Source organism: Streptomyces sp. NPDC088707 (assembly GCF_044752725.1).
Lineage (GTDB): Bacteria > Actinomycetota > Actinomycetes > Streptomycetales > Streptomycetaceae > Streptomyces.
Genome location: NZ_JBIVLV010000014.1, coordinates 113,914 through 213,854 on the forward strand (window position 1 = coordinate 113,914; position 99,941 = coordinate 213,854).

Annotated in this window: 83 protein-coding genes and 1 riboswitch (1 of these 84 running past the window's edge); of the genes, 53 read left to right on the forward strand and 30 right to left on the reverse strand. The window is 72.0% G+C overall.

The window, feature by feature from the left end; genetic code table 11:
- The 6 genes from ACIP84_RS33655 to ACIP84_RS33680 form a co-directional block, all read left to right on the forward strand.
- Positions 1–444, forward strand: the 3' end of a protein-coding gene (locus tag ACIP84_RS33655; protein ID WP_401803139.1) for an MFS transporter. The gene continues 1,173 nt to the left of window position 1, outside the view; only the last 444 of its 1,617 coding nucleotides appear in the window; the start codon falls outside the window, past its left edge; its stop codon occupies positions 442–444.
- A 47-nt stretch (positions 445–491) separates the two neighbouring features.
- Positions 492–1,598: a 23S rRNA (adenine(2503)-C(2))-methyltransferase RlmN gene (gene rlmN / locus ACIP84_RS33660; protein ID WP_073912946.1), complete on the forward strand. Its 1,107-nt coding sequence runs from the start codon at positions 492–494 to the stop codon at positions 1,596–1,598.
- Positions 1,599–1,627: 29 nt separating this feature from the next.
- Positions 1,628–1,738, forward strand: a riboswitch (TPP riboswitch).
- 82 nt (positions 1,739–1,820) lie between these two features.
- Positions 1,821–2,933: a thiamine ABC transporter substrate binding subunit gene (locus ACIP84_RS33665; RefSeq protein WP_401803142.1), complete on the forward strand. Its 1,113-nt coding sequence runs from the start codon at positions 1,821–1,823 to the stop codon at positions 2,931–2,933.
- Between the two features lie 38 nt (positions 2,934–2,971).
- Entirely contained in the window at positions 2,972–4,585 is a 1,614-nt protein-coding gene (locus ACIP84_RS33670) for an ABC transporter permease (protein ID WP_401803246.1), read from the forward strand.
- Positions 4,585–5,613: an ABC transporter ATP-binding protein gene (locus ACIP84_RS33675; RefSeq protein ID WP_401803144.1), complete on the forward strand. Its 1,029-nt coding sequence runs from the start codon at positions 4,585–4,587 to the stop codon at positions 5,611–5,613. The genes ACIP84_RS33670 and ACIP84_RS33675 overlap by 1 nt, the downstream gene beginning before the upstream one ends.
- A 78-nt stretch (positions 5,614–5,691) precedes the next feature.
- Positions 5,692–6,339: a dihydrofolate reductase family protein gene (locus ACIP84_RS33680; protein ID WP_401803249.1), complete on the forward strand. Its 648-nt coding sequence runs from the start codon at positions 5,692–5,694 to the stop codon at positions 6,337–6,339.
- A gap of 333 nt (positions 6,340–6,672) precedes the next feature.
- Here ACIP84_RS33680 and ACIP84_RS33685 read toward each other — a convergent pair whose 3' ends face one another.
- From ACIP84_RS33685 to ACIP84_RS33700, 4 genes are all read right to left on the reverse strand, one after another.
- A complete protein-coding gene (locus tag ACIP84_RS33685) occupies positions 6,673–7,824 on the reverse strand; it encodes a hypothetical protein (RefSeq protein ID WP_401803146.1) in 1,152 nt (383 codons plus the stop codon).
- A complete protein-coding gene (locus ACIP84_RS33690) occupies positions 7,806–8,534 on the reverse strand; it encodes an ABC transporter ATP-binding protein (protein ID WP_401803149.1) in 729 nt (242 codons plus the stop codon). The genes ACIP84_RS33685 and ACIP84_RS33690 overlap by 19 nt, the downstream gene beginning before the upstream one ends.
- Positions 8,535–8,749: 215 nt before the next feature.
- A complete protein-coding gene (locus tag ACIP84_RS33695) occupies positions 8,750–10,120 on the reverse strand; it encodes an aspartate aminotransferase family protein (protein WP_383862943.1) in 1,371 nt (456 codons plus the stop codon).
- A gap of 2 nt (positions 10,121–10,122) precedes the next feature.
- Positions 10,123–10,629: an Lrp/AsnC family transcriptional regulator gene (locus tag ACIP84_RS33700; RefSeq protein ID WP_319320228.1), complete on the reverse strand. Its 507-nt coding sequence runs from the start codon at positions 10,627–10,629 to the stop codon at positions 10,123–10,125.
- A gap of 190 nt (positions 10,630–10,819) precedes the next feature.
- Between ACIP84_RS33700 and ACIP84_RS33705 the strand changes: the two genes are divergently transcribed.
- The 4 genes from ACIP84_RS33705 to ACIP84_RS33720 all read left to right on the forward strand — a co-directional run bounded on the left by ACIP84_RS33705 (position 10,820) and on the right by ACIP84_RS33720 (position 14,678).
- Positions 10,820–12,256: a gamma-aminobutyraldehyde dehydrogenase gene (locus ACIP84_RS33705; protein ID WP_355960537.1), complete on the forward strand. Its 1,437-nt coding sequence runs from the start codon at positions 10,820–10,822 to the stop codon at positions 12,254–12,256.
- A 143-nt stretch (positions 12,257–12,399) separates the two neighbouring features.
- Positions 12,400–13,566 carry a spermidine/putrescine ABC transporter substrate-binding protein gene (locus ACIP84_RS33710; RefSeq protein ID WP_401803252.1) on the forward strand — a complete coding sequence of 389 codons (1,167 nt, stop codon included), beginning with the start codon at positions 12,400–12,402 and terminating at the stop codon, positions 13,564–13,566.
- A 12-nt stretch (positions 13,567–13,578) separates the two neighbouring features.
- The gene (locus tag ACIP84_RS33715; protein ID WP_401803154.1) at positions 13,579–14,109 is read left to right on the forward strand and encodes an HXXEE domain-containing protein; all 531 of its coding nucleotides are present in this window, start codon (positions 13,579–13,581) and stop codon (positions 14,107–14,109) included.
- 29 nt (positions 14,110–14,138) lie between these two features.
- Positions 14,139–14,678, forward strand: coding sequence for a hypothetical protein (locus ACIP84_RS33720; RefSeq protein WP_401803156.1), 540 nt, complete (start codon positions 14,139–14,141; stop codon positions 14,676–14,678).
- Between the two features lie 50 nt (positions 14,679–14,728).
- Here ACIP84_RS33720 and ACIP84_RS33725 read toward each other — a convergent pair whose 3' ends face one another.
- The 6 genes from ACIP84_RS33725 to ACIP84_RS33750 all read right to left on the reverse strand — a co-directional run bounded on the left by ACIP84_RS33725 (position 14,729) and on the right by ACIP84_RS33750 (position 20,499).
- Positions 14,729–15,916 (reverse strand): serine hydrolase domain-containing protein, encoded by a 1,188-nt coding sequence (locus tag ACIP84_RS33725; protein ID WP_401803158.1) that lies wholly within the window; start codon positions 15,914–15,916, stop codon positions 14,729–14,731.
- A 96-nt stretch (positions 15,917–16,012) separates the two neighbouring features.
- Positions 16,013–16,726 carry a response regulator transcription factor gene (locus tag ACIP84_RS33730; protein ID WP_355960546.1) on the reverse strand — a complete coding sequence of 238 codons (714 nt, stop codon included), beginning with the start codon at positions 16,724–16,726 and terminating at the stop codon, positions 16,013–16,015.
- Positions 16,723–17,907 (reverse strand): sensor histidine kinase, encoded by a 1,185-nt coding sequence (locus ACIP84_RS33735; RefSeq protein ID WP_401803160.1) that lies wholly within the window; start codon positions 17,905–17,907, stop codon positions 16,723–16,725. Before ACIP84_RS33735 ends, ACIP84_RS33730 begins: the two co-directional genes overlap by 4 nt.
- A complete protein-coding gene (locus ACIP84_RS33740) occupies positions 17,907–18,689 on the reverse strand; it encodes an SAM-dependent methyltransferase (RefSeq protein WP_401803163.1) in 783 nt (260 codons plus the stop codon). The genes ACIP84_RS33735 and ACIP84_RS33740 overlap by 1 nt, the downstream gene beginning before the upstream one ends.
- Positions 18,686–19,411 carry a glycerophosphodiester phosphodiesterase gene (locus ACIP84_RS33745; protein WP_401803255.1) on the reverse strand — a complete coding sequence of 242 codons (726 nt, stop codon included), beginning with the start codon at positions 19,409–19,411 and terminating at the stop codon, positions 18,686–18,688. The genes ACIP84_RS33740 and ACIP84_RS33745 overlap by 4 nt, the downstream gene beginning before the upstream one ends.
- A 56-nt stretch (positions 19,412–19,467) precedes the next feature.
- Positions 19,468–20,499, reverse strand: a complete 1,032-nt coding sequence (locus ACIP84_RS33750) for an adenosine deaminase (RefSeq protein ID WP_401803165.1) — start codon at positions 20,497–20,499, stop codon at positions 19,468–19,470.
- Between the two features lie 75 nt (positions 20,500–20,574).
- Between ACIP84_RS33750 and ACIP84_RS33755 the strand changes: the two genes are divergently transcribed.
- Positions 20,575–21,264, forward strand: a complete 690-nt coding sequence (locus ACIP84_RS33755) for a DUF4190 domain-containing protein (RefSeq protein ID WP_401803168.1) — start codon at positions 20,575–20,577, stop codon at positions 21,262–21,264.
- Between the two features lie 88 nt (positions 21,265–21,352).
- On the opposite strand, the gene ACIP84_RS33760 is transcribed toward ACIP84_RS33755, so the two are convergent.
- A complete protein-coding gene (locus ACIP84_RS33760; protein WP_401803170.1) occupies positions 21,353–21,904 on the reverse strand; it encodes an NADAR family protein in 552 nt (183 codons plus the stop codon).
- 175 nt (positions 21,905–22,079) lie between these two features.
- Between ACIP84_RS33760 and ACIP84_RS33765 the strand changes: the two genes are divergently transcribed.
- From ACIP84_RS33765 to ACIP84_RS33800, 8 genes are all read left to right on the forward strand, one after another.
- On the forward strand, positions 22,080–23,594 hold the full coding sequence (locus tag ACIP84_RS33765; RefSeq protein ID WP_355960560.1) for a gamma-aminobutyraldehyde dehydrogenase: 1,515 nt from the start codon (positions 22,080–22,082) through the stop codon (positions 23,592–23,594).
- Positions 23,595–23,643: 49 nt separating this feature from the next.
- Positions 23,644–24,891: a spermidine/putrescine ABC transporter substrate-binding protein gene (locus ACIP84_RS33770; protein WP_401803173.1), complete on the forward strand. Its 1,248-nt coding sequence runs from the start codon at positions 23,644–23,646 to the stop codon at positions 24,889–24,891.
- Between the two features lie 43 nt (positions 24,892–24,934).
- Entirely contained in the window at positions 24,935–26,104 is a 1,170-nt protein-coding gene (locus ACIP84_RS33775) for an ABC transporter ATP-binding protein (RefSeq protein ID WP_355960564.1), read from the forward strand.
- Positions 26,101–27,036: an ABC transporter permease gene (locus ACIP84_RS33780; RefSeq protein WP_355960566.1), complete on the forward strand. Its 936-nt coding sequence runs from the start codon at positions 26,101–26,103 to the stop codon at positions 27,034–27,036. The genes ACIP84_RS33775 and ACIP84_RS33780 overlap by 4 nt, the downstream gene beginning before the upstream one ends.
- Entirely contained in the window at positions 27,036–27,830 is a 795-nt protein-coding gene (locus ACIP84_RS33785) for an ABC transporter permease (protein WP_355960567.1), read from the forward strand. Before ACIP84_RS33780 ends, ACIP84_RS33785 begins: the two co-directional genes overlap by 1 nt.
- Before the next feature lie 37 nt (positions 27,831–27,867).
- Positions 27,868–29,286 carry an FAD-dependent oxidoreductase gene (locus ACIP84_RS33790; RefSeq protein WP_355960569.1) on the forward strand — a complete coding sequence of 473 codons (1,419 nt, stop codon included), beginning with the start codon at positions 27,868–27,870 and terminating at the stop codon, positions 29,284–29,286.
- 125 nt (positions 29,287–29,411) lie between these two features.
- Complete coding sequence (locus tag ACIP84_RS33795) at positions 29,412–29,882, forward strand: hypothetical protein (RefSeq protein ID WP_355960571.1); 471 nt, start codon at positions 29,412–29,414, stop codon at positions 29,880–29,882.
- A gap of 218 nt (positions 29,883–30,100) precedes the next feature.
- Positions 30,101–31,903 (forward strand): chitinase, encoded by a 1,803-nt coding sequence (locus tag ACIP84_RS33800; protein ID WP_401803178.1) that lies wholly within the window; start codon positions 30,101–30,103, stop codon positions 31,901–31,903.
- Here ACIP84_RS33800 and ACIP84_RS33805 read toward each other — a convergent pair.
- Together ACIP84_RS33805 and gabT are read right to left on the reverse strand one after the other, a co-directional pair.
- Positions 31,839–32,603: a phosphatase PAP2 family protein gene (locus ACIP84_RS33805; protein WP_401803180.1), complete on the reverse strand. Its 765-nt coding sequence runs from the start codon at positions 32,601–32,603 to the stop codon at positions 31,839–31,841. The genes ACIP84_RS33800 and ACIP84_RS33805 overlap by 65 nt on opposite strands.
- Positions 32,604–32,798: 195 nt before the next feature.
- Complete coding sequence (gene gabT, locus ACIP84_RS33810) at positions 32,799–34,133, reverse strand: 4-aminobutyrate--2-oxoglutarate transaminase (RefSeq protein ID WP_355960577.1); 1,335 nt, start codon at positions 34,131–34,133, stop codon at positions 32,799–32,801.
- 335 nt (positions 34,134–34,468) lie between these two features.
- On the opposite strand from gabT, the gene ACIP84_RS33815 reads away from it, so the two are divergent.
- Both ACIP84_RS33815 and ACIP84_RS33820 read left to right on the forward strand, forming a co-directional pair.
- Positions 34,469–37,045 (forward strand): ATP/GTP-binding protein, encoded by a 2,577-nt coding sequence (locus ACIP84_RS33815; RefSeq protein WP_401803182.1) that lies wholly within the window; start codon positions 34,469–34,471, stop codon positions 37,043–37,045.
- A 155-nt stretch (positions 37,046–37,200) separates the two neighbouring features.
- Positions 37,201–38,757 carry a PucR family transcriptional regulator ligand-binding domain-containing protein gene (locus tag ACIP84_RS33820; RefSeq protein ID WP_355960582.1) on the forward strand — a complete coding sequence of 519 codons (1,557 nt, stop codon included), beginning with the start codon at positions 37,201–37,203 and terminating at the stop codon, positions 38,755–38,757.
- Positions 38,758–38,964: 207 nt separating this feature from the next.
- On the opposite strand, the gene ACIP84_RS33825 is transcribed toward ACIP84_RS33820, so the two are convergent.
- Positions 38,965–39,162: a hypothetical protein gene (locus ACIP84_RS33825; protein WP_401803184.1), complete on the reverse strand. Its 198-nt coding sequence runs from the start codon at positions 39,160–39,162 to the stop codon at positions 38,965–38,967.
- Between the two features lie 166 nt (positions 39,163–39,328).
- Here ACIP84_RS33825 and ACIP84_RS33830 point away from each other — a divergent pair, with 166 nt between their 5' ends.
- From ACIP84_RS33830 to ACIP84_RS33875, 10 genes are all read left to right on the forward strand, one after another.
- On the forward strand, positions 39,329–40,300 hold the full coding sequence (locus tag ACIP84_RS33830; RefSeq protein ID WP_355960586.1) for an EamA family transporter: 972 nt from the start codon (positions 39,329–39,331) through the stop codon (positions 40,298–40,300).
- 133 nt (positions 40,301–40,433) lie between these two features.
- Positions 40,434–41,879, forward strand: coding sequence for an aldehyde dehydrogenase family protein (locus tag ACIP84_RS33835; protein ID WP_401803187.1), 1,446 nt, complete (start codon positions 40,434–40,436; stop codon positions 41,877–41,879).
- 205 nt (positions 41,880–42,084) lie between these two features.
- Positions 42,085–44,007 (forward strand): acyl-CoA dehydrogenase family protein, encoded by a 1,923-nt coding sequence (locus ACIP84_RS33840; protein ID WP_401803190.1) that lies wholly within the window; start codon positions 42,085–42,087, stop codon positions 44,005–44,007.
- A 141-nt stretch (positions 44,008–44,148) separates the two neighbouring features.
- Positions 44,149–45,399 carry a 3-phosphoshikimate 1-carboxyvinyltransferase gene (aroA, locus tag ACIP84_RS33845; protein WP_401803192.1) on the forward strand — a complete coding sequence of 417 codons (1,251 nt, stop codon included), beginning with the start codon at positions 44,149–44,151 and terminating at the stop codon, positions 45,397–45,399.
- Between the two features lie 25 nt (positions 45,400–45,424).
- Positions 45,425–46,684: a 1-deoxy-D-xylulose-5-phosphate reductoisomerase gene (gene dxr / locus ACIP84_RS33850; protein WP_355960595.1), complete on the forward strand. Its 1,260-nt coding sequence runs from the start codon at positions 45,425–45,427 to the stop codon at positions 46,682–46,684.
- On the forward strand, positions 46,681–47,988 hold the full coding sequence (locus ACIP84_RS33855; RefSeq protein ID WP_355960597.1) for a site-2 protease family protein: 1,308 nt from the start codon (positions 46,681–46,683) through the stop codon (positions 47,986–47,988). Before dxr ends, ACIP84_RS33855 begins: the two co-directional genes overlap by 4 nt.
- Before the next feature lie 103 nt (positions 47,989–48,091).
- Positions 48,092–49,249, forward strand: a complete 1,158-nt coding sequence (ispG, locus tag ACIP84_RS33860) for a flavodoxin-dependent (E)-4-hydroxy-3-methylbut-2-enyl-diphosphate synthase (protein WP_015036532.1) — start codon at positions 48,092–48,094, stop codon at positions 49,247–49,249.
- A 165-nt stretch (positions 49,250–49,414) separates the two neighbouring features.
- Positions 49,415–50,260, forward strand: a complete 846-nt coding sequence (locus ACIP84_RS33865; RefSeq protein WP_355960600.1) for a GNAT family N-acetyltransferase — start codon at positions 49,415–49,417, stop codon at positions 50,258–50,260.
- Positions 50,261–50,288: 28 nt separating this feature from the next.
- Positions 50,289–50,834, forward strand: a complete 546-nt coding sequence (locus ACIP84_RS33870; RefSeq protein ID WP_355960602.1) for a GNAT family N-acetyltransferase — start codon at positions 50,289–50,291, stop codon at positions 50,832–50,834.
- A 69-nt stretch (positions 50,835–50,903) separates the two neighbouring features.
- Complete coding sequence (locus ACIP84_RS33875; protein ID WP_355960605.1) at positions 50,904–52,604, forward strand: proline--tRNA ligase; 1,701 nt, start codon at positions 50,904–50,906, stop codon at positions 52,602–52,604.
- A gap of 62 nt (positions 52,605–52,666) precedes the next feature.
- Here ACIP84_RS33875 and ACIP84_RS33880 read toward each other — a convergent pair whose 3' ends face one another.
- Genes ACIP84_RS33880 through ACIP84_RS33895 form a run of 4 tightly spaced genes read right to left on the reverse strand, consistent with a single transcriptional unit; the run spans position 52,667 to position 55,567 of the window.
- Entirely contained in the window at positions 52,667–53,593 is a 927-nt protein-coding gene (locus tag ACIP84_RS33880; protein WP_355960608.1) for a slipin family protein, read from the reverse strand.
- 45 nt (positions 53,594–53,638) lie between these two features.
- Positions 53,639–54,538, reverse strand: coding sequence for an aminoglycoside phosphotransferase family protein (locus ACIP84_RS33885; protein ID WP_401803197.1), 900 nt, complete (start codon positions 54,536–54,538; stop codon positions 53,639–53,641).
- A 31-nt stretch (positions 54,539–54,569) separates the two neighbouring features.
- Complete coding sequence (locus tag ACIP84_RS33890) at positions 54,570–54,986, reverse strand: ferritin-like domain-containing protein (protein ID WP_401803199.1); 417 nt, start codon at positions 54,984–54,986, stop codon at positions 54,570–54,572.
- Positions 54,983–55,567 carry a hypothetical protein gene (locus ACIP84_RS33895; protein WP_401803200.1) on the reverse strand — a complete coding sequence of 195 codons (585 nt, stop codon included), beginning with the start codon at positions 55,565–55,567 and terminating at the stop codon, positions 54,983–54,985. Before ACIP84_RS33895 ends, ACIP84_RS33890 begins: the two co-directional genes overlap by 4 nt.
- Before the next feature lie 179 nt (positions 55,568–55,746).
- Here ACIP84_RS33895 and rimP point away from each other — a divergent pair, with 179 nt between their 5' ends.
- From rimP to ACIP84_RS33940, 9 genes are all read left to right on the forward strand, one after another.
- Complete coding sequence (gene rimP, locus ACIP84_RS33900; RefSeq protein ID WP_401803203.1) at positions 55,747–56,253, forward strand: ribosome maturation factor RimP; 507 nt, start codon at positions 55,747–55,749, stop codon at positions 56,251–56,253.
- Between the two features lie 2 nt (positions 56,254–56,255).
- Entirely contained in the window at positions 56,256–57,251 is a 996-nt protein-coding gene (gene nusA, locus ACIP84_RS33905) for a transcription termination factor NusA (protein ID WP_355960617.1), read from the forward strand.
- 74 nt (positions 57,252–57,325) lie between these two features.
- Positions 57,326–57,607, forward strand: coding sequence for a YlxR family protein (locus tag ACIP84_RS33910; RefSeq protein WP_355960619.1), 282 nt, complete (start codon positions 57,326–57,328; stop codon positions 57,605–57,607).
- 147 nt (positions 57,608–57,754) lie between these two features.
- Positions 57,755–60,865, forward strand: coding sequence for a translation initiation factor IF-2 (gene infB, locus ACIP84_RS33915; RefSeq protein WP_401803206.1), 3,111 nt, complete (start codon positions 57,755–57,757; stop codon positions 60,863–60,865).
- Between the two features lie 148 nt (positions 60,866–61,013).
- Positions 61,014–61,307: a DUF503 domain-containing protein gene (locus ACIP84_RS33920; RefSeq protein ID WP_355960622.1), complete on the forward strand. Its 294-nt coding sequence runs from the start codon at positions 61,014–61,016 to the stop codon at positions 61,305–61,307.
- 31 nt (positions 61,308–61,338) lie between these two features.
- Positions 61,339–61,779, forward strand: coding sequence for a 30S ribosome-binding factor RbfA (rbfA, locus tag ACIP84_RS33925; protein ID WP_266969794.1), 441 nt, complete (start codon positions 61,339–61,341; stop codon positions 61,777–61,779).
- Positions 61,776–62,675: a tRNA pseudouridine(55) synthase TruB gene (truB, locus tag ACIP84_RS33930; protein WP_355960625.1), complete on the forward strand. Its 900-nt coding sequence runs from the start codon at positions 61,776–61,778 to the stop codon at positions 62,673–62,675. The genes rbfA and truB overlap by 4 nt, the downstream gene beginning before the upstream one ends.
- Before the next feature lie 224 nt (positions 62,676–62,899).
- Complete coding sequence (locus tag ACIP84_RS33935; protein ID WP_401803210.1) at positions 62,900–66,598, forward strand: trypsin-like peptidase domain-containing protein; 3,699 nt, start codon at positions 62,900–62,902, stop codon at positions 66,596–66,598.
- A 31-nt stretch (positions 66,599–66,629) separates the two neighbouring features.
- Positions 66,630–67,598 (forward strand): bifunctional riboflavin kinase/FAD synthetase, encoded by a 969-nt coding sequence (locus ACIP84_RS33940; RefSeq protein WP_355970220.1) that lies wholly within the window; start codon positions 66,630–66,632, stop codon positions 67,596–67,598.
- Between the two features lie 67 nt (positions 67,599–67,665).
- On the opposite strand, the gene ACIP84_RS33945 is transcribed toward ACIP84_RS33940, so the two are convergent.
- The 8 genes from ACIP84_RS33945 to eccE all read right to left on the reverse strand — a co-directional run bounded on the left by ACIP84_RS33945 (position 67,666) and on the right by eccE (position 79,405).
- The gene (locus tag ACIP84_RS33945; protein ID WP_401803213.1) at positions 67,666–68,676 is read right to left on the reverse strand and encodes an ABC transporter ATP-binding protein; all 1,011 of its coding nucleotides are present in this window, start codon (positions 68,674–68,676) and stop codon (positions 67,666–67,668) included.
- Positions 68,673–69,638, reverse strand: coding sequence for an ABC transporter ATP-binding protein (locus tag ACIP84_RS33950; protein WP_355970214.1), 966 nt, complete (start codon positions 69,636–69,638; stop codon positions 68,673–68,675). Before ACIP84_RS33950 ends, ACIP84_RS33945 begins: the two co-directional genes overlap by 4 nt.
- Positions 69,635–70,549, reverse strand: coding sequence for an ABC transporter permease (locus tag ACIP84_RS33955; protein ID WP_401803217.1), 915 nt, complete (start codon positions 70,547–70,549; stop codon positions 69,635–69,637). Before ACIP84_RS33955 ends, ACIP84_RS33950 begins: the two co-directional genes overlap by 4 nt.
- Positions 70,546–71,607 (reverse strand): ABC transporter permease, encoded by a 1,062-nt coding sequence (locus ACIP84_RS33960; RefSeq protein ID WP_030322438.1) that lies wholly within the window; start codon positions 71,605–71,607, stop codon positions 70,546–70,548. Before ACIP84_RS33960 ends, ACIP84_RS33955 begins: the two co-directional genes overlap by 4 nt.
- A gap of 3 nt (positions 71,608–71,610) precedes the next feature.
- Complete coding sequence (locus ACIP84_RS33965) at positions 71,611–73,446, reverse strand: ABC transporter substrate-binding protein (RefSeq protein ID WP_401803257.1); 1,836 nt, start codon at positions 73,444–73,446, stop codon at positions 71,611–71,613.
- A 192-nt stretch (positions 73,447–73,638) separates the two neighbouring features.
- Complete coding sequence (locus ACIP84_RS33970) at positions 73,639–77,061, reverse strand: SCO5717 family growth-regulating ATPase (RefSeq protein ID WP_401803221.1); 3,423 nt, start codon at positions 77,059–77,061, stop codon at positions 73,639–73,641.
- A 227-nt stretch (positions 77,062–77,288) separates the two neighbouring features.
- A complete protein-coding gene (locus ACIP84_RS33975; protein WP_355969202.1) occupies positions 77,289–78,104 on the reverse strand; it encodes a hypothetical protein in 816 nt (271 codons plus the stop codon).
- Entirely contained in the window at positions 78,104–79,405 is a 1,302-nt protein-coding gene (eccE, locus tag ACIP84_RS33980; protein ID WP_401803224.1) for a type VII secretion protein EccE, read from the reverse strand. Before eccE ends, ACIP84_RS33975 begins: the two co-directional genes overlap by 1 nt.
- Positions 79,406–79,595: 190 nt before the next feature.
- Here eccE and eccB point away from each other — a divergent pair, with 190 nt between their 5' ends.
- The 4 genes from eccB (at position 79,596) to ACIP84_RS34000 (ending at position 83,322) form a co-directional block, all read left to right on the forward strand.
- Positions 79,596–81,152 (forward strand): type VII secretion protein EccB, encoded by a 1,557-nt coding sequence (gene eccB / locus ACIP84_RS33985; protein ID WP_401803227.1) that lies wholly within the window; start codon positions 79,596–79,598, stop codon positions 81,150–81,152.
- A 12-nt stretch (positions 81,153–81,164) separates the two neighbouring features.
- On the forward strand, positions 81,165–82,445 hold the full coding sequence (gene mycP / locus ACIP84_RS33990; protein WP_401803230.1) for a type VII secretion-associated serine protease mycosin: 1,281 nt from the start codon (positions 81,165–81,167) through the stop codon (positions 82,443–82,445).
- Positions 82,446–82,635: 190 nt separating this feature from the next.
- Entirely contained in the window at positions 82,636–82,986 is a 351-nt protein-coding gene (locus ACIP84_RS33995; RefSeq protein WP_355969213.1) for a WXG100 family type VII secretion target, read from the forward strand.
- Between the two features lie 48 nt (positions 82,987–83,034).
- Positions 83,035–83,322, forward strand: coding sequence for a WXG100 family type VII secretion target (locus ACIP84_RS34000; protein ID WP_030322450.1), 288 nt, complete (start codon positions 83,035–83,037; stop codon positions 83,320–83,322).
- Between the two features lie 66 nt (positions 83,323–83,388).
- Here the strand turns inward: ACIP84_RS34000 and ACIP84_RS34005 are convergent, their stop codons facing one another.
- Positions 83,389–83,691 (reverse strand): DUF397 domain-containing protein, encoded by a 303-nt coding sequence (locus tag ACIP84_RS34005; RefSeq protein WP_355969216.1) that lies wholly within the window; start codon positions 83,689–83,691, stop codon positions 83,389–83,391.
- A gap of 99 nt (positions 83,692–83,790) precedes the next feature.
- Positions 83,791–87,759 carry a type VII secretion protein EccCa gene (gene eccCa, locus ACIP84_RS34010; protein WP_355969218.1) on the reverse strand — a complete coding sequence of 1,323 codons (3,969 nt, stop codon included), beginning with the start codon at positions 87,757–87,759 and terminating at the stop codon, positions 83,791–83,793.
- A gap of 183 nt (positions 87,760–87,942) precedes the next feature.
- Here eccCa and eccD point away from each other — a divergent pair, with 183 nt between their 5' ends.
- From eccD to ACIP84_RS34040, 6 genes are all read left to right on the forward strand, one after another.
- Positions 87,943–89,421, forward strand: a complete 1,479-nt coding sequence (gene eccD, locus ACIP84_RS34015; protein WP_355969220.1) for a type VII secretion integral membrane protein EccD — start codon at positions 87,943–87,945, stop codon at positions 89,419–89,421.
- 182 nt (positions 89,422–89,603) lie between these two features.
- On the forward strand, positions 89,604–89,894 hold the full coding sequence (gene rpsO, locus ACIP84_RS34020) for a 30S ribosomal protein S15 (RefSeq protein WP_209497086.1): 291 nt from the start codon (positions 89,604–89,606) through the stop codon (positions 89,892–89,894).
- 283 nt (positions 89,895–90,177) lie between these two features.
- Positions 90,178–92,397, forward strand: coding sequence for a polyribonucleotide nucleotidyltransferase (locus ACIP84_RS34025; RefSeq protein ID WP_355969224.1), 2,220 nt, complete (start codon positions 90,178–90,180; stop codon positions 92,395–92,397).
- A complete protein-coding gene (locus ACIP84_RS34030) occupies positions 92,394–93,773 on the forward strand; it encodes a M16 family metallopeptidase (protein WP_401803236.1) in 1,380 nt (459 codons plus the stop codon). The genes ACIP84_RS34025 and ACIP84_RS34030 overlap by 4 nt, the downstream gene beginning before the upstream one ends.
- A gap of 25 nt (positions 93,774–93,798) precedes the next feature.
- Positions 93,799–94,551: a 4-hydroxy-tetrahydrodipicolinate reductase gene (gene dapB / locus ACIP84_RS34035; RefSeq protein ID WP_355969228.1), complete on the forward strand. Its 753-nt coding sequence runs from the start codon at positions 93,799–93,801 to the stop codon at positions 94,549–94,551.
- A 5-nt stretch (positions 94,552–94,556) separates the two neighbouring features.
- A complete protein-coding gene (locus ACIP84_RS34040; RefSeq protein WP_383592965.1) occupies positions 94,557–95,009 on the forward strand; it encodes a hypothetical protein in 453 nt (150 codons plus the stop codon).
- Here ACIP84_RS34040 and ACIP84_RS34045 read toward each other — a convergent pair.
- Both ACIP84_RS34045 and ACIP84_RS34050 read right to left on the reverse strand, forming a co-directional pair.
- A complete protein-coding gene (locus ACIP84_RS34045) occupies positions 94,999–95,559 on the reverse strand; it encodes a hypothetical protein (RefSeq protein ID WP_073913144.1) in 561 nt (186 codons plus the stop codon). The genes ACIP84_RS34040 and ACIP84_RS34045 overlap by 11 nt on opposite strands.
- 54 nt (positions 95,560–95,613) lie before the next feature.
- On the reverse strand, positions 95,614–95,853 hold the full coding sequence (locus ACIP84_RS34050; protein ID WP_355969232.1) for a hypothetical protein: 240 nt from the start codon (positions 95,851–95,853) through the stop codon (positions 95,614–95,616).
- A 153-nt stretch (positions 95,854–96,006) separates the two neighbouring features.
- Between ACIP84_RS34050 and thyX the strand changes: the two genes are divergently transcribed.
- From thyX to ACIP84_RS34065, 3 genes are all read left to right on the forward strand, one after another.
- Positions 96,007–96,747, forward strand: coding sequence for an FAD-dependent thymidylate synthase (gene thyX, locus ACIP84_RS34055; RefSeq protein WP_355969234.1), 741 nt, complete (start codon positions 96,007–96,009; stop codon positions 96,745–96,747).
- A 178-nt stretch (positions 96,748–96,925) separates the two neighbouring features.
- Positions 96,926–97,825, forward strand: coding sequence for a 4-hydroxy-tetrahydrodipicolinate synthase (dapA, locus tag ACIP84_RS34060; protein WP_355969236.1), 900 nt, complete (start codon positions 96,926–96,928; stop codon positions 97,823–97,825).
- Between the two features lie 99 nt (positions 97,826–97,924).
- Entirely contained in the window at positions 97,925–99,610 is a 1,686-nt protein-coding gene (locus tag ACIP84_RS34065) for a ribonuclease J (RefSeq protein WP_355969238.1), read from the forward strand.
- Positions 99,611–99,941 lie beyond the last annotated feature (331 nt).

Here is a 99,941-nt window from a genome sequence, read left to right on the forward strand (position 1 = left end):
GCCCTGGCCTCCCAGCTCGGATCGGTCACGGTCTCCGCGGTCCCGGACCGGCAGAGCGCGGAGGTCGGAGGCATCCAGAACGCCGTCACCAACCTCGGCTCCTCGATGGGCACGGCGCTCGCGGGCTCCCTGATGATCGCCGCGCTCACCTCGTCGTTCCTGGGTGCCGTGGAGCGGAACCCGGCCATCCCGGCCGAGGTGAAGAGCCAGGCGGTCGTCGAGCTCCAGAGCGGCGTCCCGTTCCTCTCGGACGCCCAGCTGACGACCGCCCTCGACGAGGCGGGCACCAGCGAGGCGGTGTCCGAGGCCGCCCTGGAGGCGAACGAGGCCGCCCGGCTGGACGGCCTGAAGGCAGCCCTCGCGATCCTGGCCGGCGCGTCCGTCGTCGCGCTCTTCTTCACCCACCGCATCCCCCGGACCCAGCCCCGGGCCCCCACCCCCTGAAACGGCGAACCGGGCCACGGGCGCGCGTCTGCGACACTGGTACCACCATGCCCAAGCCCGGAGAACTCACTTTCGTCGCCCCCCGCGGAGCCAAGAAGCCGCCGCGGCACCTGGCCGACCTCACGCCTGCCGAGCGGAAGGAGGCCGTCGCCGCGATCGGCGAGAAGCCGTTCCGCGCCAAGCAGCTGTCCACCCACTACTTCGCGCGGTACGCGCACGATCCCGCCGAGTGGACGGACATTCCGGCCGCCTCGCGGGAGAAGCTGGCCGGGGAGCTGCTTCCCGATCTGATGTCCGTGGTGCGGCACATCTCGTGCGACGACGACACCACCCGCAAGACCCTGTGGCGGCTGCACGACGGCACGCTCGTCGAGTCGGTGCTCATGCGCTACCCGGACCGGGTGACCATGTGCATCTCCTCGCAGGCCGGCTGCGGGATGAACTGCCCGTTCTGCGCGACGGGGCAGGCCGGGCTCGACCGGAACCTGTCGACCGCCGAGATCGTGCACCAGATCGTGGACGGCATGCGGTCGCTGCGGGACGGGGAGGTGCCCGGGGGACCGGCGCGGCTCTCCAACATCGTGTTCATGGGCATGGGCGAGCCGCTCGCGAACTACAAGCGGGTCGTCGGTGCCGTCCGGCGCCTCACCGACCCCGAGCCGGACGGCCTCGGGCTCTCGCAGCGCGGGATCACCGTCTCCACCGTCGGGCTCGTGCCCGCGATGCTGCGGTTCGCCGACGAGGGCTTCAAGTGCCGGCTCGCGGTCTCGCTGCACGCCCCGGACGACGAGCTCCGGGACACCCTGGTGCCGGTCAACACGCGCTGGAAGGTGCGTGAGGTCCTGGACGCCGCCTGGGAGTACGCGGAGAAGTCCGGCCGCCGGATCTCCATCGAGTACGCGCTCATCCGGGACATCAACGACCAGGCGTGGCGCGGTGACCTGCTGGGCCGGCTGCTCAAGGGGCGTCGGGTGCACGTCAACCTGATCCCGCTGAACCCGACGCCGGGTTCGAAGTGGACGGCGTCGCGTCCGGAGGACGAGAAGGCCTTCGTCGAGGCCATCGCCCGCCACGGCGTGCCGGTGACCGTGCGGGACACCCGCGGCCAGGAGATCGACGGTGCCTGTGGACAGCTGGCGGCCGCCGAGCGCTGACCTTGTACTCTGAGGTCGAACACATCTCCATATTCCGACAGGGGAGCGCCACAGCGCTGAGAGTGCGGTCACCGTAGGACCGCAGACCCTCTGAACCTTGCCCAGGTCATTCTGGGTAGGAAGTTCGGTCGTTAACTCAAGCTGTTGCGCCCTGCCCGCGTCCGGTCCGCCGGTCGTGGGCAGGGCCGCGTCTCTTCCTGGTCATACCCAGGAGGAATCTCAGTGAGCACCACTCCGGTGAGCATCAAGAAGGCCGCCGCCGCCGCGCTCGTCGCGGCGCTGGGCGTCACCACCCTTGCCGCCTGCGGCACGGACGACGTCCGCGAGGCCGCCGGCAAGTCCGGCGCCCCGGCGCCGAAGACCGTGACCCTCGTGAGTCACGACTCGTTCAACGCCTCCAAGGAGGTGCTGGCCGAGTTCACCAAGCAGACCGGCTTCACCGTCAAGGTGCTGAAGAGCGGCGACGCGGGCGAGGCCGTCAACAAGGAGATCCTGACCAAGGGCTCCCCGCAGGGCGACGTCTTCTTCGGCGTCGACAACACCCTGCTGTCCCGCGCCCTCGACAACGGCATCTTCGTGCCGTACGCGGCGAAGGGCCTCGACCGCCTCCCGGCCGCGTACCAGCTCGACAAGGAGCAGCGGCGGGTCACGCCGATCGACTCCGGTGACATCTGCGTCAACTACGACAAGTCGTACTTCGCCGACAGGAAGCTGGCGCCGCCGGTGACCTTCGACGACCTGGCGAAGCCCGCGTACAAGAACCTGCTCGTCGTCGAGAACCCCGAGCGGTCCTCCCCGGGCCTCGGCTTCCTCCTCGGTACGGCCGCGAAGTACGGGGACGAGGGCTGGCAGGACTACTGGACGAAGCTCAAGGCCAACGGCGTGAAGACCGTCGACAGCTGGGAGCTCGCCTACAACCAGGAGTTCTCCGGCTCGGCCGGCGGCAAGCAGGCCAAGGGCGACCGTCCGCTCGTCGTGTCGTACGCCTCCAGCCCGCCGGTCGAGGTGCTCTACGGCGAGCCGCAGCCGAAGGTGGCCCCCACCGGGGTCTCCACCGGCACCTGCTTCCGGCAGATCGAGTTCGCTGGTCTGCTGAACGGCGCGAAGAACCCCGAGGGCGGCAAGGCGCTGATCGACTTCCTGATCTCCAAGAAGTTCCAGGAGGACATGCCGCTCCAGATGTTCGTCAACCCGGTGGCGAAGGACGCGGCCCTGCCCGAGCTGTTCACCCAGCACGGCGTGGTCGTCGACAAGCCGGAGACGATGACGCCGGAGAAGATCGCCGAGAAGCGTGACCCGTGGATCCAGCAGTGGTCGTCGCTCGTTCTGAAGTAGTCCCCGACCGCCGGGGAAGCGCGGCGCGGCTCGGCCTGATGGTCGCGCCCGTCGCCTTCTTCGCGCTCTTCTTCGCCTGGCCCGTCGTCTCGATCGTCGAGCGCGGGCTGCGCGTCGACGGCGTGTGGCAGTTCGGCCGGTTCGGCGAGACGCTGAGCCGGCCGGAGATCCTCGACGTCCTGTGGTTCACGCTCTGGCAGGCGCTCGCCTCCACCGGTCTCACCCTGCTGATCGCGCTGCCCGGCGCATACGTCTTCGCGCGCTTCGAGTTCCGCGGGAAGGGGCTGCTGCGCGCGGTCGTCACCGTGCCCTTCGTGATGCCGACCGTCATGGTCGGTACGGCCTTCCTGGCGCTCGTCGGTCGCGGCGGGCTCCTGGACGAGCTGTGGGGCGTACGGCTCGACACCACGGTCTGGGCGATCCTGATCGCCCATGTGTTCTTCAACTACGCCGTGGTCGTCCGGACCGTCGGGGGCCTGTGGGCGCAGCTCGACCCTCGGCAGGAGGAGGCGGCCCGGGTCCTCGGCGCGTCCCGCTGGAGGGCGTGGCGGACGGTGACCCTGCCGGCGCTCGCCCCGTCGGTCGCGGCGGCGGCGCTGATGGTCTTCCTGTTCACCGCGAGCTCCTTCGCCGTCGTGCAGATCCTGGGCGGATCCACGTACTCCACCCTGGAGACGGAGATCTACCGGCAGACCGTCGTCCGCTTCGACCTGACGACGGCGGCCGTCCTCACGATGGTGCAGTTCGCCGCCGTCGGCGTCGTCCTCGCCGTGCACGCCCGGACGGTCCGCCGCCGGGAGACCGCGCTGCGGATGACGGCGCCCGAGGAGACGGCCCGGCGTCCCCGGGGCGTCGGCCAGTGGGCGCTGTTCGCGGCCGTCCTGCTCTCCGTCGCCCTGCTGATCGTGCTGCCGCTCGGGGTGCTCGTCGAGCGGTCCTTCGCCACCTCCCACGGCTACGGGCTCGACTACTACCGGGCCCTGCGGACCCCCGACCCCTCCGGCACCTTCCTCGTGCCGCTGCTCGACACGATCGGGAACTCGCTGCGCTACGCCGTCGTGGCCACCCTGATCGCCCTCGCCATCGGCGGGCTCGCCGCGGCCGCGCTGACCAGACGCGCCGGGCGGCTCGTCCGGGGCTTCGACGCGCTGCTCATGCTGCCGCTCGGAGTGTCGGCCGTGACCGTCGGCTTCGGGTTCCTCATCACGCTCGACGAACCGCCGTTCGACCTGCGGGCCAGCTGGATCCTGGTACCGCTGGCGCAGGCGCTGGTCGGTGTGCCCTTCGTCGTACGGACGATGCTGCCGGTGCTCCGGGCGGTGGACGAGCGGCTCCGGGAGGCCGCGGCCGTGCTCGGTGCCTCGCCGTGGCGGGCCTGGCGGGAGGTGGACCTGCCGCTGGTGCGGCGGGCGCTGCTGATCGCCGCCGGGTTCGCGTTCGCCGTCTCGCTGGGTGAGTTCGGCGCGACCGTCTTCATCGCCCGCCCCGACAGCCCGACCCTCCCGGTGGCGGTGGCCCGGCTCCTCGGCCGGCCCGGCGAACTCAACTACGGCCAGGCGATGGCCCTCTCGACGATCCTCATGGTGGTGTGCGCGGTGTCCCTGCTGCTGCTCGAACGGCTCCGGATTGAACGCACCTCGGGGGAGTTCTGATGCTGGTACTCGACGGGGCGACCGTACGGTTCGGGGAGCGGGCGGCGCTCGACGCCGTGGACCTGGAGGTCGCCGACCACGAGATCGTGTCCGTGCTCGGGCCGAGCGGCAGCGGCAAGTCCACGCTGCTGCGGGCCGTCGCGGGGCTGCAGGCCCTCGACGGCGGGCGGGTGCTGCTCGGCGGCGCCGACCAGCGCGGGGTGCCGGTGCACCGGCGGGGCGTCGGCCTGATGTTCCAGGACCACCAGCTGTTCCCGCAGCGGGACGTCGGCGGGAACGTCGCCTTCGGGCTGCGGATGCGCGGGGCAGGGAAGGCCGAGCAGGCCGAACGGGTGACGGAGCTGCTCGACCTCGTCGGCCTGCCGGGCGCGGGGCGGCGGTCCGTCGCCGCGCTCTCCGGTGGTGAGCAGCAGAGGGTGGCACTGGCCCGGGCCCTGGCGCCCCGGCCCCGGCTGCTGATGCTCGACGAGCCCCTCGGGCAGCTCGACCGGGGGCTGCGGGAGCGGCTCGTCGGGGAGCTGCGGCAGCTCTTCGGGCGGCTCGGCACGACGGTGCTGGCGGTGACGCACGACCAGGGCGAGGCGTTCGCGCTGGCCGACCGGGTGGTGGTCATGCGGGACGGGCGGATCGCCCAGTCGGGTGCACCCGTCGAGGTGTGGTCGCGGCCGGCCTCGGAGTTCGTGGCCCGCTTCCTGGGGTTCGACAACGTGGTGGCGGCGCGGGTGACCGGGCCGGTCGCGGAGACCCCCTGGGGGAAGGTCCCGGTGCCGGACGGCTCGCCGCAGGGCGAGCGGCGGCTCCTGGTCCGGCCCGGCGGGGTGCGGCTCGTGCCCGTCGAGAAGGGGTCGGCCTGGACGGTCGAGTCCCGGACCTTCCGGGGCAGCCATGTGGCCGTACGGCTCCGCCCGGTGGACGGACCGCCGCTGGACGCGGAGCTTCCGCTGCGGGAGGTGCCGGGGGAGGGCGCCGCGGTGGGGGTGGAGTTCCGGGCGGAGGACGTGGTGGTGCTGGGGGACGACATTCCGTAGCGGGTGCGATGAGTTTCCCGGTCCGGTGGAGTCTCCTGGGTGTTCGTCATGTCTGTGTCGACCACCGGGAGGAACCCCATGGGCCAGCTGCTCAGAGTCCAGAACTTCATGGTCTCGTCCGACGGATTCGGTACGGGGGAGGGCCAGAGCCTGGAGCGTCCGTTCGGGCACGCGGATCCCGGCGCCATGTTCGCCTGGGCGGGTGCCACGGCGAGCTGGCCCAACCGCACCGATCCCGGCGGCAGCCGCGGTCTCGACGACTACTTCACCCGTGACTTCTCCCACAACATCGGTGCCGAGATCATGGGCCGCAACAAGTTCGGGCCCCAGCGCGGTCCCTGGCAGGACCACGAGTGGCAGGGCTGGTGGGGTGACGAGCCGCCGTTCCACACGCCGGTGTTCGTCATGACGCACCATCCGCGTCCCTCGTTCACGCTCTCCGACACGACGTTCCACTTCGTCGACGGCGACCCGGCGACCGTGCTGGCGCGGGCGAAGGAGGCGGCGGACGGCAAGGACGTCCGGCTCGGCGGCGGGGCCACCGTCGTCCGCGAGTTCCTCGACGCCGACCTCGTCGACACCCTGCACGTCGCGGTGGCGCCGGTGAAGCTCGGTTCCGGGGTACGGCTCTGGGAGTCGCCCGACGAGCTCCTCGACCGGTTCCACCGCGATGTCGTGCCCAGCCCGGGCGGTGCGGTGACGCACCACCTCTTCTGGCGGAAGTGACCCGGGGCGCGGCGAGCAGCGGTCGCACGTCCTGAGTGCCGCTCGCCGGCGGAGGAGCGTGGCGAGGCCGTGGAGGGGGAAACCGCCGCCGGTCGCCGCGAGGAGGGCCGACCGCACGCGGTACCCGGCGAGCGACCGGGCCGGGCGGCCGGCTCGTCGAACGCTTCGAGCGGGTGGACCTCGCGCCCGTGCCCGCGCGGTCCGGGCGGCCGGCGTGCCGGGGGGCGTCGGTATGGGGCCACGACGGGGGCGGCATCGGGGTGCCGCCCCCGGAGGTGTCGTGCCGGTCGGGCGAGGAGCGCGGCCTGGTCGACAGGCCGCCCTTCCGGTGTCTCAGCCGGTCAGCGGCAGTGCCGCCAGTTCCGCCACGGCCCACGTCAGGGGGAGGAAGACCGCGAGCAGCACACCGGTGCGCATCAGGGCCGCCGAGCGGAGGACCGTGGGCGGGGCGCCGATGCGGAGCAGGGCCTCGGTGGTGTGGGCGCGGCACTGCTTGGACTCCAGGGCCGCGGTGAGGAGGGTGGCCGTCGTGCAGGCGAGGATGAGGGCCGCGCCCAGGCCGGTGAGCGGGCCGAAGGCGCCTGGGCCGGTGCCCGCGTCGTCCAGGGCCGCCGCCGCGAGCGTTCCGGAGATCACCGCGCTGACCACGCCCAGGGGGCGGCCGATACGGCGGGACTCGTCCATCAGGACGCGGCCCGCGAGCAGCCGTGCGGCGCCCGGGCGGACGGACTGGAGGAGACGGCCGCAGCCGTGGACGAGGCCGGGGCCCGCCATGGCGAGGCCGACGGCGGTGAGGACCCAGCCGGCCAGGACGCCCGCCGGGTTGCCGTCGAAGCGGCCCGGCAGGGGGAGCCCGTCGGCGGCGCCGCTGCGGCCCGCGTACGTCTCGACGGCCAGGCCGACCGCGACCAGGGCGACCCCCCACGGCAGCCCGGAGGGCACCGGCTTCTCCGCGCCCTCCGGTGCGGTGGGCGCGGTGCGCGGGCGCAGGGCGAGGCCCGCGGCCGTGGCCGCGACGACCGGGACGACGGCGAGCAGGGTGAGGGCGGCGGCGAGCGGGATCGGCTGGTCGGCGGCGAGGAGGTCGGCGGCGGCCCCGTCGAAGGGCAGGCCCGTGATGTCGCCGCGAAGGTGCAGATAGAACAGCAGCGCGACCATGGAGCCGAGCGTGCAGGCGACGGCCGTCGACGCGGCGGCGATCGCGGTGAGCCGGGCGGGGCCGAGACCGATCGCGGAGAGCCCGGGGCGCGGGCGGGTGCTGGGGTCGGTCCGGGCCACCGCGACCGCGAACTGGACGGTCGCGGCGAGCGGCAGGACACACCAGAGCAGCCGCAGCGCGGCCGCCGAGGACCGCTCCGGGTGCCCGACGGCGTATCCGAGGGTGCAGAGCAGGAGGAAGCCGACCCCCGCCGCCGCGGCGGCGACGAGGAGCCGGCGCGTCTGGACGAGGGGGTGGGCCCCGCGGGCTAGACGGAGAGCGAGCACGCCGCGACGCCCTCCGCCCCTGACGCCGGGGGTACGGTGCCGACCCGGCGTCCGTCGAGGAGTGCGACCGTGCGGTCGGCGAGCGCCGCGACCTCGGCGTCGTGGGTGGCGAGGAGCACGGTGATGCCGTGCGAGCGGGCGGCGGCGGTCAGGGTGCGCAGGACCTGGGCGCCGTCGGCCCGGTGCAGGATCGCGGTGGGTTCGTCGGCGAACAGCACCGACGGGGTGGTGACCAGCGCGCGGGCGATCGCGATGCGCTGGCGCTCCGCGTGGGTGAGGGCGTGCGGACGCTTGCGGGCGCAGGCGCCGATGTCGAGGCGCTCCAGCCACTCCACGGCGGCGGTCCTCGCGGCCCGGTGGGAGGTGCCGCGGAGCAGCAGGGGCAGGGCCGTGTTCTCCCAGCCGGTGAGCTCGGGTACGAGGCCGGGCTCGGGGTCGATCCAGCCGAAGCGGTCGCGCCGGAGCCGTTCGCGATCGGCGGGGCTCAGGGTGTGCACGGGGCTGCTGTTGAACCAGACCTCGCCCTCCTGGGCGACGAGCTGGCCGGACAGGCACCGCATGAGCGTGGTCTTGCCGCTGCCGCGCGGGCCGACGAGGGCGAGGATCTCGCCCTCGCGGACGCCGAGCGAGACGCCGCTGAGGGCGTCCGAACCGCCCAGGGCGCAGTGCAGGGAACGCGCCCAGAGCACGTCGTTGTCCGGTGGGGCCATCGCGTACACCTCGATGTCGGATCCGATCTGTGTCCCCCGTCCGGGGGAACGAGAGGACGGGCCTGTCGGTCACTGGGCACCGTAAGTATTCGGATCCGTTTGTACGGACAGCACGCGGCCCGGGCCGCCGCCATCCACTCGGATGGCGGCATGCCCGGGCCGGGGGTCACGCCGTGAGGGCGGCGTGATGTCGGGTGCCTCGCGCGGCGGGGACCTTAGAGCTTGGTCCAGGCCTCGGTGAGCACCGAGCGCAGGATGCCTTCGATCTCGTCGAAGGTGCCCTGGTCGGCGATCAGCGGCGGGGCGAGCTGGATGACCGGGTCGCCACGGTCGTCGGCGCGGCAGTACAGGCCGTTCTCGAACAGCGCCTTGGAGAGGAAGCCGTAGAGGACGCGCTCGGTCTCCTCGTCCGTGAAGGACTCCTTGGTGACCTTGTCCTTGACGAGCTCGATGCCGTAGAAGAAGCCGTTGCCGCGGACGTCGCCGACGATCGGGAGGTCGTGCAGCTTCTTCAGGGTGTCGAAGAAGTTGCCCTCCTGGTCGAGGACGTGCTGGTTCAGGCCTTCCTTGTCGAAGATGTCGAGGTTGGCGATGGCGACCGCCGACGACACCGGGTGGCCACCGAAGGTGTAGCCGTGGAGGAAGGTGTTGTCGCCCTTGTAGAAGGGCTCCGCGATGCGGTCCGAGACGATGCAGGCGCCGATCGGGGAGTAGCCCGAGGTCATGCCCTTGGCGCAGGTGATCATGTCCGGCACGTAGCCGAACTTGTCACAGGCGAACATCGTGCCGAGGCGGCCGAAGGCGCAGATCGTCTCGTCGGAGACGAGCAGCACGTCGTACTGGTCGCAGATCTCGCGGACGCGCTGGAAGTAGCCGGGCGGCGGCGGGAAGCAGCCACCGGCGTTCTGCACCGGCTCCAGGAAGACGGCCGCGACGGTGTCGGCGCCCTCGAAGAGGATCTGCTGCTCGATCTGGTCGGCGGCCCAGCGGCCGAAGGCCTCGGGGTCGTCGCCGTGGATCGGGGCGCGGTAGATGTTGGTGTTCGGCACCTTGTGCGCGCCGGGGACCAGCGGCTCGAAGGGGGCCTTCAGGGCCGGCAGACCGGTGATGGACAGGGCGCCCTGCGGGGTGCCGTGGTAGGCGACCGCACGCGAGATGACCTTGTACTTGGTGTGCTTGCCCTGCAGCTTGAAGTACTGCTTGGCGAGCTTCCACGCGGTCTCGACGGCCTCGCCGCCACCGGTGGTGAAGAAGACCTTGTTCAGGTCGCCCGGCGCGTAGTCCGCGAGACGCTCGGCGAGCTCGACGGCCTTGGGGTGCGCGTACGACCACACGGGGAAGAACGCGAGCTCCTGGGCCTGCTTGTACGCGACCTCGGCCAGTTCCTTGCGGCCGTGTCCGGCGTTGACCACGAAGAGACCCGCGAGACCGTCGAGGTAGCGCTTGCCCTTGTCGTCGAAGATGTAGGTGCCCTCACCACGCACGATGGTGGGAACGGGCGAGTTCTCGTACGACGACATGCGGGTGAAGTGCATCCACAGGTGGTCGTAGGCGGACTTTGACATGTCACTTCGGGACTGGGTCACGATTATCGAGTTCCCCACATATAGGTCTGCTTCTTGAGCTTGAGGTAGACGAAGCTCTCGGTGGAGCGCACGCCGGGGAGGGTGCGGATGCGCTTGTTGATCACATCCAGCAGGTGGTCGTCGTCCTCGCAGACGACCTCCACCATCAGGTCGAAGGAGCCCGCGGTCATCACCACGTACTCGCATTCGGCCATGGCCGTCAGGGCTTCCGCAACCGGATCAAGGTCACCCTCGACGTTGATGCCGACCATCGCCTGCCGCCGGAAGCCCACGGTGAGCGGGTCGGTGACGGCGACGATCTGCATGACGCCCTGGTCGAGCAGCTTCTGGACGCGCTGCCGCACGGCGGCCTCGGAGAGGCCCACGGCCTTGCCGATCGCCGCGTAGGGACGGCGACCGTCCTCCTGGAGCTGTTCGATGATCGCCAGGGAGACGGCGTCGATCGTCGGGGACGAACCGGTTCCGGTTCTGGGTTCTGTGCTTCGACTGGCCACGGGTTCACTGTGCACCGAGAATGTCGGTCTTGCAACCCCGGAGCGATGTAATTCGTTGTCGAGCGGCTTGAAACTCACGGAATCCGAAGTTGGAGGGGGTTGGGCCTGTTGAAAGCGTCTGCCGAGCGACTAGGCTGAGGTGTCTCGCCCATCGGGACACCGCACAAGGACGTGCGACGACAGAACGTGACAGGAGGGGTGGCAAGTGACCACCGAGCTGCGCCGGCTGCGTAACTACATCAACGGGGAGTTCCGCGACGCGGCCGACGGCCGCACCATCGAGGTGGTCAACCCGGCCACCGGCGAGGTGTACGCCACCTCCCCGCTCTCGGGCCAGGCTGACGTCGACGCCGCGATGGAGGCCGCCGCGGCCGCCTTCCCCGCCTGGCGTGACAGCACGCCGTCCGAGCGCCAGAAGGCGCTCCTCAAGATCGCCGACGCCTTCGAGGAGCGCGCCGAGGACCTGATCGCCGCCGAGGTCCAGAACACCGGAAAGCCCGTCGCCCTCACGGCGAGCGAAGAGATCCCGCCGATGGTGGACCAGATCCGCTTCTTCGCCGGTGCCGCCCGGCTGCTGGAGGGCCGCTCGGCCGGCGAGTACATGGAGGGCATGACCTCCATCATCCGCCGCGAGCCCGTCGGCGTCTGTGCCCAGGTCGCGCCGTGGAACTACCCGATGATGATGGCCGTGTGGAAGTTCGCCCCGGCGCTCGCCGCGGGCAACACCGTCGTCCTCAAGCCCTCGGACACGACCCCCGCGTCGACCGTCCTGATGGCGGAGATCATCGGCCAGATCCTCCCCAAGGGCGTCTTCAACGTCGTCTGCGGCGACCGCGAGACGGGCAAGGCGATGGTCGAGCACCCGACCCCCGCCATGGCCTCCATCACCGGCTCCGTACGCGCCGGCATGCAGGTCGCCGAGTCGGCGGCCAAGGACGTCAAGCGCGTCCACCTGGAGCTGGGCGGCAAGGCCCCGGTCGTGGTCTTCGAGGACACCGACATCGACAAGGCCGTCGAGGACATCTCCGTCGCCGGCTTCTTCAACGCCGGCCAGGACTGTACGGCCGCGACCCGTGTCCTCGTGCACGAGTCCATCCACGACGAGTTCGTCGCCGCGCTCGCCAAGGCCGCCTCCGAGACCAAGACCGGTCAGCCGGACGACGAGGACGTGCTCTACGGCCCCCTCAACAACGCCAACCAGCTGAAGCAGGTCACCGGCTTCATCGACCGCCTCCCGGCGCACGCCAAGGTCCAGGCCGGCGGCCACCGGGTCGGCGACAAGGGCTACTTCTACGCCCCGACCGTCGTCTCCGGCCTCAAGCAGGACGACGAGATCGTCCAGAACGAGGTCTTCGGCCCCGTCATCACCGTCCAGTCCTTCGCCGACGAGGCGCAGGCCCTGGAGTTCGCGAACGGCGTCGAGTACGCCCTCGCCTCCTCCGTCTGGACGAAGGACCACGCGCGCGCGATGCGCATGTCCAAGTCGCTCGACTTCGGCTGTGTGTGGATCAACACCCACATCCCGCTGGTCGCCGAGATGCCCCACGGCGGCTTCAAGAAGTCCGGCTACGGCAAGGACCTCTCCGCCTACGGCTTCGAGGACTACACGCGCATCAAGCACGTGATGACCTCCCTGGGCTGAACCCCCGTCTGAACGCCACGCGGCCCCGGCACCCCGGTCGACAGGGTGTCGGGGCCGCGCCGCGTCGCTCGACGGAGCGTCCATTGCCCCGGCACGCGGCCGGCCGCGATGCTGCACGGGTGAGAGCGACAGCCAGGAACAACATCTCCCGCCGGTCCCTGCTGCGCGGCATCGGCGGTGCCGGGGCCGCGAGCCTGCTCGCCGCGGGATGCGGGGTCCCCGCCGCCTACGTCGACGAGGGCGACCGGGCCGGCCGCGACCTCTCCGCCCGGGACCGGACGCTCGACTTCGCCAACTGGCCGCTCTACATCGACACCGACGACGAGGACGCCAGGAAGCGCCCGACCCTCGACGCGTTCAGGAAGCGCACCGGGATCTCCGTCCGGTACACCGAGGAGATCAACGACAACGACGAGTTCTTCGGCAAGATCAGCCCGTCCCTGATGAACCACCAGGAGACCGGCCGCGATCTGATCGTCGTCAGCGACTGGATGGCCGCCCGCTTCGTCCGCCTCGGCTGGGCCCAGGAGATGAGCCGCGCCACCCAGCCGAACGTCACCGAGCACCTCGACCCGCAGCTCCGCTCGCCCGCCTTCGACCCGGGCCGGCTGCACACCGTCCCCTGGCAGTCCGGGATCACCGGCATCGCGTACAACCGCGGGAAGCTCGGCCGGGAGCTCCGCTCCACCAAGGAGCTGTGGGCCGACGACCTGCGCGGCAAGGTCACCCTGCTGTCCGGGCTCGACGAGTCCTTCGCGCTGCTCATGATGGGCAGGGGTGTGGACGTCACCCGGTGGACCGGCGACGACTTCCACGGCCTGTGCGAGCAGATCGAGGGCCTCGTGAAGAAGCGGCACATCCGCCGCTTCACCGGCAACGACTACATCAAGGACCTGTCGACCGGCGATGTGCTGGCCTGCCAGGCGTACTCGGGCGACGTCATCCAGCTCCAGGCCGACAACCCGGACATCGAGTTCGTCGTCCCCGAGGAGGGCGCCGAACTGTGGGCCGAGTCCCTCATGATCCCCAACCTCGCGCACCACAAGGCCAACGCCGAGAAGCTCGTCGACTACTACTACGAGCCCGAGGTCGCCGCCGAACTCGCCGCCTGGGTCAACTACGTCTGCCCGGTGCCGGCCGCGCAGACGGTCCTCGCGGACTCCGGCGACGAGGAGCTCGTGGCGCTCGCGGAGGACCCGCTGATCTTCCCGGACGCGGACATGCGGGGACGCCTCGCGATCGCCCGGGACATCACCGCGCGGGAACGGCAGGAGTTCACGAAGCGGTGGAACGCGATCGTCGGTCTGTGAGTTGAGCGGGATGTGACCCCATCCCACTCGAACTCGCTTGCCGCATACGGGCTGTTCCTCGCCTGGGCCGTCCACGACGCCGAGGAGCTCGCCCTCGGACCCCGCTGGCTGCGGGAGAACCTGCCGATGCTGCGCGAGCGGTTCCCGGGCGTGCCGGAAGCGGTCTGGGAGGCCGCCGAGTCCGTCGACGAGCGCGAATTCGCCCTCGCCGTCGGGGTGATGGCGACCGTCGTCGGCGCCGCCGCGGTGGCCGGGGCCCGTACGGGCGGCCGATCCGCCTTCTACCAGGGGGCGTTGAACGGCTTCGGCCTGCACGGCCTCCTCCACCTCGGGCAGGCCGCCGCGGTGCGCGGAGTGACACCCGGCTCCGTCACCTCGCCGCTCGTGGTCATCCCCTTCACCCTCTGGGCGCGCGGCCGGCTGCGCCGGGCGGGCGTGCTCCGCCCGACCGGACTCCGGGGCGCGGTCACCGGCCTGGGGATGGCGGCGGCCGCCACCGTCGTCGCGCACGTGGTGGCACGACGGCTGACCCCCCGTTTCTGAACGCGTTCAAGGGGGCGTACGCTGCCCTCATGAGCGACTCGAACGGGCCGAGAGCCCTTCTCACGCGCATCCGCGTCTGGCTGATCGTCTTCGTCGTCTGCCTGGTCCTGAGCGGGGTCACCGCGTTCCCGCTCGTCACCGAACTCCGGCTGCTGGACTCCTCGCTCGACGGGTGGGCGGCTCCCGTGGCCGACCTCCTCCCCGGGCTCGCGGAATGGATCGACCGGGTGCGGGGCGGCGTCGAGACCGCCGACGAGCGGGCCCCGTACCTGCTCTACGGCACCGACTGGCTCGCCTTCGCCCATCTCGTCATCGCGGTCGCCTTCTACGGCGCCTACCGGGAGCCCGTCCGCAACATCTGGGTCGTCGAGTTCGGCATGATCGCCTGCGTCGGCATCATCCCGCTCGCCCTGATCTGCGGACCCCTCAGGGGCATCCCCTTCTGGTGGTCGGTCATCGACATGTCCTTCGGCGTCATCGGGATCCTGCCGCTGCTCCACGTACGCCGGCTGATCAAGCGGCTCGAAGCCGCCACGGCACCGGAGACCGCGCCGGCCGGTGTCCGCTGATCCGGCCGGCGTCCGATCCGGCCCGTGCCCGCTGGTCGGTCCCGTGCCCGCTAGTCCGGCAGGCCGTACGCCGCGACCATCACGTTCAGGGCGGTCGGGTTCATGTCCTGGCCCTTCGCGTCGGTGGAGTTGACGCTGTAGACGAGGGTGCGCGCCCCGTCGCGGGTGGAGGCGATGGCCGCGTTGTACCCCCAGCGGCCGCCGGTCTTGCCCCAGACCTCACGGCCGCCGAGCCTCTTCATCGACAGACCCGAGGAGTACGCGGCCGGATCGCCGGACTTCAGGTCCGCGACCTTCGGCAGCGCGAACATCTCCTCCAGGAGCGGCCCGCGCACCACCCGGCCCGCGAACAGCGCCCGGGTGAACCGCTCCAGGTCGGACGTGGTCGAGACCAGGTCACCGGCCGCCCAGCCGTCCGTCGCCCGCCACACCGAGACGTCCCGCAGGCCGGTCGTCCCGTCGTCGAGCCGCATGGTCTGGTAGCCGTGGTTGTACGGGCCGACGAGCTCGGCCGCCTCGCCCGGGAGATAGGTGTCACGAAGGCCCAGCGGGCGCAGGATCCGCCGCTCCACCTGGTGCTCGTACGAGTCGCCCGTCACCCGCTCCACGATCAGACCGGCGATCGTGTACCCGATGTTGAGGTAGTGCTGCTTCGTGCCGGGCCGGAACTCGCGCGGCTTCGCCGTCGCCGAGCGGACCATGTCCTCAGGGCGGTGGACGTCGAGGCGATGGGCGTACCACTCCTCCACCGTGTCACCGACGGCCAGTTCGGGGGCCGGGATGCCGTGCGTGTGGTTCAGGAGCTGGCGCACGGTCACCGTGGCGTACCGGCCGGGGATCAGCTCCGGCAGGTAGGAGCGGGCCGTGCGGTCCAGGTCGATCCGGCGCTCGGACGCCAACTGGAGGACGGTCGCGGCCGTGAAGACCTTCGTCACCGATCCGGCGCGGAAACGGGCCGCCGGGTCCGCCGGGGCGCCGGTCGCCAGGTCGTGGACACCCGCACTGCCCTGCCAGGAACCCTCGGTGCCGCCGACCCGGACGAGCGCGGCCGTAGCGTCGGCCCGCGGGAGCCCGGCGATCACCGCGCTCAGGTCCGGGCTGGTCGGCCGCGAGGTCGACGCGGTAGACGCGGCCGCTGCGAAGGCGGTGGGCGTCGCGAAGGCCGGGGTCAGGGCCGGGCCCGCCGCGACCCCCAGGACCAGGGCGGCGGCGAGCAGCGTGCGGGTGGCTGTCCTCATGGTCAACTCCGTGGGTGTGAGCCGTTGTTCTCGACGGCTCCATCCTGCTGACCTGCGGCGATCTGCGGATCGCCCGCACCGGCGGTCTTCCGCCGGTCAGTTCCTCGCCGACACGGGGGAGGTGCCCGGCCCCGCGCCTCCCCCGGGCGGGGGAGAGCCCGCCGCGACCAGACCCGTCTCGTACGCGCAGATCACCGCCTGGATGCGGTCCCGCAGGCCGAGCTTGGCGAGCACGTTCCCCACGTGGGTCTTCACCGTGTGGTCGCTGACCACCAGCTCCGCCGCGATCTCCGCGTTGGAGAGACCGCGTGCGAGGAGCAGCAGGGTCTCCCGCTCCCGGCCCGTCAGCACGTCGAGCCGGGGGTCGGGTGCGGTCCTGCGCGGGCCGCCCGCGGTGTACTGCTCCACCAGACGGCGGGCCACGGACGGCGCGAGCAGCGAGTCGCCCGCCGCCACCACCCGTACCGCGTGCACCAGATCGTCCCTGCGCACGTCCTTGAGGAGGAAGCCGCTGGCGCCCGCGTGCAGCGCCTCGTACACATACGCGTCCGTGTCGAAGGTGGTCAGGATCACCGTCCGGCAGCCGGTGCCCGCACTGATCGCCCGGCAGGCCTCGATGCCGTCGGTGCCGGGCATCCGGATGTCGAGCAGCGCCACGTCCGGGGCGTGCCGGCGCACCGCCTCGACCGCCTCGGCGCCGTCCCCGGCCTCGGCCACGACCTCGATGTCCGGCTGCGCGTCGAGGATCATCGCGAAGCCGCTGCGGACCAGTTCCTGGTCGTCCGCGACCACCACCCGGATCGTCGTCATGTCCCCACCTCCGCCGTGGAGGGTACGGGGAGCAGCACCCGCACCTCGAACCCCCGGCCGCCCGGTCCCGGGCCGGCCGACACCGTCCCGCCGTGCGCGGCGGCCCGCTCCCTGATGCCGGTGAGGCCGTGGCCGGAGCCGTGGCCGCCGGTGCCGCGTCCGGCCGGCCCCGGCGCGGGGCCCCGCCCGTCGTCCGTCACCGTGACCCGCAGGACCCCGTCGGCGTGGGCGAGCCGGACGTCGGCCCGGCGGGCGCCCGCGTGCCGGACGACGTTCGTCAGGGCCTCCTGCACGATCCGGTAGGCGCTCGCGCCGGTCGCCGCCGGCAGCGCCCGCACCCCGCCCTCCGTCGTGTACTCCACGAGGAGGCCGCCGGACCTCACCCGCTCCACCAGCGCCGGGATCCCGGAGAGGTCCGGCTGAGGCTCGCGGGGCGGCGCCCCCTCGGGCCCCTCCCGCAGCAGCCCCAGCATCTGCCGCAGCTGGGTCATCGCCTCACGGCCCGTCTCCGAGATCGCCTCGAACGCGGCCTCCGCGCGCTCCGGTGCCACCCGTACCGCCACCGGACCCGCCTCCGCCTGCACGATCATCAGGCTCACCGCGTGCGACAGGATGTCGTGCATCTCCCGTGCGATCCGGGCCCGTTCGCGCGCGGCGGCCCGCTCCGCCTCGATCAGATGCGCCCGCTGCCGGGCGTCCTGGAGCCGGCCGAAGACATAGGCGGCGCCGAACACGAAGAGCGAGAAGGTCAGTTCACGGGCCGACCGGGTGTTGAGCCACACCGAGACCGGCACCGCGACCATCAGCAGGCCTGCCGTCATGAGCCGCTTCCACGCGGGCGAGTGCAGCGCGATCGTGTAGACGATGACGAGCCCGGTGTACGGCAGCGGCTGCCCCGGCCCCTCCAGGGCCAGCACGTACAGCGTGCTCGTCGCCAGGATCGCCAGGAGTACGGCGACCGGCGCCCGCCGCCGCCAGACGAGCGGCACCACGGTGAGCGTCGTCAGTCCGTACGCGGCCCAGGTCGCCGGTTCGAGTTCCGGCCCGCGCGGCACCACGAACGGCATGGTCATCGCCGCCTGGACGAGCAGTGCGATCCCCAGGTCCACCGCCCACGGGTTCGCCGCGCCCCAGGTCCGCGCCCGCTCCCACCGGCCGCGGACCTCCCTGCGTAGCCCCATTACGGCTTGCGGCCCACCGCGCCGAACTGCGCCACCACGGGCGCGTCGGCCGTCGCGCGCCAGCGCGAGCAGGAGAGGATGCCCGGCTCCAGGAGGTCGAGGCCGTCGAAGAAGGAGGCGAACTCGGTGCGGCTGCGGGCGGTGATCGGCGGGGTCGCGTTCTCGTTCCAGAAGGCCATGGCCGCCTTGTTGCCCTCGCCGCCGAGCTCCGGCTCCAGGGTGGGGTGGGTCAGGACCAGGTGGCTGCCGGAGGGGACGGCGTCCATCAGGGTGCGGACGATCGCCCGGGCCTCGGCGGTGTCCAGGACGAAGTTGAGGATGCCGAGCATCATCACGGCCACCGGCCGGGAGAGGTCGAGCGTCGCACCGGCCGCGGCCAGGATCTCCTCCGGGTCGTGGGCGTCGGCGTCCACGTACTCGGTGACGCCCTCCGGCGCGCTGGTCAGGAGCGCGCGGGCGTGGGTGAGGACGATCGGGTCGTTGTCGACGTAGACGATCCGGGCGTCGGGCGCGGCCCGCTGGGCGACCTCGTGGGTGTTGTCGGCGGTCGGCAGGCCCGTGCCGATGTCGAGGAACTGGCGCATCCCGGCGTCGGCGGCGAGGAAGGTGACGGCGCGGCCGAGGAACGCCCGGTCCGCGCGGGCCACTTCGCCGATGCTCGGGTAGAAGCCGGTGACCTGGTCGCCGACCGCGCGGTCGACCGGGTAGTTGTCCTTGCCGCCCAGCCAGTAGTTCCACACCCGGGCGTTGTGGGCGATGTCGGTCCGGATCCGGTCGTTCATCCCTGGGCCTTTCGCAGGACGGCGGCGAGTGTGTCGACCCTGTTCGTGGTGATCGAGTCGACCCCGCTCCTGATCAGCTTACGCATGGTGCGGGAGGTGTCCGCCGTCCAGGCCGAGACGAGGAGGCCGTCCCGGTGCACCCGGTCGGTCAGGGCCCGACTCACCAGGCCGAAGCGGTAGTTGAGATAGCGGGGACGGACCACGTCGAGCAGGATCGGGCGGGGCGGGGCGAGCGAGGTCCAGGTGAGGGCGATCTCGGCGGCCGGGTCGGCGGAGCGCACCTGGAGCATGGCGACGGCCCCGGCGCAGTAGTAGACGCGCTCGCCGGCGCCGCACTCGCGGACCGTACGGACGATGGCGCGGACCGAGTTCTCGTCGCCGCCCGGCAGGTCGAGCATCAGCCGCTTCTCCCCGGCGGTGAGCAAGGCCTCGCGCAGCGTCGGGACCCCGCCGTACGTCAGCTCCCGGACCTGCTCGTACGAGAGCGCGGAGAGCGGGCGGTCGTGCCCCCACAGGCGCTTCAGGGTGTCGTCGTGGAGGAGGACGGGCACGCCGTCCTTCGTCAGCCGGACGTCGATCTCGACCGCGTCCGCCCCCCGCCCGATCGCCGAGGCGATCGAGTCGAGGGTGTTCTCCCGGACGCGGTACGGGTCGCCGCGATGGCCCACGACGGTGACGGAGGCCGGGGCCTCGGCGGCTTTCACGACGGCGGTCGGGTCCATGGCGGTGTCGGAGTCCATGGGCCCATTCTCGCCGTCGTGGGCGCGCGAGCCAGTCGTCAGCGCGCGAGCCAGGTGTCGGTGTACGTGTCGATCTCGGCGGCGATCCTGGCCTTGCCGGCCGGGTCGAGGAACGAGGCCTCCACCGCGTTCTTCGCGAGCGCGGCGACACCGCGCTCGTCGAGGCCGAGGAGCCGGGCGGCGACCGCGTACTCGTTGTTGAGGTCGGTACCGAACATCGGCGGGTCGTCGCTGTTGATCGTGACGAGGACGCCGGCGTCCACCATCTGCCGGATCGGGTGCTCGTCCAGGGTGGCGACGGCCCGGGTGGCGATGTTCGAGGTCGGGCAGACCTCCAGGGCGATGCGGTGCTCCGCCAGGTGGGCGAGGAGCGCCGGGTCCTGGACCGAGCTGGTGCCGTGGCCGATGCGTTCGGCGCCCAGGTCGTTGATCGCGTCCCAGATCGTCTGCGGGCCGGTCGTCTCGCCCGCGTGCGGGACGGAGTGCAGGCCGGCCGCCCGCGCCCGGTCGAAGTACGGCTTGAACTGCGGGCGCGGCACGCCGATCTCCGGGCCGCCGAGACCGAAGGAGACCAGGCCCTCGGGGCGCAGTCCGTCGGTGGTGGCGAGCCGGGCGGTCTCCTCCGCGGAGACCAGGCCGGCCTCGCCGGGGATGTCGAAGCACCAGCGCAGGATGGTGCCGAACTCGGCCTCGGCCGCCTTGCGGGCGTCCTCGATGGCGGCCATGAAGGCACGCTCGTCGATGCCGCGGCGGGTGGAGGAGTAGGGGGTGATGGTCAGCTCGGCGTACCGGATGTTCTGCCGGGCCATGTCACGGGCGACCTCGAAGGTCAGCAGCCGGACGTCCTCGGGGGTGCGGACCAGGTCGACGACCGAGAGGTAGACGTCGATGAAGTGCGCGAAGTCGGTGAACGTGAAGTAGTCGGTCAGCGCCTCCGGGTCCGTGGGGACCTTGGAGTCGGGGTGCCGGGCGGCGAGTTCGGCGACGATCCGGGGCGAGGCGGAGCCGACGTGGTGGACGTGCAGCTCTGCCTTGGGCAGGCCCGCGATGAAGGGATGGAGATCGGTCATCCCGTCATCGTAGGCCGGACGGTTACCCCTCAGGGGTGAGGCCGTAGCATGGCGGGACCATGATGGGGGAGGCCCATGTCTGACAACCAAGACCAGTCGCGGGGCGGGTACGACCCGACGGACCCGTGGGCTCCGCCGAACCGCGACGGGGTGGAACTGAGCAAGCCGACGACTCCGTCGCCGGTGCACGACCAGCAGACCGTCACGTCCGTTCCGCTGGCGCAGCCCGGCCCCGCCGACGTGCCGCCGCCACCGGTCGCACCCGGCGGGCCCGCGGCCGCGCCCGGCGCGTACGGATACCCGGCGGCGGACACGTCCGGCGGATACGGGTACCCGACGGCGGTGACCCCGCCGCCCGCCCCGACGGGCTCCGGGTACGGCTATCCCGGCTATCCGTCGACCGGCGGCTACCCCGGCCAGACCGGCTGGCAGCAGCCCCCGTCCAACGGCATGGGGACGGCCTCGATGGTGCTCGGCATCATCGCGGTGGCGGGCTTCTGCCTGTACGGGCTTGGCGTGATCCTCGGTGTCCTGGCGCTGATCTTCGGCATCATCGGCATCAAGAAGTGCGGCCGGGGCGAGGCGACCAACCGGGGCATGGCCATCGCGGGCATCGTGCTCGGCGCCATCGGCACCCTGGTCAGCGCCGTCTTCCTGGGCTTCGTGATCTGGGCGGTCAGCCAGGACTCGACGTCCTTCGAGGACTCCGGCTACGACGAGGACCCGTTCGCGTCGAGCCTGGTGGTCGAGAGCGGCAGCCGCTGAGCCACCCGCGGTCACTCCGGGTGACAGCACGGTCAAGGGCCCCGCACCTCATGAGGTGCGGGGCCCTTGACCGTGCTGTCAGCGCCTCTCACACGCCCTGGCGCAGCCGCTCCCGTGCCTCCATCAGGGCGAAGCCCAGGAGGTTGTCGCCGCGCCAGCTCGCCGGGTCGTGGGCGCGGGGGTCGTCGGACGCGAGGCCGATGCCCCAGACGCGGTCCACCGGGCTCGCCTCCACCAGGACCCGGGTGCCGGTGCCGAGGAGATACCCACGCAGGGCCTCGTCCGAGGAGAACTTGTGGACGCTGCCCTCGACGACGATCCCGAAGCGCTCCCGCGCCCACACCGTCTCGTCGAAGCCCCGGACGAGTCGGCCCGCCTTCTTGGCCTCGGCCGGGGTACGGGCGGACAGCGCGGCCCGCTCCGCGTCGGCGTCCCCGAAGAGCCGGGCCTTGGCCGCCATCATCCAGTGCTCGGCCGTCGCGTACGACACCCCCGCGACCACGAAGGGCGCCGGCCACCACTGGCTGAGACAGCTCGCCGAGAGCCGGCCGTCCGGGTGCGGACGGTGACCCCAGAAGTGCAGCCACTTCACCCCGTCACCCCTGTTGACCTGCTGTATCAGAGACTCGCGCTCGCTCATGCACGCGAGTGTGGCATCCGCCACGGACACTTAGTACGGAGATAATCCGGCCGCCTCGACACATGGTCGACCGATTCCGTTGCGTAACCAAAAGGAAACAACGGAATCACTTGTTGGGCCATCATCCCTCTGTCAGGATCGGCACTCAATTCGAGCTGGAACAACGGAGAGCGTCATGGGCAACCGCTTCCAGGTGACGGACCGCTTCGCGGACGGCGCACAGTACATCGGCGGGCGGCTCCGCGCCGGAACCTCCGGTCAGGAACACAGCGTGATCGATCCGGCGACCGGGGAGAGCGTGTACACCTACACGCTCGCCTCCACCGCCGACGTGGACGAGGCCGTCGCCGCCGCCAAGGCCGCCTTCCCCGGCTGGGCCGGCGCCACCCCGGGCGAGCGTTCCGACGCGCTGCACCGCTTCGCCGGCGTCCTCGCCGAGTGGGCCGAGGACTTCGCCCGCGTCGAGTCCCTCCAGTGCGGCAAGCCGCTCAAGCTCACCACCGAGTTCGACGTGCCCGGCACCGTCGACAACACCGCCTTCTTCGCGGGGGCCGCCCGCCACCTCCAGGGCCAGTCCGCCGCCGAGTACAGCGGCGACCACACCTCGTACATCCGCCGCGAACCCCTCGGCGTCGTCGGCTCCATCGCCCCCTGGAACTACCCGCTCCAGATGGCCGCCTGGAAGATCCTCCCGGCCATCGCCGCCGGCAACACGATCGTCCTCAAGCCCGCCGAGCTCACCCCGCTGACCTCCCTGATGTTCGCGCAGGCGGCGAAGGAGGCCGGCATCCCCGACGGGGTGGTCAACATCGTCAACGGCGCCGGGAGGACCGTCGGCGAACACCTCGTCGGCCACCCCGACGTCGTCATGACCTCCTTCACCGGCTCCACGCCGGTCGGCAAGCGGGTCGCCGAGATCGCCACCGCCACCGTGAAGCGACTCCACCTCGAACTCGGCGGCAAGGCCCCCTTCGTGGTCTTCGACGACGCCGACCTGGAGGCCGCCGCCCACGGCGCCGTCGCCGCCTCCCTCATCAACAGCGGCCAGGACTGCACCGCCGCCACCCGCGCGTACGTCCAGCGCCCGCTCTTCGACGCGTTCGTCGCGCGGGTCGCCGAACTGATGGAGACCGTACGGCTCGGCGACCCCTTCGACCCGGCCACCGACCTCGGCCCGCTCGTCAGCCACCGCCACCGCGACAGCGTCGCCGCCTTCGTCGAGCGGGCCCGCGGCTACGCCACCGTCGTCACCGGCGGGGAAGCCCCTGGCGGCGACCTCAAGGACGGTGCGTACTATCGTCCGACCCTGATCACCGGCGCCGCGCAGGACAGTGAGGTCGTGCAGTCGGAGATCTTCGGCCCGGTCCTGGTGGCCCTGCCCTTCGACAGCGACGACGAGGGCATCCGGCTCGCCAACGACACCCCGTACGGCCTGGCCGCCTCGGCCTGGAGCCGGGACGTCTACCGGGCCAACCGCGCCACCCGGGAGATCAAGGCCGGCTGCGTCTGGGTCAACGACCACATCCCGATCATCAGCGAGATGCCCCACGGCGGCACCAAGGCATCGGGCTACGGGAAGGACATGTCGGCCTACTCCTTCGAGGAGTACACGCAGGTCAAGCACGTGATGTTCGACAACACCGCGGTGGCTGCGAAGGACTGGCACCGCACGATCTTCGGGGACCGATAGCAACTCGCCGCCCGACCGGCGGCCCACCCATCCCGAAAGGGCACAGCGCATGGAGCAGTACGAGCCCGACAGCCTCTCCGCCGCGCAGACGGCGGCGATACGCCGCAGCCTGACGAGCGGCCGGGGCGCCCTCACCCGCCGTTCGATGCTGCGCGCGGGCGGTGTCGGCGCGCTCACCGTCGGAGGCCTCGCGTCCCTGAGCGCCTGCGGCATCCCGCCGGCCAAGCGGGACGGCCAGGGGCCCGCCTCCACGGACGTGTCGGCCAAGGAGAAGACCCTCGCCTTCTCCAACTGGACCGAGTACATGGACGTCAGCGAGGACGAGAAGTCCCGCCCGACCCTTGAGGCGTTCGCGAAGCGCACCGGGATCAAGGTCAAGTACACCGAGGACATCAACGACAACGTCGAGTTCTTCGGCAAGATCAAACCGCAGCTCGCGGCCGGCCAGGACACCGGCCGCGACCTGATCTGCGTCACCGACTGGCTCGCCGCCCGGATGATCCGGCTCGGCTGGGCCCAGAAGCTCGACCCCTCGAACCTGCCGCACGCGTACGCGAACCTCTCCGCCCAGTTCCGCAGTCCCGACTGGGACCCGGGGCGCGCCTACTCGTACCCGTGGACCGGCATCTCCACGGTCATCGCGTACAACGCCAAGGCGACCGGCGGGAAGAAGGTCGACTCGGTCACCCAGCTCCTCGACGACCCCTCGCTCAAGGGCAGGGTCGGCTTCCTCACCGAGATGCGGGACTCCGTCGGCATGACGCTGCTCGACCTCGGCAAGGACCCCGGCGACTTCACCGACGCCGACTACGACGCGGCGATCGGACGCCTCCAGAAGGGCGTCGACAAGAAGCAGATCCGCCGCTTCACCGGCAACGACTACACCTCCGACCTGGACAAGGGCGACATCGCCGCCTGTCTCGCCTGGGCCGGCGACATCATCCAGCTCCAGGCGGACAACCCGGACATCAGGTTCTCCATCCCGTCCGCCGGTTACATCACCTCCAGCGACAACCTGCTCGTCCCCGCCCAGGCCCGGCACAAGGCCAACGCCGAGAAGCTCATCGACTACTACTACGAGCTTCCCGTCGCCGCCCAGCTCGCCGCGTACATCAACTACGTGTGCCCCGTCGACGGGGTGAAGGACGAGCTCGCCAAGATCGACCCCGAACTCGCGGACAACACGCTGATCCTCCCGGACAAGGCCATGGCGAAGAAGTCGCACGCCTTCCGCTCGCTCACCAGCGCGGAGGAGACGGCGTACGAGGAGAAGTTCGCCAAGCTCATCGGCGCCTGAGGCCCCCGTCGTCCACCTCTCTCACTCCCTGGGACCACAACCCATGACTGACAAGACTGCGCACACTGGAAAGAACACGGGCGGCGGCGACGTCCGTCTCACCGGGATCAGCAAGTCGTACGGCTCCTTCACCGCCGTCCACCCGCTCGACCTGACCGTTCCTCAGGGCTCCTTCTTCGCCCTCCTCGGCGCCTCCGGCTGCGGCAAGACCACCACCCTGCGGATGATCGCCGGCCTGGAGGACCCCAGCACGGGCACCGTCTTCCTCGGCGACAAGGACGTCACCGACCTCCCGCCGTACAAGCGGCCGGTCAACACGGTCTTCCAGTCCTACGCGCTCTTCCCGCACATGGACATCACCGAGAACATCGCCTTCGGCCTGCGCCGCCGCGGCATCAAGTCGGTGAAGAAGCAGGTCGACGACATGCTGGAGCTCGTCCAGCTCGGCGACAAGGCCCGGCACAAGCCGCACCAGCTCTCCGGCGGCCAGCAGCAGCGCGTCGCCGTGGCCCGCGCACTCATCAACCACCCGCAGGTGCTCCTCCTCGACGAGCCGCTCGGCGCCCTCGACCTCAAGCTGCGCCGCCAGATGCAGCTGGAGCTCAAGCGCATCCAGACGGAGGTCGGCATCACCTTCGTGCACGTCACCCACGACCAGGAGGAGGCCATGACGATGGCCGACCAGGTCGCGGTGATGAACGGCGGCCGGGTCGAGCAGCTCGGCGCCCCCGCCGACCTGTACGAGAACCCGAAGACGACCTTCGTCGCCAACTTCCTCGGCACCTCCAACCTCATCGAGGCGGAGGTCCTGGAGACGGGCTCCGACGTGCTGGTCACCGCGGGCGGCGGCAAGCTCCGGGTCCCCGGCGACCGCTGTACCTCCGCCGTCCGCCAGGGCGGCCGGGTGCTCGTGGGCGTCCGCCCCGAGAAGATCTCCCTCACGCACGCCGACGACGCCGGCGCGATAGCCGACGGCCGCAACCGGGTCACCGGCCGGATCGCCGACTCCTCGTTCATCGGCGTCTCCACCCAGTACGTGGTGAACTCGCCGGCCGGCGCGGAGCTCCAGGTGTACGAGCAGAACATCGAGCGCGACACCCGGCTCGTCCCCGGCGCCGAGGTCGTCCTGCACTGGAACCCGGCGCACACCTTCGGTCTTGACGCCACCCAGGACATCGACGCGGGTGTGGAGACGGTGGAGGACGCCGGATGAGCACCTCCACCCTCACGAAGGAGGAGACGGCGCCGCCGACCGGGGAACCGGTTCCGCGCAAGCCCTCCACCCGCAAGCGGCTCGTCCCCTACTGGCTGCTGCTGCCCGGCATCATCTGGCTGCTCGTCTTCTTCGCGCTGCCGCTGGTCTACCAGGCCTCGACGTCGGTGCAGACCGGCTCGCTCGAAGCCGGCTTCCAGGTCACCTGGCACTTCCAGACCTACTGGGACGCCTTCCAGGAGTACTGGCCGCAGTTCGTCCGCTCCCTGCTCTACGCCGGGACCGCGACCCTGCTCTGCCTGCTGCTCGGCTACCCGCTCGCGTACCTCATCGCCTTCAAGGCCGGCCGCTGGCGCAATCTGCTCCTCGTCCTCGTCATCGCGCCCTTCTTCACCAGCTTCCTCATCCGGACGCTGGCCTGGAAGACGATCCTCGCCGACGACAGCCTCGTCGTCGACGCGCTGAACGCGCTGCACGTCCTCGACGTGACCAGCTGGATCGGCTGGACCGAGGGCGACCGCGTCCTCGCCACCCCGATGGCGGTCGTCTGCGGTCTCACGTACAACTTCCTGCCCTTCATGATCCTGCCCCTCTACACCTCCCTGGAGCGGATCGACGGCCGGCTGCACGAGGCCGCGCAGGACCTGTACGCCTCCCCGGCGACGACCTTCCGCAAGGTGACCTTCCCGCTGTCGATGCCCGGCGTCGTCTCCGGCACCCTGCTCACGTTCATCCCGGCGAGCGGCGACTACGTCAACGCCGAACTGCTCGGCTCGACCGACACCAAGATGGTCGGCAACGTGATCCAGTCGCAGTTCCTGCGGGTCCTCGACTACCCGACGGCGGCCGCGCTCTCCTTCATCCTCATGGCGATCGTGCTGGTCATGGTCACCGTCTACATCCGCCGAGCGGGAACGGAGGACTTGGTCTGATGCGTTGGATCCGTCGGAACCTCGTCGTCATCGCGGGCCTGCTGACGCTCGCCTACATGATCCTGCCGAACCTCGTCGTGATGGCGTTCTCCTTCAACCGGCCGAAGGGGCGCTTCAACTACTCCTGGCAGGAGTTCTCGCTCGACGCCTGGAAGGAGCCCTGCGGCGTCGCCGACATGTGCGAGTCGCTCTCCCTCTCGCTCCAGCTCGCCGCCTGGGCGACGGTCGGCGCCGTCGTCCTCGGCACGATGATCGCCTTCGCGCTCGTCCGCTACCGCTTCCGGGCCCGCGGCGCGATCAACTCGCTGATCTTCCTGCCGATGGCGATGCCCGAGGTCGTCATGGCCGCCTCGCTGCTCACGCTCTTCCTCAACATGGGCATCGAGCTCGGCTTCTGGACGGTCCTGATCGCCCACATCATGTTCTGCCTGTCGTTCGTCGTGACGGCGGTCAAGGCCCGGGTCATGTCCATGGACCCGCGTCTGGAGGAGGCCGCGCGCGACCTCTACGCGGGGCCGACGCAGACCTTCCTGCGCGTGACCCTGCCGATCGCGGCCCCCGGCATCGCCGCCGGCGCCCTGCTCGCCTTCGCTCTCTCGTTCGACGACTTCATCATCACCAACTTCAACGCGGGCTCCACCGTCACCTTCCCCATGTTCGTCTGGGGCTCGGCACAGCGAGGAACCCCCGTTCAGATCAACGTCATCGGCACCGCGATGTTCGTCCTCGCGGTACTGGTGGTCATGGCCGGGCAGATCATTACGAACCGGCGCAAGAAGACAGCAACAGCCTGAGCAGAACGCAGCTCAGGCACCGAAGGAGTTGGAAACCATGGCCCCAGTCGCCATGCGTCTCGCTGCACAATCTCTCTCCGACGCCCAGCCCGTCCCCTTCTGGCTGGAAGACCCCGGCAAGCCCGGCGCCCTGCCCGCCCTCACCGGCACCGAGAAGTGCGATCTCCTCGTCGTCGGCGGCGGCTACAGCGGACTGTGGACCGCGCTCCTCGCCAAGGAGCGCGAACCCGCCCGGGACGTCGTACTGATCGAAGGCCGCGAGGTGGGCTGGGCCGCCTCGGGCCGCAACGGAGGCTTCTGCGCCGCCTCCCTCACCCACGGCTTCGGCAACGGGCTCGCCCGCTGGCCGGGCGAGCTGCCGAAGCTGGAGGAGCTCGGCGAGCGCAACCTCGACGGCATCGAGGAGGCGGTCGCCCGCTACTCCCTGGACTGCGACTTCGAGCGCACCGGCGAGATCGACGTGGCCACCGAGCCGTACCAGCTCGACGAACTCCACGAGATGTACGAGGAGATCGACCGGCTCGGTCTCGCGGACGGCCTGGAACTCCTCGACCGGGACGCCGTCCGGGCCGAGGTCGACTCGCCGACCTTCCTCGGCGGTCTCTGGGACCGCCGCGGCGTCGCCATGCTGAACCCCGCCAAGCTGGCCTGGGGCCTCAAGCGGGCCTGCCTGGACCTGGGCGTACGGATCTACGAGAACACGCCGGGGCTCGACCTCGTCTCCGTCGGCGCCGGCATGGGTGTCCGCACCCCGTACGGCCGCGTCCTCGCCCGCCGGGTCGCCCTCGGCACCAACGTCTTCCCGTCGCTGGTCAAGCGCGTGCGCGCGTACACCGTCCCGGTCTACGACTACGCCCTGATGACCGAGCCGCTCAGTCCCGAACAGCTCGCCTCCGTCGGCTGGAAGAACCGGCAGGGACTCGGCGACTCCGCCAACCAGTTCCACTACTTCAGGATCACCGCCGACCACCGCATCCTCTGGGGCGGCTACGACGCGATCTACCCGTTCGGTGGCAAGGTCAGCGCCGAGATGGACCACCGCCCGGAGACCTACCTCAAGCTCGCCGAGCACTTCTTCCGCTGCTTCCCGCAGCTGGAGGGGCTCCGCTTCAGCCACGCCTGGGGCGGCGCGATCGACACCTGCTCCCGCTTCTCGGCCTTCTTCGGTACGGCGTACCAGGGCAAGGTGGCGTATGCGGCCGGGTTCACCGGCCTCGGTGTCGGAGCGACCCGCTTCGGCGGCGACGTCATGCTGGACCTGCTCGCGGGGGAGCGGACCGAGCGCACCGAGCTGGAGATGGTCCGCCACAAGCCCCTGCCGTTCCCGCCCGAGCCGATCGCCTGGGCCGGCATCGGCATCACCAAGTGGGCGATGGCGCGCGCCGACGAGAACGGCGGCCGCCGGAACCTGTGGCTGAAGGCGATGGACCGGATGGGTCTCGGCTTCGACAGCTGAGACCCCCACGAGCCTCTCGTGTGACCCACATCACAACTGATGGGTAGCTGAAACCGCGTAAGAGCGGCCGCCCGAATCGCTCTCTCCGTACGGACACCGTGTCCACGCGGAAGGAGACCGTTGCGATGACTGGTACGGGGGCCTCGGGCGCCAAGAGCGCGGTGGAGTGGCTGGTTTCGGTCGCACCCGATCCCGACGCCTGTCGGTGGGAGTGGGAGCGCAACCCGCACGGGGTCGCGCTGCTTCCCGCCGGCAGGCGCTGGGACGTCCTCATCCTGCCGGCGGAGCTCGGCTACCCCACCCTCGACGTCCTGACCCGCCTGGTGGGCCGGCCGGGTCCGGTCCTCGCCGACTTCGGCGACGCCCGGATGGGCTTCTTCGTCCCGCCGGGCACCGCGACCCGCTGGCTCGGCACCGGGGTGCGCGGCGCGGGCGCGGGGACCTGGATCGTGGTCCCGTACCCGGGCCGGGCGACCGGCGGGGTGCGCTGGCTGGTGGCGCCGGACGGCGCGGGCACCCTCACCGACGCCTCGCTCCTCGAGCTGGCGATGCACGAGGCGGCGGGGCGGATCGGGCGGGCGGGAGGCGCGCCGTAGCCCGCGCGGGGCCGGGCCGGAGGGGTGGGGTCCGTACGACGGTCGGTTCGGAGGGGTGAGTTCGTGCGGCGGTCGGGCCGGAAGGGTGGGGTCCGTACGGTGGGCGGACCGGTTCGTCCGCCGTGCGGACGTCGGGTACAGAGGTCTTGACCACTTGATTGGTCTGGACCATGCTGTGGCGCGCTCCCACCTCGATTCCCCCATCCCCGGAGGCAGTTGTGGACCGCGCCAGACCTCTCACCCTGCTCCTCGCGGGCGTCCTCGCCGCCGGAGGACTCGCCGCACTCGGCCCCGCCGCCCAGGCCGCCGACGCCGAACTCGCCCGCAACGGCGGCTTCGAGGCCGGCCTCGACGGCTGGACCTGCACCGCCGGCAGCGGCGCCGTCGTCTCCGCCCCCACCCACGGCGGTACGAAGGCGCTCCAGGCGACCCCCGCCGGCAGCGACAACGCCCGCTGCTCCCAGACCGTCACCGTCAAGCCCAACTCCTCGTACACGCTGAGCGGTTGGGTGCGCGGCAGCTACGTCTACCTCGGTGCCACCGGTACGGGCACCACCGACGTCTCCACCTGGACGGGCTCCGCCCCCGACTGGCAGCGACTCGCGACCACGTTCACGACGGGCGCCTCGACGACCTCGGTCACGATCTACACCCACGGCTGGTACGGCACCCCCGCCTACCAGGCCGACGACCTCTCCCTCTTCGGCCCCGCCGGCGACCCGGTGCAGCTCCCGGCCGCCCCCACCGGCCTCGCGGCGGGCTCCCCGACCTCCACCACCGTGCCGCTGACCTGGTCCGCGGTCTCCGGCGCCACCTCGTACCACGTCTACCGGGGGGCCACCAAGGTCCAGACGGTCAGCGGCACCTCGGCCACCGTCACCGGACTCACCGCCTCCACCGCGTACACCTTCCAGGTCAGCGCCGTGAACAGCGCGGGCGAGTCCCCGAAGTCGGCCACCGTGAGCGCGACGACGACCAGCGGCGGCAACCCGGGCAACCCCGGCCTGCCCGCGCACGCCCTCGTCGGCTACCTCCACGCCAGCTTCGCCAACGGCTCCGGCTACACCCGGATGGCCGACGTCCCCGCCTCCTGGGACGTCATCAACCTGGCCTTCGGCGAACCGACCTCGGTGACCTCGGGCGACATCCGCTTCAGCCTGTGCCCCGTCACGGAGTGCCCGAACGTGGAGTCCGTCGCCGACTTCAAGGCGGCCATCAAGGCCAAGCAGGCCGCCGGCAAGAAGGTCCTGATCTCGATCGGCGGCCAGAACGGCCAGGTGCAGCTCTCCACCACCGCCGCCCGCGACACGTTCGTCTCCTCCGTCTCGAAGATCATCGACGAGTACGGCCTCGACGGCCTCGACATCGACTTCGAGGGCCACTCGCTGTCCCTCCAGACCGGCGACACCGACTTCCGGAACCCGACCAGCCCGGTCATCGTCAACCTGATCCAGGCGGTCAAGACCCTCAAGGCCAAGTACGGCCAGAACTTCGTCCTGACCATGGCCCCGGAGACCTTCTTCGTCCAGCTCGGCTACCAGTACTACGGCTCCGGACCCTGGGGCGGCCAGGACCCGCGCGCCGGCGCCTACCTGCCGGTCATCCACGCCCTGCGGGACGACCTCACCCTCCTGCACGTCCAGGACTACAACTCGGGCTCCATCATGGGCCTCGACAACCAGTACCACTCGATGGGCGGCGCCGACTTCCACATCGCGATGACCGACATGCTGCTCACCGGCTTCCCGGTCGCGGGCAACACCGACCGCGTCTTCCCGGCCCTCCGCCCCGAGCAGGTCGCGATCGGCCTCCCGGCCTCCACCCAGGCGGGCAACGGCCACACGGCCCCGGCCGAGGTCAACAAGGCGCTGGACTGCCTGACGAAGAAGACGAACTGCGGCACCTACCAGACCCACGGCACCTGGCCGGCCCTGCGCGGCCTGATGACCTGGTCGATCAACTGGGACCGCTACAACCAGTGGCAGTTCTCGACCAACTTCGACGCGTACAACTGGAGCTGACCGCGAGGATCAGCATCGAGAGGCAGAGGCTGGCCAGCACGTCGAGCGGCCAGTGGTAGCCCCGCAGCACGAGACCGGTCCCCGTCACCGCCGTCAGCACGGCGGCGACGGGGATCAGCCGGTTCGAGACAAGGTAGGCCGCCCCGAAGTAGGCCACCATCGCCGTGGCGGTGTGGCCCGAGGGGTAGTAGCCGTGCGCCCAGGGTTCCAGCGGGCCGGGGCGGGCCGTCCACTCCTTGAGGGGGATCACGAGCAGGGGCACGGCGGCCATGGCGAGACCCGCGAACAGGGCGGCGAGCCGTCGGCCGCGCCACACCGCGTACGCCATCGCGCAGGCGAGGACGGGGAGGGCGACGGTCATGTCGCCGAGGTCGGCGGCGAGTTCGGAGAGGGGGCGGGGGACCGAGTCCACCACGGCCCGGGACACCCGCTCGTCGAGCCTGGCCAGGGGGCCGTGGACGAGCACCTGCCAGGTCACGACGACGAGGGCGACGAGCGCCGAGAAGAGAGCCGGCCGCCCTGGAACAGGGGGGGTGGTTCCAGAGCGGCCGAGAGGATCGGATCGCCGCACGCCCCGGGGGGTGTGGGGCGGGCGGCCGTCCGATCGGTGAGGAGTTCCGGAGCACGAGGCTCCAGGGGTGTGCGCGACGGCACGGTGTGGGCGGGGCTGGGGAGGCTCCGCCCGGGGTGTTTCTCTCATCTGCAGAAACCGTACGTCAGAGAAGAGGGGACCGACAGCAGGAAACGCGTCCCGCCATCGGCCCCCCACACAGTCTTCACACGGAGTGTCAGATCCGAGGCCGGATCCCCGGTCGGATTCGAACTCGGGTCCGACGTCGCACCCGTGTCCGGACCCGCCGTGGGCCCGCTGTCGGAGCTGCTTCCGGACGTGCCGTCAGATCTGGGCGAACGCGTTCTCGATGACGTCGAGGCCCTCGTTCAGCAGGTCCTCGCCGATGACCAGCGGCGGCAGGAAGCGCAGCACGTTGCCGTAGGTGCCGCAGGTCAGGACCAGGACGCCCTCGGCGTGGCAGGCCTTGGCCAGCGCGGCGGCGGCCTCCGCGTACGGCTCCTTGGTGTCGCGGTCCTTGACCAGCTCGATGGCGATCATGGCGCCGCGGCCGCGGATGTCGCCGATGGCCGGGAACTTCTCCTGCATGGCGGTGAGGCGGGTCTTCATGACCTCCTCGATGCGCTGCGCCTTGGCGTTGAGGTCGAGCTCCTTCATCGTCTCGATGGAGCCCAGCGCGCCGGCGCAGGCCACCGGGTTGCCGCCGTAGGTGCCACCGAGACCGCCGCCGTGCACGGAGTCCATGATCTCGGCGCGGCCGGTGACGGCGGCGAGCGGCAGACCGCCCGCGATGCCCTTGGCGGTGGTGATGAGGTCCGGGACGATGCCCTCGTCCTCGCACGCGAACCACTGGCCGGTACGGCAGAAGCCGGACTGGATCTCGTCGGCGACGAAGACGATGCCGTTGTCGTTGGCGAACTTCACGAGCGCGGGCAGGAAGCCCTTGGCCGGCTCGATGAAGCCGCCCTCGCCGAGGACCGGCTCGATGATGATCGCGGCGACGTTGTCGGCGCCGATCTGCTTCGTGATGTTGTCGATCGCCTGGGCGGCGGCCTCCGGGCCGCAGTTCTCCGGGCCGGTGGGCCAGCGGTAGCCGTAGGCCACCGGCACCCGGTAGACCTCGGGGGCGAACGGGCCGAAGCCCTGCTTGTACGGCATGTTCTTCGAGGTCAGCGCCATCGTGAGGTTCGTACGGCCGTGGTAGCCGTGGTCGAAGACGACGACGGCCTGGCGCTTGGTGTACGAACGGGCGATCTTGACCGCGTTCTCGACGGCCTCGGCGCCGGAGTTGAACAGCGCGGACTTCTTGGCGTGGTCGCCCGGGGTCAGCTCGGCGAGCGCCTCGCAGACCTCCACGTAGCCCTCGTACGGGGTCACCATGAAACAGGTGTGGGTGAAGTCCTGGAGCTGCGCGGAGGCGCGGCGCACGACGGCCTCGGCGGAGGCGCCGACGGAGGTCACGGCGATGCCGGAACCGAAGTCGATCAGGCGGTTGCCGTCGACGTCCTCGATGATGCCGCCACCGGCCCGCTTGGTGAAGACGGGGAGCGTGGAGCCCACGCCACCGGCGACCGTGTCGAGACGGCGGGCCTGAAGCTCCTGCGACTTCGGACCGGGGATGGCGGTGACGATGCGCCGCTCCTGCGGGACAGCGTTCATGCGGGGCTCCTGGGGGTGTTCTGGACGCACTTGCGGGTTTCCTCCGCAGGCTAGGCGCGGGGGAGGGGCGGGGGCATGCGCCGATCGGGAGTGGTGGGGGGTGTGTCGTTGTCCGGGATGGACAGGGCGGGGGTGGGGGTGGGCCGAAGGGAGGCCCTGGCAGCGCGCGGGCAGCCGGGGATGGGGCGCCCCGCGGGTGCGCGGGCACGGGACGGGGGAGTCTCCGGCCGGTGCTCGGCCACACGGGTGGGTGAAACCCCTCCGGGGCGTCCCCGGGCCACTAGATTGACGGTGGCACAGAGACGGCGACCTGGCTGTTCAGGGGGCAGGGGTTCATGGAGACCGACGGCACGTACGAGTCACGCGACCCGTTCGGCGGTGCGGCGCCACCCCCCGCAAGACGGCCCAACCCGCCGGTTCCGCGTCCCGCGGGGCCGCCCGCCACCGGCTCGCCGGCCTCCCGTCCGGCCGCGCATCCGCCGGCCGGTGCCGCGCATCCGCCGGCCGGCGCCGTGCCGGTGCCGCCCGGCCCCGCGCATCCGCCGGTCGGTGCTGTGCCGGTGCCGCCCGGCCCCGCGCCGGTGCCGCCCGTCCCCACCCACACGCCGGCCGCCCCGCCCCGTCCGACCGGGGCGCCCGGGGCGCCCGGGGTGCGCCACCCCGTCGTCGCGTGGCTGGACGCCCCACGGCCCAAGGCCGGGCTCGGCATCTGGCGGTTCCGGCACGTGCCGCCGCCGCCCGCCGGTCCCGCCCGGCTGGCCCCCGCCACCGTCGCCGGGATGCTGATCCCCGTGGCCGTCGGCCTGCTCATCTGGTCGGCCTACCGGCGCGGAACGCTCCCGTACATGTACCTCGTGCTCCAGACCCTCACCCCGAGCGACTGGTGGTACCACGGCACCACCGCGGCACGGGACTGGCACGGCCAGGCGGCGCACGCCGTCTTCGGCGGGGTCGTCTTCGTCGGACTCGTCTGCGCGGTCGCCGCGCTGGGCTCCTGGGGCAAGATCGTCCGCCACTACCTCGGCCGCTTCCGCCCACCCGTCCGCGCCGCGCTCGCGGGCGTCGGCGCCCTGATCGCCCTGGCGTTCGTCTGGCCGGAGGCCTTCGGTCTCGGCTGGGACCCGCTGCCCCTCGGCCTGCCCGTGCTCTCCCTCGTCTCCCTCGTCGGGGGCGGCTACGACGTCCTCGAATCCCCCCTCCTGGTCTATCCGCTGTACGCGCTCATCACCGCGCTCGTGCTGTGGCCCTTCGCCCGCGTCGGCGAGTGGGCGAGCCTCTTCCGGGCCTGGCGCGCCCGCGCGGCCGCCGGCGCCACCGCCCCGGCGGCCGAGGCCGCACCCGGAGTCCCCGACTCCCACTGGCCCGAGCTGCGCGAAGCGGGCCAGCAGCGGGCCGCCGACCTGCTCGCCGGCGAACTGGCCACCGGCCGGATGAACGACGTCGACTGCGCCCGGGTCCGCCGCGCCTGGCGGGACACCGACGGGGACGCCGCGCGCCGCGCCGCCCTGGTGAGGACGCTGATCGAGCAGGGCGCGGCCGCGGGCGCCCACCCCTCCGGCGACCGCGACCTGCCCCACCGCTCGGCCACCCACGACCTGCTCCTGGGCCAGGTCCGGATCGGCCGGTACGTGTCCGCCGAGCGCACCCCGCACGCGTACCACGGCGCCGGTCTCGCGCTCGACCCCGGACTCGTCGGCACCTCCCTCCTCGCGGTGGGCCCCTCCGGGACGGGCAAGACCCGCTCCCTGGTCGCGCCCGTCGTCGAGTCCCTCACCCTCCAGGCGCTCACGGGTGCCTGCGCCGTCGTCGCGGTCGGCTCGGCCGGCACCCCGCTCGGCCCCGACGAGGCGTACGACGTCGTGATCCGGCTCGGCGACCCCGCCTCCCGGTACGACCTCGACCTGTACGCCGGGGTCACCGACCCGGACGAGGCGGCCGCCTTCCTCGCCGAGGGGCTCGTCGGCGACATGGAGGGCATGGAGACCCGGCGCGCCGCGACCGTCCTCGCCCAGCTCATCGGCCCCTACCGGGCCGCGTACGGGGTCTTTCCGACCGTGCCGGTCCTGCGGGAACTGCTCGAAGCCCGGCCCGAGACCCTCACCGCCCTCCTCGACCTGCTGCCCGCCGACGGTGCGCAGGCCATGCGCCGTGAGCTGGACTCCCGGATCCGCCAGGTCGGCACCGCGACCGACCTGGGTCCGGTGCTCGCCGACCGGCTCGCCGCCCTCGACCGGCCCGTCTTCGCCGAGTTCTTCGGCGGCGGCCGCGAGGCGCGGCCCTTCTCCCTCGGCGCCGTCGCCCAGCACCCGATGCGGGTGCGGATCAGCCTGCCGGAGGGCGGCCACGAGGAGGCCGCGCGGCTCCTCAACCGGCTGCTGCTCGCCCAGTTCCAGTCCGTCACCCGGGACCGGGCAGGCCGCGGCCACACGGCCTTCCTGGCACTGGACGACGCGGCCGGCGCGCTCACGCCCGGCACCGTACGGGCCCTTCAGCGGCTGCGGCCGCAGAAGGCGGCCGTCGTCCTCGCCCTCCGCACCCTCGCGGAGGTCCCGGAGGCGCTGCACGGGCCGCTCCTCGCGGTCGTCGGCTGCCGGATGGCCTTCTCAGGACTGCCCACCTGGGACGGCCGGGCCTTCGCGGAGGCGTGGGGCACCGAACGGGTGGAGACCACCGAGGTGGCCCACCACACCGTGTTCGCGGACCAGCCCATGACCCGGGCCTTCCACGCCCTGCGCAAACTCGTGACCGGCAAGGCCGTCACGACGGAGGCCGTGACGGTACGGGAGGTGGAGCGGCAGCGGTGGTCGGCGTCCGATCTCGCCCACGACGTCCCCGCCGGGCACGCCGTCCTGTCCCTCACCCATGTGCGGGGCGAGCACACGCCACCCCTGCTCGTGGACCTGCGAGGCTGACCTGGGGCCGAAGCGGCGCCGACGTGCCGCTCCCGCGTCCCCGACGTGCCACCCGCGCCTCCCCGAGCCGGAGCGGGCAGCGGTCCGCCCTGGCACAATCGGGGGCGCCGCTCGGCTGAGCGGCGCCCCCTCGCTCAAAGGTCCGACGGTCCCCAATGCCGCCCACCCTCGCCTCCCTCGTCCAGCACTCCTCCCTGAAGCTCGTCGTCCGGGCGGGGGAGGACCGCCTGGACACCCCCGTCCGCTGGGCGCACGTCAGCGAGCTCGCCGACCCCGTCCCGTACATGGAGGGCGGCGAGCTCCTCCTCACCACCGCGCTCACCCTCGACGCGGAGGACCTGGAGGCGATGCGCCGCTACGTGCGGCGGCTGCTCGGCGCGGGGGTCGTCGGTCTCGGCTTCGCCGTCGGCGTCAACTACGACGAGATCCCGCCCGCCCTGCTCGACGCCGCCCGGGACGAGCACCTGCCCCTGCTCGAAGTACCGCGCAGGACCCCCTTCCTCGCCATCAGCAAGGCCGTGTCCGCGGCCATCTCCGCCGACCAGTACCGCGCGGTCACCGCCGGCTTCGAGGCCCAGCGCGAGCTGACCCGCGCCGCGCTCGCCGAGGGTCCCGAGGCCGTCGTCGCCCGGCTCGCCGCCCATGTCGACGGCTGGGCCGCGCTCTACGACACCTCCGGCACCGTCGTCGCCGTCTCGCCCGACTGGGCGGCACGCCGGGCGGCCCGCCTCACCCCCGACGTCGAGCGGCTGCGCGACCGGCCCGCGCCCGCCAGCGCCGTCGTCGGCGGTACGGACGACCGCGTCGAGCTCCAGTCGCTCGGCACCGGACGGCGTGTCCGCGGCGCCCTCGCCGTCGGCACCGGCGCACCCCTGGGGACGGCCGAGCGGTACGCGGTGCACTCGGCGATCGCCCTGCTCACCCTCACGACGGAACGCTCCCGTTCGCTCCAGGCCGCCGAGCAGCGGCTCGGCGCCGCGGTCCTGAAGATGATGCTCGCGGGCCAGCCGGACCACGCGCGCGCGGTGGCCGGTGACGTGTACGGCGGGCTGCTCGACGCCCCCTTCCGGCTCCTCGTCGCCGAACCCGCCGGGGGCGACCCCGCCGGCGAACCGGCGCTCCAGGTCCTCACCGAGGCCCTGGAGTCCGCGGCCGCGCGCGCGGGCGAGGCGGTGCTCACCGTCCCCGAGAGCGAGCAGCGACTCGTCGTCCTCGCCGGCGACGGGGGCGCGGTCGTGGCCGCCTGCGAGGGGTACGCCGAACGGGACGCCGAGGACGCCGGCCTCACCATCGGGCTCTCGGCCCCCGCCGGTCCGATCACCGCCGCCGCCGCGTACAAGCAGGCGGAACAGGCCCTCTCGGTGGCCCGGCGGCGCGGCAAGGCGCTCGTCGAGCACGAAGACCTCGCGGCGGGCTCGGTCCTGCCGCTCCTCGCCGACGACGCGGTCCGCGCCTTCGCCGACGGGATGCTCCGCGCCCTCCGGGACCACGACGCGACGGGCCGCGGCGACCTCGTCGCCTCCCTGCGCGCCTGGCTCTCCCGGCACGGCCAGTGGGACGCGGCCGCGGCCGACCTGGGCGTCCACCGGCACACCCTGCGCTACCGGATGCGGCGGGTGGAGGAGATCCTCGGCCGCTCGCTCGACGACCCGGACGTACGGATGGAGCTGTGGCTGGCGCTCAAGGCGACGGGGGAGGGCGCCGCGGAGTAGCGGGGAGCGAGCAGCCGGGCCGGTGGTCGCGGTCCTCGTCGGTCTCCCGCCGCCGGCCCTCTGTGGGTCTCCCGCTCCCGGTCCTCGTGGGTCTCCCGCCCCGGTCCTCGCCGGTCTCCCGCCGCGCGCCGTGCGGTGTGCGCCCCGTCACCCCCGGGCGTGTACGCCCGTCACCCCCGGGCGTGTCCGCTCCGTTGCCGCAGGGCTCTAGTCGTCCCCGCCCCCGCCGCCGTCCCCGCTTCCGACGCTCCTGCGCCGGTTGCTGCTGCGCACCGCGCTCCCGAGCGCCAGGGTCACGGCGGCGGCCCCTCGCACCCAGCGGGGCCCGCCCCGGGCGGCCCACACCACGCAGACGCACCCTCCGACCGCGAGCACCAGGACGCCGGTCAACGCGAGCATGATCATGCGAGTTCCCCCTGTCTTTCGTCTCCTCCACCGCTGCGGCGGTGGGGTCCGGACATCGTGCCACTCCACGAGAACGGTCTTCACGGGCCCGCGTACCGACCTCCGCCTGCCCGAATACGGGCAATTCTCTTGGTCATCGAGCCTTTTACTCCTTACTCTCCTGCTCATGACAAGCCCCGCCGTCGATCCGGCTCCCGAGACGACCCGCGCCACCGCCGCCGCCGCGGCCACCACCACCGCCGTTCCGACCCGCCGGATCACCGGCGCCGTATGGGCCGCGCTCGGCATCGTGTACGTCGTCTGGGGCTCCACGTACCTCGGCATCCGGATCGCCGTCGAGACGATGCCGCCGTTCCTCTCCGCCGGCGTCCGCTTCGTCACCGCCGGCCTGCTGCTCGCCGGGATCATCGCCTGGCGCCAGGGCCCCGCCGCCCTCAAGGTCGACCGGCGGCAGCTCGGGTCGGCCGTGCTCGTCGGTCTGCTCCTGATCCTCGGCGGCAACGCCCTCGTCGTCCTCGCCGAGACCTCCATACCCTCAGGCCTGGCCGCCCTCCTGATCTCCGTCGTCCCGGCCTGGGTCGTGATCCTGAAGGCCGCCACCGGGCAGCGGCCGAGCCTCGGCGGGCTCGCCGGAGTGCTCCTGGGGCTCGTGGGACTCGCCGTGCTCACGCTGCCGGGGATCAGCGGCGAGGTGAAGGTCGGCGGGGTCGTCCTGGTCGTGGTCGCGACCCTGCTGTGGTCCGTCGGCTCGTTCTCCTCCGCGCGCCTCCCGATGCCCCCGAACCCGTTCACGGCCAGCGCGTACGAGATGGTCGCGGGCGGTCTCGCCGGTGTGGCCCTCGGCCTGTTCCGGGGCGAGCAGCACGGCCTCGACCTGAGCGAGATCTCCACCCGGTCGTGGGTCGCGCTCGCCTATCTGATCGTCTTCGGCTCGCTGATCGCCTTCACCGCGTACGCGTGGCTCCTGCAGGCCGCACCGCTCTCGCTCGTCGCCACCTACGCGTACGTGAACCCCGTCGTCGCGGTCGCCCTCGGCGCCCTCGTCCTGAACGAGGCGCTGTCCTGGCCCATCGTCCTCGGCGGCGCGATCGTCGTCGGCGGAGTCTGTCTCATCGTCTCGACGGAACGGCGAGGCTGACCTCTTCGGCCAATTCGGACAGAGGTTCCGACCCATCACTCCACACCGGACAAGCCCACGCCCGCCGCCCCGGCCCTAACGTGTCACGAGAGCAATCGCTCGCACCCCCCGATACGGAAAGGGCCGGGACGCAATGACGACCACCCACGCCTTCTGGCTCGCCGGCCGCGAGGCCACCGGCGAGGCCACCTTCGACGTCACGAACTCCTTCGACGGACGTCTGGTCGGCAAGGTCAGCGTGCCCACCGAGGCCCAGGTCGAGGAGGCCGTCGCCGCCGCGTACGCCGTCGTCGACGAGTTCGCCGCGACCCCGGCGCACGTCCGCGCCGCCGCCCTCGACCACGTGTCGAAGCGGCTCGCCGAGCGCACCGAGGAGATCGCCCTGGTGATCTCCGCCGAGAACGGCAAGCCCATCAAGTGGGCCCGCGGCGAGGTCGGCCGTGCCGTCTCCGTCTTCCGTTTCGCCGCCGAGGAGGCCCGCCGCTGGAACGCCGGCGAGGCCCAGCGCCTGGACACCGAGGCCGGTGGCGCGGGCCGCCTCGCGCTCACCCGCCGTATCCCCAAGGGTGTCGTCCTCGGCATCGCGCCGTTCAACTTCCCCCTGAACCTGAGCGCGCACAAGGTCGCCCCGGCCATCGCCGTCGGCGCCCCGATCATCCTCAAGCCGGCGCCTTCGACCCCGATCTCCTCCCTGATCCTGGGCGAGATCCTGGCCGAGACCGACCTTCCGGCCGGCTCCTGGTCGATCCTGACCGTGCCGAACGACCGCATGCCCGCCCTCGTCAAGGACGAGCGCCTCCCGGTCATCTCCTTCACCGGCTCCGACACGGTCGGCTACGCCATCCAGCAGTCGGTGCCCCACAAGCACTGCACCCTGGAGCTCGGCGGCAACGCCGCGGCCGTCGTCCTCCCCGACTGGTCCTCCGAGGAGGACCTGGACTGGGCGGCGAGCCGTATCGCCACCTTCTCCAACTACCAGGGCGGCCAGTCCTGCATCTCCGTCCAGCGCGTGATCGTGGACTCCTCCGTCCACGACCGCCTGCTGCCGAAGATCGTCGCCGCCGTCGAGGCGCAGGTCACCGGTGACCCGTCCGACGCCGCCACCGACGTCGGCCCGCTGGTCGACGAGGCCGCCGCGAAGCGCGTCGAGTCCTGGGTGGACGAGGCCGTCGCCGCCGGCGCCAAGCTCCTCGCGGGCGGCAAGCGCGAGGGCGCGACCTACGCCCCGACCGTGCTCACCGAGCTCCCGGCGGACGTCACGCTGGCCCGCGCCGAGGTCTTCGGCCCGGTCCTGACCATCGCGAAGGTCGACGGCGAGGCCGAGGCCTTCGCCGCGGTCAACGACTCCGACTTCGGCCTCCAGGCCGGTGTCTTCACCCACGACCTCCAGGCCGCCTTCCGCGCCCACCGCGCCCTCGAGGTCGGCGGCGTGATCGTCGGCGACGTCCCCTCGTACCGCGCCGACCAGATGCCGTACGGCGGTGCCAAGCGCTCCGGCGTCGGCCGTGAGGGCGTCAAGTACGCCATGGACGACTACACCTACGAGCGCGTCCTCGTCCTGACGGGCCTCGCCCTCTAGGCATACGGCGTACGGCGTACGGCGCGAGGGGTACGGCACAGCCCGTACCCCGTACGGCCCACGTCCACGAGACCAGGCGGTCCGAACCCACTGTGCGGGGGTTCGGGCCGCCTTTTCGCCGTCAGGCCGGGCCTCCGGCCGGTCTCCCGCCTGTCCGTACTTGCCGAAATCGGGTACGACGGACAGTGAGACCGAGGAGGTGTCCATGTCCGCCCCCACCCAGCGGCCCAAGGTCACCGCACACGAGGCCCGGCAGACCGCCGAGGCCGCACGTGAGCGGGACTGGCACAAGCCCAGCTTTGCCAAGGAGCTCTTCCTCGGCCGGTTCCGGCTCGACCTCGTCCATCCCCATCCGCTGCCCGCCGCGGAGGACGCCCGGCGCGGCGAGGCCTTCCTGGCCACCCTGCGCGCGTTCTGCGAGACCCGGATCGACGGCGCCCGCATCGAGCGCGAGGCCCGGATCCCCGACGAGACGCTCGCCGGGCTCAAGGAGCTCGGCGCGCTCGGCATGAAGATCGACCGGAAGTACGGCGGTCTCGGCCTCACCCAGCTGTACTACAACCGGGCCCTCGCACTCGTCGGCTCCGCGAGCCCCGCGGTCGGCGCCCTGCTCTCCGCGCATCAGTCGATCGGCGTACCGCAGCCGCTGAAACTCTTCGGCACCCAGGAGCAGAAGGACACCTTCCTGCCCCGGCTGGCCCGTACGGACATCTCCGCGTTCCTGCTCACGGAGCCGGACGTCGGCTCCGACCCGGCGCGGCTGGCCACCACGGCCGTACCCGACGGGGACACGTACGTCCTCGACGGAGTGAAGCTCTGGACCACCAACGGTGTCATCGCCGACCTGCTCGTGGTCATGGCCCGGGTGCCCGCCTCGGACGGGCACCCCGGCGGCATCACCGCCTTCGTCGTGGAGGCCGGCTCGCCCGGCATCACCGTCGAGCACCGCAACGCCTTCATGGGCCTGCGCGGCCTCGAGAACGGCGTCACCCGCTTCCACGGCGTCCGGGTCCCCGCCGAGAACCGCATCGGCCCCGAGGGCGCCGGCCTCAAGATCGCCCTCACCACCCTCAACACCGGCCGCCTCTCGCTCCCCGCCGCCTGCGCGGGCGCCGGGAAGTGGTGCCTGAAGATCGCCCGCGAGTGGGCGGGCGTCCGCGAGCAGTGGGGCGGGCCGGTCGGCCGCCACGAGGCCGTCGGCACCAAGATCTCCTTCATCGCGGCCACCACCTTCGCCCTGGAGGCGGTCGTCGACCTCGCCTCCCAGATGGCCGACGAGGACCGCAACGACATCCGCATCGAGGCCGCCCTTGCGAAGCTGTACGGCTCCGAGATGGCCTGGCTCATCGCCGACGAACTCGTCCAGATCCGGGGCGGCCGCGGCTACGAGACCGCCGACTCGCTCGCCGCCCGCGGCGAACGCGCCGTCCCCGCCGAGCAGGTCCTGCGCGACCTGCGGATCAACCGGATCTTCGAGGGCTCGACCGAGATCATGCACCTGCTGATCGCCCGCGAGGCCGTCGACGCCCACCTCTCCGTCGCGGGGGACCTCATCGACCCCGGGAAGTCGCTCGCCGACAAGGCGAAGGCGGGCGCGCGGGCGGGCGGCTTCTACGCCCGATGGCTGCCGGGACTCGTATCGGGTCCGGGCCAACTGCCGTCCTCGTACAGCGAGTTCGGCGAGCTGGCGGTACATCTGCGCTACGTGGAGCGGACCTCGCGCAAGCTGGCGCGCTCCACCTTCTACGCGATGTCCCGCTGGCAGGGCCGGATGGAGCTCAAGCAGGCCTTCCTCGGCCGGATCGTCGACATCGGCGCGGAACTCTTCGCGATGAGCGCGGCCTGTGTACGGGCCGAACTGCTGCGCACCACCGGCGACCACGGCCGGGAGGCGCAGCAGCTCGCGGACGCGTTCTGCCGGCAGGCCCGGCTGCGGATCGAGGAGCTGTTCGGACGGCTCTGGTCCAACACGGACGAGGTCGACGGGCGGGTGGCCGAGGGGGTGCTCGCGGGGCGGTACACGTGGCTGGAGGAGGGGATCGTGGATCCGGGCGACGAAGGTCCCTGGATCGCGGACGCGACCCCGGGCCCCTCGACGGAACAGAACGTCCACCGCCGGATCCCCTAGCCCGCCGGATCCGCCTGCCCGCAGCGGCCCGGGCCCCGCAGTGGCCCGGGCCGCCCCGTCGTCCACGGCCCGCGCCGCCCCCCTCGTCCACGGTCCGGACCACCCGCCCGCGCCTCCGCCCCGCACGGCAGGATGGGGCGGGTGACCGTCATCCACATCCCCGGCTCCAAGTCCGTCACCGCCCGCGCGCTCTTCCTCGCCGCCGCGGCCGAAGGCACGACCACCCTCCTCCGGCCCCTCGTCTCCGACGACACCGAGGGCTTCGCCGAGGGGCTGACCGCCCTCGGCTACACGGTCCGCCGCGAGAGCGACGCCTGGCACATCGAGGGCCGCCCCGCCGGCCCCGGCGCGGACTCCGCCGACGTCTACTGCCGTGACGGCGCCACCACCGCCCGCTTCCTGCCCACCCTCGCCGCCGCCGGCCACGGCACCTACCGCTTCGACGCCTCCGCGCAGATGCGGCGCCGTCCCCTGGGCCCGCTCGCCACCGCCCTGCGCGAGCTCGGCGTCGACCTGCGGCACGGAGGGCAGGAGGGCCACCACCCCCTCGACGTCCACGCCCACGGCGTGAAGGGCGGCGCGCTCACCCTCGACGCCGGCCAGTCCTCCCAGTACCTGACGGCCCTCCTCATGCTGGGCCCGCTCACCGCCGAGGGCCTCGACATCACCGTCACCGACCTGGTCTCGGAGCCGTACGTCGAGATCACCCTCGCGATGATGCGGGACTTCGGCGCGGAGATCAGGGAGGAGCGCGGCCCGGACGGGGCCCGTACCTACCGCGTCGCCCCCACCGGCTACCGCGCCCGTACCTACGGCGTCGAGCCCGACGCCTCCACCGCCAGCTACTTCTTCGCCGCCGCGGCCCTCGGACCCGGCCGCTCCGTCACCGTCCCGGGTCTCGGCACCGGCGCCCTCCAGGGAGACCTCGGCTTCGTCGACGTGCTGCGCCGCATGGGCGCCGACGTCGAGATCACCGGCACCGGGACGACCGTCCGCTCCACCGGCGTCCTGCGCGGGCTCACCGTCAACATGCGGGACATCTCCGACACCATGCCGACCCTCGCCGCCCTCGCGCCGTTCGCCGACGGCCCGGTCCGTATCGAGGACGTGGCCAACACCCGGGTCAAGGAGTGCGACCGCCTCGACGCCTGTGCCGAGAACCTGCGCCGCCTCGGCATCACCGTAGAGACCGGCCCCGACTGGATCGAGATCCACCCGGGAACGCCCGCAGGACCCGTCGAGATCGCCACCCACGGCGACCACCGGATCGTCATGTCGTTCGCGGTCACCGCCCTGCGCACGCCCGGCATCACCTTCGACGACCCGGGCTGTGTGAAGAAGACGTTCCCCGACTTCCACCGGGTCTTCGACACGTTCGTCCACACCCCGTGAAGACCGCGCGGCGTTTGCGGCAAGAATGGGGGGCATGAGCGACCGCCCCTCTCCTCTCGCCGACCCGCATATCGCCTTCGACGTCTCCGAAGGACGCCGGGACCTCGTCGTCCTCGGCTCGACCGGGTCCATCGGCACGCAGGCCATCGACCTGGTGCTGCGCAACCCCGACCGCTTCCGGGTCACTGCCCTGGCCGCCTCGGGCGGCCGGGTCGCGCTGCTCGCCGAGCAGGCGCACCGGCTGAAGGTCGCCACGGTCGCCGTGGCCCGCGAGGACGTGGTGGAGGAGCTCCGTACAGCCCTCAAGGCGCTGTACGGCTCCGAGCCGCTGCCCGAGGTCCTCGCCGGCCCCGACGCGGCCACCCAGCTGGCAGCCTCGCCGTGCCACACCGTCCTCAACGGCATCACCGGCTCCATCGGCCTCGCCCCGACCCTGGCCGCCCTCGAAGCGGGCCGTACCCTCGCCCTCGCCAACAAGGAGTCGCTGATCGTGGGCGGCCCCCTGGTGAAGGCGCTCGCGAAGCCCGGCCAGATCATCCCGGTCGACTCCGAGCACGCGGCCCTCTTCCAGGCGCTCGTCGCGGGCACCCGCGCCGACGTCCGCAAGCTGGTCGTCACCGCGTCGGGCGGCCCGTTCCGCGGCCGTACGCGCGCGCAGCTCGCCGACGTCACCCGCGAGGACGCGCTCGCCCACCCGACCTGGGCCATGGGCCCGGTGATCACGGTGAACAGCGCCACCCTGGTCAACAAGGGTCTGGAGGTCATCGAGGCGCACCTCCTGTACGACATCCCCTTCGACCGCATCGAGGTCGTCGTCCACCCGCAGTCGTACGTGCACTCGATGGTCGAGTTCACCGACGGCTCCACGCTCGCCCAGGCCACCCCGCCGGACATGCGCGGCCCGATCGCCATCGGCATCGGCTGGCCGGAGCGGGTCCCGGACGCGGCTCCCGCCTTCGACTGGAGCAAGGCCTCGACCTGGGAGTTCTTCCCGCTCGACACCGAGGCGTTCCCGTCGGTCGGCCTGGCCCGGCACGTCGGCGAGCTGGGCGGCACGGCCCCCGCCGTCTTCAACGCGGCCAACGAGGAGTGCGTCGAGGCGTTTCTCGCCGGACGGCTGCCGTTCAACGGAATCATGGATACGGTCACAGCGGTCGTCGCGGAGCACGGCGTTCCCGTCGCGGGAACCTCCCTCACGGTGCCGGACGTCCTCGAAGCGGAGACCTGGGCGCGCGCCCGGGCCCGAGAGCTCGCAGCGAAGGCAACAGCGGAGGCCCGCGCATGACCGAAATGCTCCTGTACGTCCTGGGCCTCGTGCTGTTCGCTCTCGGCCTCCTCGTCTCCATCGCCTGGCACGAGCTGGGCCACCTCTCCACGGCCAAGCTCTTCGGCATCCGCGTGCCGCAGTACATGGTCGGCTTCGGCCCCACGATCTGGTCGAAGAAGCGCGGCGAGACCGAGTACGGCATCAAGGCCATCCCCGCCGGCGGCTACATCCGCATGATCGGCATGTTCCCGCCGGGCGAGGACGGCAAGATCGAGGCGCGCTCCACCTCGCCCTGGCGCTCGATGATCGAGGACGCCCGGGAGGCCTCGTACGAGGAGCTCAAGCCCGGCGACGAGACCCGCCTCTTCTACACGCGCAAGCCGTGGAAGCGCGTGATCGTGATGTTCGCCGGACCGTTCATGAACCTGGTCCTCGCGGTGGCGCTGTTCTTCGGCTCGATGATGACACTGGGCGTCGAGGGCCAGACGACGCAGGTCGCGGGCGTCCAGAAGTGCGTGATCGAGCAGGACGAGAAGCGCGACAAGTGCGCCGCGGGCGACCCCGTCTCCCCGGCCTTCAAGGCCGGCCTGAAGGACGGCGACAAGATCGTCGCCTTCAACGGCGCGCCGGTGGGCGACTGGGACACCCTCTCCGACCGCATCCGCGACACCATCGGCCCCGCGACGATCACCGTCGAGCGGGCCGGGCAGCGCGTCGAGCTGCACCCCGACCTCGTGGCCAACAAGGTGCTGGCGAAGGACGAGGACGGCAAGGTCGTCCAGCCGGTCAGGTACGTCGACGCCGGCTACCTCGGCTTCGCCTCCAGGACCGAGGTCGCGCCCCTCGGCTTCGGCGAGACCACCGACCGCATGGGCGACCTCCTGGAGAACGGCGTCCACTCGGTGATCGCCCTCCCGGGCAAGATCCCCGGCCTGTGGGACGCCACCTTCGGCGACGGGGAGCGCGCGGACGACTCGCCGGTCGGCGTCGTCGGCGCCGCCCGCATCACCGGTGAACTGATGACCGTCGAGGCGCCGCCGACGACGATCCTCGTGATGTTCATGAACCTGCTCGTCGGGTTCAACGTGTCGCTGTTCCTGTTCAACATGCTCCCGCTGCTGCCGCTCGACGGCGGTCACATCGCGGGTGCCCTGTGGGAGTCCGTACGCCGTCACACGGCCCGGATCTTCAAGCGCCCCGACCCGGGCCCCTTCGACGTGGCGAAGCTGATGCCCGCCGCGTACGTGGTGGCCGGAGTCTTCGTCTGCTTCACGCTGCTCGTCCTCGCCGCCGACCTCGTCAACCCGGTGAAGATCACGTAGCCCGCAGGGGGGCCGGACCCGGTGGTGTCCGGCCCCCCGCCCCCGGGGCGGTAACCTCGGAGACCTGAGCCCGCCGACGCACAACCTTGAGGTTGCACAGAAGATGACCGCGATTTCTCTCGGTATCCCGACCGTCCCGACCCGGCTCGCCGAGCGGCGCAAGAGCCGCCAGATCCAGGTCGGCAGCGTGGCCGTCGGCGGTGACGCACCCGTCTCCGTGCAGTCGATGACCACGACCCGCACGTCCGACATCGGCGCCACGCTGCAGCAGATCGCCGAGCTGACGGCCTCCGGCTGCCAGATCGTGCGCGTGGCCTGCCCCACCCAGGACGACGCCGACGCCCTCGCGGTCATCGCGAAGAAGTCGCAGATCCCGGTGATCGCCGACATCCACTTCCAGCCGAAGTACGTCTTCGCCGCGATCGACGCCGGCTGCGCGGCCGTCCGCGTCAACCCCGGCAACATCAAGCAGTTCGACGACAAGGTCAAGGAGATCGCCAAGGCGGCCTCCGACGCCCGCACCCCGATCCGCATCGGCGTCAACGCCGGCTCGCTCGACGCGCGCCTGCTCAAGAAGTACGGCCGGGCCACCCCCGAGGCGCTCGTCGAGTCCGCCCTCTGGGAGGCGTCCCTCTTCGAGGAGCACGGCTTCCGCGACATCAAGATCTCGGTCAAGCACAACGACCCGGTGATCATGGTCGAGGCCTACCGCCAGCTCGCCGCCCAGTGCGACTACCCGCTGCACCTCGGCGTCACCGAGGCGGGCCCGGCCTTCCAGGGCACCATCAAGTCGGCCGTCGCCTTCGGCGCGCTGCTGTCCCAGGGCATCGGCGACACCATCCGCGTCTCCCTCTCCGCCCCGCCGGCCGAGGAGATCAAGGTCGGCATGCAGATCCTGGAGTCGCTGAACCTGCGCCAGCGCCGCCTGGAGATCGTCTCCTGCCCGTCCTGCGGCCGTGCCCAGGTCGACGTCTACAAGCTCGCGGAGGAGGTCACCGCCGGTCTCGACGGCATGACCGTCCCGCTGCGCGTCGCCGTCATGGGCTGCGTCGTGAACGGCCCGGGCGAGGCCCGCGAGGCCGACCTCGGCGTCGCGTCCGGCAACGGCAAGGGCCAGATCTTCGTGAAGGGCGAGGTCATCAAGACCGTCCCCGAGTCGAAGATCGTCGAGACCCTCATCGAAGAGGCTCTGAAGATCGCCGAGCAGATGGAGAAGGACGGCGTCGCCAGCGGCGAACCGTCGGTCGCCGTCGCGGGCTGAGCATTCCGGCTCGTCCCGGGGCCCGGCTCTCCGCGATGCCCCGATCCTCCCGAAGCCCCCTCCTCCCTCCGGGGACGAGGGGGCTTCGGGTGCGGGGAGGGCCCCGCCACAGGCGAGAGGGGTAAAGTGCGGAGACCACGTAGAACCGTACGGTGAGGCCCCCTCGTGCTGACACAACCCGCCACCCGGGTCCTCGAACCCGCCGACCTCGGCGCCGCACTCGCCGTTCTGGAGAGCGCCCCCGTCGAGAACGCCTTCGTGACCGCCCGCGTCCAGGTCGCCGGACTCGATCCCTGGCGGCTCGGCGGCGAGATGTGGGGCTGGTACAGCGAGGGGCGGCTGCGGTCGCTCTGCTACTCCGGTGCCAACCTCGTGCCGCTCTGCGCGACGCCCGAGGCCGTGCGCGCCTTCGCCGACCGGGCGCGCAGGACCGGCCGCCGCTGTTCCTCGATCGTCGGGCCCGCCGAGCCCACCACCGAGCTGTGGCGGCTCCTGGAGCCCAGCTGGGGCCCGGCGCGGGACGTCCGCGCCCGGCAGCCGCTGATGGTCGCCGAGGAACCCTCCGCGACCGTCGCGCCCGACCCGCTCGTGCGCCGCGTCCGCAAGGACGAGATGGAGGTGATCATGCCCGCGTGCGTGGCCATGTTCACCGAGGAGGTCGGCATCTCCCCGCTCGCCAACGACGGCGGACTGCTCTACCAGGCCCGGGTCGCCGAGCTCGTCGGCGCCGGCCGCTCCTTCGCCCGCATCGAGGACGGCAGGGTGGTCTTCAAGGCGGAGATCGGCGCCGCCACCCGCCAGGCCTGCCAGATCCAGGGCGTCTGGGTCGCGCCCGAACACCGCGGCAAGGGCCTCTCCGAGTCGGGCATGGCCGCCGTCCTCCAGTACGCCCTGGCGGACGTCGCGCCCGTCGTCAGCCTGTACGTGAACGACTACAACACCCCGGCGAGGGCCTCGTACCGCCGTGTCGGCTTCCAGGAGACCGGTGCCTTCATGAGCGTGCTGTTCTGAGGCCCCGGCCGCTTGTAGGGTGCGCCGCATGGATGACGCAGAGGTCATGATCGGACCGGTCAATCTCGCCGCCCGGGTGGACGAGGCGCTCGCCGTGCAGGCGCTCGCCTTCGGCCTGGACGAGGACGAGGTCGCCGTACGCCGCCACATCGTGCTGCGTCACCTGCTGAACCCCGGCGCCCGCGCCTACGGGGCCACCACCGCCGAGGGGAGACTCGTCGGATTCGTGTACGGGATGCCCAATGACCGGGGCCACTGGTGGTCCACCGTCGTCGAGGCCTATCTGCGCGCCACCGGCACCGCCGACTGGCTCGACGACTCCTTCGTGATCACCGAACTCCACGTCCACCCCGGCTACCAGGGGCGCGGTGTGGGCCGCGAGCTGATCACCACGATCACCGACGAGTCCGCCCAGCCGCGCTCGATCCTCTCCGCGATCGACACCGACAGCCCGGCCCGCGGCCTCTACCGCTCCCTCGGCTACGAGGACCTCGCCCGCCAGGTGCACTTCCCGAGCGCGGTCCGCCCGTACGCCGTCATGGGCGCGTCCCTGCCGCTCAAGCGCCGGAACTGATTTCTCCGACCCGGGGAGGCCCGGCTAATCTCGGGGCCATCATCCTTACCCGGCAGGAGTACGAGAACCATGGCCAACGCACCGGTCCAGCGCATGTCCCAGTTGATGGCGAAGACGCTGCGCGACGACCCGGCCGACGCCGAGGTCCTCAGCCACAAGCTCCTCGTCCGCGCCGGCTACGTGCGCCGCACCGCCGCCGGCATCTGGAGCTGGCTGCCCCTCGGCAAGAAGGTCCTCTCCAACATCGAGCGCATCGTCCGCGAGGAGATGGACGCGATCGGCGCGCAGGAGGTCACCCTCCCCGCGCTGCTGCCGCGTGAGCCGTACGAGGCGACGGGCCGCTGGGACGAGTACGGCGCCGAGCTCTTCCGCCTCCAGGACCGCAAGGGCGGCGACTACCTCCTCGGCCCGACGCACGAGGAGATCTTCACGCTCCTGGTGAAGGACCAGTGCTCGTCGTACAAGGACCTGCCGGTCATCCTGTACCAGATCCAGAACAAGTTCCGTGACGAGGCCCGCCCCCGCGCCGGCATCCTGCGCGGCCGCGAGTTCCTCATGAAGGACTCGTACTCCTTCGACACCGAGGACGAGGGCCTCGCCCAGTCCTACGCCCTGCACCGCCAGGCCTACCAGCGGGTCTTCGAGCGCCTCGGCCTCGACTACCGCATCGTCGCGGCCACCGCCGGCGCCATGGGCGGCTCGAAGTCCGAGGAGTTCCTGGCCCCGGCCGAGGCCGGCGAGGACACCTTCGCCGACTGCCCGAACTGCGACTTCGCGGCGAACACCGAGGCGATCTCGTACGAGCTCCAGCCGGTCGACGGATCGGCGGTCCCGGCCGCCGAGGAGATCCCCACCCCGGACACCCCCACGATCGAGACCCTGGCCGCCTCCCTCGGCGTCCCCGCCTCCGCCACGCTGAAGAACCTCCTCGTGAAGGTCGACGGCGAGATCGTCGCCGTGGGCGTCCCCGGCGACCGCGAGGTCGACATGGGCAAGGTCGAGGAGCACTTCGCGCCGGCGACCGTCGAGATGGTCACCGAGACCGACTTCGCCGAGCGCGCCGACCTCGTCCGTGGCTACGTCGGCCCGCAGGGCCTGGAGAAGGTCACGTACATCGCCGACCCGCGCGTGGCGCCGGGCACCGCGTGGATCACGGGTGCCAACAAGGACGGCATGCACGCGAAGAACGTCGTCGCGGGCCGTGACTTCGAGGTCGAGGAGTACGTCGACGTCGTCGTCGTGCAGGAGGGCGACCCGTGCCCCAAGTGCGGCACCGGCCTCAAGCTGGACCGCGCCATCGAGATCGGCCACATCTTCCAGCTGGGCCGCAAGTACGCCGACGCCCTCAAGCTCGACGTCCTCGGCCAGAACGGCAAGCCGGTCCGCGTGACCATGGGCTCGTACGGCATCGGCGTCTCGCGCGCCGTCGCCGCGCTGGCGGAGCAGACCGCCGACGAGAAGGGCCTGTGCTGGCCGGCCGAGGTCGCCCCGGCCGACGTCCACGTCGTCGCCGCGGGCAAGGCCCTCCAGACCGAGCTGGCCCTGGAGGTCTCCGACAAGCTGTCCGCCGCGGGCCTCCGCGTCCTGGTCGACGACCGCGCGGGCGTCTCGCCCGGCGTCAAGTTCACCGACGCGGAGCTCATGGGCGTCCCGAAGATCCTGGTCGCCGGCCGCCGCTCGGCCGAGGGCGTCGTGGAGCTGAAGGACCGCCGGACGGGTGAGCGCGAGGAACTGACGGTCGACGAGGCGCTGGCCCGCCTGACCGCCTGACCGCGCGAGGCATGAGGGAGGGGCGGGGGTCCGAGGCCCCCGCCCCTCCCGTCGTCCCACGCTCAGGCGCCGTCCTCCGGCGGTGCCGGCTCGACCGACGCCCCCGTCAGGTCACCCACCGGCTCCACACCCTCCGCCGCATGGGCCGCGCCCTTCAGGTACGCGTCACTGACCGGCGTCGACGTGCTCGGCGCCGCGGCGGGCGCCTCGCTCACGGCGGCCGCGGGCCCCACCGTCGACCGTTCCAGGAACCGCAGCAGTTCCACCGGGAACGGCAGGACCAGCGTCGAGTTCTTCTCCGCCGCGACGGCCACCACCGTCTGCAGCAGCCGCAGCTGCAGCGCCGCCGGCTGGTCGGACATCACCGCCGCCGCCTCCGCCAGCTTCTTCGAGGCCTGGAGCTCCGCGTCCGCGTTGATCACCCGCGCCCGGCGCTCCCGGTCCGCCTCCGCCTGCCGGGCCATCGAGCGCTTCATCGTCTCCGGCAGGGAGACGTCCTTGATCTCGACCCGGTCGATCTGCACGCCCCAGCCGATCGCGGGGGAGTCCAGCATCAGTTCGAGGCCCTGGTTGAGCTTCTCCCGGTTCGACAGCAGGTCGTCGAGATCGCTCTTGCCGATGATCGACCGCAGCGACGTCTGCGCCATCTGCGAGACCGCGAACTTGTAGTCCTCGACCCGGATCAGCGCCTCCGCCGCGTCGACGACCTTGAAGTAGACGACCGCGTCGACCCGCACCGTCACGTTGTCCCGGGTGATGCCCTCCTGCGCGGGCACGGGCATCGTGACGATCTGCATGTTCACCTTGTGGAGGCGGTCCACACCCGGAACGATCATCGTGAAGCCGGGCGTGCGCACGTCGTCACGCACCCGCCCGAAGCGGAAGACGACACCTCGCTCGTACTGCTTCACGACCCGCGCCGCCGCGCCCGCGTACACGGCGATCGCCGCCGCCGCGCCGGCCGCGGCCACCAGAAGCTCTTCGATCATCACGGCCCCCTGGATTGAGCCGAACGGTACAGAAAGGGTATTCCCCTACAGCCAGCTCGCGAACTCCAGGAGCAGCTCGGCATCCTGCCGGCGCCCCGCCGTCAGGGCCCGCGTGCCCGACTCGACCGCGCGGAACAGCGTCCAGCCGCGCAGCCGCTCCCGGTCGAGGTCCAGGGAGTCCGCCAGCTTGTTGACCCGCCGGCGGGCCGCCGAGGCGCCCGAGGACGCGGCCACCAGGTCCTCGACCCGGTCCCGTACGAGCCGGGCGAGGTCGTACGCCCGCTCGCCGACCAGCGGCTCGGGTCCCACGGCCAGCCAGGGAGCCCGGTCACCGCCGAGCACCTTGCCCTGCCGGAAGTTCCCGTGCAGCAGCAGGGTCTCCGCGGCGTCGGCCACCAGCTCCTCGCGCGCCGCGAGCGCGGCCGTCGTCAGCTCGGCGGTCGCCGCCCCGGTCAGGTGGGGGGCCATGGCCGCCGCCTGCCGGGCGGTCCGCTCGGCGACCGTCTCGAAGCCGTGCTCCGCCGCCGGCTCGACCCACAGCTTGCGTACGGTCCCGGCCGCCTCCAGGAGCGCCTTCGCCTCCGGGAGCGAGCGCAGCGACACCTCGGGGTGCAGCCGTTCGAGGAGGAGCGCGCCCTCCGCGGCCTCGTCGAGGAGCTGCACCGCGCCCCAGCCGTTCCAGTGCGCGAGCGCGTCCCGCTCCAGGTCCGGCCGGGCGAACGCGGGCGCGATCTTGAGCGCGGCGGGGGAGCCGTCGGACCGCCGGACGAGCACGACCAGGCTGCTGCGTCCGCCGGGTGCCATCACCCGTTCGCTGTCCAGGGAGGCGCGGTCGAGCACCTGACCGGCGAGCTCGGGCAGTCTCCCGAGCCACTCGGCCGCCGCGGCGTCCCCGTACGTCTCGCCGAGCGTCCTGATCAGTCGCTGCGGCGGTTCGAAACCCATGCGTACGTTGTTCCTTCGGTCGGGGCGGGGCTCACACCCGCTCGGCGAGCCCAGGAAAGGTTACGTCGCTGCCGCGCCAGCGGACCGCGCGTACCGCCGCCTCACGCAGCGCGGCGGCCGCCTCGCGGCGCCGAGCGCCGTCGGTGGCCCGGACGAGGTCGGAGTAGACGCCGGCCACCCGGTCCTCCAGGACGGCCGCCAACCGGACGGCGCCGGCCGGGTCCGTGACCCGGAAGGGCAGCTCGTACGCGGCCGCCGCCACCACCGGCGTGCCGCCGAGGTCGCGCACGGCGCGGCGCAGCGTGTCCCGGCGCGCCCGGTGCGCCTCGTACGCGGCGGTGGCCTCGGCCCGACGTTCCGCGCCGATCCGGCCGCCGACGACCCCGTACCCGTACACCGCGGCGTGCTCGGCGGCCAGTGCGGCCTGGGTCGCGTCGAGGGCGCTCATGCCCGGGCTCCTTCGGTCAGCAGGTAGGCGTGGGCGGCGCCCGCGGCGGCCACGGAGGCCAGCAGCCGGGCGTACTCGGGCGGGGCGGTGACCAGGGCGGCGGTGTGGGCGTCGGAGGCCGAGCGTTCGGCCGCCGCGAGTTCCTCCAGCGCCGCCCGGGGGTCGGCCGCCGCGTGCACGGGGGACGGAGCGGGCCGCGCCGAGGCGGAGGCGGAAACGCCGATGGAGGCGGTGGCGGTGACGGACGGTGACGGTGCGGCCGTCGCCGGGCGCACCGTCGTACCGCCCTCGCCGAGCGCCTTCGTGTGGGCCGCCACGGAGCGTCGCAGCGGGGTCAGCCGGGGCGCGAGGGCCGGGTGGGCGGCGAGCGCGGCGTCGTAACGTTCCAGCAGGGTCCTGGAGGCGGTCACGGAGCGCAGCCGCAGCGCGGCCTCGGCGCGCGCCACCCGTTCGGCCTCCACCTCGGCGGCACCGGGCTTCCGGGGACGGGGCTCCTCCGAGGCGCTGCAGCCCGGTAGCGCGGCCGCCGCCGCGGCCGAGATCCCCGCCGTCAGGAGTGCGCGCCTGCCCGTCGTCGTCACGCTCTCTCCCTCAGCTGTGGTACGTCGTCGAAGATCGTCGGGATCACCGCAGGCGAGCGTACCCGCGGGCCCCGGGGCGGTGGACGGCAACACCCTCCCGGACCGGATACCCTTTGGTCTGACACGCGAGGAAAACGCGACGAACCCACAACAGCACACGCGGCCGAGGAGTCACCCGGATGAGCACCACCCAGAGCGACAGGCTGCGCGGACTCGTGGAGCCGCTCGTCCACGCGAGGGACCTGGATCTGGAGGAGATCGAGGTGTCCCGGGCCGGCCGCCGCGGACTGCTGAGGATCGTCGTCGATTCGGACGAGGGCGTGGAACTGGACGCCTGTGCCGAGCTGAGCCGCGCGATCTCCGAGAAGCTCGACCAGACCGACGCGATGGGCGAGGGCGAGTACGTCCTCGAAGTCAGCTCCCCCGGCGCCGACCGCCCGCTGACCGAGCACCGCCACTACGTGCGGGCCACCGGCCGCCTCGCCAAGCTCCAGCTGAGCACCGACGGCGCCGCCGAGGAACTGGTCGCGCGGATCCTGGCCGTGGACGAGGACGGCCTCGACCTCGAAGTGCCGGGCGTGAAGGGGCGCAAGCCCACCGCCCGCCGGGTCGCGTTCGCCGACATCGTCAAGGCGCGTGTCGAGATCGAGTTCAACCGCAAGGACAAGAAGGAAGAGGAGGCGTAGCCGTGGACATCGACGTGAAGCTGCTCAAGGGCTTGGCGAATGAGAAGGAGATCTCCTTCGACCTGCTGGTCGAGGCGATCGAGTCGGCCCTCCTCATCGCCTACCACCGCACCCCCGACGCCCGCCGCCACGCGCGTGTGGAGCTGGACCGGCTCACCGGTCACGTGACGGTGTGGGCGAAGGAAGATGCCTCCGACCTGGAGGAGGGCCAGGAGCCCAAGGACTTCGACGACACCCCGTCGGACTTCGGCCGGATCGCGGCGAGCACCGCCCGCCAGGTGATCCAGCAGCGTCTGCGGGACGCCGAGAACGACGTGACGTTCGGCGAGTACGCGCGCCGCGAGGGCGACGTCGTCGCCGGTGTCGTGCAGCAGGGCAAGGACCCGAAGAACGTCCTGGTCCGTCTGGACGACAAGCTGGAAGCCATCCTGCCGGTGCAGGAGCAGGTGCCGGGCGAGGACTACACGCACGGTCTGCGGCTGCGGACGTACGTCGTCCGGGTGGCGAAGGGTGTCCGCGGTCCGTCCGTCACCCTTTCGCGCACCCACCCCAATCTGGTGCGGAAGCTCTTCGCCCTGGAGGTGCCGGAGATCGCCGACGGCTCGGTCGAGATCGCGGCCATCGCCCGTGAGGCCGGTCACCGCACCAAGATCGCCGTCCGTTCCACCCGTTCGGGCCTGAACCCCAAGGGCGCCTGCATCGGCCCGATGGGCAGCCGTGTCCGCAACGTGATGGCGGAGCTGCTCGGCGAGAAGATCGACATCGTCGACTGGTCGGACGACCCGGCGGAGATGGTCGCGAACGCGCTCTCCCCGGCGCGGGTGTCCCGGGTCGAGGTCGTCGACATGGCGGCCCGTTCCGCCCGGGTGACGGTGCCGGACTACCAGCTGTCGCTGGCGATCGGCAAGGAGGGCCAGAACGCCCGCCTCGCCGCCCGCCTCACCGGCTGGCGGATCGACATCCGTCCCGACACGGAGCCGAGCGGTCCGGAGGACTGAGACCGTTTTTGGCCAACAACTGTTCGATTCTTGCCCCAAACAGGTGAGGTCGGTACGGGGAGGTAGACTTAATCGTGTCTGGCCGGACGCATGCCCGCGCGTGCCCTGAGCGAACCTGTGTGGGATGCCGGGTGCGAGCGGCCAAGAGCGATCTGCTGCGGATCGTGGTGAACAAGGACGAGTGCGTTCCTGATCATCGCGGTACGCTGCCCGGCCGGGGTGCGTACCTGCACCCCGCCGTGGCTTGTCTCGACCTGGCGGTCCGCCGCCGAGCGTTGCCGAGGGCCTTCAGGGTCCAGGGCCCGCTCGACACAGCGGAACTACGTCACCACGTCGAACGGCCGGCACAGCAGTGAAGAAGAACGGCACGGATACACCGTGCGGTCAGGTACCTCGCGAGTTGGAAGTAGGTCGAGATTGCGATGAGCACTCGATGAGTACGCGATGAGTACGCCCATGAAGTAGCGACGGTCCGGCGGTAACCCGGACCTCAAAGGAGCGAAGTGGCTAAGGTCCGGGTATACGAACTCGCCAAGGAGTTCGGCGTGGAGAGCAAGGTCGTCATGGCCAAGCTCCAAGAACTCGGTGAATTCGTCCGTTCGGCGTCCTCGACGATCGAGGCGCCGGTCGTGCGCAAGTTGACTGACGCTTTGCAGGGTCCCGGCGGCAACGCCGGCAAGACCGCTGCCAAGCCTGGCGCGCCTCGTAAGGCCGCCCCCTCCAAGCCCGCGGCGCCTTCTCCGGCCGCCGCGGCACGTCCCGCTGCCCCCAAGCCCGGCGCCCCGGCCCCCAAGCCGGCCCCCGCCGCGCCTGCGGCGCCGGCTCCGGTCACTCCGGCCGCGCCCGCGAGCAGCACCCCCTCTCCGGCTCCGGCCGCCTCGGGCCCCCGCCCGGGCCCGAAGCCCGCGCCCAAGCCGGTCACCCCGGCTCCGGCCGCCCCCGAGTTCACCGCGCCCCCGTCGGCTCCCGCCGCCGGTCAGCGCCCCGGTGGCGCCGCCCAGGGACCCCGTCCCACCGGCGACCGCCCCGAGCGTCCGGCTCGTCCGGGTCAGGGCGCACCGCGTCCGCAGGGCCAGGGTGCCCCGCGTCCGCAGGGCCAGGGCGCTCCCCGTCCGGGCGGTGCCCGTCCGGCCGGCCCGCGTCCGGGCAACAACCCCTTCACCTCGGGTGGCTCCACCGGCATGGCGCGTCCGCAGACGCCCCGTCCCGGTGGCGGCGCTCCCCGTCCCGGCGGCCCCGGTGCCGCTCCGGGCGCCCCGCGTCCGCAGGGTGGCCCCGGCGGCGCTCCGCGTCCGCAGGGTCAGGGCGGCGCTCGTCCCACCCCCGGTGGCATGCCGCGTCCGCAGGCTCCCCGTCCGGGCGGCGCGCCCGGCGGTAACCGTCCCAACCCGGGCATGATGCCGCAGCGTCCCGCTGCCGGCCCGCGTCCCGGTCCCGGCGGCGGTGGCCGTGGTCCCGGTGGCCCCGGCGGCCGTCCGGGTGGTCCCGGCGGTGGCGGCGGCGGTCGTCCCGGCTTCGCCGGTCGTCCGGCCGGTCCCGGCGGTGGCGGCGGCGGCTTCGCCGGTCGTCCCGGTGGTCCCGGTGGCGGCGGCGGTCGTCCGGGTGGTCCCGGCGGCGGTGGCGGCGGCTTCGGCGGTCGTCCCGGCGGCTTCGGTGGCCGTCCCGGCGGTCCGGGTGGCCGTGGTGGCACGCAGGGCGCCTTCGGTCGTCCCGGCGGTCCCGCGCGTCGCGGTCGCAAGTCGAAGCGTCAGAGGCGCCAGGAGTACGAGGCCATGCAGGCCCCGTCCGTGGGCGGCGTGATGCTGCCTCGCGGCCACGGCGAGACCATTCGCCTGTCGCGCGGTGCCTCCCTCACCGACTTCGCCGAGAAGATCGGCGCCAACCCGGCGTCGCTCGTCGCGGTGATGATGAACCTCGGTGAGATGGTCACGGCCACGCAGTCCGTCTCCGACGACACGCTGACGATGCTCGGCGAGGAGATGAACTACACCGTTCAGATCGTCTCGCCGGAGGAAGAGGACCGCGAGCTCCTCGAGTCCTTCGACATCGAGTTCGGCGAGGACGAGGGCGGCGAAGAGGCTCTGGTCTCCCGTCCGCCGGTCGTCACCGTCATGGGTCACGTCGACCACGGTAAGACCCGACTTCTCGACGCGATCCGCAAGACGAACGTCGTCGCGGGCGAGGCCGGTGGCATCACCCAGCACATCGGTGCCTACCAGGTGGGTACCGAGGTCAACGGCGAAGAGCGTCGCATCACCTTCATCGACACCCCGGGTCACGAGGCGTTCACCGCCATGCGTGCCCGTGGTGCGAAGTCGACCGACATCGCGATCCTCGTGGTCGCGGCCAACGACGGCGTCATGCCGCAGACGATCGAGGCGCTCAACCACGCCAAGGCCGCCGGCGTCCCGATCGTCGTCGCGGTCAACAAGATCGACGTCGAGGGTGCGGACCCGACCAAGGTCCGCGGTCAGCTGACCGAGTTCGGTCTGGTGGCCGAGGAGTACGGCGGCGACACGATGTTCGTCGACATCTCCGCCAAGCAGGGTCTGCACATCGACTCCCTGCTCGAGGCCGTCGTCCTCACCGCCGACGCCTCGCTCGACCTGCGGGCCAACCCGAACCAGGACGCGCAGGGTATTGCGATCGAGTCGCACCTCGACCGCGGTCGCGGTGCCGTCTCGACCGTCCTGGTCCAGCGCGGAACGCTGCGCATCGGCGACACCGTGGTGGTCGGCGACGCGTACGGCCGTGTCCGGGCGATGCTCGACGACAAGGGCAACAACGTCGAGGAGGCGGCCCCGTCGACTCCCGTCCTGGTCCTGGGTCTCACCAACGTCCCGGGTGCCGGCGACAACCTCCTGGTTGTCGACGAGGACCGTACGGCCCGTCAGATCGCCGAGAAGCGCGCTGCGCGTGAGCGCAACGCCGCCTTCGCCAAGCGCGTCCGCCGGGTGTCCCTCGAGGACCTCGACAAGGTGCTCAAGGCCGGTCTCGTCCAGGAACTCAACCTCATCATCAAGGGCGACGCGTCCGGTGCGGTCGAGGCCCTGGAGGCCTCGCTGCTCCAGCTCGACGTCGGCGAAGAGGTCGACATCCGTGTCCTGCACCGCGGTGTGGGTGCGGTCACCGAGTCGGACATCGACCTGGCCATGGGCTCCGACGCCATCGTCATCGGCTACAACGTCCGTGCGGCCGGCCGTGCCGCGCAGATGGCGGAGCGCGAGGGCGTCGACGTCCGGTACTACTCGGTCATCTACCAGGCGATCGAGGAGATCGAGGCGGCGCTCAAGGGCCTCCTCAAGCCGGAGTACGAAGAGGTCGAGCTCGGTACGGCGGAGATCCGCGAGGTCTTCCGCTCGTCCAAGCTGGGCAACATCGCCGGTGTCCTCATCCGCTCCGGCGAGGTCAAGCGCAACACCAAGGCGCGCCTCGTCCGCGACGGCAAGGTCATCGCCGAGGACCTCACGATCCACGGTCTGCGCCGCTTCAAGGACGACGTCACCGAGATCCGCGAAGGCTTCGAGGGTGGTATCAACCTCGGAAACTTCAACGACATCAAGATCGACGACGTCATCGCGACGTACGAGATGCGCGAGAAGCCGCGCGCCTGATCGCGTCCGATCGCAGCAGTGAGCCGGGGCCGGTCGGCGGAAACTATTCCGTCGATCGGCCCCGGCCGTTGCGTGTACGGTTTCGGATGTCCCCGCCGAGTGGTCGGCGGGCACACCGAACCCGAACCGGCGGGACATCCGGACATCCATGTATGTGGGGACACTGTCCTTCGATCTGCTCCTCGGCGACGTTCGTTCGTTGAAGGAGAAACGCTCCGTCGTCAAGCCGATCGTCGCCGAGCTCCAGCGGAAGTTCGCGGTGAGCGTGGCGGAGGTCGGCGGCCAGAACCTCCATCGACGGGCCGAGATCGGCGTCGCGATGGTGACGGGGGACCCGGGACACCTCAGCGACGTACTGGACCGGTGCGAGCGGCTCGTCGCCGCCCGCCCCGAGGTGGAGCTGCTGTCGGTGCGCCGCAGGCTCCACACTGATGAAGACTGATGTTGAGCAAGGCAAAGAAGGAGAAGGACCAGTGGCCGACAACGCGCGGGCGAAGAAGCTGGCAGACCTCATCCGGGAGGTGGTCGCCGAGAAGCTGCAGCGCGGCATCAAGGACCCCCGCCTGGGCACGCACGTGACCATCACGGACACCCGCGTCACCGGCGACCTGCGGGAGGCCACGGTCTTCTACACGGTCTACGGCGACGACGAGGAGCGGGCGAGCGCCGCCGCGGGCCTGGAGAGCGCCAAGGGCATCCTCCGTTCGGCCGTGGGCCGCGCGGCCGGGACCAAGTTCACCCCGACCCTGGCCTTCGTGGCCGACGCCCTCCCGGAGAACGCCAAGACCATCGAGGACCTCCTCGACAAGGCACGGGCCTCGGACGCCCAGGTGCGGGAGGCGTCCTCGGGCGCCGACTTCGCGGGCGAGGCCGACCCCTACAAGAAGCCGGGCGAGGACGAAGCCGCCGAATGAGCAACGCAGCAAAGGTGCCCGACGGCCTTGTCATCGTCGACAAGCCGTCGGGCTTCACCTCGCACGACGTCGTGGCCAAGATGCGCGGGATCGCGAAGACCCGCCGGGTGGGCCACGCCGGCACGCTCGACCCCATGGCCACCGGCGTCCTCGTCCTCGGCGTGGAGCGGGCGACCAAGCTCCTCGGTCACCTCGCGCTGACCGAGAAGGAGTACCTGGGCACCATCCGCCTGGGCCAGACGACCATCACCGACGACGCCGAGGGCGAGATCACGGCCTCCGTCGACGCCTCCAAGGTGACCCGCGAGGGCATCGACGCGGGCGTCGCCGAACTGACCGGCGCCATCATGCAGGTGCCGTCGAAGGTCTCCGCGATCAAGATCGACGGCAAGCGGTCCTACGCGCGCGTGCGCGGGGGCGAGGAGTTCGAGATCCCGGCCCGCCCGGTCACCGTCTCCTCCTTCCAGGTGTACGACGTCCGTGAGGCGACCGCCGAGGACGGCACCCCCGTCGTCGACCTGGTCGTCTCCGTCGTCTGCTCCTCCGGTACGTACATCCGGGCGCTCGCCCGGGACCTCGGCGCCGGCCTCGGCGTGGGCGGGCACCTGACCGCGCTGCGCCGCACCCGGGTCGGCCCGTACAAGCTGGACTCGGCGAAGACGCTCGACCAGCTCCAGGAGGAGCTCACCGTCATGCCGGTCGCCGACGCGGCCTCGGCGGCGTTCCCCCGGTGGGACGTCGACGAGAAGCGGGCCAAGCTGCTGCTCAACGGCGTCCGCCTGGAGATGCCGGAGTACCCGGCGGGTCCCGTCGCGGTCTACGGGCCCGAGGGGACGCTGCTCGCGCTCGTGGAGGCCCAGCGGGGCAAGGCCAAGAGCCTCGCCGTCTTCGGCTGATCCGAGCGGTTCGGAGCCCCTCTCGGCTCACAGTGAGGGCGGGCACGCGCGCGTGCCCGCCCTCACCTGTCTCCCCCTTTGACTCCCCCGGCGAGAGCCTGTCCCGCGGAACGCCGAAGAATCACCCGATCAGGGAGGCGCTCGGAGCGAAGGGGGGAGTGCCAGGGGGCGCGTTCCCCTCTCGTGGTCCTCCGTGTGATCACCGGCGACCTACCGTCGACCCCATGGGACGCGGGGACCTGGCGACGCTGGTGCGGATCTGCGATCTGGCGGGCCGGCCTCGCGGCACCGGATTCCTCGCCGACCACCACGGAACGGTCGTCACCAGTCACGAAGCCGTCGACGGGCTCAGCCGTGTCGTCCTGCACGCCCCCGGCGACCGGACCTGGCTCGCCGAGGCCGAGGCCGTCACCCCGGTGCCCGAGAGCGGCCTCGCACTCGTACGGACCGAAGGCCTCGGCGTACGGCCGCTGCCGCTCGCGACCCGACCCGAGATCGAACCCGGCACCTACGTACGGATCGCCGCCCACGGCTGGCGCGAGGCGCGCGTGCTCGGTCCCGCCGCCGTCACGTACACCGCCACCGACCGCTTCCACGCACTCGCCGACGCCCTCGAACTCGCCATCGGCACCGAGGGCGCCGAGGCCCTCCGCCTCGGCGGACAGGCCGCCGGCGGCCCCGTCCTCGACACCACCACCGGCACCGTCGTCGCCGTCCTCGGCACCGCCCTGCACGGCGACCGCCCGGCCGCCGGATACGCGGTGCGGCTGCGCCCCGAAGGCCCCCTCAGCGCCCTCCTCCGGCGCAACGCGGCCACCGTCCCCGCCTACGGCCCCGATCTCAACCTCGCCGGGATCCTGGAACTCACCGCCACCTCCACCGGCCCCGTCCGGGACCCCGGCCCCTGGCCCGAGCCCGTCGAACGCCCCGAGTGCGTCCGCGAGTTCACCCGCTTCACGGCGGGCGAAGCGCCGGTCCTCGCCCTCGTCGGCGCCCCCGGCACCGGCCGCACCACCGCCCTCGCCGCCCTCTGCGCCCGCCGCGCCCGGGGCGTCGCGCCCGCCCCCACCGTCCGGCTGCGCGGGGCCGACCTGCGCGCCGGGGACCGCTCGCTCGCCGAGGCCGTCGGCCGGGCACTCCGGCAGGCCGGCCGTATCGTCGCCGCCTCCGGGGCGCTCGGCGACACCACCACGGCCACTCCCGAACGAGCCGCCGCCCTCGCCCACGAGGCCGGCCGGCCGCTCCTCGTCGTCCTCGACGGCCCCGAGGAGATGCCGCCGCACCTCGCCCACCGGCTCGCCGACTGGACGACCGCCACCGAGGACTGGCTCCGCGCCCACCACGCCCGCCTCGTCACCGCCTGCCGCCCCGAGCACTGGGAACGCGCGGGCGCCCTCTACCGGCCGGACGCGCTGCACCGGCCGGCGACGGGCCCCCGGGACGGCGCGCCCGGCGGACTGCCGGCCGCGCTCGTCCTCGGGCCTTACTCCACGGCCGAGGCGCGGGCCGTACGCGAGGGGTACGGCCTGGCGGAGACGGACCTCGCCGAGGCCGACGCCCGCCACCCGCTGGCCCTGCGACTGCTCGCCGAGGTGCGGGCCGCGCTGCCGGCGGACGTCCCCGGGCGGCCGGGGCGCGAGGAGATCTTCACCGCGTACCTCGACCTGATGTGCCTGCGCATCGCCGTCCGGATCGCCGCGGGCTCCCGGCCCCTGCCGCCGGGGACCGCCGTACGCCGCCTCGCGGCCCGCGTCACCGGCCAGGTCCACGAGGCGGCCCGCCGCTGCCTCGGCCCCGGCCACGGCGTCCTCGACCGTCCCTCCTTCGAGGAGCTCTTCCCCTGGCGGGAGGGCTGGGCCTCGGCGGTCCTGACCGAAGGGCTGCTCGTCCCCGCCGGCGCCGGCTACCGCTTCGCCCACGAGGAGCTGGCGGACTGGGTGCAGGCGGCCCACCTCGACCTGGACGGCGCCCTGGAGGCGCTGCTCTCCCAGGGGCTCGGTTCCCTGGCCGGCCCCGAGCACGCGGCCGGTCCCGCCGACCCCGCCGACCCCCTCGCGCCGCCCGCCGTCCCCCGGCAGCGGACCCCCGACGAAGCGCCCCCTCCGGTCCCGCGGCACCGCATCGGCCCCGTCCTCCAGGCGCTCCTGCTGCTCCACCGGGAGCGAGGCCCGGCCGCCCTCGCCCCCCGCCTCGCCGTGCTCGCCGAGGCCCTCGGGCGGTACGCCGACGAGGAGGGCGGAACCTGCGGCGACGGGCCCTGGTGGGCCGCCCGGCTGTTCGGCGAGAGCGTGCGGAGGCTGCCGGACCCCCGGCCGTACCTCCCCGTCCTGCGGCTGCTCGCCGACCGGATCGGGGCGGGCGCCGAGCCGAAGGGGGCAGGCGCCCGCCGGGGCGCGGCCCGCGGCGGGCGGCACGCGGTCTTCTCCGCGTTCGGGCCCGACTTCTGGCTGGGACTGCCCCTCGGGAAGGACGAGCGGATCGATCTGCTGCGGCGGCTCGTCCCCGCCGACCCGCCGCCCGGCGAGTACGACGGCGAGTCCGGCGACGAGCACCGCGTCGGGACCGGCGGCGAGAACGGCGACGAGGGCCCTGGCGAGAACCGCGGCGAGAATCCCAGCGAGAACCCCGGCGAGAACCGCGGCGAGGGCCAGGGCGGGGGATCCGGCGCCGCGCGCGCCCTCGCCGCCGTCGCCGGAATGCTCGCCGCGGACCCCCGGGGCGTGCAGCCGCTCCTCTGCCGCTGGTTCGGCGACGACCGAGCCCTCCCCGCCGCCCCGGGCGCGACCGTCGCCACCGCCGCCCAGGCCCTGCTGCACACCCATCGGGCGCTCGCCGTCGACGATCTGTGCGAGGCGCTCGTCGCCACCGCCCACCCGCTCGCCGACGGCCTCCTCGCCGCCCTCGCCGAGGACGAGCCCTCCGCCGTCTGCCGGGCCGTCGACCGCTGGGCCCACGACGACGGGCGGCCGGAGCGGCGCGTCGCGGCCGCCACGTACGGTCATCTCGTCGCCGGTCACGCCACCCGCCCCGCCGACCGGGAGCTCCTCCGCTTCGCCGCCCAGGCCCTGCTCGCACGCCCCGGCGACCAGACTCTCCACGGCGCCGCCCTGGGCCTGCTGATCCGCGACCCGCACACCCGGGACCGCCACCTGCCCCGCGCCCTCGCCGAGCCCCGGGTGCCCGCGAGCGCCCTCGTCGAGGCCCTCGCGGCCGACCCGGGACCGGTCCTCGCCGCCTTCGGAGCCCGGCTCGACGGCACGGGCGAGGCCCCCGCCGCCGCCCTGCGGGCGCTCGCCGACGTCGACACGCCCGCACTCGCCCGCCGGGTGGCCGCCCTCGTCCGCGGCTACGTCGCCCGCCACCCCGAGGGCGCCGGACACGTGGCCCGCTTCGTCGACCGGCGCTTCGAGTACGGCCCGGCCGCCCGAGCCGTCCTCCACCCGCTGGTCTCCGGTCTGATCCGGGGCCGCCCCGCGCCGGTCCGCCGCGCCCTCGCCCCCGTCCTCGCCGCGCCCGGCACCGGCGCCTCCCGGCATCTGCGGGCCGAACTCCTCGACGTACTCCTGGAGCACGAGCGGTACGAGGCGGAGACGGGGGAGTTCACCGTCCTGGCCGCCCTCCTGGAGGCCGCCGCGGAGGGCGCCGAGCGGCGCAGCGAGCCCCGCACCCGGGCGCTCACCCACCGGGTCGGCGCCCTGTGGGCCCGTACCCCCGACGGCGCGAGGCTGCTCGACCAGGCCCTCGCGGGACACCTCGGAGCATGGCCCGCGTTCGCCACGCTGCTCGCCCGCTGGGCGGTCGGCGACCCCGCCGCGTGGGCGCCGCTGCTCGGTCCTGAGACCCTCCGGGCGCTGCGGAGCCACGGCACTTCCATGCCGATGCGAACCGAGGGCCGCGGGCATGGCAGTCTTAGACCTGCGTAATCGGCGAACAGGCGGACGAGGAGCGGTCACAGTGCAGCGCTGGCGTGGCTTGGAGGACATCCCCCAGGACTGGGGGCGCAGCGTCGTCACCATCGGCTCCTACGACGGTGTGCACCGCGGGCACCAGCTGATCATCGGGCGGGCCGTCGAGCGCGCCGGGGAACTCGGCGTCCCCTCCGTGGTGGTCACCTTCGACCCGCACCCCTCCGAGGTCGTGCGGCCCGGCAGCCACCCGCCGCTGCTCGCCCCGCACCACCGGCGCGCCGAGCTGATGGCCGGCCTCGGCGTGGACGCGGTGCTCGTGCTGCCGTTCACCGCCGAGTTCTCCCAGCTGTCCCCGGCCGAGTTCATCGTCAAGGTGCTCGTCGACAAGCTGCACGCGAAGGCCGTCATCGAGGGCCCCAATTTCCGCTTCGGACACCGCGCCGCCGGAAACGTCGCCTTCCTGTCCGAGCTCGGTGCCACCTACGACTACGAGGTCGAGGTCATCGACCTGTACGTGAGCGGCACGGCGGGCGGCGGCGACCCCTTCTCCTCCACCCTCACCCGCCGGCTCGTCGCCGAGGGCGACATGGCCGGCGCGGGTGAGATCCTCGGGCGTCCGCACCGCGTCGAGGGCATCGTGGTCCGCGGCGCGCAGCGCGGCCGCGAACTGGGCTTCCCGACGGCCAACGTCGAGACCCTCCCGCACACCGCCATCCCGGCCGACGGCGTCTACGCCGGCTGGCTGACGGCCGACGGGGAGCGGATGCCGGCGGCCATCTCGGTCGGCACGAACCCGCAGTTCGACGGCACGGAGCGGACGGTCGAGGCCTATGCGATCGACCGCGAGGGCCTCGACCTGTACGGACTGCACGTGGCCGTGGACTTCCTCGCGTACGTCCGAGGGATGCTGAAGTTCGACACCCTGGACGACCTGCTCGAAGCGATGGCCGGCGACGTGAAGCGCTGCCGGGAGCTGACGGAGGCGTACGATCTGGAGCACCCCCAGGCCGGCTAGCCCGCCGCCGTACGCTCATTCGGTACCGCCCGGCCGCGAGACGGGAGGCGACGCGCCTCCCGTCGGCTCAGAGCACCGCCTCCCGCGCCACCCAGTGGCAGGCCGCCTCCTGCTCCCCGCCGCCGCCCAGGACCGGCAGGCTCTCCCCGCGGCAGCGGTCCGCGACCGCCGCCGCCTCGCCCGAGGCGAGGATCTGGCAGCGGGCGTGGAAGCGGCAGCCGGACGGGATGCGGGACGGGTCCGGCGGCTCGCCCGTCAGCACCACCGGAGCGCCCCCGGACTCCGGGAGCACCGACAACAGCGCCTGGGTGTACGGATGCCGAGGCCGGGTCAGGACGGACTCCACCGTGCCGGTCTCCACGACCCGGCCCAGGTACATCACCGCGACCCGGTCCGCGATGTTCCACGCGAGACCCAGGTCGTGCGTCACCACCAGCGCGGAGAGCCCGAGTTCGTCCCGCAGGCGCAGGAGCAGCGCCAGGATCTCGCCCCGAACGGAGGCGTCCAGCGAGGCCACCGGCTCGTCGGCGACGATGAGTTCGGGCTCCAGGACCAGCGCGCCCGCGATGACGACGCGCTGCCGCTGCCCGCCGGACAGCTCGTGCGGGTAGCGCAGGAAGAAGCGCTCCGGCGGGCGGAGCCCGGCCCGCGCGAGGGCCCCGGCGACCGCCTCCCGCTCGTCGCCCGCGTAGCCGTGGATCCGCAGCCCCTCCGCCACCGCGTCGTACACCGTGTGCCGGGGGTTCAGTGAGCCGCTCGGGTCCTGGAGGACCAGCTGGGCCCGCTTCCGGTACGCCTTGAGGGCCCCGGCGCCGTAGCCGAGCGGCCTCCCGTCGAAGGAGACCGTCCCCGACGTGGGCCGGACCAGGCCGAGGAGCGAGCGGGCCAGGGTCGTCTTGCCGCAGCCCGACTCCCCGACGAGGGCCACGATCTCGCCCGCGCCGATGTCCAGGTCCACCCCGTCGACCGCCCGGGCGGGCGGCGCGCCCCGCCGGCCGGGGAAGGTGACGTGCAGTCCACGAGCCGACAGCAGTGCCGCCGCCTTCGCCTCCGTACGTACGGCCGTCTCCGTACTCATGACGCGCTCCCCACATGGACGCAGGCGGCCCGGTGGTCCGTGCCCGCCTCCCGTAGCTCCAGATCGAGTGCGCCGCAGGCGTCCACCGCCACCGGACAGCGCGGGTGGAAGGTGCAGCCGCCCGGCAGGTCCGCCGGGTCCGGCGGGTCGCCCGGCAGTCCGCGCGGCGCACGCCGGGACGCGAGGTCCCCGACGCGCGGGAACGCCGAGGACAGCGCCCGGCCGTAGGGGTGCCGAGCGGCCTCGTACACCGCCCTGGCCGGACCCTCCTCGACCACCCGGCCCGCGTACATCACGGCAAGGCGGTCACAGGTGTCGGCGAGGACCGCGAGGTCGTGGCTGATCATCAGCAGGCTGATGGACTGCTCGGCGACGAGTCGCTCGATCAGCCGCAGGATCTGCGCCTGGATCATCACGTCGAGCGCGGTCGTCGGCTCGTCCGCGACGATCAGCTGCGGATCGCAGGCCAGCGCCATCGCGATCATCACGCGCTGCCGCTGCCCCCCGGACAGCTCGTGCGGATAGGCGGCCGCGCGCGCGGCGGGCAGACCGACGTGTTCGAGCAGCTCGCCGGCCTTCCTGCGGGCCGCCGCCGGGGTCGCCCGGCCGTGCACGAGCAGCGGTTCGGCGATCTGGTCCCCGATCCGGTGCACGGCGTTGAGCGAGTGCATCGCGCCCTGGAAGACGATCGACGCCCCCGCCCACCGCACGGCCCGGAGCCGGCCCCACTTCATGGTGAGGACGTCGTCGCCGTCGAGCAGGATCCGCCCCTCGATCCGCGCCGACGCCGGAAGCAGGCGCAGCAGCGCGAGGGCGAGCGTGGACTTGCCGCAGCCGGACTCGCCCGCCACGCCGAGTTTGCGCCCCGGCTCCAGGGTCAGGTCGACCCCGCGCACGGCGGGCACGGCGGTCGCGCCCGACCCGTACGTCACCCTGAGGTCCCGTACCTCCAGGAGGCTCATCGCCCCACCCCCAGCTTCGGGTTGAGTACCGACTCGACGGCCCGGCCGCACAGGGTGAACGCCAGCGCGACCAGGGCGATGGCGATGCCGGGCGGTGCCAGGTACCACCAGTGCCCGGAGGAGACCGCCCCGGCCTCGCGGGCGTCCTGGAGCATGCCGCCCCAGGAGACGACCGTCGGGTCGCCGAGCCCGAGGAAGGCGAGGGTGGCCTCGGTGAGGATGGCGGTCGAGATGCCGAGGGTGGTCTGCGCGAGCACCAGCGGCATCACGTTCGGCAGCACGTGCCTGCTCATGACGTGCCCGTGCCCGCCGCCGAGCGCGGTCGCCCGTTCGATGTACGGGCGGGACTCGACGGCGATGGTCTGGGCCCGGACGAGGCGGGCCGTGGTCGGCCAGGAGGTCACCCCGATGGCGATGACGACCGTCCACATCGACCGGGACATGACGGTGGCGAGCACGATCGCGAGGACCAGCGTCGGCATCACCAGGAACCAGTCGGTGATCCGCATGACGACGGTCGAGAACCAGCCGCCGTAGTGCCCGGCGATGATCCCCACGAGGGTGCCGATGGCCACCGAGAGCGCCGCGGCCAGCAGTCCGACGAGCAGCGAGATCCGCGCTCCCCAGACCAGCAGACCCAGCAGGGAGCGGCCGAACTGGTCGGTGCCCAGCGGGAACTCGGCGCTCGGCGGTTCCAGGGCGGTGCCCGGGGCCTGTGTCACGGACTGCACGTCGGCGCCCACGGTCCACGGGGCGGTCAGCGCGAGCAGCGCGATGAGGGCGAGCCCGGCGAGGCCGAGGAGCCCGGCGCGGTGGGTGCGGTACGCCTTCCAGAAGCGGGACACCGAGCTGCGGCGGCGTTCCCACCGCAGCGAGGCCGCCGACGGCGGCGCCGGCTCGGTCGTGGTCATCGGCCCACCCTGGGGTCGAGCAGCGGATACAGCAGGTCGGCGATCAGGTTCATCAGGATCATCGCTCCGGCGAAGACCACGAAGAGGCCCTGGACGAGCGGCAGATCGGGCACGCTGAGGGCCTGGTAGAACAGCCCGCCGAGCCCCGGCCAGGAGAACACCGTCTCCACCAGGATCGAACCGGCCGCCACATGGCCCAGGTTGATGAAGATCATCGTCACGGTCGGCAGGAGCGCGTTCGGCACGGCGTGCCGGCGCCGTACGTCGTCGTCGCGCAGCCCCTTCGCCCGTGCCGTCGTCAGATAGTCGCCGCCCATCTCGTCGAGGAGCGAGGAGCGCATCACGAGCAGGGTCTGCGCGTACCCGACGGCCACGAGCGTGACGACCGGCAGGACGAGGTGGTGGGCGACGTCGAGGACGTACGCGAAGCCGGTCTCGCCCGTGCCCGACTCCATGCCGCCGGTCGGGAAGAGCCCCGGGATCGGGCCGATGCCGACCGAGAACACGATGATGAGCAGCAGCCCGAGCCAGAAGGAGGGCACCGACCACAGGGTCAGCGCGATCCCGGTGTTCAGCTTGTCGCCGAGCCCGCCGTGGCGCCAGGCCGAGCGGGTGCCGAGCCACAGCCCGAGCGCCGAGTAGATCACCACCGCGACGCCCGTGAGCAGCAGCGTGGCGGGCAGTTTCTCCGCGATCAGGTCGCCGACCGGGGCACGGAACTGGAACGAGGTGCCGAGGTCGCCGCTCAGCGCCTTGGCGCAGTAGTCGGTGAACTGCTGCCACAGCGGCAGATCGAGGCCGAACTGGCGCCGCAGCGTGGCGAGTTGCTCGGCGGAGGTGGGCACGCCGTGCGTCATCGCCTTCACCGGGTCGCCGGGGATGATCCGGAACAGGAAGAAGCTGGTGACGAGGACGGCGAAGAGGGAGACGAGCGCGCCGCCCAGCTTGCCCGCCGCGTGGCGGAGGTAGCCGAGGGAGGAACCGGTGCGGGGTGCGCCGTCCGTGGCGCGGGCCTCTTCGGCCCGCACCACGTCGGCGGGGGTGCTCGCTGTCGTCACGGACTACTCGCGGTCGTCGGCGGTGGTGCGACGGCGGCGGGCGGTCCAGACGCCCACGGCGACGAGGACGAGCGCGACGGGGCCGAGGATCCACCAGAGGGTCGTCGAGGAGCCGGAGCTGTCGCCGTCGGAGGCGGAGGCCGTGGGCGTGGCCGACCACCAGCTCCAGTAGCCGTCCTGGCCCCACAGGTTTCCTGCGGCCTCGGGCATGGTCGTGATGGACGCGATCTGGTCCGTGCGGTACGCCTCGAGGGCGTTCGGATAGGCCATGATGTTCATGTACCCCGTGTCGTACAGCCGGGACTGCATCCGCTTCACCAGATCCGCCCGCTTGGCGGTGTCGTACTCCACCGCCTGCTGCGCGTAGAGCCCGTCGAACTCCTTGTCGCAGATGAAGTTGTCGGTGGCCCCGGAGTCCTTCGGCGTCGCCGGAAGCGTGCCGCAGGTGTGGATCGACAGGACGTAGTCCGGGTCGGGGTTGACCGACCAGCCGTCGAACGCGAGGTCGTAGTCACCCTTGACCCACGGGTCCGAGACGCTGTCCAGGCACTCGACCTTCAGGCCGATGCCCAGCGCGCCCCACCACTCCTGGAGGTACTTGCCGACCGCCTTGTCGTTCGGGTCGGTGGCGTGACAGAGGATCCGGAACTCCAGCGGCCTGCCGTCCTTGCCGATGCGCTTGCCCTCGGCGTTCTTCCGGTAGCCGGCCGCGAAGAGGACCTTCTCCGCGGCGACGGGGTCGTACGACCGCTTCTGGGCGTCCTCGGGCTTCCAGAAGTACGAGCCGAACCGTGGCGGGATGTAGCCCTCGCCCTCGACCGCGTGCCCCTGGAAGACCTTGTCGACGAGGGTGGTGCGGTCGACCGCGAGGAAGAGCGCCTTGCGGACGGCCGGGTCGAGCAGCGCCTTGTGGCCGTTGCCGAAGGTCTTGCCGTCCTGGGCCCTGGCGCCGGGGTTGGTGGCGATGGCGTAGAAGCGGCGGCCGGGGGCGTCGTTGACCTTGACGTTCTTCTGGGTCTTCAGCGCGGCGGCCTGGGCGGGCGTCAGGTTCGGTACGAAGGACACCTCGCCCTTCTGGAGGGCGGCGACGGCGGCGTCCCCGTCCTTGTAGTACTTGAAGACCAGCTCGTCGAACTTCGGCGCGCCCCGCCAGAACGTCTTGTTCGGCTTGAGCTTGATGTACTGGTCGACCTTGAAGTCCGTGATGACGAACGGCCCGTTGCCCACGATGGGGAACTGCTTGTCGTTGTTGAACTTCGAGAAGTCGCCGACCTTCTCCCAGACGTGCTTCGGCACGATCGGCACGTCGAGCGCGGTCATCGTGGCCTGCGGCTTCTTCAGGCGGATGACGAGCGTCTTCGGGTCGGGCGCGGTGACCTGCGCGAAGTTGGCCGTGAAGCTGCCGTTGGCGGTGGCGGCGTTCGGGTCGGTCATCATCTTGTTGAAGGTCCAGGCCGCGTCCTCGGCGGTGGCCGGCTTCCCGTCGGACCACTTCGAGTTCTCGCGGATCGTGTAGGTCCACGTCAGCTTGTCCGCCGAGGGCGTCCACGCCGTCGCCAGGCCCGGGACCGTACGGGCGTCCTTCGCGTCGTAGTTGGTGAGGTACTCGTACGCCAGCCGGTGGATGCTGGTCGAGGTGAGCTTCTGGGCGAGGAACGGACTCAGCGAGTCGATGCTCTGCGAGACGGCGACGGTGAGCGTGGTCCCCGCGGACTTGTCGTCCTCCGCGGCGGCGGTACCGGGGACGGCCACGAGCGAGACGGCGGTGACACCGGAGGCGAGCAGCAGACGGAGCGCTCGGTGAGTGGGGGCGTGACGGGGTGGAACCTTCGTGACCATGACCATGGGACGTGACCTCGCGTCGGGGGATCTGTCGTGGATCTTGGGCTGACGGTGAGTGAAGCGAAGGTTTATCAGCGGTGGTCTGCCGTCGTCAACGATCCCTCAAACCCCTTGTGGGCTGCGGGAATGCCAGAAGGCCCCGTACCGGTGAACCGGTACGGGGCCTCATTGGTCTACTCCTGTGACGCCTTACTGCTGAGGGGCTGGCGGAGCCTGCGGAGGCTGCTCCTGCGACCAGTTCGGCGGCGGGACCTGCCCCTGTCCCTGGTCGTGGCCCTGCGGCTGCCCGTGACCGTGATCCTGCGGGTCGGCCTGCGGAGGCAGCGGCTGACCCGGCTGCGGCTGCTGCCAGCCCTGCGGCATGCCGGGCTGGCCGGGAGGCGCGCCGTACGGCTGTCCGGGCGCGGGCTGTGCTCCGTACGGCTGACCCGGCGCGGGCTGCCCGGGCATCGGCTGCTGCCCCGGCACGGGCTGGGCCCCGTACGGCTGTCCGGGCGCGGGCGGCGCGCCGTACGGCTGCCCAGGCGCCGGCTGCTGACCGTACGACTGCTGCGGCGGGTAGGGCTGACCGGGCGGCTGCTGGCCGGGCATCGGCTGCCCCGGGATCGGCTGTCCTGGCATGGGCTGTCCGGGCATGGGCTGAGTCCCGTACGGCTGCCCCGGTACGGGCTGTCCGGGCGCGAACTGCCCCGGCACCGGCTGTCCGGGCAGGGGCTGACCGGGCATCTGGTGGCCCGGCATCGGCGGGGCCATGTGCGGCGGCAGCGCACCCTGGCCGTCGCCGGTCCACAGGCCCTGCGCCTGCTGCGCCCGTACGAAGTCCTCGGCCACCATCGCCGAGAGGTGGAAGTACGCCTCCCGGGTCTTCGGCCGCATCATGTCGAGGTCCACCTCGGCGCCGGCCGACAGGTGCTCGTCGAAGGGCACGACCACGACGCCGCGGCAGCGGGTCTGGAAGTGCTGCACGATGTCCTCGACCTTGATCATCTTGCCGGTCTCGCGGACCCCGGAGATGACCGTGATGGAGCGCTGCACCAGGTCCGCGTAGCCGTGCGCGGAGAGCCAGTCCAGCGTCGTCGACGCGCTGGACGCGCCGTCCACGGAGGGAGTGGAGATGATGATCAGCTGATCGGCGAGGTCGAGCACCCCGCGCATCGCGCTGTACAGCAGACCCGTACCCGAGTCCGTGAGGATGATCGGGTACTGCTTGCCCAGGACGTCGATCGCCCGCCGGTAGTCCTCGTCGTTGAACGTCGTCGAGACGGCCGGGTCCACGTCGTTCGCGAGGATCTCCAGACCGGACGGCGCCTGCGAGGTGAACCGGCGGATGTCCATGTACGAGTGCAGGTACGGGATCGCCTGCACCAGGTCACGGATGGTCGCGCCGGTCTCGCGCCGCACCCGGCGGCCCAGGGTTCCGGCGTCCGGGTTGGCGTCGATCGCCAGGATCTTGTCCTGCCGCTCGGTCGCGAGCGTGGCGCCGAGCGCGGTGGTCGTCGTGGTCTTGCCGACACCGCCCTTGAGCGAGATGACCGCGATCCGGTAGCAGGACAGGACGGGGGTGCGGATCAGCTCCAGCTTCCGCTGCCGCTCCGCCTCCTCCTTCTTGCCGCCGAGCTTGAAGCGGGCGGCGGCGCCGCCGGGCGTCCGGCTGGACTTGGGCTTCTGCTTGTTGTTCCGCAGCAGGCGGTCGGAGGACAGCTCGACGGCCGCGTTGTAGCCGAGCGGGGCGCCCGGCACGGACCGCTCCCGCTGATCGTGCGTCACGGGCGAGGGCCAGGCCGCCCCGGTCCGCGGGTCGACGGGCTGCCCGTCGTGCGGGGGCTGGGGAGCCGGGGCCTGCGGGGGCACGGCGGCGGGGTGCGGGTAGCCGTAACCGCCCTGGGCCTGCGGCGGCACACCGCCGGGGGGCCCGGGCTGTCCCCCCGGGCCCTGCGGGTAGCCGTAACCGGCCTGCTGCGGAGGCGTCCCGGGGTGCGGGAAGCCGTAGCCGCCCTGCGGGGCGGGAGCCGGCGGCTGGGGCTGCGACGCCTGGGGGGCGTGGGGAGCCTGGGGGTAGCCGTAACCAGCCGGAGCCTGGGGCTGGTCGTGCGGAGCCTGCTGGGCGTGCGGCGGCTGCGGCTGCGGCTGCGGGGCCTGCGGGTAGCCGTAGGCGCCGGGCGCCTGGGGCTGAGGCTGGGCCTGCGGCGGTACGGGGCCGGGCGCGCCGGGAGTGGGGGGCGGCGGCCACGCGGCGGCGGGCGGCAGCGGCGCGGCCTGGGGCTGCGGCTGGGCGCCCGGCTGCGCGGGCCACTGCTGGGCGGGCCCGGGAGCGGCCGGCTGGAACGACGGCGGCAGCGGCGGCAACCCCGCGCCGGCCTGCGGCCCGGCGGCCGGGAAGGGCTGCCCGGGCACGGGCGCGGGCGCGGGGGCGGCGCCGGGGAACGGACCGGGGGCCGCGCCGGGCGCGAAGCCCTGCGGCGCGGCGTCGGCCGGCGGGTGGGGGACGGGGGCCATCGACTCCGTCAGCGCCTCGGGAGCGGCCGGGACGGCGTCTGGAAGCGCCGCGTCGCCGGAGGCGTCCGCGGGCACGGCGTCGTCGGCCGGCCCGGAGTCCGCGTCGGAGTCCGTCTCGGGGCCCTCTGTGCGCGGGCTCGCCACGGCCTCGGCGGGCCGGCCGGACGCGGCCTCGTCGTGCGCTTCCGGCACCTCGGGCGCCCCGGGCGTCTCGGACCCCGCGGGTGCGTCGGCGGAGAGGGCGTCCTCCGTGCCGGACTCCGTCACGTCCGTCACGTCCGTCGCCTCGGCATCGCCCGCCTCGGCCTCGGCCGGCGCGCTGTTGTCGGTGGTCGCGGTCGGCTCCTCGGCGCCGGCGCCGGGCGTCGCCGAGGTGGCGTGGGCGGCGGGGGTGGCCGCGGTGGCCTCCGCCGCGCGCTCCGCGATCTCGCGCTGTAGCGCGGCGGGGGAGAAGCGCATGGTCGAGCCGCTCTCGACGTCCCCGCCCCCGAACGGCGCCGCGGGCGCGGGCGCCGAAGCACCGGGCAGCGGGGCGGGCGGCGGGAAGGAGCCCGGCCCCGAGGCGTCGGGCGCCGCGACAACAGGAGGCGTGAGGGCCGGGGGAGCCGCGACAACGGGAGGCGTGACGACCGGGGGAACCGTGACCGGGGGCGTGGCGAGCGGAGGCGCCACGGCGGGAGGCGCGACAGCCGGAGGTCCGGCCACGGGAGGCATCCCGACCGGAGGCATGTGCGCGGCGACCGGAGGCGTGTCCGTCGCAGATCCACCCACCACGGGAGTGCCCGCTACAGGAGTACCCGCCACAGGAGTACCGGCTACAGGAGTACCGGCCACGGGCGTGCCCCCGGCCGGCGTACCAGCCGCCGGAGTGCCCGCGTTCCAGCTCGGCTCGAAGCCGCTGCCCGCCGGGAGGCCCGGGACCGGGACCGGTGCCCCGCTCGGGGGCGGGGGAGTGGCACCGCCGGCCCCCGCACCGCCCGACGCGTTCTGCGTGTACCAGGCCGGCGGGGTGTAGTCGATGGTGAACTCACCCGTCATCTCGGCGGGATCCGCGTCGGACTGATCGTCGGCGGGCGGACTCCAACCCCCGTGGATCTCGTCGCGATCGCCGTTCACTTTGCCTCCTGGTGTGGTCGAGCACCCTTGTGCCGTTGTGGGCGGGGCTCTTCCACCCTAATCGGCGCGGGCAACCCCCGGGCAGGCCCGACGGCCCCTCCGCACCGGTCCCCGTGACCCGGTCCGGTCGCCAAGTGACCTGACCGCGTCGCAGAGTGAGAACCCCGACCGTTCAAAACGATGCAAACACGGACGTACTTGAACGACTTCATGCCGTTCCGTGCCGTTCAGTCCATCCTGCGCGCGGCGCCCAACAATCCGGTCTCGGCGTCGGTGCCCTGCGTCATGACGAACTGCCGGTCGCGCGGCGTACACCAGAGCGTCACTCCGTCCGCGAGCGTGGAGAGCGCCTCGTACTCATGGCGCGGCAGGCTCATGATGCGGCCGATCTGGGTGGCCTCGTCGGGCGAGACCCGCTGGACGCCGACCAGCGAGGACTTCTCCAGGAGCCGGGGCGCGACCGGGCTCAGATAGGGCAGCAGCGTGACCACCGACTGCCAGGGCGCCGACACGACGCGGCCGCGCGGCGGACGCATGCCGCAGTCGCGGATCACGACCACGGGACTTCCCGCGGACGCGCCCTGCGGCGGCACGCGCCCCACGTCGTGCAGCGCGATGCACGGCTGGCCGCCGCCGGCGGCCTGCGCGAGCGCCGTCCAGGCCTGCGCGCGGCCGGTCTCGACCGCCACCCGGGCGCCCGTGGCGGCCGCCCGGAGGGCCAGTACCTGGGCGGTCCACAGACCGCCGATGAGCGTGATGTCGTACGGGACGGGCCGGTTGATGCCGAGCACGGCCGGCCGGCTCTCGGCGTCGACGCCGATCACCATGCCGTCGTCGCCGACCGGCAGGGCCAGCGCCTCGAGTTGGTCGAGGGGGACGGAGTGCCGGTCGCGGCGCGGCCCGACGAGCCCGAAGCCGAAGCGGGGCTTCACGGTCCGGCCCGTACCCCGGGAACCGGCGCCCCGTGAGGCGGCCCGGCCGGTGCCACCGGCGCCCGGACGGGCCGGCGTACCGAAGGAGGGAGAGGAGGAGGCGTGGGACATCAGCGCGCACCCCCCAGCGGAAGCGTCGCGAGGATGCCGGGCACCTGTTCACGGTCGAGTCGCACGAGTCCCGTCCTCACCCCGCGCGCGGCGCGCTCCAGTTCGTGCCGCGCGGCCACCAGTTCCTCGTCGCTGCGCCCGGTGATCCGTACGTGTCCGGTCACCGTCACCTCCTGCCGGTCCCCGCCGCTCAGCGTCAGGCTGAACGTCGTCGCGAGCGCGGGCAGCGAGGTCAGCAGGGCCACCAGCTGCGGCATCGAGGCCCCCGAGCCGCCCTGCCCGCCGAGCTGGGGCCAGCGCCCCACCCAGTACGTGGTGTGCCGCCGGTCGTCCACCCGCCAGGTCCGCGCGGTCTCCTGGGTCCGGCGCCCCTGCGTCTGCCCCCGCCCCGCCTGCGCTATCGCCATCGGGCTGGCGCAGGTCGAGGTGGCGAGCGCCGAGACGAGTTCCTGCTCCGTCAGCACGCTCGCCGCGAAACCGGCGCCCGCGAGCCGGCTCGCCAGTTGGTCCGCTGCCCGCACCACGCACTTCTGCGCGCCCTTGAGGCCGCCGCCGCGCGCGTCGACCGCCTCCGGACAGAGCTCGGGGTCGAGTTTGAGGGCGATCCAGGTGATCCGTACGGCGGGCGAACCCGTCTGCGCCTGGAGCGGCCCGTAGTTGCGCGCGGCCATCGACTGCGCGGGCAGGTGCGGCGCGGGAGCGGGCTGCGTGTGCTGCACGATCTGCGCCGACTCCAGCCGGATGCCGTCCACGCTCAGGACGTCCCGGACGAGCCCGACGGGCAGCGGCGCGGCCGCGCGGTCCGGGCGCAGCGCCGTGCCGTCCGCCTCGACCCGCAGGACCGCGGTCAGGAAGGTGCCGTCGCCGACCATGCCGACCGGCCGCCGGTCACGGTCGCTGTACGCGTAGGTCCGCAGGGCCGGATCGCACTCCACGACCGGCGCGAGCCCCGGCTCGGTGCCCTCGGGCACCGTGAAGGAGGACGCCTTGCGGGTACGCGTCCGCAGCGCGAGGAACGTTCCGAGCCACTCGGGAAGCGAGCGGCGGTGCCGGCGGACGACCGCCATCAGCACGAGCACGACGGCGACCACGCCCGCGGGGACCATCAGCATCGGCTCGACGACCCAGGCGACGAGCATCAGTGCCGCCGCCACCTCGATCAGTACGAGCTGTTGCAACTGGAACGAACCGAAGTGTCCCGGGCGCGCCTGGAGCTTCGGCGAGACCGAGGAAACAGGCCCCGTGGACGGGGGTGCGGAGGCGGTGGCCGCGGCGGGCCGCGTCCGCGTCGCGGAAACCATGATGGAGAATCCCCCTCAATTCATCCCGATCACCCTGGCCCGCCAGGGCTTTGGCGGCCGGATCACCCTACCCGCCCCACGAACCCCACGGGACAGCAGGCATAGTAGGGGGCCGGTCCGACAGCCGGGACCCGGGTGTCACCTCCCCCGGCTCCCGCGCGAAGATCGCGCCTGACGAGAATGGGGACTCATGGCATCGCGGCGGGACGAGCTCAACGCGTACACCTTTGCGAAGAAGCGCACGGTGGCGGCATTCCTCCAACCCTCGCCCTCCGGCACGGAGGAGGGGGCGCCGAAGCCGCTGCGCGCGATCCTCCCCGGGTTGATCGTCGCCGCTCTCGTGGTGGCCGGCTTCGGCGCCTGGGGCATGTTCAAGCCGCAGGCCCCCAAGGGCTGGGACACCCCGGGCACCCGGGTGATCGTCGGCAAGCAGTCGACGACCCGGTACGTGGTCCTGGAGACCGGCAAGGGCAAGGACAAGAAGACCCTGCTCCATCCCGTGCTCAACCTCGCCTCCGCGCGGCTCCTCCTCGACCCCGAGCAGTTCCAGGTCGTCCAGGTCGCCGACAAGACGCTCGACGAGGGCAAGGGCACGCCCCCGCGCGGCCCGATCCTCGGCATCCCGTACGCCCCCGACCGGCTGCCCACCGCGGACGAGGCGGGCAAGGCCAAGCGCTGGGCGGTCTGTGAGCAGCCCGGTGGCGGCACGGGCGCCAGCGTCCAGAAGGCGACCTTCGTCTTCGCCGAGCGGGATCTGCCGCTCACCGAGGGCAAGGGCAAGCTCGGCGACGGCGAGGTCCTCTACGTCAAGGGGCAGGCGGGCGCGGCACAGTTCCTCGTCGACCACACCGGTACCAAGTACCCGGTGAAGGCCGAGTCCACCGGACTCGTCACCGCCCTGTTCGGCCTCTACGCGAAGCCGCAGGCGGTCACCGACGACTGGCTCGCCACGCTGAAGACCGGTGACGAGATCGACTTCCCGCACATCGACAGCAACGAGGTCGGCCGCACCACGCAGATCCCCGGCTCCACCCTGACCGCGACCGAGAGCCGGATCGGCAACGTCCTGGTCGCGCCCACCGGTTCCGGGCCCCAGAGCTACGTCGTCCTCCCCGGCAAGGTGCAGCCGGTCACGCCGTTCACCGCATCGCTGCTCATCAGCGCCCCGCAGACCCGGCCCCTGGACATGGACGGCAAGGCCACCCCCGCCGACGCCTCCTCCTTCGTCCCCGACCCGACCGTCTTCCACGGTGAGGTGAACTGGCCGAAGAAGAAGTCCAAGCAGGTCAACTCCGTCACCGGAGCGGACGCCCGCGACACCGTCTGCAGCGTCCTCACCGGAGTCGACGAGAAGGGGCAGACGACCCTCGCGACCTGGGCCGGCCCCCAGTACCCCGCCGACATCACCGCGGGCGGCAGCAGCACGTACGTCACCCCCGGCACCGGCCTGCTGTACACCCAGACCCAGGGCAAGCAGCAGACGCCCGGCGGTTCGCTGTTCCTCGTCACCGACACGGGTCTCCGCTACGCGGTGCAGGCCAACGGCGACAGCGACTCCGCCCGCTCCGAGATCGGCGTCGGCGACAAGGAGAAGCCGACCGACGGACGCCCGGAACCCAGCGACGCCCAGAAGCGTCTCGGCTACGACAAGGTCGTGCCGGCCCAGGTCCCGATCGAATGGTCCGAGTTCCTCTCGAAGGGCCCCCGGCTCGACGCCAACAGCGCGGCCCAGCCGCAGGGTTCCTAGGGGGTGGCACCGATGACGACGACCACCCGCGCCGCGGCCCTCCTCGCCGCGGGCACCCTCACCGCCCTCCTCGCGGCCCCCGGCGCGGCCTCGGCCGCGCCCGCCGCCCCGGAGCCCCGTGACGGCGCCGGCGGCACCCCCGTCCTCGACGGCAGCGGCGAGTGCACCTTCCCCATGAAGAAGCAGATCGCGGACACTCCCTGGCCGCTCCAGCGGGTCCTCCTCGACGAGCTGTGGCAGGACACCAAGGGCAAGGGCGTCAGGGTCGCGGTCATCGACACGGGTGTCGACGACGTCAACCCGCAGCTGAAGGACGCCGTCGACGCCAAGGCGGGCAAGGACTACCTCAAGCCCGACAAGGAGAACGGCGGCTTCGGCGACGAGCAGCGGGGCAAGACCGACGGCACCGTCGACCAGGTCGGCCACGGCACCAAGGTCGCCGGGATCATCGCCGCCCGCCCCGGCAAGGGCACCGGGTTCGTCGGGCTCGCGCCCGAGGCGACGATCATCCCGATCCGGCAGAACGACGAGAAGAACAGCGGCGACTCCGACTCGATGGCGGAGGCCATCAAGTGGGCCGTCGCCAAGGGCGCCCACGTCATCAACATCTCGCAGGACACCACCAAGGCACTGAAGCCGAGCTCGCCGATGGGCAGGGCGGTGGCCCTGGCGATCAGCCACGACGTCGTCGTCGTCGCCTCCGCCGGAAACGACGGCATGGACGGCAGGTCCAAGATGACCTACCCGGCCGCCTTCCCCGGTGTCCTCGCCGTCGCCTCCTCCGACCGGAACAACGAGCGGGCCGTGTTCTCCCAGGCCGGCCCGATGGTGGGAGTCGCCGCCCCCGGCGTCGACATCGTCTCCACGGTGCCCGGCGGCGGCCAGTGCGTCGACAACGGCACCAGCTTCTCCGCGCCGTACGTCGCCGGTGTCGCCGCCCTGCTGCGCGCCGAGCACAAGGACTGGAGCGCGGCCCAGATCGTCGCCCGGATCGAGCAGACCGCCGTCCGCTCGATCAACGGACGCGACGACTACGTCGGTTGGGGCGTGGTCGACCCGGTGCGGGCACTCGCCGACACCCCCGGGGCACCGCCCACGGCGCCCACGCCCGACCCCCGCCCGCCCAAGCCGCCGGCTCCCGAGCCGGCGCGTCTGGCGCTGTCGGAGACGCCTCAGGAGCGCTCCGAACGGCTCGCCACCTACACGTTGGGGATCGGAGTCGTCCTGGTGGCCGTGGTCGCCGGGACCGCCACCGTGATCCGCGACAGCCGACGTCGAAGGGGGGTCCGTTGACCCGCTCGTCGGTCAAGTATCCCGACCGTCCTTTGCAGTTGGAACTGCCGCCGTCAATGGCTAAAGTGACCGCGGGGCGTACGGCAGTGCGATCCCAGCACGGGGGCGGCATCAGAAGATTCCCGTCCGCATCACGACCGGATGGCCCGGCGGCCCAGCCGTCGACGTCACCGAAGGAAGAAGGGGCAAGATGTCGAAAGACCTGAACGTAACCAGTGCCGAACAAGTCAAGCTCGCCGGCCGGATCCAGGACTTCTCCGACGAGCTGCAGTCCCGCATCACCTCGCTCAACAGCGTGGTGGACCGCGTTCAGGCGGGCTGGCAGGGTGCTGCGAGCAAGGAGTACGACCGGGTCCAGAACGACCTGAACCAGCGCCTGCGCAGCATGCGCCAGGAGCTCTCCAACCTCGAAGAGATGATGCGCATGAGCGCCGACGGGTTCTCGCGCGAGGAGGAGGACCGTCTGCGGTCCTTCCGTTCGATGGACACCAGCGGCGGCGCCGGCTCCGGCGGCAACTCCAGCGCCATCCTCGGCGTCTGAGCCACTCGACCAGTCCACCGGGCCACTCTCACTCCAGGAGTCAACACCATGACCACTGCGGTCAATTACGACACCGTGACGCAGGCGGCGGCCGACACCCGGCTGACCTCCACCACCCTTACCCAGAAGCTCGACGACCTCATGGCCGAGGTCAACCGCGTCGCCAACAACTGGGAGGGTGAGGCCAAGATCGCGTACCGCGAGACCCAGGACCGCCTGACCCGCGACATGGCCGGCATGAACCAGGACCTGGCGCGCATCGCCCAGCTCCTCGACGAGTCGGTCGTCGGCTACCAGGACACCGACCGGGGCAACGCCGCCCGGTTCCGCATGTGAGATCCGGCGCGCGCGCGTGAGGGGGTGGCCCGTACATCGGGCCACCCCCTCACGCATGTCCGCGGTTCACCGCAGGTCGAACTCGCCGTCCCTGGCCCCGAGGACGAACGCGTCCCACTCGGCCTTCGTGTAGCGAAGCACCGTCTCCTTGTCCAGGGACGAACGCATCGCCACCGCCCCCTCCGGGAGCCGGGCGATCTCCACCCGCTCCTCGTCCGGGCTCGTGCCGGGAGCGCCCTCCCACGCGACGCCCGAGATGTCGAGCGCGTACAGCTCGTCCTTCTGACGCTGCTTCTCGGCGGCCAGAGCGGCGTCGGCGGCGTCGGCGGCGCTGTCGGCGCTGGTCGTGCTCGTGTCTGCGTCGGTCATCGGCGCGTTCCCTTCGCGGTGGTACGGCGGTCCCTCCCACAGTAGTGGGACCGCCGTACCCGGTCGGCGGGAATTCCCCCGCCCGTCCGGCCCGCTCCGTCAGTGCTGTTCCGGCAGCCAGCCCAGCTGCACCAGCGGCGCGCCCCGCTTCCGCGACACGAACGTGCCCCGGCCCGGAGGCATCGGTCGCGCCCTGACGTTGCCGAGGATGTCGCCCTCCTGCGGATCGCCGGAGAGGATCACGCCCTGCGCGCCCAGCTCCTTCACGCGCTGCATGAACGGCTCGTACATCGCCCGGGAGGCACCCCCGGAGCTGCGCGCCACGATGAACCGGATGCCGACGTCCCGCGCGAACGGCAGGTTCTCCACCAGGAGGGCGAGCGGGTTCCCCGAGTTGGTGGCCACCAGCTCGAAGTCGTCGACGAGGACGAACAGTTGCGGCCCGGTCCACCAGCTGCGGTCGCGCAGCTGCTGCGGGGTGATGTCGGGCTTGGGCGCCCGCTTCGTCATCACCGTGTTGATCGCCTCCATGTGCATCTGCATGGCGGAGGCCATCGGCGCGTACTCCAGGAGGTGCGAGGGCGCGACCGCCTCCAGCATCGTCCGCCGGTAGTCGCCCACCACGATCCGCGCCTGCTCCGGCGTGTACCGCTCGCACAGCTGCTTGGCGATGAGCCGCAGCAGCGCCGTCTTGCCGGACTCGCTCTCGCCGAAGATCAGGAAGAACGGGTCCGACTCGAAGTCGACGAACACCGGCTCCAGGTTCGTCTCGTCGATGCCGATCGCGACGCCGTGCTGCGGGTACTCGAAGCCCTTCGGCAGCCGCTCCGCCGGCAGCTTGCGCGGCAGCAGCCGCACCGCGGGGGCCGGAGCACCGGTCCAGGACGCCTGCACCGACCGTACGAACGCCGCCGTGCCGTCCGACAGGTCGGTGGCCGAGCTCGATCCGTCGATCCGCGGCAGCGCACCCATGAAGTGCAGCTTCTCGGGCACCTGGCCGCGACCCGGCACGCCGGCCGGCACGTTCGCCGCGACCTTGCGGTCGAACTCGGAGTCCATGACGTCACCGAGCCGCAGTTCGAGCCGGCCCAGCATCTGGTCCTTCAGCGCCGCGCGCACCTCCATGTACCGGGAGGCGGTGATCACCACATGGATGCCGTAGCCGAGACCGCGCGCGGCGATGTCGGAGACGACCGGCTCCAGGACGTCGTAGTCGTTGCGGAAACCGCCCCAGCCGTCCACGATCAGGAAGACGTCGCCCCAGGCCTCGCCGGGCAGTTCGCCCGCCGCCCGCTTGCGCCGGTAGGTCGCGATCGAGTCGATGGCGTGCGAGCGGAAGAACTCCTCGCGCCGGTTCAGCACGCCCAGCACCTCGGCGACCGTACGCCGCACCCGCTCCGGGTCCAGTCGGGACGCCACCCCGCCGACGTGCGGCAGATCGGCGAGCGACACCATGCCGCCGCCACCGAAGTCCAGGCAGTAGAACTGCACTTCGGCCGGGGTGTGGGTGAGCGCGAACGACGAGACGAGCGTGCGCATCATCGTCGACTTGCCGGACTGCGGACCGCCGACCACCATCATGTGGCCCGCCGCGCCCGAGAAGTCCCGGTACAGCACCTCGCGACGCTGCTCGAACGGCTTGTCGATGAGGCCGAGCGGCACCGTGAGCCCGCCCTGCCGCGTGTACTCGGTCGCCGTGAGCCCCCGGTCCGCGGTCTGCGCCAGACCCGGGAGCAGCTGGTCCAGCGACGGCGCCTGGTCGAGCGGCGGCAGCCACACCTGGTGCGCGGGCACGCCCTGGCCCTCCAGGCGGCGCACGATCACGTCGAGGACGGTGTCCGCGAGCGCGTCGTCCTCCTCCGCCCGCTGCTGCGAGAGGTACGCCGGGTCCGGCGCCGCGTACACCACGGGCACCGGCGCCGCCGTGAACAGCGCGGGACGCCGCTCCACCGGCATGTGCCCGATCTCCAGCCGCGGCCCGCCCGTCCGGTACGTACCCGAGACGTACGCCGCCTTGAAGCGGGTCATCTCGTCCGTACCGAACTTCAGATAGCCCGAGCCGGGCACCGAGGGCAGGTGGTAAGCGTCCGGCACGCCGATCGCCGTCCGCGACTCCGCCGCCGAGAACGTCCGCAGACCGATCCGGTACGAGAGGTACGTGTCCAGGCCGCGCAGCTTGCCCTCCTCCAGGCGCTGCGAGGCGAGCAGCAGATGCACACCCAGGGAGCGGCCGATGCGGCCGATCTGGATGAACATGTCGATGAAGTCCGGCTTGGCGGTGAGGAGTTCGGAGAACTCGTCGATCACAAGGACCAGCGAGGCGAGCGGTTCGAGCGGGGCACCCGCCGCGCGCGCCTTCTCGTAGTCGTGGATGTTGGCGTAGTTGCCGGCCGACCGCAGCAGCTCCTGACGCCGCTGCAGCTCACCGCGGATCGCGTCGCCCATGCGGTCGACGAGCGTCAGGTCGTCCGACAGGTTGGTGATGACCGCCGCCACGTGCGGCATCTGCGACATGCCCGCGAAGGTCGCGCCGCCCTTGAAGTCCGCGAGGACGAAGTTCAGCGTCTCCGACGAGTGCGTCACCGCGAGGCCGAGGACCAGCGTCCGCAGCAGCTCCGACTTTCCGGAACCCGTGGCGCCCACGCACAGGCCGTGCGGGCCCATACCCTCCTGCGCGGCCTCCTTGAGGTCGAGCATGACCGGCTGGCCGTCCTCGCCGACACCGATCGGCACCCGGAGGCGCTCGGCCACCGAACGGGGCCGCCAGGTCCGCGCCACGTCCACCGAGGCCGCGTCGCCCAGGTTCAGCAGATCCGTGAAGTCCAGATTGGCGAGCAGCGGCTCGTCGTCGTCCCCACCGCCCATCTTCAGCGGGGCCAGCTGGCGGGCCAGCGCCTCCGCCGCGGGCAGCGAGATGCCGTCCGGCAGACCCTCGTACGCGAAACCGCCCCCCGACTCCAGCCGCAGCCGGCCCGGCCGTACCACCACCGAGAGACCACCGCGCGGCTCGTCGAGGTCGCCGGAGACGACCTCCACGATCGTCACGCCCTGCAGGCCCTCGGCCGCCGCGAGCAGCGAGTCCGGCGGCACCAGACCACCGCGGGTGGAGTCGGAGTCCAAGACCACGACCACGTGCGGCTGGTCCAGCACCGGCTGGTTCTCCCGGGAGAACCGCGGCCGACCGTCCAGCTTCGAGCGGACCAACTGCTCCAGCTCACCGAGGTCGTCGCCGAACAGGCGCTTCGTGCCCGCCCCGTCGACCTGCCCCGGCACCTGGGTGTGCGGCAGCCACTTCGTCCAGTCCCAGCGGTCCTGCGCCGGCCGGGCCGCGACCACCGCGAGCATCAGGTCGTCGGGGGAGTGCAGGGTCACCAGCTGCGCCACCAGAGCACGCGCCGCCGCCTGCGCCGACTCCGGGTCACCGGACACCGTCACGTGGTAGAACGCCCGCATCGAGACCGCCATCGGCAGCCCGTCCAGGGTGCCGTGCACCGCGAGGAACTGCTGCATCGCACCCGCGCACAGCGGCTCCAGCTCGTCCACCGGAGCCGTGTCCGGCGCCACGAGCGGCGTCGCCAACTGCTGCGCACCGAGCCCTATCCGCGCCTGCCCGAAGTCATGGTCGCCGACCCGGCGCTCCCACACCCGGGAGCCCTCGGCCACGACCGACCACAACTGCTCGGGGGACGGGTGCAGATACAACTGCGCGTCCCGCTGCTTGTGGGCCGTGCGCCGGACCGTACGCCGGGTCTGCGCGAGGTATTTGAGGTAGTCGCGGCGGACATCGGACATTTGCCCCTGCGTACCGCGACGGAATCTCACGAACTGGGCGACGGCCATCGCGACCGTCGAGGCAAGCATCAGCGTGCCCATGATCCGCATGATCGGCGACGGCGTCATGAAGAAGAACACCACCGAAGAACCCATGCCGAGCATCGGCAGGAGCTGCATCAACGCCGACTCCTGCTGTCCCCGCGGGAGTTCCGGCGGAGACTCCAGGACCAGTTCCCCACCGGGCACTTCCGGCGGAAGAGACCTCGGCGGGCGTTTGACGACGATCTGGCTCACCGGCGCATCAATCCCTCGTTGGAGGCGGGCTCGTGGCGGGAGCATCCGCCCGGCACCCCTGTCGGCAGCCGGGCACACGGACTTCCCCCATGGGACGGCGATCCTACTTGCAGCCCTCACCCGCCGTCCCCGGTAGGGTGGCGCGCGCATCGTGCGCAACCGCGAATCAGGGGGTCCAGACACGTGAGTACGACCGCAGCGACCGGTTTCTGCCGCGTCACCGTCGTGGCGCCGGACAGCCGCATCGACGTCGCGCTCCCCGAGGACATCGCCGTCGCCGACGTCTACCCGGAGATCCTGCGCCTCACCGGACAGACACAGGCCGCCGGTACGCCCACGGGCTACCACCTGGTCCGCCGCGACGGATCCGTCCTCGACGGGGCCCGCACCCTCGCGGCCCAGCAGGTCCTCGACGGCGAGGTGCTCTCCCTGCGCCCGTTCGCCCAGTCCCTGCCGCCGGCCGTCTACGACGACGTGTCCGACGCCGTCGCCTCCGCCGTCACCCGCGACCGGCACCTGTGGAGCGACGAACTGCTGCGGGGCGCCGGACTCCTCGGCGGCGTGCTCCTCCTTGTCCTGATGGGCTTCGTGCTCTGGTTCGCCGACCCGATCCGGCACGACATGCACAGCCTGCCCGGGATCATCGCGGGCGCCGCCGGCTTCCTCCTCACCGCCTTCGCCGGAGTACGCGCCCGCGTGTACGGCGACCGGGCCACCGCGGTGGCCCTCGGCCTGGGCGCGCTGCCGCTGCTGCTCATCGCGGGCTCCGGCATCGTCGGCCCCGACGCCGGCCAGGGCCCCGGCCGACTCCAGTTCCTGCTCGGCTGCGTCACCGTCCTGGTCGCCTCGGTGGCACTCGTCGCGCTCACCCCCAGCGGCGACGCGCCCTTCGTCGCCGCCACCTTCCTCGCCACCGTCGGCACCCTCGCGACCTTCGTGGCGATCCTCACCGAGTCGACCGCCACCGAGACGGCCGCCGCCTGCGCCCCCGTCGCCATCGGCCTCGTCGCCTTCCTGCCCGGCCTCTCCGCCCGCTTCGCCCGGCTCCCCATCGGCTACGCCGCCCCGCGCAGCGCCGCCGACGACGAGTTCCACGGCGACCCGCAGCAGCCGGCCGGCGACGACGCCCAGCCCGTCGACGGCGAGCGCATCGCGCTCCAGGCCCGCCGCGGCCACGAGATGCTCCTCGGCCTGGTCGGCGGCTGCGCCGCGGTCGTCGTCGGCTCCGCGGCCGTCCTCGGCTTCGCCGGAAACGTCTGGGGCCAGCTCCTCGCCCTCGCCGCCGGCCTGGCGATGCTGCTGCGCGCCCGCCTCTTCCGCTACACCTCGCAGGTCGTCTGCGTCCTGGTCGCCGGCATCGCCGCCATCGCGCTGCTCGTCCTCGGCCTCTCGCTCAACCCGCCGGCGGACCTGGTCAAGGACCTCCTCATGTACGGCGACCGGGGCGGTCTCGACATCCGTACGATCTGGCTCACCGCGTCCGTCGCCGCCGGAGCGGCGCTGATCACCGCGATCGGCCTGATCATCCCGAGGAAGGGCCTCTCCCCCTTCTGGGGCCGCCTCCTCGACCTGGCCGAGGGCTTCGTCCTGCTCTCCCTCGTCCCGCTCTGCCTCGCCGTCCTCGACGTGTTCTCCACGGTCCGGTCCTTGACCAGCAAGTAGAGGTCTGCTCCGGGGGCGCTCCGGCGAGCTGGTACGCTGTGTGACGGCCGTTTGTGTACGCGCTCCCGGAATCCTCTGGAAGCTGCGCCCATCGGACCTTCGCCCGCCGAGTCACAGAAGCTTCCCCTGAGATCAAGACCAGGGGCACTCGCGGGCGCACGAACACCTAAGAGGAGATCCGCGTGGCTCTCGACGCCGCTGTCAAGAAGCAGATCATGGCCGAGTTCGGCACCAAGGAGGGCGACACCGGCTCCCCCGAGGTCCAGGTCGCGATGCTGTCCCGTCGCATCTCGGACCTGACCGAGCACCTCAAGCAGCACAAGCACGACCACCACTCCCGTCGTGGTCTGCTGATCCTGGTCGGCCAGCGCCGCCGCCTGCTGCAGTACCTGGCCAAGAAGGACATCGCGCGCTTCCGTACGCTCGTCGACCGGCTCGGCATCCGCCGTGGTGCGGCCGGCGGCGCCAAGTAAGTCGCCGTTGAGGGAGCGGTTCCCCCTTTCAGGGGGCCGCTCCCTTTGCTGTACGTGCGCAAAGTGCGCATCGGCCCGTAGGCTGGTCGCACAACCCCCATAACGACGAGCGAGGAGCCGCCGGCTCGCCGCCGGTCCTCGGTAGTGGCCCCCGGAACGAATCCCCGGGTGCTTCGATCGAAGACCGGCCAGCACCCGAGGCGTGCTTCTCCGCCACCGTCGCACACCGTCCCCGGCCACACGGGCCCCGGACGCAAAGACGAACACGTAGGAGAAACCGCTAGTGGAGAACGAGACCCACTACGCCGAGGCCGTCATCGACAACGGCGCCTTCGGTACCCGCACCATCCGCTTCGAGACCGGCCGCCTCGCCAAGCAGGCCGCCGGTTCCGCCGTCGCCTACCTCGACGACGACACCATGGTCCTCTCCGCGACGACCGCCTCGAAGCGCCCCAAGGACCAGCTCGACTTCTTCCCCCTCACGGTGGACGTCGAGGAGCGGCAGTACGCCGCAGGCAAGATCCCCGGCTCCTTCTTCCGCCGGGAGGGCCGCCCCTCCGAGGACGCCGTCCTCACCTGCCGTCTGATCGACCGGCCGCTGCGCCCCTCCTTCAAGAAGGGCCTGCGCAACGAGATCCAGATCGTCGAGACGATCATGGCGCTCAACCCCGACCACCTGTACGACGTGGTCGCGATCAACGCCGCCTCCGCCTCCACGATCCTGGCGGGCCTGCCCTTCTCCGGCCCCATCGGCGCCACCCGCGTCGCCCTGATCAAGGGCCAGTGGGTCGCGTTCCCGACGCACACCGAGCTCGAGGACGCCGTCTTCGACATGGTCGTCGCCGGTCGCGTCCTGGAGGACGGCGACGTCGCGATCATGATGGTCGAGGCCGAGGCCACCGAGAAGACCATCACCCTCGTCAAGGGCGGCGCCGAGGCGCCGACCGAGGAGATCGTCGCCGCCGGTCTCGAGGCCGCGAAGCCCTTCATCAAGGTCCTCTGCAAGGCCCAGTCGGACCTCGCCGCCAAGGCCGCCAAGCCCACCGGCGAGTTCCCGGTCTTCCTCGACTACCAGGACGACGTCCTGGAGGCGCTCTCCGCCGCCGTCAAGGGTGACCTCGCCAAGGCGCTCACCATCGCCGGCAAGCAGGAGCGCGAGACCGAGCTCGACCGCATCAAGGAGCTCGCCGCCGAGAAGCTCCTCCCGGCCTTCGAAGGCCGCGAGAAGGAGATCTCGGGCGCCTACCGCGCGCTGACCAAGAAGCTGGTCCGCGAGCGGATCATCAAGGACAAGGTCCGCATCGACGGCCGCGGGCTCACGGACATCCGTACGCTCGCCGCCGAGGTCGAGGCCATCCCGCGCGTGCACGGCTCGGCGCTGTTCGAGCGTGGCGAGACCCAGATCCTGGGCGTCACCACCCTCAACATGCTCCGCATGGAGCAGCAGCTGGACACCCTCTCCCCGGTGACCCGCAAGCGCTACATGCACAACTACAACTTCCCGCCGTACTCCGTCGGTGAGACCGGCCGCGTGGGCTCGCCCAAGCGCCGCGAGATCGGCCACGGCGCCCTCGCCGAGCGCGCCCTCGTGCCGGTGCTGCCGACCCGCGAGGAGTTCCCCTACGCGATCCGTCAGGTGTCCGAGGCCCTCGGCTCCAACGGCTCGACGTCGATGGGCTCGGTCTGCGCCTCCACCATGTCGCTGCTGAACGCCGGTGTGCCGCTGAAGGCCCCCGTCGCCGGTATCGCCATGGGTCTGATCTCCGAGGAGATCGACGGCCAGACGCACTACGTCGCCCTCACCGACATCCTCGGTGCGGAGGACGCCTTCGGCGACATGGACTTCAAGGTCGCCGGCACCAAGGAGTTCGTCACCGCCCTCCAGCTCGACACCAAGCTGGACGGCATCCCGGCCTCCGTCCTGGCCGCGGCCCTCAAGCAGGCCCGCGACGCCCGCCTCCACATCCTCGACGTGATGATGGAAGCGATCGACACGCCGGACGAGATGTCCCCGAACGCCCCGCGGATCATCACCGTCAAGATCCCGGTGGACAAGATCGGTGAGGTCATCGGCCCCAAGGGCAAGATGATCAACCAGATCCAGGAGGACACCGGCGCCGAGATCACGATCGAGGACGACGGCACCATCTACATCGGTGCCCAGCAGGGCTCGCAGGCCGAGGCCGCCCGCGCCACGATCAACGGCATCGCCAACCCGACCATGCCGGAGGTCGGCGAGCGCTACCTGGGTACGGTCGTCAAGACCACCACCTTCGGTGCCTTCGTCTCCCTGATGCCCGGCAAGGACGGTCTGCTGCACATCTCGCAGATCCGCAAGCTCGCCGGTGGCAAGCGCGTGGAGAACGTCGAGGACGTGCTGGCGATCGGCGCCAAGGTCCAGGTCGAGATCGCCGAGATCGACCAGCGCGGCAAGCTCTCCCTCGTCCCCGTCATGGCGGACGAGGACGGCGCCGCCGACGACAAGGGCGACACCGACCAGTGACGTCCCGTAGTTCCGCGACGACGGCCCGCCCCTCCTCGGAGGGGCGGGCCGTCGCCCGTACCCAAACGCTTCTCCCGGGCAAGGACGGCATCGGCACGGTCCGCCGCACGACCCTCCCCGGCGGCCTCCGGATCGTCACCGAGACCCTCCCCTCCGTGCGCTCCGCCACCTTCGGCATCTGGGCGCACGTCGGATCCCGCGACGAGACCCCGGCGCTCAACGGCGCCACCCACTACCTGGAGCACCTCCTCTTCAAGGGCACCCACAAGCGGTCCGCCCTCGACATCTCCGCCGCGATCGACGCGGTCGGCGGCGAGATGAACGCCTTCACGGCGAAGGAGTACACCTGCTACTACGCCCGGGTCCTCGACACCGACCTGCCGCTGGCGATCGACGTCGTCTGCGACATGCTCACGGGCTCGCTCATCCTCGACGAGGACGTGGACGCCGAGCGCGGCGTCATCCTCGAAGAGATCGCGATGACCGAGGACGACCCCGGCGACGTCGTGCACGAGCTCTTCGCGAAGACCATGTTCGGCGACACCCCGCTGGGCCGTCCGGTCCTCGGCACCGTCGACACGGTCAACGGGCTCAGCCGCGGCCAGATCGCCCGCTTCTACAAGAAGCACTACGACCCGACCCACCTGGTCGTGGCCGCCGCGGGCAACGTCGACCACGCCACGGTGGTACGCCAGGTCCGCCGCGCCTTCGAGAAGGCCGGCGCCCTCAGCGGCGCCGACGCCGCCCCCGTCGCCCCGCGCGACGGTCTGCGCACCCTGCGCGCCGCGGGCCGCGTCGAGCTCCTGAACCGCAAGACCGAGCAGGCCCACGTGGTCCTCGGCATGCCGGGTCTGGCCCGCACCGACGAGCGCCGCTGGGCCCTCGGCGTACTCAACACCGCCCTCGGCGGCGGCATGTCCTCCCGCCTCTTCCAGGAGGTCCGCGAGAAGCGCGGTCTGGCCTACAGCGTGTACTCGTACACCTCGGGCTTCGCCGACTGCGGCCTCTTCGGGGTGTACGCGGGCTGCCGCCCGGGCCAGGTCCACGACGTCCTGAAGATCTGCCGCGACGAACTCCACAAGGTCGCGTCCGACGGCCTCACGGACGACGAGATCGCCCGCGCCGTCGGTCAGCTCTCCGGTTCGACCGTGCTCGGCCTCGAGGACACCGGCGCGCTGATGAACCGCATCGGCAAGAGCGAGCTGTGCTGGGGCACCCAGATGTCGGTCGACGACATGCTGGACCGGATCGCCGCCGTCACCCCGGACGAGGTCCGGGAGGTCGCACGCGATGTACTGGACCAGCGGCCCTCGCTCTCGGTGATCGGCCCGCTGAAGGACAAGCAGGCGGACCGCCTCCACCAAGCGGTCTCCTGACCCACAAGTCCCCTAAGGAAGAGCAATGAGCAAGCTGCGCGTGGCGGTCCTCGGTGCACAGGGCCGTATCGGCTCCGAGGCCGTGAGGGCCGTCGAGGCCGCCGACGACATGGAACTGGTCGCGGCCCTCGGCCGCGGCGACAAGCTGGAGCGCCTCGTCGAGGCGGACGCCCAGGTCGTCGTCGAGCTGACCACCCCGGCCTCGGTCCTGGAGAACCTCGACTTCTGCGTGCGCCACGGCATGCACGCGGTCGTCGGCACCACCGGCTGGACCGAGGAGCGCCTCGCGCAGCTGCGGACCTGGCTCGCCGCCTCCCCGGAGACCGGCGTCCTCATCGCTCCGAACTTCTCCATCGGCGCGGTCCTCACCATGAAGTTCGCCCAGCTCGCGGCCCCGTACTTCGAGTCCGTCGAGGTGGTCGAGCTGCATCACCCGCACAAGGTGGACGCCCCCTCCGGCACCGCGACCCGGACGGCCCAGCTGATCGCCGCCGCCCGCGCCGAGGCGGGCCTCGGCGCCCAGCCGGACTCCACCGCGACCGCCCTGGACGGGGCCCGCGGCGCCGACGTCGACGGCGTCCGCGTCCACTCCGTACGCCTGGCGGGCCTCCTGGCCCACCAGGAGGTGCTGCTCGGCGGCGAGGGCGAGACCCTGACGGTCCGCCACGACTCGCTGCACCACTCCAGCTTCATGCCGGGGATCCTCCTGGGCGCCCGCCGCGTCCCCAGCACTCCGGGCCTCACCTTCGGCCTGGAGCACTTCCTGGACCTGGGCTGACGGCCATGGGCGGAAAGATCACGTACGTCTTCCTCTCCACCGTGCTCGTCCTCGTCTTCGGCGTGGTGGCGATGGAGGGCGTGCTGCTCCTCCTCACCGGCGAGCCGGCCGCGATGGGCATGGGCGCGGTGGCGTTCCTGCTGCCCGCGGTCGGCGGCTGGTTCCTCTGGAAGAACACCCGGTTCGCCCGCCAGGCGGGCCGCCTCGCCACCGAACTGGAGGCGGAGGGCGGCCTGCCCGTCGACGAGCTGAAGCGCACCGAGGGCGGCCGGATCGACCGCGACTCGGCCGACGAGGTCTTCGCCCGGCGCAAGGCCGAGACGGAGGACACTCCGGACGACTGGCGCTGCTGGTTCCGGCTCGCGGTCGCCTATCACGACGCCCGCGACACCCCGCGGGCCCGCAAGGCGATGCAGAGGGCCATCGCCCTCCACGAGGGGCGTCCGGTCAGCGCGTAGCGGCCGGGGCCACGCCGTACTCGGCGTTCCAGGCCTCCACCGTGTCGGCCGCCCGGTCGAAGGCCTCGACGCGGGAGAGGAAGTCGGCGTTGTGGTCGGTGAGCAGCATCAGCTGCTCACCACCCTGCCGGCCGAGCACCAGGGCCTGGCCCTGGACCGTGCGGGGGAGCCCCAGCCAGCGCACCGGCTGCTGCACGGTGCGTACGGAGGTCACCTTCGCCCACGGCACGGTCACGGTGGAGAAGAAGGCCACGCGGCGGATGCCGGCGCGGCTCACCCAGGTGCCCATGCGCAGCATCCGCAGGGCGGCCAGGATGACGAGTACGGCGGTGGCCAGGGTGGCGGCACCACCGCTGAATCCTCCGGCCGCGGTGATGATCACCGCGGCGAGGAGGACGAACGAGGCCAGCAGCAGCGCGAGCGCCGCCGCCCCGACCCGCCAGGACCCCGGCCGGTACGGACGGCGCCACTGGTCGTGGTCGTCGAACGGCAGGGCGACGTGGTCGGTCGTGTCAAAAGCACGGTCGGCCGTCAGAAAGGGCAGGGGCACGACAGGTCCTCACTCACAGGCACGCTCGAAGGGGCGATGCCCGGTGAGGCTACCTCAGCGGTTGTCGGACGCTTCGGACTGCTGCTGACGAGTGCCGGAGTCGCCCGCCTGAAGAGACGGCATCCCGAAGATCAACGAGCCCACGAGGCCGGCCGCGACGGTCAGCCCCAGCAGGGTACGGCCCACGATCTGCGAGGCGCCCAGGCGCTCCCGTGGTGGTGGAGTGACGTTACTGCGGAAGTGGTCGGCCTCCGCGACGAACGCGAACGGTACGGCCTCGTTCCGGCGGAACATCAGAGCCACTCTCCTCGGGTTGTCGGCATGCGTCACAGGGAGAGACGACGGAACCGAGGTTTTGGTGCCCTATTTCACCAAAGCAGCCGAATCTCATCCTCCGGTAGGACGTCGTTAGAGTGGGCGACTGCACCCCGACTGGAAGGACCGCTGGTGAGCGACAGCCCCACCGAGAACGTGAAGATCGACTTCCGGAGCGACGTCACCGTTGACCTGGTCAAGAGCGCGGCGGCCGACTCCGACGTCCTCTGGGCGGCCCGGGTCTCCACGGCGGGCGAACAGTCCCTCGAAGAGCTCCAGAAGGACCCGGAGCGCTCGAAGGGCCTCATCAACTACCTGATGCGGGACCGCCACGGCAGCCCCTTCGAGCACAACTCGATGACCTTCTTCATCAGCGCCCCGATCTTCGTCTTCCGCGAGTTCATGCGTCACCGCGTGGGCTGGTCGTACAACGAGGAATCGGGCCGCTACAGGGAGCTCCAGCCGGTCTTCTACGTCCCGGACGCCTCCCGCAAGCTCGTCCAGGAGGGCCGCCCCGGCAAGTACGTCTTCGTCGACGGCACCCAGGAGCAGCACGACCTGGTCAGCCGCACGATGGAGGACTCGTACCGTCAGGCGTACGCCACCTACCAGGAGATGCTCGCCGCCGGCGTCGCCCGCGAGGTCGCCCGCTCGGTCCTCCCCGTCGGTCTGTTCTCCTCGATGTACGCCACCTGCAACGCGCGCTCGCTGATGCACTTCCTCGGTCTGCGCACCCAGCACGAGCTGGCCGCGGTCCCGTCCTTCCCGCAGCGGGAGATCGAGATGGTCGGCGAGAAGATGGAGGCGCACTGGGCCCGGCTGATGCCGCTGACCCATGGAGCCTTCAACAAGAACGGCCGTGTGGCCCCGTAGGGCACAGATGTCCGAACCCCCGAGTGAAGTGTCCGTATTGCGACGTTTCACGAAGTTCATCTAGGCTGATCAAACGGACCCGGCGCTGCCTGAACCCCCGAGCAGGCAGCGCCGGGCTCCCTTTCTCCTGTCCCCCCAGGGGGACACCCGGCGCTGAGCAGCGAGTAGCGTGTTACCCATGGCTCCGATCTCCACTCCGCAGACCCCCTTCGGGCGGGTCCTCACCGCCATGGTCACGCCCTTCACGGCGGACGGCGCACTCGACCTCGACGGTGCCCAGCGACTGGCCACCCACCTGGTGGACGCAGGCAACGACGGCCTCGTCGTCAACGGCACCACCGGCGAGTCCCCCACCACCAGCGACGCGGAGAAATCGGAGCTGGTACGAGCGGTACTGGAGGCGGTCGGCGACCGCGCCCACATCGTCGCCGGCATCGGCACCAACGACACCCACCACTCCCTCGAGCTCGCCCGCACCGCCGAGCGCGACGGCGCACACGGCCTGCTCGCCGTCACCCCGTACTACAACAAGCCCTCCCAGGAGGGCCTGTACCGGCACTTCTCGGCCATCGCCGACGCCACCGAGCTCCCGGTGATGCTCTACGACATCCCGGGCCGCAGCGGCGTCCCGATCGACACCGAGACGCTCGTCCGGCTCGCCGAGCACCCGCGCATCGTCGCCAACAAGGACGCCAAGGGCGACCTCGGCCGCGCCAGCTGGGCCATCGCCCGCTCCGGCCTCGCCTGGTACTCCGGCGACGACATGCTCAACCTGCCCCTGCTCTCCGTCGGAGCCTGCGGCTTCGTCTCCGTCGTGGGCCACGTCGTCACCCCGGAGCTCCGCGCCCTCCTCGAAGCCCACCTGGGCGGCGAGATCCAGAAGGCCACCGAGATCCACCAGAAGCTGCTCCCGGTCTACACCGGGATGTTCCGCACCCAGGGCGTCATGACCACCAAGGCCGCCCTCGCCCTCCAGGGCCTCCCGGCCGGCCCCCTGCGGCTGCCCCTCGTGGAACTGTCCCCCGAGGAGACCCACCAGCTCAAGATCGACCTGGCCGCCGGCGGGGTAGAGCTCTGACAACGGACTTCACAACTGAACACTGACAACAGCAAGTGCACGAATGTCATGCGCGCCACGTGCCAAGGGGTACGTGGCGTGCGTGGTGAGGAGAGTCTTTTGAGTCATCCGCATCCTGAACTCGGTGCCCCGCCGAAGCTGCCGAAGGGCGCCCTGCGCGTCATCCCGCTCGGCGGGCTAGGCGAAATCGGCCGAAACATGACGGTCTTCGAATTCGACGGCCGTCTGCTGATCGTCGACTGCGGCGTCCTCTTCCCCGAAGAGGAGCAGCCCGGTATCGACCTGATCCTCCCGGACTTCACCATCATCCGGGACCGCCTCGACGACATCGAAGGCATCGTGCTCACGCACGGCCACGAGGACCACATCGGTGCCGTCCCCTACCTGCTCCGGCTCAAGCCGGACATCCCGCTGATCGGCTCCAAGCTGACCCTCGCCCTGATCGAGGCCAAGCTCCAGGAGCACCGCATCCGCCCCTACACCCTTGAGGTGAAGGAGGGCGACCGGGAGGTCCTGGGCTCGTTCGACTGCGAGTTCATCGCGGTCAACCACTCCATCCCGGACGCGCTCGCGGTCGCCATCCGCACCCCCGCGGGCATGGCCGTCGCCACCGGCGACTTCAAGATGGACCAGCTCCCGCTGGACGGCCGCCTCACCGACCTCCACGCCTTCGCGCGGCTGAGCGAGGAAGGCATCGACCTCCTTCTCTCGGACTCGACGAACGCCGAGGTCCCGGGCTTCGTCCCGCCGGAGAAGGACATCTCCAACGTCCTGCGCACGGTCTTCGCGAACGCCCAGAAGCGCATCATCGTGGCCAGCTTCGCCAGCCACGTGCACCGCATCCAGCAGATCCTCGACGCCGCCCACGAGTACGGCCGCCGGGTCGCCTTCGTCGGCCGCTCGATGGTCCGCAACATGGGCATCGCCCGCGACCTGGGCTACCTCCGGGTCCCGGCCGGCCTCGTCGTGGACGTGAAGACCCTCGACGACCTGCCGGACGACGAGGTCGTGCTGGTCTGCACGGGTTCCCAGGGCGAGCCGATGGCGGCCCTGTCCCGCATGGCCAACCGCGACCACCAGATCCGGATCGTCCCCGGTGACACCGTGATCCTGGCGTCGTCCCTGATCCCGGGCAACGAGAACGCGGTCTACCGCGTGATCAACGGCCTGACCCGCTGGGGCGCGAACGTCGTCCACAAGGGCAACGCCAAGGTCCACGTCTCGGGCCACGCCTCGGCCGGCGAGCTGCTGTACTTCTACAACATCTGCCGCCCGAAGAACCTCATGCCGGTCCACGGCGAATGGCGCCACCTCCGCGCCAACGCCGAGCTCGGCGCGATGACGGGTATCCCCAAGGACCACATCGTCATCGCCGAGGACGGCGTCGTCGTCGACCTCGTCGACGGCCGCGCCCGGATCACCGGCAAGGTCCAGGCGGGGTACGTGTACGTCGACGGCCTCTCGGTCGGCGATGTCACCGACGCCTCCCTCAAGGACCGCCGGATCCTCGGCGAGGAGGGCATCATCTCGGTCTACGTCGTGGTCGACTCCTCGACGGGCAAGATCGTGGGCGGCCCGCACGTGCACGCACGTGGCTCTGGCATCGACGACTCCGCGTTCGACGCGGTGCTCCCGAAGATCGACCAGGCCCTGAACAAGTCGTTCCAGGACGGGGTCGTGGAACCCCACCAGCTCCAGCAGCTGATCCGCCGCAGCGTCGGCAAGTGGGTCTCCGACACCTACCGCCGGCGCCCGATGATCCTTCCGGTCGTCGTCGAGGTCTGACAGGTCTGACGGCCTGACCAGCGCAGCACCGGAGCGGGGCCCCTCGATTTGCATCGGGGCGCCCCGCTCCAGTACGTTTACGGCTCCGCCAGAACGGGAAGCGCCGGCGCCGACGTGCGCCCGAACGCTTCACCGGGAGGCGGAAAAGCCGACTCAGATCTTCTGATAAAGTCGGAAACGCCGAAAGGCCCCCGGAGTGAAAACAAAAGGGACCGGAAAGCACTGAGGAAATCGGATCGGAAAGATCTGATAGAGTCGGAAACGCAAGACCGAAGGGAAGCCCGGAGGAAAGCCCGAGAGGGTGAGTACAAAGGAAGCGTCCGTTCCTTGA

Excerpts from the sequence above, each read along its gene's own strand:
- ACIP84_RS33735 (WP_401803160.1), bottom strand. The coding sequence starts at position 17,907 with ATGGGGCTACGCAGGGAGGTCCGCGGCCGGTGGGAGCGGGCGCGGACC.
- ACIP84_RS34050 (WP_355969232.1), bottom strand. The coding sequence starts at position 95,853 with ATGTTCCGCCGGAACGAGGCCGTACCGTTCGCGTTCGTCGCGGAGGCC.
- ACIP84_RS33855 (WP_355960597.1), top strand. The coding sequence starts at position 46,681 with ATGACCGAAATGCTCCTGTACGTCCTGGGCCTCGTGCTGTTCGCTCTC.
- eccB (WP_401803227.1), top strand. The coding sequence starts at position 79,596 with ATGGCATCGCGGCGGGACGAGCTCAACGCGTACACCTTTGCGAAGAAG.
- ACIP84_RS33750 (WP_401803165.1), bottom strand. The coding sequence starts at position 20,499 with ATGACCGATCTCCATCCCTTCATCGCGGGCCTGCCCAAGGCAGAGCTG.
- truB (WP_355960625.1), top strand. The coding sequence starts at position 61,776 with ATGAGCAACGCAGCAAAGGTGCCCGACGGCCTTGTCATCGTCGACAAG.
- ACIP84_RS34040 (WP_383592965.1), top strand. The coding sequence starts at position 94,557 with ATGGGCGGAAAGATCACGTACGTCTTCCTCTCCACCGTGCTCGTCCTC.
- eccE (WP_401803224.1), bottom strand. The coding sequence starts at position 79,405 with ATGGTTTCCGCGACGCGGACGCGGCCCGCCGCGGCCACCGCCTCCGCA.
- dapA (WP_355969236.1), top strand. The coding sequence starts at position 96,926 with ATGGCTCCGATCTCCACTCCGCAGACCCCCTTCGGGCGGGTCCTCACC.
- ACIP84_RS33795 (WP_355960571.1), top strand. The coding sequence starts at position 29,412 with ATGACTGGTACGGGGGCCTCGGGCGCCAAGAGCGCGGTGGAGTGGCTG.
- ACIP84_RS33975 (WP_355969202.1), bottom strand. The coding sequence starts at position 78,104 with ATGTCCCACGCCTCCTCCTCTCCCTCCTTCGGTACGCCGGCCCGTCCG.
- ACIP84_RS33675 (WP_401803144.1), top strand. The coding sequence starts at position 4,585 with ATGCTGGTACTCGACGGGGCGACCGTACGGTTCGGGGAGCGGGCGGCG.
- ACIP84_RS33870 (WP_355960602.1), top strand. The coding sequence starts at position 50,289 with ATGGATGACGCAGAGGTCATGATCGGACCGGTCAATCTCGCCGCCCGG.
- ACIP84_RS33920 (WP_355960622.1), top strand. The coding sequence starts at position 61,014 with ATGTATGTGGGGACACTGTCCTTCGATCTGCTCCTCGGCGACGTTCGT.
- ACIP84_RS33820 (WP_355960582.1), top strand. The coding sequence starts at position 37,201 with ATGCCGCCCACCCTCGCCTCCCTCGTCCAGCACTCCTCCCTGAAGCTC.
- ACIP84_RS34000 (WP_030322450.1), top strand. The coding sequence starts at position 83,035 with ATGACCACTGCGGTCAATTACGACACCGTGACGCAGGCGGCGGCCGAC.
- ACIP84_RS33755 (WP_401803168.1), top strand. The coding sequence starts at position 20,575 with ATGTCTGACAACCAAGACCAGTCGCGGGGCGGGTACGACCCGACGGAC.
- ACIP84_RS34005 (WP_355969216.1), bottom strand. The coding sequence starts at position 83,691 with ATGACCGACGCAGACACGAGCACGACCAGCGCCGACAGCGCCGCCGAC.
- ACIP84_RS33815 (WP_401803182.1), top strand. The coding sequence starts at position 34,469 with ATGGAGACCGACGGCACGTACGAGTCACGCGACCCGTTCGGCGGTGCG.
- ACIP84_RS33995 (WP_355969213.1), top strand. The coding sequence starts at position 82,636 with ATGTCGAAAGACCTGAACGTAACCAGTGCCGAACAAGTCAAGCTCGCC.
- ACIP84_RS33885 (WP_401803197.1), bottom strand. The coding sequence starts at position 54,538 with ATGGGTTTCGAACCGCCGCAGCGACTGATCAGGACGCTCGGCGAGACG.
- ACIP84_RS33765 (WP_355960560.1), top strand. The coding sequence starts at position 22,080 with ATGGGCAACCGCTTCCAGGTGACGGACCGCTTCGCGGACGGCGCACAG.
- ACIP84_RS33950 (WP_355970214.1), bottom strand. The coding sequence starts at position 69,638 with ATGAGCCTCCTGGAGGTACGGGACCTCAGGGTGACGTACGGGTCGGGC.
- ACIP84_RS33945 (WP_401803213.1), bottom strand. The coding sequence starts at position 68,676 with ATGAGTACGGAGACGGCCGTACGTACGGAGGCGAAGGCGGCGGCACTG.
- ACIP84_RS33745 (WP_401803255.1), bottom strand. The coding sequence starts at position 19,411 with ATGGACCCGACCGCCGTCGTGAAAGCCGCCGAGGCCCCGGCCTCCGTC.
- ACIP84_RS33670 (WP_401803246.1), top strand. The coding sequence starts at position 2,972 with ATGGTCGCGCCCGTCGCCTTCTTCGCGCTCTTCTTCGCCTGGCCCGTC.
- ACIP84_RS33760 (WP_401803170.1), bottom strand. The coding sequence starts at position 21,904 with ATGAGCGAGCGCGAGTCTCTGATACAGCAGGTCAACAGGGGTGACGGG.
- ACIP84_RS33780 (WP_355960566.1), top strand. The coding sequence starts at position 26,101 with ATGAGCACCTCCACCCTCACGAAGGAGGAGACGGCGCCGCCGACCGGG.
- ACIP84_RS33835 (WP_401803187.1), top strand. The coding sequence starts at position 40,434 with ATGACGACCACCCACGCCTTCTGGCTCGCCGGCCGCGAGGCCACCGGC.
- dapB (WP_355969228.1), top strand. The coding sequence starts at position 93,799 with ATGAGCAAGCTGCGCGTGGCGGTCCTCGGTGCACAGGGCCGTATCGGC.
- ACIP84_RS33840 (WP_401803190.1), top strand. The coding sequence starts at position 42,085 with ATGTCCGCCCCCACCCAGCGGCCCAAGGTCACCGCACACGAGGCCCGG.
- ACIP84_RS33790 (WP_355960569.1), top strand. The coding sequence starts at position 27,868 with ATGGCCCCAGTCGCCATGCGTCTCGCTGCACAATCTCTCTCCGACGCC.
- ACIP84_RS33935 (WP_401803210.1), top strand. The coding sequence starts at position 62,900 with ATGGGACGCGGGGACCTGGCGACGCTGGTGCGGATCTGCGATCTGGCG.
- dxr (WP_355960595.1), top strand. The coding sequence starts at position 45,425 with ATGGGGGGCATGAGCGACCGCCCCTCTCCTCTCGCCGACCCGCATATC.
- rimP (WP_401803203.1), top strand. The coding sequence starts at position 55,747 with ATGAGCACCACCCAGAGCGACAGGCTGCGCGGACTCGTGGAGCCGCTC.
- ACIP84_RS33785 (WP_355960567.1), top strand. The coding sequence starts at position 27,036 with ATGCGTTGGATCCGTCGGAACCTCGTCGTCATCGCGGGCCTGCTGACG.
- ACIP84_RS33825 (WP_401803184.1), bottom strand. The coding sequence starts at position 39,162 with ATGATCATGCTCGCGTTGACCGGCGTCCTGGTGCTCGCGGTCGGAGGG.
- ACIP84_RS33720 (WP_401803156.1), top strand. The coding sequence starts at position 14,139 with ATGAGCGACTCGAACGGGCCGAGAGCCCTTCTCACGCGCATCCGCGTC.
- gabT (WP_355960577.1), bottom strand. The coding sequence starts at position 34,133 with ATGAACGCTGTCCCGCAGGAGCGGCGCATCGTCACCGCCATCCCCGGT.
- ACIP84_RS33775 (WP_355960564.1), top strand. The coding sequence starts at position 24,935 with ATGACTGACAAGACTGCGCACACTGGAAAGAACACGGGCGGCGGCGAC.
- ACIP84_RS33680 (WP_401803249.1), top strand. The coding sequence starts at position 5,692 with ATGGGCCAGCTGCTCAGAGTCCAGAACTTCATGGTCTCGTCCGACGGA.
- ACIP84_RS33875 (WP_355960605.1), top strand. The coding sequence starts at position 50,904 with ATGGCCAACGCACCGGTCCAGCGCATGTCCCAGTTGATGGCGAAGACG.
- ACIP84_RS33890 (WP_401803199.1), bottom strand. The coding sequence starts at position 54,986 with ATGAGCGCCCTCGACGCGACCCAGGCCGCACTGGCCGCCGAGCACGCC.
- ACIP84_RS33770 (WP_401803173.1), top strand. The coding sequence starts at position 23,644 with ATGGAGCAGTACGAGCCCGACAGCCTCTCCGCCGCGCAGACGGCGGCG.
- ACIP84_RS33830 (WP_355960586.1), top strand. The coding sequence starts at position 39,329 with ATGACAAGCCCCGCCGTCGATCCGGCTCCCGAGACGACCCGCGCCACC.
- ACIP84_RS33965 (WP_401803257.1), bottom strand. The coding sequence starts at position 73,446 with ATGGTCACGAAGGTTCCACCCCGTCACGCCCCCACTCACCGAGCGCTC.
- rlmN (WP_073912946.1), top strand. The coding sequence starts at position 492 with ATGCCCAAGCCCGGAGAACTCACTTTCGTCGCCCCCCGCGGAGCCAAG.
- ACIP84_RS33955 (WP_401803217.1), bottom strand. The coding sequence starts at position 70,549 with ATGACCACGACCGAGCCGGCGCCGCCGTCGGCGGCCTCGCTGCGGTGG.
- ACIP84_RS33740 (WP_401803163.1), bottom strand. The coding sequence starts at position 18,689 with ATGAACGACCGGATCCGGACCGACATCGCCCACAACGCCCGGGTGTGG.
- ACIP84_RS33725 (WP_401803158.1), bottom strand. The coding sequence starts at position 15,916 with ATGAGGACAGCCACCCGCACGCTGCTCGCCGCCGCCCTGGTCCTGGGG.
- ACIP84_RS33880 (WP_355960608.1), bottom strand. The coding sequence starts at position 53,593 with ATGATCGAAGAGCTTCTGGTGGCCGCGGCCGGCGCGGCGGCGGCGATC.
- ispG (WP_015036532.1), top strand. The coding sequence starts at position 48,092 with ATGACCGCGATTTCTCTCGGTATCCCGACCGTCCCGACCCGGCTCGCC.
- ACIP84_RS33805 (WP_401803180.1), bottom strand. The coding sequence starts at position 32,603 with ATGAGAGAAACACCCCGGGCGGAGCCTCCCCAGCCCCGCCCACACCGT.
- ACIP84_RS33690 (WP_401803149.1), bottom strand. The coding sequence starts at position 8,534 with ATGGCCCCACCGGACAACGACGTGCTCTGGGCGCGTTCCCTGCACTGC.
- ACIP84_RS33730 (WP_355960546.1), bottom strand. The coding sequence starts at position 16,726 with ATGACGACGATCCGGGTGGTGGTCGCGGACGACCAGGAACTGGTCCGC.
- mycP (WP_401803230.1), top strand. The coding sequence starts at position 81,165 with ATGACGACGACCACCCGCGCCGCGGCCCTCCTCGCCGCGGGCACCCTC.